This window comes from Flectobacillus major DSM 103, from assembly GCF_000427405.1.
In the GTDB taxonomy this organism is placed as follows: Bacteria; Bacteroidota; Bacteroidia; order Cytophagales; family Spirosomataceae; genus Flectobacillus; species Flectobacillus major.
In genome coordinates, this window is the sequence record NZ_KE386491.1 from 4,421,871 (window position 1) to 4,537,213 (window position 115,343).

At 38.2% G+C, this 115,343-nt stretch carries 96 protein-coding genes and 1 riboswitch (1 of these 97 only partly in view); of the genes, 59 read left to right on the forward strand and 37 right to left on the reverse strand.

The genetic code is table 11. The features are described 5' to 3' along the window. The 13 genes from FLEMA_RS73265 to FLEMA_RS73325 form a co-directional block, all read left to right on the forward strand. Positions 1-60, forward strand: the 3' portion of a protein-coding gene (locus FLEMA_RS73265) for a Bax inhibitor-1/YccA family protein (RefSeq protein WP_044173260.1). It extends 651 nt beyond the left edge of the window; the window shows 60 of its 711 coding nt (coding positions 652-711); its start codon lies off the left edge, out of view; its stop codon occupies positions 58-60. Positions 61-130: 70 nt separating this feature from the next. Beyond that, positions 131-1,489: a neutral/alkaline non-lysosomal ceramidase N-terminal domain-containing protein gene (locus FLEMA_RS73270; RefSeq protein WP_044173262.1), complete on the forward strand. Its 1,359-nt coding sequence runs from the start codon at positions 131-133 to the stop codon at positions 1,487-1,489. Between the two features lie 294 nt (positions 1,490-1,783). Continuing rightward, positions 1,784-2,152 (forward strand): NADH-quinone oxidoreductase subunit A, encoded by a 369-nt coding sequence (locus tag FLEMA_RS73275; protein WP_044173264.1) that lies wholly within the window; start codon positions 1,784-1,786, stop codon positions 2,150-2,152. Positions 2,153-2,262: 110 nt separating this feature from the next. Continuing rightward, complete coding sequence (locus tag FLEMA_RS73280) at positions 2,263-2,811, forward strand: NADH-quinone oxidoreductase subunit B (protein ID WP_044173265.1); 549 nt, start codon at positions 2,263-2,265, stop codon at positions 2,809-2,811. Between the two features lie 54 nt (positions 2,812-2,865). Continuing rightward, positions 2,866-3,366: an NADH-quinone oxidoreductase subunit C gene (locus FLEMA_RS73285; RefSeq protein WP_044173267.1), complete on the forward strand. Its 501-nt coding sequence runs from the start codon at positions 2,866-2,868 to the stop codon at positions 3,364-3,366. 72 nt (positions 3,367-3,438) lie between these two features. Beyond that, a complete protein-coding gene (locus FLEMA_RS73290) occupies positions 3,439-4,674 on the forward strand; it encodes an NADH-quinone oxidoreductase subunit D (protein ID WP_044173269.1) in 1,236 nt (411 codons plus the stop codon). Between the two features lie 149 nt (positions 4,675-4,823). Beyond that, positions 4,824-5,318, forward strand: a complete 495-nt coding sequence (locus FLEMA_RS73295; protein WP_044173271.1) for an NADH-quinone oxidoreductase subunit NuoE family protein — start codon at positions 4,824-4,826, stop codon at positions 5,316-5,318. A gap of 44 nt (positions 5,319-5,362) precedes the next feature. Then, on the forward strand, positions 5,363-6,400 hold the full coding sequence (locus tag FLEMA_RS73300; protein ID WP_052354228.1) for a phytanoyl-CoA dioxygenase family protein: 1,038 nt from the start codon (positions 5,363-5,365) through the stop codon (positions 6,398-6,400). A gap of 49 nt (positions 6,401-6,449) precedes the next feature. Beyond that, entirely contained in the window at positions 6,450-7,790 is a 1,341-nt protein-coding gene (gene nuoF, locus FLEMA_RS73305) for an NADH-quinone oxidoreductase subunit NuoF (protein ID WP_044173273.1), read from the forward strand. A 216-nt stretch (positions 7,791-8,006) separates the two neighbouring features. Then, entirely contained in the window at positions 8,007-9,023 is a 1,017-nt protein-coding gene (locus FLEMA_RS73310) for an NADH-quinone oxidoreductase subunit G (RefSeq protein ID WP_044173274.1), read from the forward strand. Positions 9,024-9,124: 101 nt separating this feature from the next. Then, on the forward strand, positions 9,125-10,288 hold the full coding sequence (gene nuoH / locus FLEMA_RS73315) for an NADH-quinone oxidoreductase subunit NuoH (protein WP_044173276.1): 1,164 nt from the start codon (positions 9,125-9,127) through the stop codon (positions 10,286-10,288). A gap of 55 nt (positions 10,289-10,343) precedes the next feature. Further along, complete coding sequence (locus FLEMA_RS73320; RefSeq protein WP_044173278.1) at positions 10,344-10,862, forward strand: NuoI/complex I 23 kDa subunit family protein; 519 nt, start codon at positions 10,344-10,346, stop codon at positions 10,860-10,862. Between the two features lie 98 nt (positions 10,863-10,960). Then, positions 10,961-11,470, forward strand: coding sequence for an NADH-quinone oxidoreductase subunit J family protein (locus FLEMA_RS73325; protein ID WP_044173280.1), 510 nt, complete (start codon positions 10,961-10,963; stop codon positions 11,468-11,470). Positions 11,471-11,599: 129 nt separating this feature from the next. Here FLEMA_RS73325 and FLEMA_RS0149205 read toward each other — a convergent pair whose 3' ends face one another. The 6 genes from FLEMA_RS0149205 to FLEMA_RS0149250 all read right to left on the reverse strand — a co-directional run bounded on the left by FLEMA_RS0149205 (position 11,600) and on the right by FLEMA_RS0149250 (position 19,064). Then, a complete protein-coding gene (locus tag FLEMA_RS0149205) occupies positions 11,600-12,619 on the reverse strand; it encodes a helix-turn-helix domain-containing protein (RefSeq protein ID WP_026997064.1) in 1,020 nt (339 codons plus the stop codon). Positions 12,620-12,778: 159 nt separating this feature from the next. Further along, on the reverse strand, positions 12,779-13,864 hold the full coding sequence (locus tag FLEMA_RS0149215) for an ATP-binding response regulator (protein WP_044173282.1): 1,086 nt from the start codon (positions 13,862-13,864) through the stop codon (positions 12,779-12,781). Beyond that, the gene (locus tag FLEMA_RS0149220; protein ID WP_026997066.1) at positions 13,836-15,755 is read right to left on the reverse strand and encodes a sensor histidine kinase; all 1,920 of its coding nucleotides are present in this window, start codon (positions 15,753-15,755) and stop codon (positions 13,836-13,838) included. The genes FLEMA_RS0149215 and FLEMA_RS0149220 overlap by 29 nt, the downstream gene beginning before the upstream one ends. Continuing rightward, on the reverse strand, positions 15,752-16,153 hold the full coding sequence (locus tag FLEMA_RS0149225; protein WP_026997067.1) for a response regulator: 402 nt from the start codon (positions 16,151-16,153) through the stop codon (positions 15,752-15,754). Before FLEMA_RS0149225 ends, FLEMA_RS0149220 begins: the two co-directional genes overlap by 4 nt. Positions 16,154-16,167: 14 nt before the next feature. Next, complete coding sequence (locus FLEMA_RS0149230; RefSeq protein ID WP_044173284.1) at positions 16,168-16,791, reverse strand: response regulator; 624 nt, start codon at positions 16,789-16,791, stop codon at positions 16,168-16,170. A 506-nt stretch (positions 16,792-17,297) separates the two neighbouring features. Further along, positions 17,298-19,064: a sensor histidine kinase gene (locus FLEMA_RS0149250; protein ID WP_026997069.1), complete on the reverse strand. Its 1,767-nt coding sequence runs from the start codon at positions 19,062-19,064 to the stop codon at positions 17,298-17,300. A 384-nt stretch (positions 19,065-19,448) separates the two neighbouring features. Here FLEMA_RS0149250 and FLEMA_RS76985 point away from each other — a divergent pair, with 384 nt between their 5' ends. Further along, complete coding sequence (locus tag FLEMA_RS76985) at positions 19,449-19,625, forward strand: hypothetical protein (protein ID WP_159102722.1); 177 nt, start codon at positions 19,449-19,451, stop codon at positions 19,623-19,625. 233 nt (positions 19,626-19,858) lie between these two features. Here FLEMA_RS76985 and FLEMA_RS0149265 read toward each other — a convergent pair whose 3' ends face one another. Together FLEMA_RS0149265 and FLEMA_RS73330 are read right to left on the reverse strand one after the other, a co-directional pair. Beyond that, positions 19,859-20,380, reverse strand: a complete 522-nt coding sequence (locus FLEMA_RS0149265; RefSeq protein ID WP_044173290.1) for a hypothetical protein — start codon at positions 20,378-20,380, stop codon at positions 19,859-19,861. 451 nt (positions 20,381-20,831) lie between these two features. After that, a complete protein-coding gene (locus tag FLEMA_RS73330; RefSeq protein ID WP_044173292.1) occupies positions 20,832-21,656 on the reverse strand; it encodes a hypothetical protein in 825 nt (274 codons plus the stop codon). 393 nt (positions 21,657-22,049) lie between these two features. On the opposite strand from FLEMA_RS73330, the gene FLEMA_RS73335 reads away from it, so the two are divergent. Both FLEMA_RS73335 and FLEMA_RS73340 read left to right on the forward strand, forming a co-directional pair. Further along, positions 22,050-22,496, forward strand: coding sequence for a hypothetical protein (locus FLEMA_RS73335; RefSeq protein ID WP_044173294.1), 447 nt, complete (start codon positions 22,050-22,052; stop codon positions 22,494-22,496). A gap of 12 nt (positions 22,497-22,508) precedes the next feature. Further along, positions 22,509-22,991, forward strand: a complete 483-nt coding sequence (locus tag FLEMA_RS73340) for a hypothetical protein (RefSeq protein WP_044173296.1) — start codon at positions 22,509-22,511, stop codon at positions 22,989-22,991. A 109-nt stretch (positions 22,992-23,100) separates the two neighbouring features. Here the strand turns inward: FLEMA_RS73340 and FLEMA_RS0149340 are convergent, their stop codons facing one another. The 5 genes from FLEMA_RS0149340 to FLEMA_RS0149380 form a co-directional block, all read right to left on the reverse strand. After that, a complete protein-coding gene (locus FLEMA_RS0149340; protein ID WP_026997073.1) occupies positions 23,101-24,675 on the reverse strand; it encodes a vanadium-dependent haloperoxidase in 1,575 nt (524 codons plus the stop codon). A 47-nt stretch (positions 24,676-24,722) separates the two neighbouring features. Then, complete coding sequence (locus tag FLEMA_RS73345; RefSeq protein ID WP_052354229.1) at positions 24,723-25,664, reverse strand: transporter; 942 nt, start codon at positions 25,662-25,664, stop codon at positions 24,723-24,725. A gap of 135 nt (positions 25,665-25,799) precedes the next feature. Next, the gene (locus tag FLEMA_RS0149360) at positions 25,800-26,807 is read right to left on the reverse strand and encodes a hypothetical protein (protein WP_169719930.1); all 1,008 of its coding nucleotides are present in this window, start codon (positions 26,805-26,807) and stop codon (positions 25,800-25,802) included. A 202-nt stretch (positions 26,808-27,009) separates the two neighbouring features. Beyond that, the gene (locus FLEMA_RS73350) at positions 27,010-27,510 is read right to left on the reverse strand and encodes a hypothetical protein (protein WP_052354231.1); all 501 of its coding nucleotides are present in this window, start codon (positions 27,508-27,510) and stop codon (positions 27,010-27,012) included. 188 nt (positions 27,511-27,698) lie between these two features. Beyond that, positions 27,699-29,111, reverse strand: a complete 1,413-nt coding sequence (locus FLEMA_RS0149380) for a vanadium-dependent haloperoxidase (protein WP_144080146.1) — start codon at positions 29,109-29,111, stop codon at positions 27,699-27,701. Between the two features lie 451 nt (positions 29,112-29,562). Here FLEMA_RS0149380 and dnaG point away from each other — a divergent pair, with 451 nt between their 5' ends. Beyond that, a complete protein-coding gene (gene dnaG, locus FLEMA_RS73355) occupies positions 29,563-31,620 on the forward strand; it encodes a DNA primase (protein WP_044173298.1) in 2,058 nt (685 codons plus the stop codon). Between the two features lie 29 nt (positions 31,621-31,649). Beyond that, complete coding sequence (locus FLEMA_RS73360) at positions 31,650-32,156, forward strand: SixA phosphatase family protein (RefSeq protein WP_044173300.1); 507 nt, start codon at positions 31,650-31,652, stop codon at positions 32,154-32,156. 91 nt (positions 32,157-32,247) lie between these two features. Here the strand turns inward: FLEMA_RS73360 and FLEMA_RS0149455 are convergent, their stop codons facing one another. After that, positions 32,248-34,272 (reverse strand): T9SS type A sorting domain-containing protein, encoded by a 2,025-nt coding sequence (locus tag FLEMA_RS0149455; protein WP_144080147.1) that lies wholly within the window; start codon positions 34,270-34,272, stop codon positions 32,248-32,250. Positions 34,273-34,517: 245 nt separating this feature from the next. Between FLEMA_RS0149455 and FLEMA_RS73365 the strand changes: the two genes are divergently transcribed. Then, complete coding sequence (locus FLEMA_RS73365) at positions 34,518-34,697, forward strand: hypothetical protein (RefSeq protein ID WP_044173304.1); 180 nt, start codon at positions 34,518-34,520, stop codon at positions 34,695-34,697. Positions 34,698-34,783: 86 nt separating this feature from the next. Here the strand turns inward: FLEMA_RS73365 and FLEMA_RS0149475 are convergent, their stop codons facing one another. Continuing rightward, entirely contained in the window at positions 34,784-35,950 is a 1,167-nt protein-coding gene (locus FLEMA_RS0149475) for an aminotransferase class V-fold PLP-dependent enzyme (RefSeq protein WP_044173306.1), read from the reverse strand. A 188-nt stretch (positions 35,951-36,138) separates the two neighbouring features. Between FLEMA_RS0149475 and FLEMA_RS73370 the strand changes: the two genes are divergently transcribed. Continuing rightward, positions 36,139-36,435, forward strand: a complete 297-nt coding sequence (locus FLEMA_RS73370) for a hypothetical protein (protein ID WP_044173308.1) — start codon at positions 36,139-36,141, stop codon at positions 36,433-36,435. Positions 36,436-36,490: 55 nt separating this feature from the next. Here the strand turns inward: FLEMA_RS73370 and FLEMA_RS0149495 are convergent, their stop codons facing one another. After that, a complete protein-coding gene (locus FLEMA_RS0149495) occupies positions 36,491-37,438 on the reverse strand; it encodes an ATP-grasp domain-containing protein (RefSeq protein ID WP_026997080.1) in 948 nt (315 codons plus the stop codon). A 215-nt stretch (positions 37,439-37,653) separates the two neighbouring features. Here FLEMA_RS0149495 and FLEMA_RS73375 point away from each other — a divergent pair, with 215 nt between their 5' ends. The 11 genes from FLEMA_RS73375 (at position 37,654) to FLEMA_RS73425 (ending at position 49,693) form a co-directional block, all read left to right on the forward strand. Continuing rightward, entirely contained in the window at positions 37,654-40,203 is a 2,550-nt protein-coding gene (locus FLEMA_RS73375; protein WP_052354232.1) for a DUF5686 and carboxypeptidase-like regulatory domain-containing protein, read from the forward strand. Positions 40,204-40,330: 127 nt separating this feature from the next. Beyond that, complete coding sequence (locus FLEMA_RS73380; protein ID WP_044173310.1) at positions 40,331-41,371, forward strand: UDP-N-acetyl glucosamine 2-epimerase; 1,041 nt, start codon at positions 40,331-40,333, stop codon at positions 41,369-41,371. 6 nt (positions 41,372-41,377) lie between these two features. After that, positions 41,378-42,193, forward strand: a complete 816-nt coding sequence (locus FLEMA_RS73385) for a cytidylyltransferase domain-containing protein (protein WP_044173312.1) — start codon at positions 41,378-41,380, stop codon at positions 42,191-42,193. Between the two features lie 40 nt (positions 42,194-42,233). Further along, positions 42,234-43,091, forward strand: a complete 858-nt coding sequence (locus tag FLEMA_RS73390) for a transketolase (protein WP_044173315.1) — start codon at positions 42,234-42,236, stop codon at positions 43,089-43,091. Between the two features lie 221 nt (positions 43,092-43,312). Beyond that, positions 43,313-44,251 carry a transketolase family protein gene (locus tag FLEMA_RS73395; RefSeq protein ID WP_044173317.1) on the forward strand — a complete coding sequence of 313 codons (939 nt, stop codon included), beginning with the start codon at positions 43,313-43,315 and terminating at the stop codon, positions 44,249-44,251. A 43-nt stretch (positions 44,252-44,294) separates the two neighbouring features. Then, positions 44,295-45,638 (forward strand): aminotransferase class III-fold pyridoxal phosphate-dependent enzyme, encoded by a 1,344-nt coding sequence (locus FLEMA_RS73400; RefSeq protein ID WP_044173319.1) that lies wholly within the window; start codon positions 44,295-44,297, stop codon positions 45,636-45,638. Positions 45,639-45,642: 4 nt separating this feature from the next. Continuing rightward, on the forward strand, positions 45,643-46,482 hold the full coding sequence (locus FLEMA_RS73405; RefSeq protein WP_044173321.1) for an SDR family oxidoreductase: 840 nt from the start codon (positions 45,643-45,645) through the stop codon (positions 46,480-46,482). 193 nt (positions 46,483-46,675) lie between these two features. After that, entirely contained in the window at positions 46,676-47,173 is a 498-nt protein-coding gene (locus FLEMA_RS73410; RefSeq protein ID WP_044173323.1) for a KdsC family phosphatase, read from the forward strand. A gap of 81 nt (positions 47,174-47,254) precedes the next feature. Next, a complete protein-coding gene (locus FLEMA_RS73415; RefSeq protein ID WP_044173325.1) occupies positions 47,255-48,160 on the forward strand; it encodes an N-acetylneuraminate synthase family protein in 906 nt (301 codons plus the stop codon). 93 nt (positions 48,161-48,253) lie between these two features. Beyond that, positions 48,254-49,123, forward strand: a complete 870-nt coding sequence (locus tag FLEMA_RS73420) for a sterol desaturase family protein (protein ID WP_044173327.1) — start codon at positions 48,254-48,256, stop codon at positions 49,121-49,123. A 201-nt stretch (positions 49,124-49,324) separates the two neighbouring features. Continuing rightward, the gene (locus FLEMA_RS73425) at positions 49,325-49,693 is read left to right on the forward strand and encodes a DMT family transporter (protein ID WP_044173329.1); all 369 of its coding nucleotides are present in this window, start codon (positions 49,325-49,327) and stop codon (positions 49,691-49,693) included. 199 nt (positions 49,694-49,892) lie between these two features. Here the strand turns inward: FLEMA_RS73425 and FLEMA_RS0149810 are convergent, their stop codons facing one another. Next, positions 49,893-50,819 carry a metallophosphoesterase family protein gene (locus FLEMA_RS0149810; protein ID WP_026997962.1) on the reverse strand — a complete coding sequence of 309 codons (927 nt, stop codon included), beginning with the start codon at positions 50,817-50,819 and terminating at the stop codon, positions 49,893-49,895. A 278-nt stretch (positions 50,820-51,097) separates the two neighbouring features. Here FLEMA_RS0149810 and FLEMA_RS73430 point away from each other — a divergent pair, with 278 nt between their 5' ends. Beyond that, positions 51,098-52,489 (forward strand): GH1 family beta-glucosidase, encoded by a 1,392-nt coding sequence (locus FLEMA_RS73430; protein ID WP_229359510.1) that lies wholly within the window; start codon positions 51,098-51,100, stop codon positions 52,487-52,489. 39 nt (positions 52,490-52,528) lie between these two features. Here FLEMA_RS73430 and ppk1 read toward each other — a convergent pair whose 3' ends face one another. The 6 genes from ppk1 to purH all read right to left on the reverse strand — a co-directional run bounded on the left by ppk1 (position 52,529) and on the right by purH (position 61,397). After that, on the reverse strand, positions 52,529-54,754 hold the full coding sequence (gene ppk1, locus FLEMA_RS73435; protein ID WP_052354233.1) for a polyphosphate kinase 1: 2,226 nt from the start codon (positions 54,752-54,754) through the stop codon (positions 52,529-52,531). Positions 54,755-54,887: 133 nt separating this feature from the next. After that, positions 54,888-55,106 carry a hypothetical protein gene (locus tag FLEMA_RS0149870; protein WP_026997963.1) on the reverse strand — a complete coding sequence of 73 codons (219 nt, stop codon included), beginning with the start codon at positions 55,104-55,106 and terminating at the stop codon, positions 54,888-54,890. A gap of 432 nt (positions 55,107-55,538) precedes the next feature. Then, positions 55,539-56,087 carry a YbhB/YbcL family Raf kinase inhibitor-like protein gene (locus FLEMA_RS73440; RefSeq protein WP_044173332.1) on the reverse strand — a complete coding sequence of 183 codons (549 nt, stop codon included), beginning with the start codon at positions 56,085-56,087 and terminating at the stop codon, positions 55,539-55,541. Between the two features lie 105 nt (positions 56,088-56,192). Then, positions 56,193-57,035 (reverse strand): helix-turn-helix domain-containing protein, encoded by an 843-nt coding sequence (locus FLEMA_RS0149910; RefSeq protein ID WP_026997095.1) that lies wholly within the window; start codon positions 57,033-57,035, stop codon positions 56,193-56,195. Positions 57,036-57,441: 406 nt separating this feature from the next. Then, positions 57,442-59,406, reverse strand: a complete 1,965-nt coding sequence (gene gyrB, locus FLEMA_RS0149920) for a DNA topoisomerase (ATP-hydrolyzing) subunit B (protein ID WP_044173334.1) — start codon at positions 59,404-59,406, stop codon at positions 57,442-57,444. 470 nt (positions 59,407-59,876) lie between these two features. Then, positions 59,877-61,397 carry a bifunctional phosphoribosylaminoimidazolecarboxamide formyltransferase/IMP cyclohydrolase gene (purH, locus tag FLEMA_RS0149940; RefSeq protein WP_026997964.1) on the reverse strand — a complete coding sequence of 507 codons (1,521 nt, stop codon included), beginning with the start codon at positions 61,395-61,397 and terminating at the stop codon, positions 59,877-59,879. A gap of 485 nt (positions 61,398-61,882) precedes the next feature. On the opposite strand from purH, the gene FLEMA_RS73445 reads away from it, so the two are divergent. The 4 genes from FLEMA_RS73445 to FLEMA_RS73460 all read left to right on the forward strand — a co-directional run bounded on the left by FLEMA_RS73445 (position 61,883) and on the right by FLEMA_RS73460 (position 66,260). Further along, on the forward strand, positions 61,883-62,512 hold the full coding sequence (locus tag FLEMA_RS73445) for a GDSL-type esterase/lipase family protein (RefSeq protein WP_044173336.1): 630 nt from the start codon (positions 61,883-61,885) through the stop codon (positions 62,510-62,512). A gap of 26 nt (positions 62,513-62,538) precedes the next feature. After that, complete coding sequence (locus tag FLEMA_RS73450) at positions 62,539-63,267, forward strand: esterase family protein (protein ID WP_044173338.1); 729 nt, start codon at positions 62,539-62,541, stop codon at positions 63,265-63,267. 286 nt (positions 63,268-63,553) lie between these two features. Continuing rightward, positions 63,554-64,927 (forward strand): cytochrome P450, encoded by a 1,374-nt coding sequence (locus FLEMA_RS73455; protein WP_044173339.1) that lies wholly within the window; start codon positions 63,554-63,556, stop codon positions 64,925-64,927. A 358-nt stretch (positions 64,928-65,285) separates the two neighbouring features. After that, positions 65,286-66,260 carry a DUF8428 domain-containing protein gene (locus tag FLEMA_RS73460; protein WP_052354234.1) on the forward strand — a complete coding sequence of 325 codons (975 nt, stop codon included), beginning with the start codon at positions 65,286-65,288 and terminating at the stop codon, positions 66,258-66,260. 63 nt (positions 66,261-66,323) lie between these two features. On the opposite strand, the gene FLEMA_RS73465 is transcribed toward FLEMA_RS73460, so the two are convergent. The 4 genes from FLEMA_RS73465 to FLEMA_RS0150075 form a co-directional block, all read right to left on the reverse strand. Beyond that, positions 66,324-68,120: a D-alanine--D-alanine ligase family protein gene (locus tag FLEMA_RS73465; RefSeq protein WP_081681379.1), complete on the reverse strand. Its 1,797-nt coding sequence runs from the start codon at positions 68,118-68,120 to the stop codon at positions 66,324-66,326. 241 nt (positions 68,121-68,361) lie between these two features. Next, positions 68,362-69,396 carry a thioredoxin family protein gene (locus tag FLEMA_RS73470; protein WP_052354235.1) on the reverse strand — a complete coding sequence of 345 codons (1,035 nt, stop codon included), beginning with the start codon at positions 69,394-69,396 and terminating at the stop codon, positions 68,362-68,364. A gap of 192 nt (positions 69,397-69,588) precedes the next feature. Then, a complete protein-coding gene (locus FLEMA_RS0150070; protein WP_026997102.1) occupies positions 69,589-69,840 on the reverse strand; it encodes a NifU family protein in 252 nt (83 codons plus the stop codon). A 113-nt stretch (positions 69,841-69,953) separates the two neighbouring features. Next, positions 69,954-71,060 (reverse strand): Mrp/NBP35 family ATP-binding protein, encoded by a 1,107-nt coding sequence (locus FLEMA_RS0150075; protein ID WP_026997103.1) that lies wholly within the window; start codon positions 71,058-71,060, stop codon positions 69,954-69,956. Positions 71,061-71,527: 467 nt separating this feature from the next. Here FLEMA_RS0150075 and FLEMA_RS76290 point away from each other — a divergent pair, with 467 nt between their 5' ends. From FLEMA_RS76290 to FLEMA_RS73485, 3 genes are all read left to right on the forward strand, one after another. After that, positions 71,528-72,565, forward strand: a complete 1,038-nt coding sequence (locus tag FLEMA_RS76290; RefSeq protein ID WP_159102723.1) for a sensor histidine kinase — start codon at positions 71,528-71,530, stop codon at positions 72,563-72,565. A gap of 15 nt (positions 72,566-72,580) precedes the next feature. Continuing rightward, positions 72,581-73,300, forward strand: coding sequence for a LytR/AlgR family response regulator transcription factor (locus tag FLEMA_RS73480; protein ID WP_044173341.1), 720 nt, complete (start codon positions 72,581-72,583; stop codon positions 73,298-73,300). A gap of 143 nt (positions 73,301-73,443) precedes the next feature. Then, on the forward strand, positions 73,444-74,076 hold the full coding sequence (locus FLEMA_RS73485) for a uridine kinase family protein (protein ID WP_044173343.1): 633 nt from the start codon (positions 73,444-73,446) through the stop codon (positions 74,074-74,076). 56 nt (positions 74,077-74,132) lie between these two features. Here the strand turns inward: FLEMA_RS73485 and FLEMA_RS0150150 are convergent, their stop codons facing one another. After that, positions 74,133-76,370, reverse strand: a complete 2,238-nt coding sequence (locus tag FLEMA_RS0150150; RefSeq protein WP_026997107.1) for a TonB-dependent receptor — start codon at positions 76,368-76,370, stop codon at positions 74,133-74,135. Between the two features lie 460 nt (positions 76,371-76,830). Between FLEMA_RS0150150 and FLEMA_RS73490 the strand changes: the two genes are divergently transcribed. Then, on the forward strand, positions 76,831-77,112 hold the full coding sequence (locus FLEMA_RS73490; protein ID WP_044173346.1) for an SCP2 sterol-binding domain-containing protein: 282 nt from the start codon (positions 76,831-76,833) through the stop codon (positions 77,110-77,112). A gap of 146 nt (positions 77,113-77,258) precedes the next feature. Here FLEMA_RS73490 and nadB read toward each other — a convergent pair whose 3' ends face one another. Further along, entirely contained in the window at positions 77,259-78,842 is a 1,584-nt protein-coding gene (gene nadB / locus FLEMA_RS0150180) for an L-aspartate oxidase (protein WP_026997108.1), read from the reverse strand. A 488-nt stretch (positions 78,843-79,330) separates the two neighbouring features. Here nadB and FLEMA_RS73495 point away from each other — a divergent pair, with 488 nt between their 5' ends. Together FLEMA_RS73495 and FLEMA_RS73500 are read left to right on the forward strand one after the other, a co-directional pair. Then, positions 79,331-80,284, forward strand: coding sequence for a DUF8428 domain-containing protein (locus tag FLEMA_RS73495; protein WP_044173348.1), 954 nt, complete (start codon positions 79,331-79,333; stop codon positions 80,282-80,284). A 279-nt stretch (positions 80,285-80,563) separates the two neighbouring features. Continuing rightward, positions 80,564-81,115 (forward strand): methyltransferase domain-containing protein, encoded by a 552-nt coding sequence (locus FLEMA_RS73500; protein ID WP_044173349.1) that lies wholly within the window; start codon positions 80,564-80,566, stop codon positions 81,113-81,115. A gap of 72 nt (positions 81,116-81,187) precedes the next feature. On the opposite strand, the gene FLEMA_RS0150225 is transcribed toward FLEMA_RS73500, so the two are convergent. The 3 genes from FLEMA_RS0150225 to FLEMA_RS0150255 form a co-directional block, all read right to left on the reverse strand. Next, the gene (locus FLEMA_RS0150225) at positions 81,188-81,565 is read right to left on the reverse strand and encodes a rhodanese-like domain-containing protein (protein WP_026997110.1); all 378 of its coding nucleotides are present in this window, start codon (positions 81,563-81,565) and stop codon (positions 81,188-81,190) included. A gap of 568 nt (positions 81,566-82,133) precedes the next feature. Beyond that, positions 82,134-84,134, reverse strand: a complete 2,001-nt coding sequence (locus FLEMA_RS73505) for a DUF7133 domain-containing protein (protein WP_144080148.1) — start codon at positions 84,132-84,134, stop codon at positions 82,134-82,136. Positions 84,135-84,297: 163 nt separating this feature from the next. Then, positions 84,298-86,088 (reverse strand): 3-keto-alpha-glucoside-1,2-lyase-like domain-containing protein, encoded by a 1,791-nt coding sequence (locus FLEMA_RS0150255; RefSeq protein ID WP_026997965.1) that lies wholly within the window; start codon positions 86,086-86,088, stop codon positions 84,298-84,300. A gap of 155 nt (positions 86,089-86,243) precedes the next feature. Here FLEMA_RS0150255 and FLEMA_RS73510 point away from each other — a divergent pair, with 155 nt between their 5' ends. Next, positions 86,244-86,732 (forward strand): gamma carbonic anhydrase family protein, encoded by a 489-nt coding sequence (locus FLEMA_RS73510; protein ID WP_044173351.1) that lies wholly within the window; start codon positions 86,244-86,246, stop codon positions 86,730-86,732. 354 nt (positions 86,733-87,086) lie between these two features. Here FLEMA_RS73510 and FLEMA_RS0150290 read toward each other — a convergent pair whose 3' ends face one another. After that, positions 87,087-88,325, reverse strand: coding sequence for a NupC/NupG family nucleoside CNT transporter (locus tag FLEMA_RS0150290; protein ID WP_026997111.1), 1,239 nt, complete (start codon positions 88,323-88,325; stop codon positions 87,087-87,089). A 229-nt stretch (positions 88,326-88,554) separates the two neighbouring features. After that, positions 88,555-89,100, reverse strand: coding sequence for a YfiT family bacillithiol transferase (locus FLEMA_RS0150305; RefSeq protein ID WP_310587236.1), 546 nt, complete (start codon positions 89,098-89,100; stop codon positions 88,555-88,557). Positions 89,101-89,928: 828 nt separating this feature from the next. On the opposite strand from FLEMA_RS0150305, the gene FLEMA_RS73515 reads away from it, so the two are divergent. The 7 genes from FLEMA_RS73515 (at position 89,929) to FLEMA_RS73545 (ending at position 100,744) form a co-directional block, all read left to right on the forward strand. Beyond that, positions 89,929-93,108 carry a SusC/RagA family TonB-linked outer membrane protein gene (locus FLEMA_RS73515; RefSeq protein WP_044175169.1) on the forward strand — a complete coding sequence of 1,060 codons (3,180 nt, stop codon included), beginning with the start codon at positions 89,929-89,931 and terminating at the stop codon, positions 93,106-93,108. A gap of 93 nt (positions 93,109-93,201) precedes the next feature. Further along, positions 93,202-94,671 carry a SusD/RagB family nutrient-binding outer membrane lipoprotein gene (locus FLEMA_RS73520; RefSeq protein ID WP_044175171.1) on the forward strand — a complete coding sequence of 490 codons (1,470 nt, stop codon included), beginning with the start codon at positions 93,202-93,204 and terminating at the stop codon, positions 94,669-94,671. 73 nt (positions 94,672-94,744) lie between these two features. Continuing rightward, positions 94,745-95,227, forward strand: a complete 483-nt coding sequence (locus FLEMA_RS73525; RefSeq protein ID WP_044173353.1) for a hypothetical protein — start codon at positions 94,745-94,747, stop codon at positions 95,225-95,227. Positions 95,228-95,986: 759 nt separating this feature from the next. Further along, positions 95,987-97,159, forward strand: a complete 1,173-nt coding sequence (locus tag FLEMA_RS73530) for a pyridoxal phosphate-dependent aminotransferase (RefSeq protein WP_044173355.1) — start codon at positions 95,987-95,989, stop codon at positions 97,157-97,159. Positions 97,160-97,303: 144 nt separating this feature from the next. After that, the gene (locus FLEMA_RS73535; protein ID WP_044173356.1) at positions 97,304-98,851 is read left to right on the forward strand and encodes a flavin monoamine oxidase family protein; all 1,548 of its coding nucleotides are present in this window, start codon (positions 97,304-97,306) and stop codon (positions 98,849-98,851) included. Between the two features lie 97 nt (positions 98,852-98,948). Next, entirely contained in the window at positions 98,949-99,905 is a 957-nt protein-coding gene (locus FLEMA_RS73540) for a Hint domain-containing protein (protein ID WP_052354238.1), read from the forward strand. 302 nt (positions 99,906-100,207) lie between these two features. Then, positions 100,208-100,744, forward strand: a complete 537-nt coding sequence (locus tag FLEMA_RS73545; protein ID WP_044173358.1) for a DUF4136 domain-containing protein — start codon at positions 100,208-100,210, stop codon at positions 100,742-100,744. 89 nt (positions 100,745-100,833) lie between these two features. Here FLEMA_RS73545 and FLEMA_RS0150605 read toward each other — a convergent pair whose 3' ends face one another. Further along, positions 100,834-101,796, reverse strand: a complete 963-nt coding sequence (locus tag FLEMA_RS0150605) for a GSCFA domain-containing protein (protein WP_026997967.1) — start codon at positions 101,794-101,796, stop codon at positions 100,834-100,836. Between the two features lie 86 nt (positions 101,797-101,882). Then, positions 101,883-102,094, forward strand: a riboswitch (cobalamin riboswitch). Positions 102,095-102,224: 130 nt separating this feature from the next. Between FLEMA_RS0150605 and FLEMA_RS73550 the strand changes: the two genes are divergently transcribed. From FLEMA_RS73550 to FLEMA_RS73590, 9 genes are all read left to right on the forward strand, one after another. Further along, positions 102,225-104,198 (forward strand): TonB-dependent receptor plug domain-containing protein, encoded by a 1,974-nt coding sequence (locus FLEMA_RS73550; RefSeq protein ID WP_159102724.1) that lies wholly within the window; start codon positions 102,225-102,227, stop codon positions 104,196-104,198. A gap of 168 nt (positions 104,199-104,366) precedes the next feature. Then, positions 104,367-105,020 (forward strand): Dph6-related ATP pyrophosphatase, encoded by a 654-nt coding sequence (locus tag FLEMA_RS73555; RefSeq protein ID WP_218918544.1) that lies wholly within the window; start codon positions 104,367-104,369, stop codon positions 105,018-105,020. Then, the gene (locus FLEMA_RS77375) at positions 105,007-105,216 is read left to right on the forward strand and encodes a cysteine-rich CWC family protein (RefSeq protein ID WP_044173364.1); all 210 of its coding nucleotides are present in this window, start codon (positions 105,007-105,009) and stop codon (positions 105,214-105,216) included. The genes FLEMA_RS73555 and FLEMA_RS77375 overlap by 14 nt, the downstream gene beginning before the upstream one ends. Before the next feature lie 13 nt (positions 105,217-105,229). After that, positions 105,230-105,748 (forward strand): PAS domain-containing protein, encoded by a 519-nt coding sequence (locus FLEMA_RS73565; RefSeq protein WP_081681380.1) that lies wholly within the window; start codon positions 105,230-105,232, stop codon positions 105,746-105,748. A gap of 235 nt (positions 105,749-105,983) precedes the next feature. After that, complete coding sequence (locus FLEMA_RS73570) at positions 105,984-106,352, forward strand: hypothetical protein (protein ID WP_044173366.1); 369 nt, start codon at positions 105,984-105,986, stop codon at positions 106,350-106,352. 221 nt (positions 106,353-106,573) lie between these two features. Beyond that, entirely contained in the window at positions 106,574-109,246 is a 2,673-nt protein-coding gene (locus FLEMA_RS73575; RefSeq protein ID WP_044173368.1) for an MGH1-like glycoside hydrolase domain-containing protein, read from the forward strand. A 134-nt stretch (positions 109,247-109,380) separates the two neighbouring features. Beyond that, positions 109,381-110,592: an AAA family ATPase gene (locus tag FLEMA_RS76295; protein ID WP_052354240.1), complete on the forward strand. Its 1,212-nt coding sequence runs from the start codon at positions 109,381-109,383 to the stop codon at positions 110,590-110,592. Positions 110,593-110,734: 142 nt separating this feature from the next. Beyond that, a complete protein-coding gene (locus FLEMA_RS73585; protein ID WP_144080149.1) occupies positions 110,735-111,619 on the forward strand; it encodes a hypothetical protein in 885 nt (294 codons plus the stop codon). Continuing rightward, positions 111,616-113,286 (forward strand): DUF262 domain-containing protein, encoded by a 1,671-nt coding sequence (locus tag FLEMA_RS73590; protein ID WP_044173372.1) that lies wholly within the window; start codon positions 111,616-111,618, stop codon positions 113,284-113,286. The genes FLEMA_RS73585 and FLEMA_RS73590 overlap by 4 nt, the downstream gene beginning before the upstream one ends. A gap of 99 nt (positions 113,287-113,385) precedes the next feature. On the opposite strand, the gene FLEMA_RS76300 is transcribed toward FLEMA_RS73590, so the two are convergent. Together FLEMA_RS76300 and nadA are read right to left on the reverse strand one after the other, a co-directional pair. Beyond that, on the reverse strand, positions 113,386-114,075 hold the full coding sequence (locus FLEMA_RS76300) for an alpha/beta family hydrolase (RefSeq protein WP_052354241.1): 690 nt from the start codon (positions 114,073-114,075) through the stop codon (positions 113,386-113,388). A gap of 168 nt (positions 114,076-114,243) precedes the next feature. After that, positions 114,244-115,233, reverse strand: coding sequence for a quinolinate synthase NadA (gene nadA, locus FLEMA_RS0150925; protein WP_026997968.1), 990 nt, complete (start codon positions 115,231-115,233; stop codon positions 114,244-114,246). Positions 115,234-115,343 lie beyond the last annotated feature (110 nt).

Here is a 115,343-nt window from a genome sequence, read left to right on the forward strand (position 1 = left end):
CTAGATTTTATTAACTTATTTCTTTATTTGCTTCGTTTGTTGGGAAACAGAAGAAACTAATTGAAATAGGGCTTTCTCAAAACTCCTCATCCTTCAGGACTGAGGAGTTTTTATTTTTACTCTCCTCGCTATGAAAATCATAAAAAAAATCGCTTTAGGTTTATCAGTATTCCTTGTCTTGGTTTTGTGCCTAACTTTTACATGGGTTGATAGAACCGATTATCGAACAACAAGTTATTACCAAAAAATGACCGAATGGTTACTCAAAAACCGATCGGTATTTCAGCCCCAAATTGATACTACCAACTTAAAAGTAGGTTGGGCAAAAGTAAACCTCACACCCGATAGCCCTTTGGCAACGGCAGGGTATGGCAATAGAAAAGGAATGCCCTACAAAAGTATTCATGATTCTATATACGTACGAGCTTTGATTTTTGAGAAAGGAGCAAAGTATGCTGTCTTGTCGTGCGATATGCTGATTATTCCGCCCGAAGTAACGTTGGCCTTAAAAGCCAAACTTAGCCAAATAGGGTATAGCTGGAATACTGTATTTGTGGGGGCTACCCATACCCATAATAGTATTGGAGGTTGGGGTAAAAATGCCATTGGAGAACTATTTGCAGGCAAATATCACCCCGATGTAGTAGAGCAAATAGCCAGCAAAATGATAAAAGCCATACAACTGGCCGAACAAAATACAGAATCAGCCGAAGTAGGTTTTGGTATCACCGATGCAAAAGCCTTTATATTTAATCGTTTGGTACATGGAAAAGGTACAGTCGACCCCAACATAAGAATACTCAAAATACGCAAACAGTCGGGGAAAACAGCCTTGTTATGTACTTATTCGGCACATGCTACTACACTAAATGCTGATAAACTTATATTGTCGCGAGACTACCCCGGTGTATTGGTAGACAAGCTAGAGCAAAATCAGGCCGACTTTGCGGTATTTATGGCTGGCTCGGTAGGAAGTACAGGGCCAATTGGCGAAGAAATGCCAGATGATTTTAAACAATTGAATACCGTAGCGGAGGGTGTTTATCAAAAAATAGCGAGTATTCAGAAGAACATTTTTATAACGAAAATCGATAAAATCAATGGAATTACTTTGCCTCTGTATTTGCGAGAACCACAGGTTCGAGTTTCACAGAATTGGCGTTTTCGGCCTTGGGTTTTCCAAACCTTCTTTGGTGATTATCCAGCCGAAATAAAAGTTTTTCAGATAGGAAACACCGTTTTGTTAGGAACACCCTGTGATTATTCAGGCGAATTGATGCCCGAAGTTTTGGCAGAAGCCCGACATCATCAATTGAATTTGATAGTAACGAGTTTTAATGGGAGTTATGTTGGGTATATCACCCACGACAGGCATTACGACCTAAATAGCTATGAAACCCGAGTCATGAATTGGTATGGCCCACAGAATGGTGTTTACTTTCAAGAAATAATCAAACAAACATTGAAACGCCCAGAGGTAAAACAATAAAGTTTAATAGGTTTTTCAAGTAAAAAAATCACTTCATGTAAATTTTATGAGTAAATTGCGTCTTGATTTCTGAAATAGCTTACAATAGCCCAGCGAATGCTCTGATTATGTTGACATTTGCGGGCAGTCATCTATTGGCTATCAATTATGATTCACTGCTAAGAATGTGGTAAAGGTTGAATTTTTGAGATAAATTGGTATATTTATTCAATAGTTCAGTACTATAGCCCCAGCTTAGGTTTATCAGCTGTTGAAGCCTTGGTGAGCATAAGTCTAAAACTCAAAACAAACGAAATGAACTATCAACCTTCCGACTACCTTCCAATTATTGTCCAATTAGGGGCAGCTATTGCATTTATAGTATTAACGATGGTCGCAACACACTGGTTAGGGCCAAAAAGACACAGTAAAGCCAAAGATGATGTATTTGAGTGTGGTATCGAATCTGTAGGTGATGCGCGTACTCCTATTTCGGTAAAGTATTTCCTTGTTGCGATTTTATTTGTGCTTTTCGACGTAGAAATTATCTTTATGTATCCTTGGGCTGTAAATTTCAAAAACTTAGGCTGGGATGGTTTCGTAGAAATGATTGTATTTATGGGGCTGTTATTGACAGGCTTTATTTACGTATTGAAAAAAGGTATATTGAAGTGGGAGAAATAGTTAGCATAAAGCTCCAAAACCTTTGTGCTTAACAGCAAGTTATTGACAAACAAGGCTATTAGCTGAACGCTCCAAGCCAACAGCAACTTAATTCATAAAGGAATAATACAATGAGTGATAGAACAGTAAAAATGGTAGATGCCCCAGAGGGACTAGAAGGACAAGGATTCTTCGCTGCCAAATTAGATGACTTAGTAGGTTTAGCTCGTGCCAATTCGCTTTGGCCTTTGCCATTTGCTACGTCGTGTTGTGGTATCGAGTTTATGGCTACCATGGCATCGCATTATGATATTTCACGTTTTGGTTCAGAGCGTATGTCATTTTCGGCTCGTCAGGCAGATATTTTAATGGTAATGGGTACTATTTCTAAAAAAATGGGGCCTGTTCTCAAGCAAGTATATCTTCAAATGGCAGAGCCAAGATGGGTACTTTCAGTAGGGGCTTGTGCTTCGTCGGGAGGTATTTTTGATACTTATTCTGTCCTTCAAGGTATCGATCGCATTATTCCAGTAGATGTGTACGTGCCAGGATGCCCCCCTCGTCCAGAACAAATTTTGGACGGTTTTATGCAAATTCAGGAATTGGCTAAATCTGAGCAAAGAAGAAGAAGGGAGTCGCCTGAATATAAAGCTTTATTAGCATCATACGGAATCGAATAATTTGGAGTGTTTAAGAGCTTTTCTTTTAATCATTCTATCATTCAGCATTGAAAAATGACAAACGAACAAATCGCACAAGACTTAGTTGCTAAATTTGGAGAAGATAATATCTACGGTATTGTTGAAAATTACGGTTTATTAAACGTAACTACTTCTGTAGATACGATTGTACCGCTTCTTCATTATTTGTATCAACACCCAACATTCAAGTTTCAATTTCTGACCGACTTGGCAGGAATTCACTTCCCTGATGCAGTAGGCCAAGAATTAGGCGTTATTTATCACTTGCATAGTCTTGAAAATAATGTACGTCTTATCATTAAGTTGTATGTGCCTATCCAGTCTCCAGTTGTTCCAACTATTACAGGGCTGTATGCTTCGGCCAATTGGATGGAACGTGAAGCCTTTGATTTTTACGGTATTATCTTTGGAGGTCATCCTAATCTGATTCGTGTATTGAATGCAGAAGATATGGACTATCACCCATTGAGAAAAGAATTTCCTTTGGAAGATGCTACTCGTCAAGATAAAATTGATGCCCTTTTTGGAAGATAAATCAATGACAGTATTCTTTTGTTAAGAACCTTTCGGTATTTTTATAAGAATGCTCATTCACTCAATTGAAATATGTCAGATGTTGCTTTAGTGTCGAATCCTAATGTGGGGATCGCCAAATCAGAAGAAAGTAAAAAATATGTCAATGAGTTGACAACCCTCAACCTTGGGCCAACTCACCCTGCAACGCACGGTATTTTCCAGAATATCCTAACTATGGATGGGGAAACAATTATTGACTCCGAGCAAACGGTAGGTTATATCCACCGTGCTTTCGAGAAAATAGCCGAACGTCGCCCTTTATACCAAATCACAACGCTTACCGACCGCATGAACTACTGCTCGGCTCCTATCAATAATATGGGATGGCACATGACAGTAGAGAAGCTTTTAGGTATCGATGTACCCAAAAGAGCTCAGTATATTCGTGTAATTATGATGGAGCTGGCTCGTATTGCCGACCATATTATTTGTAACTCAATTCTTGCTGTAGATACTGGTGCTTTGACAGGCTTCTTGTATGTGATGCAATGGCGTGAGCATATCTACGAGATTTACGAAGAAATGTCTGGCGCTCGCCTTACTACCAATATGGGTCGTTTTGGCGGTATGGAACGTGATTTGTCTGCTGAAGCTATTCGCAAAATCAAAATATTATTGGCTGAATTTCCGAAGGCTCTTTTAGAGTTTGAAGGATTGGTAAAACGTAACAGAATCTTTATGGACAGAACTACCAATGTAGGTGGTATTTCGGCCGAAAGAGCTCTCAATTACGGATTTACAGGCCCTAATTTACGTGCCGCTGGGATTGACTACGATGTTCGTGCATTGAACCCTTACTCTTCTTACGAAGATTTTGAATTTGAAATTCCTGTTGGTACAAAAGGTGATACCTACGACCGCTTCTTGGTTCGTGAGGAAGAAATGTGGCAAAGTTTAAGAATTATCCAACAGGCTTTGGATAACCTACCCCAAGGGCCGTATCATGCCGATGCCCCACACTATTATTTACCTGCTAAGCAAGATGTTTACCATAATATGGAAGCATTAATTTACCATTTCAAAATTGTGATGGGTGAAATTGATGCACCAGTTGGTGAGGTATACCATTCGGTAGAAGGTGGCAATGGTGAATTGGGCTTTTATTTGGTTTCAGACGGGGGGCGTGCACCATATCGTTTAAAAATGCGTCGTCCATGCTTTATCTATTACCAAGCATTTCCCGAAATGATTAAGGGAACTACTTTGTCGGATGCTATCGTAACGATGTCGTCGATGAACGTAATTGCTGGGGAGTTAGATGCCTAGGCAATGATTAGGGTGGTGTATTTCTTTATTCCTGAATATCAATACACTAAGCTAATGCTAAAACAAGATATTTTGAAAATAGTTTAGAGAAGAGAGCAACGAAAAAATGGGACAGCCCTTATCGTAACTCCGAAATGCTAAATCAAAAAATGACGAATACACAAACTATTCAGTTTCCAGCCGATACATTAGAGTTGGTACATAAAATTATCAAACGTTATCCTGAAGGAAAACAAAAATCGGCTCTTTTGCCTATTTTGCACTTGGCCCAAGCCGAATGGCGTTGGTTGAGCTCGGAGGTAATGGATTATGTAGCGGGTTTATTGAGCATCAAACCTATCGAGGTTTATGAAGTAGCTACTTTCTATACGATGTTCCATTTAGAGCCTGTGGGCGAGCATGTAATTGAATACTGTCGCACGGGGCCATGTTGTTTGATGGGAGGCGTAGAAGTGTACGACCACCTCAAGAAAAAACTAGGTATTGAAACAGGCGAAACTACACCCGATGGTAAGTTTACTATTAAGGAGGTAGAGTGCTTGGCCGCTTGCGGATGGGGGCCTGTTTTCCAAATTCGTGAAAAATATTATATGAATTTGACCAAAGAAAAGGTAGACGAAATTATTGACGACCTTTCAAAATAAGTCTTGCTAAGAAATTCTCTAAAACCATTTAATAATAACCTTTTATGATAGCTTTTTTAAAGAATACATTCAGACGACCCTATTTTTTAGCCAAACACTATTTGTCTGGAACGAAGGAGTTAGATTTTGATTATGATACCTTACCATTGGTAGACCAAAATATACCCTTGGAAGAAGTTTTAAAAAGCATTCAAGTAGATGAAAATTTACCTTTTGATTTAAAGGAGAAATTGGCATTTTGGAGGGAAAATGGCTATGTGGTTTTAGAAAATGTATTGCCTAAGCATTGGCTTGATAATTTGTGGGAAGAGGTAGAAGAAACTATCGAAAACCACGAAAAGTACAACATGACAGCCTTGGTGTATCAGTTCAACAATACGAAAGATGCCCCATTAAAGAGTATTCCAAAAGAAAAATTACAAGGAATTGGTGCAAGAATCAACGACTACCATAATGCCTCTGTAGGAGCTAAAAAAGTGATGAGTCACCCCAATGTGGTTGCATTTTTAAAAGCCGCACTTGCTCCTGAAATTACGGCTTTCCAAAGCCTAATATTCAAATACAGTAGTCAACAAGGCACACACCAAGATTACCCTTGGGTAACTTCGGGTATTCCGAGCCATTTGGCAGCAGCGTGGATTCCTCTCGAAGACGTTCATCCTGATTCGGGGCCATTGTTTTATTATCCGGGGTCGCACAAATTACCTAAGTTTAATTTTGGACGTACTGGAATTCTTTACAAACACGGTATGTCATTGTTTAGTCCCGACCAATTTGGGGTATATTTAGATAAGATTTGTGCTAAATTTGGTATCCAAAAGAAAGTATTGTTGATTAAAAAAGGTGATGTATTGATTTGGCATGGAGGCTTAGCACATGGAGGTAGCAGAATCAATAATCCATTGTTAACCCGAAAATCTTTTGTTTGTCATTATTCAACCGTTGAGGCTCAGCCCAAACACAGATGGGAGCCCAACGCAAAGTCTCAAACAAGTTATTATAATGGAGTAGCCATTTATGCCAATCCTTCCAACCTAGAGCAAGAAGATATTATTGCTAAAGGAAAAGATTGGACCGAATAATCTCCCAGCAGAAAACAACATTTCATGATTTAATGAATTTCGTAATAACATGAAAATATTAACACAGTATATTGATGTACCGGGTATTGAAACCATCGATGTTTTTCGCAAACATGGTGGGTATTCGGCCGTAGAAAAGGCATTGAAAACAATGGCTCCTGACGAAGTAACCGAAGAGGTGAAAAAGTCTGGGCTTCGTGGCCGTGGTGGTGCAGGTTTCCCTGTAGGGATGAAATGGTCGTTTTTGGCCAAACCCGAAGGTGTGCCTCGCTATTTGGTATGTAATGCCGACGAATCAGAACCGGGTACATTCAAAGACCACTATTTAATGATGAAATCGCCTCATACACTTATCGAGGGTATGATTGTTTCGTCGTATGCTTTAGGTGCTAATTCTTCTTATATTTATGTACGAGGAGAATTGATGTACGTAATTCACATTCTTGAAAAAGCTATCCAAGAGGCTTATGATAAAGGGCTATTGGGTAAAAATATCTTGGGAAGCGGGTACGACCTCGACTTATATGTTCAGCCTGGCGGTGGAGCTTATATTTGTGGCGAAGAAACGGCCTTGCTCGAATCGTTGGAAGGTAAAAGAGGTAATCCTCGTAACAAACCGCCATTCCCTGCTGTAAAAGGTTTATATCAGTGCCCAACTGTAGTTAACAACGTGGAGTCGATTGCTGCTACTTCTTGGATTGTCAACAATGGTGGTGATGAATATGCCAAAATTGGTGTGGGAAGAAGTGCTGGTACAAAATTGATTTCAGTATCGGGACATGTGCGTAAGCCCGGAGTTTATGAAATCCCTTTAGGTATTACTGTCGAAGATTTTATCTATGCCGATGAATGGTGTGGAGGTATCAGAGATGGCCACAAGCTCAAAGCTGTTGTAGCAGGTGGGTCGTCTGTACCTATTTTGCCAGCAGAGTTGATTTTGAGAACTACTAATGGCGAAAATCGCTTGATGACTTACGAATCTCTTGCCGATGGGGGTTTTGCTACAGGTACAATGCTAGGTTCGGGTGGATTTGTGGTGATGGACGAAACTACTTGTATTGTTCACAATACCTTAACATTTGGCCGTTTTTATCACCATGAATCATGCGGGCAATGTTCGCCATGCCGTGAAGGAACAGGCTGGATGGATAAAATTCTTTACCGTATAGAACACGGCCAAGGGCGCATGGAAGATATTGATTTGCTAGTAGATGTAGCTAAGAAAATCGAAGGAAATACCATTTGTCCATTGGGCGATGCTGCTGCGTGGCCAGTAGCTGCTGCCATTCGTCACTTCCGCGACGAGTTTGAGTGGCATGTGAAAAACCCAGAAAAAGCAACACAACCAGGTGCTGTATTTATGCGTGAAGGAGCAAGCTGGACGTTGTAATTGATTTGAAAATTTGAAAGTATGCTAATTTGAAAATGCAAATGAAGAAATAGCAGCCTTAAACAAGTTTATTCTATTTCATTGATGCGTTGGAAAACGCATAATTATCGAATATCAAATTTTGCAAAAATATTTAATCTATAAAATTTGATAATTTTAAGGTTTAAAAAATACTTTTTAACTTTTGAAATTATCAAATTCTCAAATTAGAGAAAGATGAAAGTAACTATTGATAACATCACAATTGACGTAGAACCAGGTACAACCATTATGCAGGCTGCTCGTAAGATTGGCCCACATATTGCACCTCCTGCGATGTGTTATTATGAACCACTCAAAGGCTCTGGCGGTAAATGCCGTGCTTGTTTGGTAAAAGTAACTGCAGGTTCTGAGAAAGACCCTCGTCCAATGCCCAAACTCGTTCCTTCTTGTATTACTCAGGTACAAGATGGTATGATTGTAGAAAATACTGTCAACGAGCAAGTGTTAGAAGCACGCAAAGGTATTGTTGAGTTTTTGTTGCTCAATCACCCGCTCGACTGCCCTGTGTGCGACCAGGCTGGCGAATGTCATCTACAAGATTTTGCTTTTGAGCATGGTGTGTCAAAAACACGTACCGTCGAAGAGCGTAATACATTTGAACAACACGATTTGGGGCCGTATATCCAGCTACACATGAATCGTTGTGTGCTTTGTTACCGTTGTGTGTACACTGCCGACCAAATCACAGAAGGCCGTGTGCATGGGGTAATGCACCGTGGCGACCATGCCGAAATCAGTACTTATATCGAGAAAGCCATTGATAACGATTTCTCTGGAAACGTAATCGATGTGTGTCCTGTAGGTGCATTGACCGACAAAACTTATCGTTTCAAAAATCGTGTTTGGTTTACAAAACCTGTAGAGGCACACTGCGATTGTGAAAAGTGCTCGGGTAATGTAACTTTGTGGTATCGTGGCGATGAAGTTATCAGAGTCACAGCTCGTAAAAACGAATGGGGCGAGGTAAAAGAATTTATCTGTAATACTTGTCGTTTCGAGCGTAAGAAAACTTCTGATTGGATAATCGAAGGGCCAACAAAGGTAGCTCGTCATTCGGTTATTTCGGCTAACAAATATGGTAGTAATCTAATAAAGCCAGCTTTCCCACTAAAACAAGCGGCAGAGCAATATAAGAAAATCGACGATACTCGTGACCGTTCGTTCTTAGAACCACAAAAACAATTGAAATAGTTATTTAGAAAGCACAAAGCTTTAGGCAAGGTAGCTCAGAATACCCTTTCTTAACTAATAGCCCAAAGCCGACAGCAATTAGCTTTAATAATATAATATTCATGGAAATTACGTCAACATTATTTACCGCAAAAGCCATTTATATCGGAGTTATCTTCGCCATAACGCTCGGGGTTGCGGCTTATTCGACTTATTTTGAGCGTAAAATTGCAGCTTTTATGCAAGACCGTATCGGGCCAGACCGTGCGGGGCCTTTTGGTATTTTACAGCCATTGGCAGATGCTGTAAAAATGTTCATGAAAGAGGATTTTATCCCTGCTAACTCAAACAAATGGCTCTTTATTGCAGGCCCTTGCTTGTCGATGCTTACTGCGTTGATGACTTCGGCAGTAGTGCCATTTGGCGATAAATTAGATTTGGGGGGCGGTGTTATCCTTAATTTACAAGGTATCGATGTAAACGTAGGTATTTTGTGGGTATTTGGTATCGTATCGTTGGGTGTTTATGGCATTTTGGTAGGAGGTTGGGCTTCTAACAACAAATACTCGTTGTTGGGTGCTATTCGTGCGGCTTCGCAAAATATCTCTTACGAATTGGCTATGGGTTTGTCTATCATCGCTATTTTGATGCTTACTGGCTCGTTGTCAACAAAGGCTATTGTTGAAGAACAACAAAATGGACACTGGAATATCCTTTATCAACCACTCGGATTTATCATATTTATTGTGTGTGCTTTTGCCGAATGTAACCGTACACCATTTGATTTACCAGAGTGCGAAACCGAGCTGATAGGTGGTTATCATACCGAATATTCTTCTATGAAATTGGGCTTCTATTTGTTTGCTGAATATATCAATATGTTTATTTCAGGAGCAGTAATGGCAACACTTTATTTTGGAGGGTACGATTATTTAGGATTCGATTGGGTGGCTGCTCAGTTTGGCGAAAATGTAGCAAACTTACTAGGGGTTGGAGCATTGATTTTGAAATCTTTTGCTTTTATCTTCATCTTTATGTGGGTTCGTTGGACACTCCCTCGCTTCCGTTATGACCAATTGATGCACTTGGGTTGGACTATCCTGATTCCATTGGCAATGTTCAATGTGGTATTAACAGGCTTGACCATCTTATTGCCACAAGAGCTTGGTGTTTCACCAATGTTTACCATGATTGCTTCTTGGGCTGGTGTAGTGTTGTTGGTGGTTGCATTGTTTGTTTATGACTCAATGACTCATAAAAAGAAAAAATTGGCTGTTACACGATAGGATATTTGTTGTATCTTACATTAACATTTCCTGAATTCAAAGAGGGCAAATCAAGATGAAATTATCAAATAAAACCAAAGTTTTAGAACAAGAAGAAATGACGCTTACCGAGCGTATGTACCTACCTGCTATTGTTGGGGGTATGGCTACTACGTTGAAGCACTTCTTTGGCAAAAAAGCAACGATTAAATATCCCGAAGAAAAACGCTATTTGGGGCCAGTATTTCGTGGGCATCATATTTTGAAACGTGACGAAAACGGTGCCGAACGCTGTACTGCTTGTGGGCTTTGTGCTGTAGCCTGCCCTGCCGAAGCTATTTCGATGGTAGCCGACGAACGCAAAAAAGGCGAAGAGGGATTGTATCGTGAAGAAAAATATGCACGTGTATATGAAATCAATATGCTTCGTTGTATTTTCTGTGGTCTTTGTGAAGAGGCTTGTCCAAAACAAGCTATCTATCTGCGTCACGACAAAATGGTTCAGGTATTCCATGACCGTGATGAGGTGATTTTTGGCAAAGACAAACTTGTAGAAAAAATGGACGACCGTTACTTGCGTGATGGCTGGAAATAATAGAACGGCATAGGCAAATATGCCTATATATACGTTTACTATCATATACTCGTAATAGTAGAAAGTATTTAATAATACTGGACTAAACTTGAAAAAAAATGCAATTCTGGTACTTTTTAACTGCCCTTACGCTAATTAGTGCGTTGATGGTTGTGCTTTCAAAGAACCCAATCCACAGTGTATTGTACTTGGTGTTCACTTTCTTTTGTATTTCGGGGCATTATGTATTGCTCAATGCTCAGTTTTTGATGGCTGTAAACATTATCGTGTATGCTGGGGCAATTATGGTATTGTTCTTGTTTGTGATTATGATGCTAGACTTGCGACGTAACTCGCCAGATTCTAAGTCAAATCTGACAAAATTGGCTGGGGCTATCTTGGGGGGTACTTTAATGGTTATCCTTATTGCTGCAAGCCGCAAAATGAATTTAGGAACAGGTGCCGACAACCCTGCTTACAGCTCTCAAACGGGTATGGTTGAAAACCTTGGGCAAATCCTTTATCGCAACTATTTGTTGCCTTTTGAATTAGTATCTATTTTGTTCTTTGTAGCAATGGTAGGGGCGGTAATGTTGGGCAAAAGAGAAGCAGGAGAACGTAATTTCTAATAAAAAGCAGCATATTATGGCTGTTTAGAACAAAAATTAAATAGAATCCACTCAAAATATGAGTGGATTTTTGTTTTTAGGCAAATCCGTACTGTTTAATAGGTTGGGATTTGCTGGATGGCAATATTTTTATGGTAGTTTAGGCTTGCCGCTAGTTTTGATAAACTGATGCGGTGATTGGCCATATTTCTTTTTGAATATCCTTGAAAAACTTGAAGGATAATGAAAGCCCACCATATAAGCTACTTCGTTGATAGTATATACACCAGCTTGTAAATATCTACAAGCCTGTTCAAGCCGTTCGTTGAGATGATAAGTATACACACTTGTATTAAATACGGTTTTGTAGAGAGCCTTAAATTTGGCTGAACTCATACCGATAGATTTGGACAACTCTTCGATAGTAGGACAAGGCTTGCTCAAATCTTCGAGAATAGATTCATTGAGCTTATAAATTTGTTGAATATCGTGCCTTTTAAATTGCTGTACAGGAATAAAAATACTTTTGTTGACTAATTTCTCGAAGAAGAGCAATGTCAGGTCTAATGCCGTTCGATAAAACAACAGCTTTGTATTATTTTGATACAAATCTTTATTCAGAAGTGAGCTAATAATACGATGGAGGTCTATATCTATGTTATCAATTTGCCATACGGGCCTATCCTCGGCTAGTATTCCTTTTAATAACTTGGCAGCTTCAGGCTTTACGTAGGCAATAATATTCTGGGCAATCCATTCTTTTGAGAAGGTGATGGAAAACGATAAGTTTTTTTTTTTTGCTGGAATAATAATTTCTTGCTGAGCCATCGACGAGCTCATGATAACACAGTAAGGGTAATGACTTTGGGTATAGTCAAGTTTGTCGGTATGAACGGTATGATTACTACAAATGGTGATACTCCATTTTCCATTGTTATTGGCAGGGATAGGCCTGATATGCAAGTCGTTGTACAACTGTACTTGCAATAATTCAATTTCAAATCCAGGTTCAATTTCAATAGAAAAAAATTTGCCTTTTCCGTTGCTATTGTCAATAGTATAAGTATTTTTCTCAGTTAAAATGGTATTTAGTTCATTAGTAAGTTGAGTAAGAAAAGCGTTCCTATTGAGATACTCGTAAGTAATAGAATGAATATATTTTGATTTCATCGGCTTAATTATAGGAAATAATAGATTACTGTATTATGTCCCTTTTAGGGAGGAAAATAAGATTTGTATTATGTTTAGATTACTACTAAGGTTTTTCAAAATAAGTTTCATACGAGTAAGGAAAATGGTAATAATATTAAGTAGCAAGAAAAATTGTGTTTACATATAGTTGATTGGGATTTTAATTAAAACTTCAAACAAATGGTTTTCACCTTTTACTTCAATATATCCATCAACCGACTTTACCCATTCTTTTACGATATATAAGCCCAAGCCTGTTCCATTCATATCTTTGGGGTTATGAGCTTGGAAAAAGGGGGTAATATCGTAAGTTGAAAAGGTGTAATCGGCTTTGTATTGATTTCTGACAATCAGTACAAACATATTATTTTCTAATCGGGCATCCGAATAAATTGTGTACAGCGGGTCGGCATATTGAAAAATGTTTTGGTATATTTCTGTAAATATTTGTTCTATATGCGTTTCGTCATAGCCCGATAGGCTTGAAATACTGGACTTGAGTATAATATCTATATTTTTGGTAGAACTCCTTTTTAGGTTATTAATAATTTTTTGTTGTAAATCAATAACGAATATAGTATGGCTGTTTGTATTTTGCCAAGGATTTAGGTAATTTGAGAGCTGATTGTACCATAATAATTTACGAGTAATACGGAGCATCCTTTGCCCCGACACATTAATTCCTTCAACTAGCGTGATAGCATCGTGAATTTGGTGATTTTGTAGCTGTTTTACTACGATTTCGCTCAAATTTACAATTCCATTCAAAGGTGTGAGGTATTCATGATTAGATACCTTGTAAAAGACATCTACGGCACTTTTGCGTATTTCTACTCCAGTCGAAGCATTTTTTTGAGCACTTATTGTTAGGCGTGCCTTGATAGCTTCGATGAGGTCTCTGGACATAAAAGGCTTGGTCAGAAAATCGTCGGCTCCCAGATTCATTCCTTTTCTTTTATCTCCAAAATCGGCACGAGCCGTTAAAAATATAAAAGGCAGGTTTAGGAAATTATGAGTAGCTCTAACCTCCCTTAGAATCTCAAATCCATCTATTTCATCGAGCATAATGTCACAAACAACCAAATCGGGGCAGGTAGTTTTAATCAGCTGAATCCCTTTTTGACCTTCATGTTCCATAAAACATTCAAAACCATTTAGCTCTAAAATTGTTTTTGTGTTTTCGGCTAGGAGTCGGTCATCTTCTATCAATACTATTTTTGGCATGAGTAAAATGTTTATCCTTTATTTCTAGAAGCATACAAGTACCTTTGTTTACCTTGCTTTTGAAATTGATTTCAGCTTTATGAAAATCTATAAAATATTTTACGATCAACAACCCAAGCCCAGTACCTTTGATTCCATTGGTATTAGATGCTCTGGCAAAGGCTTTAAAGAGCTTTTGGGTATCTTTGGCTGGAATACCGATTCCATAGTCAGCAATAATAATGAGTACTGCTCCATTGGTGTATCTGATACGAATCCGTGGTATTTTTTTACCCACCGAATATTTGATTGCATTGCCCAGTAAGTTTTTAAGGATATGGTACATCATCATTCGGTCAAATGTGGTTTCCCTGATATGGCCTTTTACTTCTAATGCTATGGCTAGTTCGTTATTGGGGGCGTATAAATCATCAATGAGAACCTTTACAAAACTTGCTAAATTTTGGGGGTAAGGCTTAAACTCTACCTTGCCACTTTCTATTTTACTTACTAGCAAAAGCTCTTCCATCAAACTGTGCATGCCATCTATTTCGTTAATGATTCGATTAACGTGGAGGGCTATATCCTCTTTGGTTATTTTGTCGTTGCTATTGAGGATTTCCATGATTTCGGCACTCGACTGAATTACCGATAGGGGAGTACGAAGCTCATGTGAAACCACATTTACAAAGCCAGATTTTAGTTCATTTAATCTCCTTTCTTTATCTACAATTTTTTGAAGTTCGGATACGGCAAAGTACTGGTCAGAGACATCGTTGATAAAAACAGCAAAGTTTAATTCATTGACATCTGTTCTAACGTATGGGGTAAATGAATAGGTGATATGTTTGGTGAAGCCATATTTATCAACAAACTGATGTTTTTTCTGAGAACTATCTATCTGTTGTGACGAACGATACAGGTCAAAATCTTTGATAATAAAATCAAGTTCGTGGTTGTTGATACTATTAAGGTTTTTACCTATTATGTCGTGTGCAGGGTAGCCAAATAACGATTCATAAGCGGCATTGGTAAAGATGATATTGTGGTCTTGATCAATAACAATCATTACCATACTCAACAGATTGGCAACCTGTTCGATATTTTTTTCTTTTTGCAGAATAACCTTTTCAGCATTTCTAATCGACGATACATCTATGCCATAGCCAATCACAATGTCAATTTTATTGTTGTGGTCAACAATGGGGTGCATTTTGCGTAACAGGTATCGTACATTTTGCTGTTTATCTTCTAGTTTTTCAATGAACTCTTTTGGTTTTCTTTCAGCAATAGCATTATTAAATACCGCTCTTCTTTTTTCGGCAATAGTAATATCTTTATTTCTGATTTTGACATAATCAAAATCATCTTTTCCTAAGAGCCATTCTCTAACGATAGGGTCGGATACGCTGTTTTGATTAATAAAAATATACTTATGATTTTTATCAAAAGCTACAATATCTGCTGGAATATTATGGAGTATTTTTTCATAAAACTGCTTGGTTTTGAGTAGTTCAAGCTCCATTTTATGAGCATCAGTATAGTCGTAATAAAGCCATAAATGCCCTTCAAGCTGACCATCCTGAAAAATGGGGAGGTAATCTCTTAGGTATAATTGGCCATTGGCCAATGGGACTAACTCTTTGGATACAGGGCTGTGGTTAATAACGGTTTGATGTACTGTTTCGACAAATCCTGAAGGATTTTCAAATAACCTTGAAATCATCTGAACAGCCACAATACAATTGGTGCCTACCATTTGTTCGGGTGTTAAGGGAAATCCAAACAAATGACAAAAGTTTTGGTTGACAAACTCTAAGATTCGGTGTTTGTTCTCCAATAATATGGCAAATGGAATATTATTTAATACAAAATGAAATGGATTTACCAATTTACTATTACCTGAAGTCATTTTACCTGAAAATTAGCATAAGCTTGTTTAAGTGCTTGTTGGAGTATATCGCGGCTAACAGGCTTTTGTATATATGTTACAATATCAGCATCAGGGCATCTTTGCTGAAACGAGAAATAATCAGATGCAGATATTACGATAATGCTAATTTGAGTATGATGAAAAAACGAAGGATGAGCTTGTATATAACTTATTACTTCGTACCCGTCCATAATAGGCATGTGAAGGTCGAGCAAAATTACGATATGTTTCTCCTGTGTATCTTTCAAATATCGAATGGCCTCTTCTCCATTTTCACACTGCTCAAAACGCACATCTAGTGTTTTTAGTAGGCTTCTTAGTAGCAACCTGTTAACATAGTCATCATCTACTACAAGTGCAATAGTTTTTTCTCTCATAGCTTCTTAATATTTCAGTAGTTGATAAATAGTGCTAGTAGTTCACCTTTAGAGTTGATATTTAATTTTGTGTAAATTTTTTTTACGTGATCATTCACGGTGGTATAACTAATACTCAAGATACTGGCAATTTCTTTGTACGATAGCCCCTTGAGTAAGTAGTTCATCACATCGTGTTCTCGCTTGGTAAGTAAGGTCTCGGTTTGGTTTTTAATATTTGATATTCTAGAAAACAACATAGATGCCACCTCTGGCGATATAAGAGCACCGTTGTTTTTGATTATATCAATTTTTTTTACCAACTCTTTTAATGACAATGGCTTTAATAAGTAGCCATTGGCTCCAGCTTTGATGGCTTGCCAAATAAGCTCCTCACTACAAGCTCCACTTATCATAACTAAATGGGTATTGGGAAATCGTTTACGGATAATACTGATACCCTCTATGCCCGAAATACCTGGAAGGCCGATATCGATAAATATAATATATGGCTCGCTTATGACTTTGTCGCCCAACAAGTCTTCAACACTACTTACCGAAAACACCAACCTTATGTCTGTTGACATAGCAAAATAAGTCTCTATATTTTCTCTTAATAGCGAGTCATCTTCTATAAGGCCAATTAATGTTTCCTTCATATTGAGTTTTAGGCTTGACGTAGGGAATAGTTTATCGTACAACTAGGTATCTAGTTACGATAGAAAAACGCATTACAGATTAGACTTAGGCAGTTTGGTACTCTGTGAAATAGCTAAATATATATAGCTTTTTCACAAAGTTATACAATGTATCAGCAAGGAACAATCCCTATTTTTAGGGATTGCATATTTTTTTGCTAACTTCTTATATCAGCCGTGATATGTAGGGTAAAGATACTTTCTTTGTAAGAGAAATTTGAGTTATGGGGATTGTATTTTATCAGGAAAAAGATATACCAATATTCCAATAGATAGGATTATTACTTTTTATGTTAATATCGAAATTTTTGAGTAACTACGTGTTCGTATACTTTATACACTATGGTATTATTTGGCTGTACTTTTTATTAATATTTGAAAAAGACGGTGGACAACCAACTGCTAATCATACGCTTCAGAGTATATGACATAAAAAACTAGTTATGATGTTTCTATTTTAGTGGTATTCAAGTGCTTCCTAATTTGTTAAGAAAGGTAATATAAAAGGTTGTGCCTAATTTCTCGGTACTTTTAAAGGCAATTTCTCCACCATTCAGGTAAATAAAGTTTTTTACAATGGTAAGTCCCAAGCCCGAGCCTTTGATATTGCCAACATTTTTGGCTCTAAAAAAAGGGGTAAAAATTTTATGTTGTTCAGCCTCCGATATGCCTATCCCAAAATCTTGTACACTAATTTTTACCATATCAGGAGTAAAATGTACATGAATGATGGGGGCTTTTTGCCCAACAGAGTATTTAAAAGAGTTGGCTATGAGGTTGTCGATGGCCAGTTCTATTTGGTCGGGGTCAAGTACGATTGGATAGGGCCTTCCTTCCACAATCAGTTCTGCTCGGCGATTGTCTTTCTGTAACAGGTTTTGTCGTTCGGTTATGTGTTGAATAATTACAAGAAGGTCGGTTTTTTCTTTTTGAGCTACCGACTTTTCTGAATCAATTTTGCCTATCAATAAAATCTCATCAATTAGGCGGGTCATTCTTGATATTTCGGAATGTATTAGCTGTGTATGGTTATAAATTTTGGCATTTTCAGGTACTTTTTGGGTATAAGCCTCGATAATTTCGGTACTAGTACGAATCGTAGCAAGGGGTGTTCTAAACTCATGTGAAGTAAAGTTAACAAATTTTGCCATAAGCTCGTTGAGTTCTTTTTCTTGCTTTAGAGCTTTCATGATACTTTCTTCCGACTTTTTGCGGGCCTCAATCTCACGCGAGGAGGTAATAACCCTATAAGCAATACTATATTCATCAAAAAAAACCTTGAAACTTACCTCTAACCATACATAACTACCATCTTTTTTTCGGAAACGATATTCTATATAATCGCTGCTACCTATGGTATTTTTCAGTTCTTGGTTTTTCCTAGCAACGTGTTCTATATCTTCTGGGTGAATAAATGAATAAGCCGATTGATTGATCAGCTCATGAGTGTCGTAGCCAGCCAAAGCTTTGATATATGGCGATACATAAAGAAATGTACCGTCGAGGTCATGAATACATACCAAATCTCGTACATTGTTCGATAGTAGTTCATAGAGATGAACATTGGCTATATCATTGGTCGTGTCTTTGAGTGTACCTGAAATACCAATAATTTGGTTATGCTCATCAAACAATAGCGTAGCAAAAACCTCCAACCATTTTACCTGCTTTTCTTTGGTAAGGTAGCGAATGGCATGTTTGTATTCATTTTTTTGATGACTAATAAACGACTGAAATAACGCCCTCGCTTTTTCTAGGTCGTCAGGATGTAAAAAGTTGAAAAAAGACTGCCCTAGAGACTCTTCTACCGAAAAGTGCATAATACTGTTCCAAGTTTTATTCAAGAAAACCCAATTTCCTTGAATATCTGTCTGAAAAACAATATCATGTATGCTATCCATAATGTATTGATATTGTTGCTGTTGGATGGCAATTTTTTCGGAAAAGTATGTAGTTGCTACTCTAGGTTTTATATGTACCACAAGGGCCTCTACCTCTTGATTGTTGTCGGTAAAGATAGGGGTAATATATACTTCGCTAGGTTTATCATCATAAATGATCGTTTCTATCAATTTCTCTCCACTAAATCCTTTAAGGTACGATTGCTGTAGTATTTGTTCTACACTAGGAAAGGCTAAGTAAATAGGACGATACACTTCGTATAATGGAGGCGGGATTCCATATTGAGCTTGATAAATATCGGCAAACAACTTATTAAACATTAATAATTGCATTTGTGGATTAATAACAAAAATGCAGCCTTCTAAAGTATCAAAGAGCTGGAGGTATATTTTCTTCGATATAGGAAGTTGTAAATATGACATTTATCTAATGATTAATTTTCAAAGCACAATATTGGGTTCTGATATAGTGTTTTGTTATAAGAACGATGTGCTCAAAAGAGCATAAAGTGAACTCGTATCAAAAAACACGCCTAAATAGTTATTATTAAAATGAACGTGCTAAAAAAGTAGAATATTAACCCCAAGATGTATTTTTGTATGTTCTAACAGGCTAACTTTGTATCATTGAAAATTATTCATTTCTAAATAATAGCTCCAAATTTTTAGGTCTATTTTCTATCCTTAAAATACTTTATATACTCACTTGCATAAGTTATGAATCTATTCACAAAGCAACAACTCTATCTGCTTAAACACGAGATTATATCCCAGATTAACCTTTCTATTACAGAAAAACCAACCTACAATAGTATCGTTGAGAATGAAAATACACCTGAAGCATTTGATGTGTTAGAGCAGGATAGCACCTTGGCACATCAAGATTTTTATTAGCTAAGTAGGTTAAATTTTGAAAAAGCCTAGAAACAGAATTTCTAAGCTTTTTATCCTTACTTGCTATCCTTAGCCTATTATAGTTTTTGTTATTGAACTCATGGGTAATTTGAGCGATAGCGTTCAGCTAATAGCGTAATGCTTACTTAAATAAGTATGCTAAATAATTGGTGGTTTAGTAATTGATAGTACGTTGTTTAGTTTCAGAATCCTGTACTTCCAATTTCTCAATCTTACTTAAGATTCTCATTGTTTACTTTAGATGTATTTTTCAATGAGTTGAGCTTAGCTTCATAAATATGAATGAGGTTGTTGACAGTTTCAATTCTTAATCTGCGCTCAAAACGCACTTTTCTGCCCAATGTTTTTATGGTATTTTCACTAAGTTTTAGTTTTCCTTCATAGTGATTGGTAATATCTACAGAACCTTTTCTACAAGCTGCCAGCTCTTTTTCTTTTTCAAGAACATCGTTCTTATAAGCTGCCACTTTGAGAGAATCTTGAGCAAATGATTTCTTTAATTGATTGATTTGCTGATTTACTTTTACAAAATTTTGTGATTGGATGTCTAGCTTATCCGACAACAATATAGACCTTTCTCGTAGGGTATGAATTTCATCCTGAGCTTGTTCAAAACGAGATGATAGGCGATTCTTGCTACTAACCAAACTATCATATTTTTTAGTACTTATACATGAATACAATAGATTGCCAGCAAGGAGGGGAAGTATCCAATATTGTATTTTCTTATACATTTTGCAGAGGATTAAAAGACTTAATACTTTATTTTTTTACAAAGCAAGAGCTTTTGTTATAATAAAAAAATAACAATTTGGATAATAGATAGTCGTATCGGCTGTTTTTTTTACGATAATGTTTTATATAAATAACTCTTCTCAACTTGTAGAATTACTGGCTCAATACTCCACGGTAACTCATAAGTGTATGAACGTTGAGGTAGTAGATTGAGGTGTAATAGACATGATTTTATGCTTTCAGGCAAGGCTAATGAATTATTCTACTATCCGAATTTTAAACGTTTATAATGCTTGTGGCCGAATGTCTCGATAGTCAATAGCGGTATTGAAAAATCAATACCAATTGGCTTGATATTGCTACCAATTTGCCAAAAATAAACGAGAAGAATCATGGGGAGGTTTTCAGAACTTTCTTCATTGTGTTATGATTATGAAGAAAGTCCTGGTTTTAAAAGTCGTATCCAATCGAAATACCTGTAATATTGGCTTTGGTCGAAGGCTGAGATATACCTCTTAGCGAGTCGGCAGACCCAATATTGAGGCGTTCGTACCGAATTTTGATAGTCATTTTTTTGATTTTGGCACCTGCCTCAATCGAAGGCGAAAGATGTTTGCTCAGGTTCAGCTCGGTATTGGGAGCTGAGAGGTTTTTTTCGTCAGTTTTTAGCTTAGAAATAGCTGGGTAGCTAACTCCAACACGAAGTGTTAATTTGATTTTCGACTTGGTGTTATAGTTTAACTTTGCCCCCAAAGCAGGCGACAAAAATTTGTATTTTTCGTCGAACGTAGTGCTGCTCCCTTCTTGGCCAAATACCAACGAGCGATTCCACATTTTCCCTTCCAAGCCAATAAAAGGCTCGACCGACACATCGGTGCTATCGCTCAATTTGAACGGAATCCCTACATCGAGGTTTACAAAACCACCTTGTAAAATAGCTTTTGGGCGGCTATCGTTTGGGTTGACACTAGAGGTATAAGGAGGGGTTGTTTTAAAATCACTAAAATTAACACTAAAAGAAGCTCCATTTTCTTGAGCCCCATAGGTACTACCAAGGCTTTTGTAAGCTCCTAAATCTAAATTAATATTGAGTTTGGCCGAGGGTTTTAGTTCAAAGTTAACTCCAGCCTTTCCAACAGTACTTTTTTCAATCCAATTAAAATTCTCAACTGAAATGTGTGGTGTTATTGTCAAGGGCTTATCATTCCCAGTTTGGGCGTGGATAACAGGCAAGCTGCCACCAATAAGAATACTAATGAGTAAAGCCTTTTTCATATTGTAATGCTATTTTGTATAATCTAATGCTTGTCTGGATATTTTGAAGGTTATATCAACCTCAAAATCATAATATAACCTAACAATGACCCTAATATTTAACACAAAGTTGGAAAAAATATTTTATATATTTTGTTAAAAATTATTAACTCTTTTTTGAAAATTATGAAGGTAAAGCTTAGCTATAAAATTGCGTGGTAATTCTTCCAGAAATCAAAAAAATGGACTTGTTGCTTTGTGGAAAAGTCAGGTATTAATTTGGATTCCCAGTTCATATTAATTAGTTTTACTATACTTTAAACGCACTAATCTTATTATTTATAATAGCTTTTTTTGCTAAAAGCTACATAAGTTTTGTATCTAAGCCAGTGTATGGTAAAATAAATAAACCAAATGAGTATATTGGAGCCGTCAGAAAACAAACTATCCAACAATAAGCCTATTTTATATTCTGACCAACTGTCGTTGTACGATGAATATGGTGCATTGGCTTATGGGATTATCTTGCAGATAATTCCGCAGGAACAACTTGCTCAGGAAGTACTTGTTGATTTATTTAGTTCATCTTCGTTACAGCAGTGCAACGAAAATGTGGTTAGTAAAACAATTTGTATTATTAGAAATGCAAGAGCAAAAGCAATAGCATGGAAATCAAAATTAGCTGCTGTATCGGCTGCTAATGACTATACCACTTCAGGTAAAACTTTGCCTGAAATAGTATTTGATTTGTCATTCAAGCAGGGTATTTCTACAGAGGTAATTGCCGAAAAACTCAATGTTTCAAAAGAACGAGTACTGAAAGCAATTAATGAATATTTTAAAATATATCGCCAATCTTAACTTTGTATCAAGTTGAATACTCAAGAATATATAGAAAGTGGTATTTTGGAAGCCTATCTTTTGGGTTTGGTATCTGATGCTGAACAAAAAGAGGTGGATAAAAACCTTCGTGATTTTCCAGAGATTTATGTTGCTGTAAAGGAATTGGAAAATACAATTAATGATCACTTCTCCACTCATGCTGTACCTCCACCTCCAGCGGTTCGCTCGCGGGTTCAATTTAAAGAAGAGAAGCAAGAAGTGAAAAAATGGCATTTTACCGATCAAGGTGAAACGACCCAAAAACCTAAAGAAGAGCAGAGCTATCTTGAAATAGAAGTAAACAATACACATATTAATGTGCATAAGTACTGGCGACCTGCATTTATCGCTGTATTTATATTATCGAAAATATTTTTGATACTAGCAGTGTATTTTTACTTCAAAGCCGACACACTAGATAAAGAAAATGCACGCTTGACTAAAGAAATTGAAGCGAAATACAAAAATAAGTGATAAAAAAAACTTCTGCCGATAAGCTATTGGCAGAAGTTGGTATCACTAACCATTTTAATTTAGAGGCTAAACCACTCATAGCGATTATGAGTGGTTTAGTTTTTATGAGTTATTTTACGCCATCAGCTTTACCTCGCAATACAGCTCTTTCGCCCACCAATTGACCGTATTTTAGGCCATATTCACAGTCCATACGGTAGTGAATACCACCCATGAGCCTCGACATAGAGGCTTCTTTGGCCATGGCATCAAACTTTGAAGCATCTGATGGAAACAAGTAACTTAGTACTGTAGATGCTGCTGCCGAAAACGTTGAGTGCCCCGACGAATACGCAGGAAAATTAGGTACGCCCGTCAAGGTCTTGATACTTGGATCGGCCTGACTAGGTCTAGGAAAATAGTAATACGACTTGGTGTACCAGCAACTTATGGCTGCATCCATCATAGCAGAATTTAGTAAAGCAAAGCTTCGGGCAGCCCTAAACTCCGATTGTTTTTCCTGAGCCACATAGTTGGCTGCAATGGCATTCCAGTGGCCTGGAGGAGTGTATGTACCTGCACCATCAGCCCAAAAATGCACAATAGCAATATTTTCTCTAGTAGCTTTGGTAGTTACATATTCTTTTACTTCAGCTACCTGTTTTTTAAACTCTTCCGATTTGTAGGCCAAAGGAGGGTATTTGGTACTAATATCTTTTAAAGTAGCAAAATCCATATTCCATGTTTTTACATTACCAAAGAATGGTAACATAGGAGGGCGAGGAGCATTCTCTAATGAAACCCAAGCTACTTCACCTTTTTCCTCTACTCTTTTGGCCAAGCTATCCCATTGAGCTTTTACCCCAATGGCATTTCTCATACCATCGCTAGTAAAGCGAGCCAATACTTTTGTAGCAATAGCTTTGCCCAATTTTTCTCCAGCTTCAATATCTGATTTTGTCGAAGCTCCAGCCCACAATTTATACCATTTTTGTTCTTCTTTTTTCTTGTACAAAAACAAAGTGTCTTCTGTAGCAGGGAATAACCTTTTCATCATTTCATACGTTACAGCTGCCATTACTGCATCTTCAGAAGGGAAAGAAGGCAATGTTGATTTTGTAACAATAACAGGGGCAATAGTAGCATCTACCTGATATGGAGCTTTACGCTTGTACAATTGTTTGTAGGCCATTGCCGCTACCAAAGCATCATATTGTGCTACCGACACATAAGCATACGAGCGTGATGCGTAAGGCGGGTTGGCAAAAGGAAACATTGGGTCAGCATTGGGATTGGCTGCATTTGGAATGGGGTATTCTCCGCTGTTGTTTTCGGCAGGAGGGAGGTTGCGTTTGGCTACCAAACTACGCATAATCTGATTCCAACGAAGAATACCTCCGCCAGCCCAATAGCGGATAGCTACACGCTGGTCGTCGGTAATATTAGCTACAGCTGTTTTTACAGCTGCCAATTCGCTTTGATAACTGCTAGAAGTTACGGCCTCTGGGGCTGTCAAGGGAACTTCTGTAGCAGACTGAAGAATAAATGGCTTCCATGTGCCAGCATCATCGTCAACTTTGGCAGGAACAAGCGGGTCTAGTTCTGTACCGTCACGGTCTAAGCTTTTTTCACAAGCCCACAAGATAGTGATAACAGCCGCAACAGAAAAAATAGTCTTTATATTAAAATGTAATAATTTTTTCATTTTGTTAGTTAATTTTTTAATAGATTAATACTATTAGGAAATCTATTTTAATTATGTTTTTCTTCGCTTGTAGCACCAACGTGGTTGGCATCGCCAGGGCGACAGATTGGACCTGAAGGAATACCTGAAACTTTGTTTTTGCGGAGGTCGATATATTGTAAAATGCCAATTGAGAAGGTTGTTGATTTTCCAACATTGCGTCCTGCTACGATATGGCCAACAGTTGCCTGAATTTGTAGGTCTTTCAATTGCGGAATACGGTAAGCCGCTACTACGCCAACACGAGTAAAGTCCATTTTAGCACAAAGGCCTGGCATATCGTTGCGTCTGATGTCTATGTCGCCCTGAACGATATTCTGTTCGTAAGTAGCCTCCAATTGCCAACGATAAGAGTAATGACCAAATTTAGCTCCAAAGTTTACTACATCTGGCATCATCATTTCGTTAGTAAAATATGCTTGGTCAGAAAAATACATTTCTCTATCCACCTTTACGTTGGTACGGTGTGTATATGACCCCTGTGCCGTAATAGCAAGCTCATGAGGTAGTGTATAGTAAAGAATCCCTCTTGAGAAAAATGTTTTGCTTTGCATACCTATCGCCAAAGGCAAGAAGTCGGCAACATAATTATTGGTAGGAATAGACCCACCAACCGAACCAATGATAGATAAATTTTTGATTTGGGCAATACGGTACTTCAGTGCCAAACTTAAATCCTGAAAACCATTCATCCCTTTCAATGTGCCTTTCGATGCCTCTGTTTTAACGTATGGCAACATAAATAGCACATTGAATCGGTCTGAAATACCATAATTACCTACAGCCGCAATCGACTGTGTAGTTACAGTACCAAGGTTTTTATTTTCACGGAAAAGTGTACCTTCCCAGTATTTGTTCCAAGAATCGTGTGTATAGGTAATACCTCCACAAAAATTATTTTTGGCCATAAAAATCCCATCCGTCATATTTTGGGCAGATAGTATTGGCATTGACAAAATCAGCAATAAGCCTGATATGAAAAGGTTTCTAAATTTAAACATCTCGTCTTTAATAAGGGGCTAAATGAATTGGAGAATAAATCTATATAGCTAGCCGAAAGTAAATACAATTCGGCTGTGCTGATATTAAAATCTATGAGAAAGCGTTGCCGAGATAAAGTAGTCAGCAAATGCTGCATCGCCATGTTTGCCATATTTCAAATCAGCAACACTTTTGATACGGTTACGAGTAGTGGCTACAGGTACTGTTACAGCAATAGAGCTTTTGCCTTTCGAGTACGAAAGTCCTGGTTCTACCGAAATAATATAGCCTGGTCGTCTGAAGCCTTCACTCTTGCCAAAAACATCATGAGCAGGTACACCTTCTATTCTACCGCCAAAACTTACAGCTAGTCCAGCTTTAGCAAGAAGAGCATACGAAGCCCCGATACGTCCAGCAAATTGGTCTGCTACAGAATGATACACAACGATTTCATTAGCTGCTGCTTCTTTTGTTACTGAATTGAGGGTGTTATTAGTGTTTCGAGGATTAAACAGATAAAAGCCATTAAAATATAATACAGTTTTATTAAATAGTTTTTGGAAACCCTGAATCTCAAGGTTTGCACCCCAGCCACCATCGCCTAATTGAATCGATTGGTCAACTGATTTGGTCAAGAGGTACTCTTTACCTTCTTTGTCTAGTTTATGAAATTGTCCTTGAACATTTGAATTACCTGTTGGGGCTTTTACTCCAACTCCCAAGGCAATATTACCATTCATATTTTTGATAGGGTCAAGTAACCAATAGGTAGCAGACAAACGAATATCGCCTAAGCCCGACGACTTTGTGTCGAAATATTGAGCATTGGCAGCAGTGTTGCCATAGTGTTCGTATTTTGAAGCACGAACATTGATAGCGATAGGAATATTCAATGCCACGCTAAGGCGGTCAGTTAAGCTATAAGCAATACCCAAGTCAAAACCTTGTGAGTCGTTGATTACCTCAGTGTTGTTGGCCGCACGTTGTTTTTGTTCTTCTGTGCCTACAAAATGGCGGTGTGAATGAAGGCTACGAAAGCCTAATGTAGCTTGCCATTGTCCAGGATGTAGCATCGATGTAGCGTTTGTGCCTGTACCTGTGGCACAGCTCATGTGACGAACCGCTACACACCCTTGAGATAAAATTTTAAAATTTATTGAAAAAATACAAAAAAAGGTAATCGCAAATTTGGAGAAATTTTTCATAGATAGCTGAAATTTAATGACTTGTATGTATACAGAGATTCTGTTGGATAAAATTTATCCAAAGTGATCTAGCACAATCGAATAGGTTGTGTTAAGAAGTCAATAAAAATTAGCTATGCCGGGGTGGTGGCGAGTGGGTATCTAACGAGCGGCTCCAGGTCGTAAATACATGGATAGTTTTTGGGCGAGGATACACCCAGTCCAATACAAAGAATATATGTCTCTTCTCTGAAGACATGTATTCTTTCACAAAGTTTTTGAGTAATTGCGAAGATGACTTTTTCGACAAGTCATTGTCATGATCACTTACATGTTCGTTGATATGCGAAGCAAGGTTGAAAAAGCGGTCACGGGCTGTTTGGTCTATTTTACAAACGGTATAGAGCGTATCATTGACCAATTTTTGCGAAATCATCTGGTAATGTTTATCGCCCTGACGCAAAGTTCCTTTTACTTGTGTTGGGGTACTCCAGTCAGTTTGATAAGGCAATGAAAGGGGCATTTTGATCAATACATAATCTTGCTTTCCTTCTATTGGCTCGGCAATTTGTGTAAAATCATTTTTCGCTAAATTATCTTCTATCCAGTATACAACCGAGAACCCCATCATGTTGTACAACAGGAGTCCGAAGAATAATATGGAAAGAATTCGTTTCAAGGGATAATAATTTTACTTTTTCTCTAAACAAATTTACACAATAAATTATAAAACTTTTAGCCTCAAAAGTACATTCTTGATAATGTACAAGTTTCATGAGAACAAACAGAGAGGTTATGAGGCATTAACCTCTCGATATTCTATAGCGAAAAGATAAGATTATTGACATTTCGCCCTATTTTTTTACCTTCTCGCAGACCAACTTCATTGTCTTGTCGTGTATGAATACCACCCAAAAAGCGAGACATTGCCGATTCATCAGCAAACTCATAGAAGTTATTAAAAGAGCGTTGTTTGAAGGGGGTATTCGTAGCGGGGTCGTTGGCTCGGCCATTATGCGAGTTGTCGATAAACTTAAAGTTATTGCCATACACAAATGTAAGAACTTCGGCAGCCGCTCCAGATTGTGTAGCATGACCCGACGAATACCCTGGAAATGGAGGTGCTGGCCAAAATGGTTTCCAATCGGGGTCTATTGAACGCCTCACCATGGTATAAGGGCGTTCGTTCATGTAGGTAAACTTCCCTTTCCAGCAACCAATAAAGGCATCGGCTACAGCAATGCCTGTTCGGGCAAAACCCTCTACAGCTTTACCAAGGGTAGTTTTGCTTGATTTGGCAGCAATGTTAGCAATATTGTACGAATGCCCAGGAGGTGTAAACGTTTCGGAAGGATTGTCGGCCCACCATACTGCTATTTCTTTTTCTTCTGTACTAAGGGTTTTGTTTTTGGTGTATACTTCTAAATACTGGGCGAAGTATTGCGAAGTAATACTACTCGAAAACGGGATAGGTGCTGGCATTGCCAACGTGGTATTGGAGGGTACAAAGGTACGGTTATTTCCCCAAGTAGGTTGCATCGGAATCTTCTGGCCATTTTCGGTAGCCTGCCATGCACCAGGAAATACGGGTGTTTTATACGTTACGGGAAAGTTGCGTTTATAACCCTCATGACCACCATCGGTTTTTGACCATTCAAAAATGGCATTAGCAATAGCCTTGCCCAATTGAATAGACCTTGTTTGGGTATCGGTATTTGTTTGTTTGCTAAATGTTTCTAGCAAGGCTGTTTCTAAGGAATCTATTACTTTTAGATTGTTGGTAGCTTGTGGCAGTGATGCCTCGGCATATAAAGCTCTGAGGATAGTGGCCTGGCCAGCATTCAGGCTAATTGCCCAATGATATGCTTTGCCTGCTTCGGGCTGAGGTAATTTGCTGAGACCACTGAGCTGCCCTGCCAAACTTTGGTGGTCGAGCATACCATGTACAATCGACTCGTACATAGTAAGCCCCCCCAAACCGTATGCCCTAGAGGCTACAGGGGGTGTATATCCTGAGGTTTTTTGGGTTAAAATAAGCTGTAAGTCTGCCCATTTAGAAGCAATTTCATAACTAAATTCATCTGCGGGATTGGGCGTACTGTTTGGTGCTGGCTCGTTATTCGATTTACAAGATGCTAATAACAATATGCCCAGAACAAAATATACAAAATGGACGGACAATACCTTGAATGGCAAAGTAGACCTACTTTGCGAGGTGCCTGATGACTTCATTGTAAGATATGTTTAAGTTCAAAATTGGGAAGCGTGGAGGGGGCGAACCTCGTCCCAATTCCTTGACGGACGTTGATTTACAGCAAAAATTATGCCGTATAGCCTTCTTACAACAATGATTGGCAGCAAAAAAACGCCCTTTCGGTTAGGAAAGAGCGTTGGAAAACTTATAAAGTAATGATGTAATTAGCAAAGAAAAATCGTTATAGGGTTAGATGAACAATATTAAGACCCCTAGCATAAGGATAAGTCACATTCTACATGAAAAATAATTGAAATACACCGATTTATCTATCAAATAAACAAGTAAAAAGGCTTATTAACAAGGATTAATTTTTTGAAATAGAATATTATAAAATACATTCCTACTAATTTAGAGGTGATTTTGAAAGGCTCAAGGCCAATTAGTAAAAAAAATACGTCTGATTGGCAGGGTATTTTGTGAAAAAATATGAGAATAGACCAAGAAACAATAGAGCGAATAAAGCAGACAGCCCAAGTGGCAGACGTAATCGGAGATTATGTATCCTTGAAAAAGAAGGGAGCTAATTTGTGGGCTTGTTGTCCTTTTCATGGTGAAAAATCGCCCTCCTTTTCTGTTTCGCCTGCCAAGGGTATTTATAAATGCTTTGGCTGTGGCAAAGCTGGCGATGCCGTAAGGTTTATTATGGATATAGAGGGGCTTGGTTATGGTGAAGCATTGAGGCATTTGGCCAAAAAATACAGCATCGAGATTCAGGAAGCACCAATGACCGACGAACAGCAGTTGGCTCAAAACGAACGCGAAAGCTTGTATATTGCCCTGAATTATGCCAAAAACTATTTTCAAAACAACCTTTTTACTCATGAAGAAGGGCAATCAATAGGCTATCCTTATTTTAAAGAAAGGGGTTTTTCTGATAAAACTATCAAGGCTTTTGATTTGGGATATAGCCTTGAATCGTGGGATGCTTTTACCAAAGAGGCTATCAAGCAAGGCTACAATATTGATATTCTGGAAAAAGCTGGGCTAACTATTAGAAAACCCGAAGAAAATAAACAGTTTGACCGTTTTAGGAATAGGGTTATTTTTCCGATTCATAATGTATCGGGCAAAACAATTGCCTTTGGAGCAAGAATTTTAAAAACAGATAAAAATCAACCAAAATACCTGAATTCGCCCGAAACAGAGGTGTATCATAAATCTCATATCTTGTATGGGATTTACCAAGCCAAAAATGCTATTCGAGCCAAAGATGTATGTTATTTGGTGGAGGGTTATACCGATGTGATTTCTCTTTATCAGGCTGGAATCGAAAATGTAGTGGCCTCGTCGGGTACATCTTTAACCCTTGAACAGATTCGTTTGATTGCACGATTTACCCAAAATATTACGGTACTTTACGATGGCGACCCTGCTGGTATCAAGGCTTCGTTGAGGGGAATGGACATGATTTTGGAGGAAGGGCTCAATGTGAAATTGGTTGTTTTTCCTGAAGGCGAAGACCCCGACAGCTACGTACGAAATATTGGGTCGGAGGCTTTTATGCAATATATTGCTGAACATTCATCAGATTTTATTACTTTCAAAGCCGAATTATTTTTGAAAGAAGCTGGTAACGACCCCTTCAAGCGTGCCGAACTTATCAAGGATATGGTGGGTAGTATTGCCAAAATCCCTGATTCTATTAAGCGTTCTGTATTTTTTCAGAAAACAGCTAGCTTGATGCAAATAGATGAAGGTATTTTGATTTCGGAAAGCAATAAAATTACCTTAGAAAGAACCAAGCAAAAAGAAAAAGATTCACAACGTGATGCCAATAGGCAACGTCTACAACAGGATTTGCCTTCGGGGGTTTCTTTAAATAGTAATCCTTCTTTACCTCCAGATGATGTGGGCGGAGGAATGATGAGCTTTTCGGAAGAAGATGAGTATGTAGGTGATTATCCTGTTAGCAACGAGCCACAACCCGAGCCTCAGAAGGTTGCTCCTGTGTACACGGCTACTACATTACACGAACTAGAATGTATTAGGCTATTGGTAAACCACGGTACTAAAGAGGTAGACCCAGGTGTGGCACCAGGTGTAACATTGATGCAATATGTGCTGGGCGAAATAGATGGGATTAATTTTTCGACGCCTATTTATCAGGAAATATTAACGATTTGCCGAGAGAAGTTTTTACAAGGGGTAGTGCTAGACACGGCTTATTTTATTAGCCATCATATTGCCGAAATTCAGAATGAAGCCATTAATTTGGCCTCCGAAAAACACGTTATTTCGGAAGAATGGATGAGCCGCCACGAAATTTTTGTGCCAACCGAAGAAGATAAATTGGCAGATATGGCTTATACCAATATTTTGAGATTGAAAAAATCGTTTAATGATGAATACATCAAAACTTTGATGAAGCAACTTACTCAAGCCAAAGATCCACAAGAGCAAAACCGCTTGCTGAGCTTGTTTATGGAAGCCAAAGAAGTAGAGAAGCAAATTGCAAAAGAATTAGGAACAGTTGTGGTTAGATAAACAGCAACTATCAAAAAGTACCGCTTTATATGAAAAAAACATTATTTCTCGTCCGTCATGCTAAAGCCTCCGAAGCTGTTAGTCCCGATATTGTTCGACCACTTACTTCGAGTGGTATGATAGACTCCGCTCGTATGGGTAAGCACCTATCGGCCAAGTTGCAGGGTATCGACCTCATTATTACTTCCAATGCCGAACGTACCCAAATGACTACACGTGTTTTTTGTGAGCAATTAGGGCTTCCAGAAAGTATTGTCAAAGTAGAAGCATCGCTTTATGAAAGTTCGCCAAAATATTATTTAGATGCCGTGAATACATTGCCCGAAACAGTTAGTACTGTCATGTTGGTTGGGCATAATCCCAGTATTAGTTATTTTGCCGAATACCTAACCCACGAAGATATTGGTACTATGCCTACTTGTGGGGTTGTCGGAATGACGTTTGAAAATCTTACTTGGGCAGAGGTTTCAAAACGAACTGCTACTATGACTTTTTATGATTCGCCAGACTCTATTTTGGGCATAAAATTCGATTAATTTCGATAAGCGTTTTAATAAAAGGAGCTATTTTCTTAAAGAAAAATAGCTCCTTTTATTAAAACTGATTATTGGTAAAGTCTCCGATTGCTTAACGGCCTATTACCGATAATTTTTGGGTATAACTCTCGTTTTCGTTATTGATAACTACCAAATAAGTGCCCGTAGGTAAGGCCGAAATATCAAGCCTAATAAGACTTTCTTTGTTGATTTTTCTGGCAAAACAACTCAAGCCTGTAATATCAGTAATAGATAAGTTACCTGTAAAGACTTTAGGTAATTCAATATTTACTTCATTTTGGGCAGGATTTGGATAGATATTCACCGCAACCCGTAATTCTTCTTCTGTTGCTAATACTGCTTGAGTTTTAGCTTCTATTTGTGCCGACGACTCGCTAGTACTACTAAAAGCTTTTAGGCGATATACATAAGCCTGATTGCTTAACAATCTGGTATCTGTATAAGTTATATTACTTGTTTCTGCCACTTTTACAAAGCTGTTTTCACCCTGTTTTTTTCTTTCGATAAGGTATTTGTTAGCTTGTGGTACAGTTTGCCAATTGATTTGAATTTGTTCGTAGGTAATATTATTAACACTTATCACAGGCATTTGAAGTGCCTGAGCTAATTTGACATTATGAAATGCCATTGCCCTAAAGCCATCGGTATTTTTTAAAAATGGCCCCAAATATACCCACGGAAGGTCGTCGAGGTGGTCGTAGCCCCCCGAATACGGAAATACAGAAGGGAGGTATTTTACCAAAGTATCTTGTAGCGAAGCAGGTTGTTTTAGTTTCAAGACAATTTTATTTTCTTCTGCTCGTCCTTCTGCTACTCTTTGCCAGCGGCCGTTGAGGTAGAAAAAGTCTTTTACACTCAAAGTACCTTTTCCTCCAACAATAAAGTTGTAAATAGTAGTATCTTTGGGGTATACCATTTGTTGCCCTTCTTCAAAAGAAAGAACAATCTCATCTCTGGCTGGAGTAGAAAAATAGGCTTTTTGAATATTGGGAGAAAGATATTTTTTCGTTTCTCCATAAAAATCATGCGATACAATTTTGGCCAGCTCAGTACCGAGTTGTCTATAACCTGTTGTTTTATAGTGAAAACCGTCCCAACCCGAAGCTCCAAGTGCTCCAAAGCTTGTTATTTTAGGGTAAATAGAGCTAAGTCGACGTTGGTAGTCACGCATTACGCCTACTTCTTCATTATAGAAATTACCCCCAAAAAGAGGTAGCTGAAACACATAATAACGCTGAATCGACGGATAGTCTTCTTCCAGTTCACGATATAGTACATCAAAAGTGGGTTTCCATTCGCTAGGAATATGAGCTGCTTCGGTTTCGCCTTGCCAGTAAAAAAGGGCTTTTATAGCTTTTGAAAGCTTGGCTTGTGTCACATAGGTTAGCAAACGTCCGTATTGTGTTTCGGGGTCGGCATGATTATTGGGATTGCGGGCTGCCAAAGCACTAATAGGCTGTCCAGGTGTAGCCTGACTAATAATACAGGTTGGAATACCGTAGGTTTCCATGATATATTTTTGAAAGCCTATTCCCCATGCTCCCACAATTTGGCGGTCGTAATAATAACCTGTATGGTCTGAGTTGGACAAACCCCAAGTAAAGTCATTGCCCAAATACCCAAAGCCAAATGTTCGGCAATATTCGTTTTGGTAAGGGTCTATTTCTTCCCAACCTCGGGCATTGGACTGGCCAAAAATAATGTAGGCATCGCCAGCCACAATATTTTCTCGATTTACAATCAAAACCGAGTCTTTTCCTGCTTGGCTAGCATATACTTGTATGTCGTATTCGGCCAATTCGGCTTTGATGACAGGGTTGAGTGCAAACGTACCTGTATCGCCTTTGGCATTATAACTAATAGAGGCACGCTGATAAGCATAAGGCTGTTTATTTCGTAAAACAACTACCGAAAGGTAAAGCCAATTGGCTACCTCTATACGCCCATTGATAGGAATAATAGCTTGATTTTGAGCGTTTCTAGGGTACAGCTGCATATCGGCAGGAAGTTCTTTGAATACAACAGAATAAAAGCGCTGGCAAAAAGAGGAGGAAATCGTAAAAAATAGTAGGGTAGTAAGTAAGAGTTTTTGCATAGATTTTTTTGTTGCAAAATTAGCTAAAATACTAAACAAAACGATATTCAATTGAGCTTATATACAAGAAATATTGGATGGCTCTATAAATTTGAGAGTTGCTGATTGAGTGAAGGTATCATAAGGCGAGAACCTAGCTTCAAATTTGGGAATATCTATAATACGGGTGTATTTTTACCCAAGATTTCAGAGGGTATCATATAGAAAATAGACTTATAATGGATTTTTAATAACAAAAGAGCTTTATGAATAAGAACCAGAGAATATTGCGTTGGGTATTTGTGATTTTTACAACCATTGTCGTGATTTTAGCGATTGATATGGCTCGCAATACCACTGCTCCATGGAACAAAAAGAAACAGATGGTAAGAGCATGGGGCGGCGATTCTGCTCAAGTAGCTCCTGCCGACACAGCCCAACACTAAGGTTTCTGCTTAGCAAGTGAATTTATTGGCTTGCTAAGCAGAAAAATGATTTCAAAAACTTGTTCAGACAAGCCCAATTAAAACGGCTAAAAAGCCAGAAGTCCTTCTAATAGCATATCTATATCGTTTTGGTCGTTGTAAACATGTGGAGCAAGACGGATTGCTTCACCTCTAAACGATACTAGTACATTTCGTTCTTTTAATGCCTGTTGAATTTTGACAGGGTCGGTGTGTTTGGGAAAACGTAAACCCACCAAATGTTTGCTACGATGAGGTAAGTCGTCTACCCAATAACCATTTTCTTGTAAAATTTGCAACGGTTTTTCCAATAATTGATGGCAATAGGCCTCTATATTAGCTACTCCCCATGCTGTAATCTGCCCCAATGCTGTGGTTAGCATAGGATTCAAGATAAAATTGCTTCTTTCTCCTATATTAAAGCGGTCGGCTTTAGGGCGATAGGCTGTTTGATAATTAATCAAATTCTTAAAATCTTCAGAACCCACTCGGTTAATCCAGTTGCGTTCTATAGGTGTTCCTTCATCGAAAAATGGCCCAAAATACGCTACTCCTGCCGAATAAGGCCCCAAAAGCCATTTGTAGCCTACATTGATAATAGCGTCGGGCTGTATTTGCTGGACATCGAAAGGCATTGCCCCAATCGACTGTGTGCCATCCAAAACCAATAATGCTCCAACCGAGCGGCAGGCTTCTCCGATTGCCTTAATATCAAATCGTGTGCCGTCGGCCCAGTGCGTTGGCGAAATAACAACCATGCAGGTATTGGCAGAAATCGCATTGAGAAACGACTCGTTCCAAATTTTGCCTCGATGCTGAAGGGTGTTGGGTGCTGCTACTGTTTTAATAATCAATCCTTTTTCCTGACATATTTCTTCCCATGCGTATACATCCGACGGAAATTCTTCTTGTACCATCAAAATTTCTTGACCTGCTTGCAAATGAGGCTTTTTAGCTAAATTTTTAGCCACAATAGCCATTCCATAAGACGTAGAAGGAATCAAGGCAATACGCTCGGGGTCGGGGCAGTTGATAATCTTGGCATAAGCTTCTTTAACTGGCTGGGTAGTATCAAAGAAAGTCTCTTGGGTAATTAAATGGGGTTGTGATTTTTGTGAAATCCCCTTAAAACCAGCTTCTTCTACAGCCTTCAAATTGGGCGACATGGTAGCACAGTTGATATAATGTATGCCAGATTCAAGGCTAAAAAGATGTTTTTGACACGAAATAGACATTTAGTTTGATTTTAGAAGTAAATACTATTTCAAAGATAAGCATAATTATATAGGTGAGAAATACCACCAAAGGCTTAATACGAGTAGTTTTTTCAAAAAAAAAGATACACATATCATAATTATATCGTTTTTCCGTTATATTTGAAAAGTTAAATTATTTCTTGAATAGTTAAAATATTTTAAAAAGTATGGAACTACCATTTTTTAATTACAACTATTTACAAGAGTTGAAGGGGGAAAATAAAGACCTAGAAATTATTCAAGATGAAAGATGGTTGGGCAATTCGGTGGTAGGTTACCTTGTCGAGCCAATAAGGGAGGAGTGGGCTATTTCGTTGGTATTTGTTTCGGCAGAAACACCCTTAAAATTTGTTATTAGGAAACTAGAGAAACATACATCGGCAGAGAAAGCGTATCATTATGGCGTGCTTGCCCAAAAAACAGCTAAAATGTTGCATACTTGCTATAATCAATGGATAAACTAACCTGTTGAAGATAGGTCGAAGCCCTCGAAAATACACCTTTCGAGGGCTTTTCCTTTTAAGAGTTTACCAGTTGATTATCAAGTACAGTAGCATTATGATACACTTTTTCAAAACGCAATAATATCCTTCTAAAAATCTCCTTTAATCCAATTCCTTCGCTATTGGCAATAAATGGTAAGAAGCTATTGGTATCTAAATTAGGCATGGTGTTGATGTCGAGAACATAAATTTTGCCATGACTAATACGAATATCGGTGCGCGACATCCCTTTCAGCCCCAATGCTCGGTGAACTTTGAGTACCATTTCTTGCATTTGGAAACAAGTAGTTTCGTCCAAATCGTGGTGTATTACTTTTTCGGTTTTGCCATAATTTTGTCCAGCAATATACACTTCTCTGGCATCGTCGGGGCGAATTTCGAGTGGATTTAAACAAATATAATCGCTCGCATCGGCATTAGGAATAACCCCAACCGTAAACTCACGACCCGCCAAATAAGGCTGAATAATCATTTCATCTTTTTCTAGAAGGTCTTGGTAGGGAATCTGGTCTTTTTCAAAAACCAACATATTTTGGTGCAAACTGCCATAACGAGGTTTGGCAATAAAGCGATGACTCGGATAGTCGTTCAATTGGCTCAAAGGAACAATATCGGGGGTGTTGACCCCTACCATCTGACAAAAATGAGGTAGTTGCACTTTGTCTTTGGCTACAATCTGCGAAGTAAAATTACTGGCAGTGTGCCTAATGCCATTGTTGTCGAGCCAGCGTACAACATCGTGTTGCCCTTCGTCGCCAAAGCCATAACAAACATTAAAAACAATGTCGAATTGGCGAAGAAACTGTGCAAATTCAGGCGTAAAGCCCACAAAATGCGTAATATAAGGATAATACCCTTCGGGCGTGGATTGCAGAAATTGTACTACCGTACGAGCAAATATATTTTCCTTCCACGGGGTGAATGTTGAGTCTGAATACAAATAAATAAGCCGCTTGGGTGTCATGTTTTTTGGGTTAAATTTCTGCCAAAATACGGAAGAAATCGGAAGGGTAAATTATCTCAATATTACGATTTTGTTATAGTTTATTATTTTTATAGTATTGATATATAGGTGTTTATGTAATATTTGTTTAATGCTAATTTAATGTTGGTATAACCCACAGATGATAAATAAATGCACATCTTTGCAAATTCAAAATGGCATAACAACATAGTAACTTGAAGCAGCTAAAAAGCCTGATATTGGGGCTAATCTTTTTGTTGATTTATTCTGAAAATTTGTGTGGACAGGCTTTCACCAAAGTAAAAGGAAAGGTAGTAGATGCCAAAACAAACGAAACTATTCCTTTTGCTAATATTGTTGTTCAAGGCACCAATAAGGGTACACAAACAGATATGAATGGCAATTTTTATCTGGAAATTCAGGCAAACCAGATTACCTTAAACGTGTCGATGGTAGGTTATCAGTCTGTTGTACGTAGTATCGAACAGGCAAAGGATATTGTGGTGGTCAATGTTAAATTACAAACCCTAGTAACTGGCCTTCAGGAAGTAACCGTAAAAGGTCGGCGTGAACGCTACCGCAACAAAGATAACCCAGCAGTAGCCCTTATCAAAAAGGTGATCGAGCATAAAAGCATGAATCGACCAGAGTTTTTGGATTTTTATCAGTTTAATCGTTATGAGAAACTAGAATTTGATTTAAGTAATATTTCCGAAAAATTTAGAAATAAGCGTTCGCTTCGCAAATTTGATTTTGTTTTTAACCACCTCGACACCTCCAAAGTTACAGGAAAGGTTAATTTGCCGTTGTATCTAAAAGAAACCATTTCTGATATTGTGTATCGCAAAACGCCTGAGGCTAAAAAAGAAATAATCCTTGCTGAAAAGATGACGGGGTTGGGGGGATATGTCGATAACAACGGGATAAAAATGTATTTAGAGGCTCTTTATCAGGATGTTAATTTTTATGACAATAATATCTTGTTGCTTGCCAATCAGTTTTTGGGGCCAACATCGCCTGTTGCCCCACAGTTTTATCGCTATGTGGTTGTTGATACCACCCAGCTAAAGGGTACAAAATGTATAACGCTGGGTTTTGCTCCTCGCAATAACAACGACCAGCTATTTCAAGGAGTGATGCTAGTGGCTATGGATTCTAGCTATGCTGTTCGGAAAGTAGAAATGGGCTTTTCAAAAGATATTAACGTCAATTTTGTAACAGACCTCAAGGTTGTTCAAGAATTTGATTTTGTACAAAACCAAGGCTTGATGCTGTCTAAAGATGAACTTTCGATAGAGTTTAATCCATTGAAAAAAGAAAATGGTATGGGGCTTTTTGGACAAAGAAGCGTTTCGTACCAAGACTATCAGCTCAATCAGCCAATTGCTGCCCAAAGATTTGAGGGTTTGCGAACCGAAACACTAAAAGAAGCCATCAATAGAGACGAAGAATTTTGGACAAAAAATCGTCATCAACCTTTATCCCTCAAAGAGGAAGGGATTTACTCAATGGTCGATAGTGTTAGAAAAGTGCCTGTTTTTCAGAAATTTATGAATACGGCCACTTTTCTTTTGGAAGGATATAAGCCTCTTGGAGGATTTGAAATAGGGCCAGTCAATACATTTTATAGCTTTAACCCTATAGAGGGGCTTCGCTTACGATTGGGCGGTAGAACAACCCCCATATTTAGCGAAAAACTGGCTTTTGAAGTATATTCGGCCTATGGCATGCGCGACCAGCGTTGGAAATACTTTGGCTCAGCTACTTTGTCTCTAACCGACCACAATGTATATACCTATCCGATTCGGCATTTGAGGGTTTCTTACCAAAACGATATTAAGATACCCGGTCAAGAATTACAATTTGTTCAAGAAGATAACTTTTTGTTGTCGTTCAAGCGAGGAAGTAACGATAAAATGACTTACAACAAAGTCTTTAATATCGATTTTTTGCGTGAATCTCGTACGGGATTGGCATGGAATCTTAATTTTAAACATATTCAACAAGTACCAACGGGGTCGTTACAGTTTCAGACGGTAAGTTCGGTACAAATGCCCAATATTACCTCTGCCGAATGGACGCTTGGTTTGCGTTATGCCCCCCACGAACAATTTTATCAAGGCAAAACCTACCGTATCCCTATTGTGAATCAATATCCTATTTTTCAGTTAAGGTATACTTTAGCACGAAAAGGAATTTTTGGTAGCGATTATAATTATAGTCGTTGGATAGGCATGGTTTACAAAAGGGTATATATGCCTCCACTAGGTTATTCAGATATTACCCTAGAGGCCGCCAAAATGCTAGGGAAAATACCTTTTCCACTTATGATGATTCATAGAGCCAACCAGACTTATGCCTATCAGCCCGAAGCCTACAACCTCATGAACTTTTTAGAATTTGTGAGCGACCAATACGGAGCTGTTTTTGTCGACCATCATTTTAATGGTTTTTTCTTCAATAAGATTCCGTTATTGAACAAACTCAAGGTACGAGAAGTACTAACTTTCAAAGGACTTTGGGGCAGGGTATCGCAAGCCAATATACCAAACAAAGAAAATAACTTATTGGTATTTCCCCAAAATACCCAAGGCGAAACCACTACCTTTTCGCTCGACAACCGACCTTATGTCGAAATGAGCGTAGGCGTTGAAAATATCTTTAAAGTATTACGAATAGATATGTTGCAGCGACTTAGCTATCGAAACAACCCTAATATTGCTCATCAAGTAGCTTTTAGATTTAGAATGAAATTTGATTTTTAAGGATAAAGCCCTATGTAGTACAATGTATTTATTATCAAATTGTTAAGTCTAAAATTCGTAACCTCCTCATAATATTTAGATAATACTAAATACCTACTTTTACGAAACAAATTAGTCAAATACTTGTATGCGAAAAAAACTATTGTTCATTACAGGGTCAATCAACCAGACATCGCAGATGCACCAAATAGCTCAGTATTTGCCCGAATACGAGTGTTGGTTTAGTCAGATATTTGCTGATTCGCCATTTATTAATTGGGTAATAGAAAATACCACTTGGGCAGACAGAACAGTACTGGCTGGGCAGTTCAGGAAAAACTCTGAGGCTTATTGTAAAGAACACGGTTTGTTGATGGATTATAAGGCTCAAAAAAACCACTATGATTTGGTAGTGTATTGTTCTGACCTCATTATTCCTGATAGAATGCTACAAACCAAAACGCTTTGGGTACAAGAAGGGATGATAGACGAATGTACCTTGGCGAGCAAAATAGTTAAAAAGTTGCATTTGCCACCTTATTTGGCTATTGGTACGTCGCTCAATGGCTCGTCCAATATTTGCGATATATATTGTGCCGCTTCTGAAGGTTATAAAAACTATTTTGCCAAAATGGGTACAGATACGCAACGTATTTTGCCAACAGGGATTCCTAATTTTGATAACTGCCAGCAGTTTTTACAAAACGATTTAGCTCTTCGCAACTACGTTTTAGTAACAACCTCCGATATTCGAGAGTGCTTTCGTCCCGACGACAGAGTGGCCTTTATTAAAAAGTGTGTCAATATTGCCAATGGTCGCCCTTTGATATTCAAATTACACCCCAACGAAGTATTTGAAAGAGCTATCGCCGAAATCAAAGAAAACACACCAGAAGGCACACAGATATTGACCAATGGCAATGCCAACCACCTAGTAGCCAACTGCGACGAACTAATTACGCAGTATTCTACGCTAGTGTATGTGGGTATTGCCCTTGGTAAAAAAGTACATTCCTATTTTGAGGTAGATGAGCTCCAAAAACTTGCTCCAATTCAGAACGAAGGTACTTCTGCACAAAATATTGCTCAAGTTTGTCGTGATTTTGTGGAGTTCAGTGGAAAGAAAGAACAGTTTGTACAGCAGTATCAGTACAGAGCTGTCGACCCAAAGGTTTTAAGTTTTGCCTAAAAAAATATGCGTAAAACCAACGATTTAGCTATCACATTGGTAGTACAAGCTCGGATGAGTTCGAGCCGTTTGCCCGGCAAAGTGATGCTCCCGATTTTGGGCGAACCTTTGCTTTTGAGAATGATTGAGCGACTAAAGCAAGTAAAGCGTATAGTGAATATAGTTATAGCTACTTCCGATACGAGCGATGATGATTTGATAGAAAGTTTTTGTAAAAAATATCAAATAGACTGTTATAGAGGAAGCCTAAACGACCTTTTGGATAGGCACTGGAATGTAGGGCATTTGACCAATGCCGATGCTGTAGTAAAAATCCCGTCGGACTGTCCACTAATAGACCCTCGGATTGTAGATAAGGTGTTGGATTACTATGTAGAAAACGCCAACCAATATGACTTTGTTAGCAACCTTCATCCAGCCACATATCCCGACGGAAACGATGTAGAAGTAATGGCATTTGAGGCACTTACCCAAGCGTGGGAAGAAGCCTCAAAACCCTTAGAGCTAGAACATACAACACCCTACTTTTGGGAAAACCCCGATAAATTTAAAATAGGGAATGTAGTATGGGAAACAGGTTTAGATTATTCGATGTCACACAGATTTACCATAGACTACCATGAAGACTACCAATTTATTAAGCGGGTTTTTGAGGAGCTTTATCCTGTCAAGCCTAACTTCTCTTTGGAAGATATTTTAACATTGCTGACCAATAAGCCCGATATTATGGCTATTAATGCCCAGTGGGCAGGTGTAAATTGGTACCGAAATCACTTAGCAGAACTCAAAACAATTGAGCCGTTTATGACCAAGGTAATTTAACTGCTTTGGTATGCTAAAATAGTCGCTTAATATACAACTCATGAACGAATTAAAATTACAAAAGTTAGAGCAAACAGCCCTCCGTGTAAGAGAACACGTAATTAAACTGGCCACCGATGGAGGGTGTTTTGTAGGAGCATCGTTGTCTGCCACCGACTTGATTGTTTACTTATATTCCGAATTTCTGAACCTTAATAGTACTAATTTAACAGACCCCGAGCGGGACTATTTATTTCTGTCAAAAGGGCACGATGTGCCTGCTTTGTATGGTACGTTGGTCGAAATGGGTGTTTTAGAAGCAGAGAGACTGCAAAATCATCTATCTACCAACGACCATATTTATTGGCATCCCAATACCAATATTCCGGGTATCGAATTTCATTCGGGTTCGTTGGGGCATCTTCCTGCTGTAGCGGTAGGCGTAGCTATGGATTGTAAAATAGCAGGTACAAACAATCGTATTGTGTGTATCTTGGGCGATGGCGAACTCAACGAAGGGTCGGTTTGGGAAGCAGTAATGGTAGCTCATGCTCATCAGCTCGACAACCTCGTTTTTGTGGTTGACCGCAACCAATTTCAGGCTAATATGGCTACCGAAGATTTGATACCATTAGAACCTCTCACCGATAAATTTGAAGCTTTTGGCTGGGAAGTTTGCCGTATCGATGGGCATCATTTTTTAGATTTGGAAGAAGCTTTTTCTGAATTGCCTTATAAAAAAAATAAACCAAGCGTAGTAATTGCCGATACCGTTCGAGGCAAAGGTTTACCGAGTATCGAAGCTCGTTCTGACCGTTGGTTTTGTAATTTCTCAACCTCTGAAATTGAGCAATTGCTTCAAGAACTTCATGGAGTATCTCAGGCCAATATTGCATCCGAATCGTTGGTTGTTAGGTAGTATATTGTAAGTGGTTGTTTTTCAGTGTTATAGATAATCTGATGAAGGGTCGGATACCTGAGCCTATTGGCAGAGGAAGCCTTTCCCTAAATCAATAATATCCTCTTCCTATTAGTTAACTTATCGACAAGTAGTAAAGAGTAATGAATATCATGGCTCAGTAATCAGAGCCTTGGGCATATTTGCCCAGTCAATAAAACGTTATAAACAGAGGTGTACCCATGTACGAAGAACTGCTAAAAGAAATGGCTTTGGACAACGAGCGTTTCGTTGTTATGACGGCCGAAAATAGAGCTTTAATACGAAATTTGCCTTGGGTTTTGGGTAAAAGATTTATAGATACAGGTATTACCGAACAATGTATGATAGGAGCGGCGGCAGGCTTGGCTTTGCGTGGTCGTATTCCTGTAGTACATGCTTTGGCGGCGTTTTTATCGATGCGTGCTTTTGAGTTTGTTCGTACCGATGTTGGTATTGCTAATTTGCCCGTCAAACTAAGTGCTTTTATCCCAGGCTTTTTGTCGGATGGTAATGGGCCTACCCACCAAGCCATCGAAGATATTGCCCTGATGCGTGGTATTCCTAATATGCAAGTATTTGCTCCTGCCGACGAACAAGAGTTGGCTATAATGTTACCTCAAATGTTGCTTTCTACGCAACCCGCCTATATCCGTATTTGTAATCGTCCTACTATTTTTCAGCACCAAACAAACTTTACTATTGGCCAAGCCGAGGTAATAGCCGAAGGAAACGACGTAACGATTTTAGTATATGGCTTTATGTTGGAACAAGCCCTTATTACAGCCCAAATTTTACGAGAAGAAGGCAAATCTGTAGGTTTAGTCAATATGAGGTCATTGAAACCTATTGATGAAAATATCATTTTGCAAGTAGCTCAATCGTCGAGTTTAGTAGTTACTATCGAAGACCATTTTGTTACAGGGGGCTTGTATTCTATTGTGGCCGAAACGTTGCTAAAACACCAAAAAACAGCCAATGTATTGCCTATTGCCCTGTTTGAAAAATGGTTTAAACCAGCCCGCCTTCAGGCATTACTTGAATATGAGGGCTTTACGGGGAAGCTCATGGCCGAAAAAATATTGGGCTATACCACCAAGGCTACCCAACCCCAAATAGCAGTCTCAGCTTTTGCTGAATAAAACAACATTTATTACGCTGAAATCACCAATCCGAATATAGAATATGCCCAACGGAATTGAATTGAACCAACATTTTCCAGATATTACCATATCCAATCAGTGGTTTGAACGTGCAAAAGCCATTCAAAAACCAGTCACCCAAACCCTTGCCAAAGGGCCAGGGCAGTTTACCAAAGGAGTTGCTCCCAAATACCTACAAAAAGGACGAGGCTCGCACGTGTGGGATGCCGATGGCAACGAGTATATCGACTACAATGCGGCCATTGGGCCTGTATCGTTAGGGTATTGCTACCCTGTGGTCGACGAGGCCATCAAGGCTCAGCTCGAAAATGGCATTTCTTTTTCGCTCATGCACCCCTTAGAAGTAGAGCTCTCTGAGCTTATTCAAGAGGTAATCCCCAATGCCGAGGCTGTAAAAATCGCTAAAACGGGTGCTGATGTCTGTTCGGCGGCTGTGCGTGTAGCTCGGGCATTTACGGGGCGTGAAAAGATTTTTTGTTGTGGGTATCATGGCTGGCACGACTGGTACATAGGCATTACAAGCCGTAATGCGGGTATTCCTGAAAGTACTCAACACATGACCTACACTTTTGAATACAACGATATTGAAAGTATCAAGGCTGCCCTCGACGAAGACGTTGCAGCGATTATTTTAGAACCTTTTATTTTTGAAGCACCACATCCTACTTTTTTGCAAGAACTCGCAGAGGTATGTCGTGAAAATGGTACATTGCTAATTTTTGATGAAATGTGGACAGGTTTTAGGATTGCCTTAGGCGGTGCTCAGGCCTATTTCGATGTAAAGCCCGATTTGGCTGTATATTCAAAAGCCTGTGCCAATGGTATGCCTATTGCCTTACTGACAGGCCGTGCCGATGTAATGGAACTATTTAATAAAGAGGTGTTTAGTTATACTACCTTTGGTGGCGAAACCCTTTCGCTGGCGGCGTGTATAGCCACTATCAAAGAACTTCGAGATAAAAATGTACCTGCTTATTTGGCCGAAAAAGGACAAATCTTACAAGATGGATATAACCAAATAGCCCGTGAGTTTGGCCTAGATATGTTTACAAAATGTATAGGGTATCCTTGCCGTTCTATGGTTACATTTTTGCCAGATGCAGGCAATAGCCTCGAACTAAAAACACTGATGCAACAAGAAATGATTAAGCGTGGGGTTTTGTGGGCGGGCTTTCATAATATGTGTTTTAGCCATACCGACGACGATATTCAATACACATTACAAGCTTACCACGACGTAATGCCTTTGATAAAAGAGGCTATTTTGTCGAAAAATGTACAAGCATTATTGAAAGGGGAAGTATTGGAAGCTGTATTCAGAAAAACCAGTAATTACAATATTAAACCAGCCTTACAAAAAGCCTAAAACCATGGAAAATACCAAGCCAAATGCAGCCATTGCGATTCCTCAAATGTTTTCGTTGGTAGGCAAAACGGCCATCGTTACAGGTGCAACGGGTCTGATTGGGCAAAAACACTGCGAAGCTTTGGCACTGGCAGGAGCTAATGTTGTCGTGGCTGATTTACTAGAAATACAAGCAAAAAGCTTGGCAAAAACATTAGGCAATAGCCATTTAGGAATAAAACTAGATGTTACCAGCGCCAATTCTCTTGAAAAAGCCAAGGCGATGATTTTGGCCGAATATGGCACGATTGATATTCTGGTTAATAATGCCGCCATCAACGATATGTTTGAAAATCCATTGATGGCTAAAGAGTTGTCGGCTTTTGAATATTACCCGATAGAATCTTTCCGAAAGTCATTGGAAGTAAACGTATTAGGTGTGTTTTTGTGTTCGCAAGTATTTGGTACAGTTATGGCCGAAAATGATGGAGGTAGCATAATTAATATAGCTTCTACCTATGGTATGGTAGGCCCCGACCAAAGTATTTACCGTGACGAAAATGGTGAGCAGAGTTTTTATAAATCTCCCTCATATCCTACTACCAAAGGGGCTATACTCAATTTTACTCGTTTTTTGGCTTCCTATTGGGGGCATAAAGGTGTGAGAGTAAACACCCTTTCGCCTGGAGGAGTTGCTAATGGACAAAGCGATTTTTTTATCCAAAACTATACCGCCAAAACACCTCTAGGGCGTATGGCTCAGCCTACAGATTATCAGGGAGCACTGTTGTATTTGGCCTCTGAGGCTTCAGCTTATATGACTGGTGCCAACTTGGTTGTAGATGGCGGTTGGACAGCAATTTAATCAAAACGGGTTATTGAACTATTATTTAAAAACCACTGAGCCATAGCCTAAGGCCAATCAAGCATTGTGGGGATTTAGTGCAGTACAAATTTTCAATAAGCTACAAAATATGATTTTTGAGAATTAGGAAATAGCTATCGGTATGTAATATACAGATTGGTTAAATAGCTAATTCATTCAATTATGTGTCAGAATGATAGAGAAAATTAAGAAAATCAAACTACTTATAACCGATTGCGACGGTGTACTTACCGATGCAGGCGTGTATTATGGCGAGCAGGGCGAAGTATTGAAAAAATTCAATATTCGTGATGGAATGGGGGTAGAACGCCTCCGAAAAAACAATATCGCAACGGGTATTATTACAGGAGAGCTATCGCCTTCTGTCAAAAAAAGAGCTGAAAAATTACAGATTACCGAACTGCATTTGGGTATAAAAGACAAACTCCAAGTGTTGAATCAAATCTTGGTTAATAAAAACCTTTTGCCCGAAAATATTGCCTATATCGGCGACGACATAAACGACCTCGAAATCATGCAACATGTTGGACTAAAGGCTTGTCCAGCCGATGCAATGCCTGCCGTCAAGGCGGTAGTCGATTACCAATGTCAGCTAAAAGGTGGCGAGGGTTGCTTTCGTGAGTTTGCCGAATTGATTCTGGACAGACAAGCCGACAAGTGTATCAACTAAATAACTACTTAACAACGCTTATACAAACGCTTACTGCCTTTTGCTTGCAAGCATTTGGCTCGCAGCTTATTCTTAAACAAAATGAAAGCAATTCATCTCAACACAGGAAGAGTAATAGGCGAAGGAAAGCCTTGTTACATCATTGCCGAGATTGGTATCAACCACAATGGCTCGATTGAAACCGCCAAAAAGCTAATTGACGAAGCCGTAAATGCCAAGGTAGATGCCGTGAAGTTCCAGAAAAGAACTCCTGAAGTATGTGTGCCTCGCGACCAATGGGAAATCATGCGTGATACTCCTTGGGGGCGTATGTCGTATATCGACTACAAACGCAAAACGGAGTTTGGAGCGGTGGAGTTTTCGATAATTGACCAATATTGTAAAGAAAGAGGTATCGACTGGTTTGCATCGGCTTGGGATGTAGCATCGGTAGATTTTATGGAGCAGTTTGACACATCGTTGTACAAACTAGCTTCTGCATCATTGACAGACTTTGAGCTTATTGAAAGAATATTACATACAGGTCGCCCTTTAATGATTTCTACAGGAATGTCGACTCAGCACGAAATTGTAGCAACTGTACGTTTTATCCTAGATTTCAACCCTGAATATCCTTTAATGATAGCACACGCTACATCGGCGTATCCGTGCAAGCCCGAGGAACTGAACCTCAATATGATTCATACCCTCAAAAATATGTTTCCTAATCACCCTATTGGCTATTCTGGCCATGAAACAGGCTTGGCTACTACTGTGGCTGCTGTGGCTATGGGAGCTACTTTTGTTGAGCGTCATTTTACCCTCGACCGTGCTATGTGGGGTTCTGACCACGCTGCCTCTGTCGAGCCACAAGGCTTAGCTCGTTTGGTAAAAGATATTCGTGATGTAGAAATTGCCAGTGGCGATGGTATCAAGAAAGTCTACGAGTCGGAAGTAGGCCAAATGAAGAAGTTGAGGAAACATATTTCTGCTGAGTATAACCAATAAAACGATTGCTTAAAACCAAATTCTCTTGCAAAACCTATAAGGGGATATCCTTATAGGTTTATGTTGCTTAGGGGGTCAATACCAAAAAACAGCATGACTACCGTTCAAATCACAACCTTCATTTTGGTGGCTTGGATAGGGCTAATTATTTTGTTAGAACGCCTGTATCCTTATAGAAAAGGGCTTCCCTTTTTTCGAGAAGGCTTTTGGATAGATTTGGTATGGTATACCCTTATTCAAAGCTATTTCCTGAAAATCCTGATTTTCGATTATATTATTACGCCTATTAATGGATATTTTGACTGGTCTCGGTGGCAATTGGTGGGCAAGTGGCCTATTGGCTTTCAGGTATTGTTTTTCTTGATTACACATGATTTTTATATCTACTGGTTTCACCGATTTCAGCATGCCAATCCATTTTTCTGGCGTACCCACGAGGCTCATCATTCGGGCAAAAATATAGATTTCCTGAGTGGGTCTCGTTCGCATGCTGTCGAAATATTAATTAACCAAACTATCGAATTTTTGCCTATTGTTGTACTGGGGGCATCGCCCGAAGTAATGCCTATCAAAGCTCTTCTGGATGCCATGTTTGGAACATTTATTCATAGTAATATCAATATAAAAATGGGTAAATGGAAATACATTTTCAATTCGCCCGAACTGCATTTGTGGCACCATGCCAACTATAAGGAGGTTTTTCATGCCAATTTTGCTACTAAATTTTCGGTTTGGGATTACCTTTTTGGTACGGTTTACGACCCTACTTTCAAGCCTGGTAATAAGCCCGAAAATTGGGGTTTATATTATGACTATCCACACGATTATTTTTTGCAGCATTTCTTTTCTATCAAGCGTTTCGACGAAAAAAAACTGCTTAAATTTCATTGGTTTAGGTACTACTATTACCTCCGACCTAATTTGTGGAAGTGGCTAAAAAAACATTTAAAATATCGACTATGAGCATAAATTTTAGCTAGTCCTTGCCCCCGATTGCAAATAATTCTGTTTTGATACTATTCATGAATAGGGTACAGTATCAGATAGGTGGTTTGGCTTATTTTACTTTTATCAATGAAGCCGCATACCTTGTTTCTCAGCCCCCAATATTGTATAAAATCTTAACTTTTGTATACTTTCCACCATTTATTCAAAAACATATCGGTGCACTGGTTATATCTTTCTATTGCCGCCCTTTTTGAGGCTGCTTGGACATATTCACTCAAATACCTTGATTTCAAGCATATCAAAAACTTGGCTTGGACATCGCTTTTTTCTGCTGAAAGTTGGTCGGTTATATCGCCACTATTGGGCTATATTGTTTTTGGAATAGGCAATATTTATTTCTTTTCCTTATCGCTCAAATTTGTTTCTACAGCTGTGGCTATGGCAGTTTGGACAGCCCTAACACTATTGTTTATTAAGCTAGCCGACGTTTATATTATGGGCGAAAAACTGATTTGGCAGGAGGTATTCTTTATGTTATTAATTACTATCGGTATTATTGGGTTGAAGGTTTATAGTAAATCATAATGAGCCATATTTTGTAGGGAAAACAGCCGATTTTCTGAGGTTTCTCAAAACAAAAAGCGGTAAGATAAAATCCTACCGCTTTGAAAAGAGAACCACTTATTTCATAACTAGCTACCAAAATTTTTAGTATTGATTGTGTAAAACTAAGGAATAGATAGGCGTTGAATCTTTTGTTACAGACCTTAATAAGTACAGTATCCTATTTATAACTCACATAATTATTGCTAAACGAACCATCTTCGTACAAGTCGATTACGGCATAACCTGCTTCTGTATGTTGGTATTTACCAAACCACCATTTTCCCGAAACGGCCCCATTACAGCAGTACGAAACCCCATTGTAATCAACCCTGTCGGTAAGGTGAATATGTCCCGAAACGGCCAATTTTACATTTTTATGTTGATGAAAAAGTTCAGAAAGGCGTTTAGAGTCGGTGTGCATCCAACTGCCAGGTACTTCCCATTTTTCGTCCTTGATATTGTTGCCATCAAAAAATACACAAGCTGCCAAAATCGGAATATGCGATATAATCATAGTAGGCTTATAGCTTGGGGTATTATTGAGCTGGTCTTTGAGCCAGTCAAATTGTTCTTCATCCAAATGAGCGGTATACCACGAGCCATCTTTTTTGCGCTGTACACTATCGAGCATGATAAAATTCCAATCGGGTGTATCGTGGCTATAATAGCGTTGACCAATCGACATTTCGTCCATAGCCCATTTTTTACCATCTTCAAAGGTTTTGGAGCTATCGCCTTCACAACAAATGTCATGGTTACCAACACAACTAATAATAGGCAAACTGTTTTCGCTTTTGAGTACGTCGTTAAATAACTTCCACTGCTTATCGGCATTATGCGGTTTACGCTTGTGGGCATCCATTACGCAGTCGCCCGAATTAATGATAAGGTCTGGTTTTACCTCTAGCGACTGAATATGGTGTAAGCAGTTTTCAAATCCTTTAGCCGCACCAATTAGTGGCTGCACATGCACATCGGTAATATGAGCCACCCTCAAAACCCTTTTGGGCGGTGTAGCCGTTAGGGTGTGTCCTTGTGCCATTTGCGAAAGTGATAAGCCTCCAGCAGAAAGGGCTAATTGGCGAAGTAAATCTCTTCTTTGCATTTTAGTTAAGTATCAGATTTGCGGATATTTACCGTGCTTATTTTGTTATGCAAAATTGGTTTTTTACTATAATTTGATGATTGATAGATGATTAAGTATTTGTAAAAAGTTTTTTCTTTTTAATAATCAATATAAACTTGCTGTCAAATAATAGTCATTGAATGGTTAAATCTCTTCGCTCCCAAAATTTAACATTACTATTTCATAAAGATTTTTTACTTTTGTCGCCCCTTAGTCGAGGGGCGAAATATTTCAAAGCATTTATTTAGTTGGGTATTGTGGAAAAGTTTAGTAATCAAGCATTTGAGCATCATAAGCCTATAGAGGTATTAGAAAAAAAAGCCTTTGGCGAAAACTTTGTTTGGGGAGTAGCCATGTCGGCTTTTCAAAATGAAGGTGCTTGGGACAAAGACGGCAAAGGAGAGTCGATTTGGGATAGATTTAATCATCGAAAAAACAAGATTCTCGACAAAACTAATGCCGACATTACAGCCGATTTTTATCATCGATTTGAAGAAGATATTGCCTTAACAAAGTCGTTGGGTTTCAAAGCTTTTCGTTTTTCTTTTTCGTGGGCTCGTATTTTGCCGTATGGTATCGGCAAAATCAACCGTGCAGGCATAGATTTTTATCATAAACTTATTGACACCTGCTTGGCTTACAACCTTGAGCCTTGGCCAACTATATATCACTGGGACTTGCCCCAAGCCTTGGAAGATATGGGGGGCTGGACCAATCGTGATATAATAGACTGGTTTGCTGAATATTGTGAAATTTTGACGGAAGAATATGGCCTAAAAGTAAAAAACTGGATGGTACTCAACGAACCTGCAGGGTTTACAGGCTTGGGGTATATGACAGGCTATCATGCTCCTGGCCGATTGGGCATGAGTAATTTTTTGCCAGCAGTACACCATGCCGCCATGTGTCAGGCTGAAGGGGGGCGTATTATTCGCAAAAATGTTCCTGACGCTGTGATTGGTACTACATTTTCATGCTCATTTATCGAGCCTCATACGCACCGATTTGCCGATATAAAAGCCGCCAAAAGGGTTGATGCCTTGCTTAATAGGCTATTTATTGAACCTGCTTTGGGCTTGGGATACCCTACAGCCCAACTACCGTTTTTAAATAAAATGGTAGACAAATATGTTATGGAAGGCGATATGGAAAAGCTCCAATTCGACTTTGATTTTATAGGTATTCAAAACTATTTCAAGCTGGTGATGAAGGGTGTTTGGTGGATGCCCTATTTGAAAGCGATGGAGGTAAAACCTCACAAAAGAGGCATTCAAGACACTACCGATTTGGGTTGGGAGGTATCGCCAGAAGGTATGTATCAGATTATTCGACAGTTTGCGGGGTATCCACAAATCAAGAAAATTATGATCACCGAAAATGGAGCAGCTTTTAAAGATACTTTACGTCATGGCGAAATTCATGATACTCAGCGAGTGGCATTTTATGAATCGTATTTACAAAGTATTCTAAAAGCAAAAAAAGAAGGTATCAATATTGGAGGTTATATGGCATGGACGCTTACCGATAATTTTGAATGGCGCGAAGGCTATATTCCTAAATTTGGCTTGGTATATGTAGATTTCAAAACCCAAGAACGTATTGTTAAAAGCTCAGGAAAATGGTTTCAGCAATTGTTAGGGGGTAAATAAAAACATAGCTTCAGCCTAGTTGTGCTGAAGCTATGTTTACTAAGACATACTTTCGTATTCTACAGGGGCAGGAGCAGTGGCCTTATCAAAAATTTTGGCCGTCATTACATCCTCTATTGTTACGTGAAAGAACTCTTTATGAATATCAAATGGTACAACATCAAAGTCTTCAGGATTGACACAACGACGGTATGAGCCATCTTCTTGCATTTCGTAGGTATTGACATTGTCCATCAAGTTCCATTTCAAAAGATGAATAGCTTGTTGCTTGACATGCTTGCTCACAATTTCAAAAAGAGATTCTATTCTTCTGTCAAAACTTCGTACCATAACATCGGCCGAGCCACCATAAATTTTGGGGTCGCCATTGTTATGGAAATAATAAATACGAGTATGCTCCAAAAACTCACCCACAATCGACCGCACCGTAATGTTGTCAGATAAGCCTTTTCTTTGTGGACGAATACAGCAAATACCACGAACAATCAATTGAATAGGTACACCCGCCTGCGAAGCTTTGTATAATTCGTCGATGGTGATTTTGTCTTGTAATGAGTTGATTTTGATACAAATACCACTTGCCAATCCTGCTTTTGCATTTTTGGCTTCTTGACGAATCATATCTACCAATTTATTACGCATTTCTCGTGGAGCTGTAATCAAATGTTTGTAGCTATGTGGCTGAGAATGCCCCGTAATAACATTGAAAAACTCTGAAATATCACGTGTTATTACATCGTCGGTAGTCAACAAGCCAATATCTGTATATAATTTGGCTGTATCTTCATTATAGTTGCCCGACGATAAGTGTGCATAACTTACCACTTTGTTGCCTTCATTGCGGATTACCTGCAATAGTTTGGTATGGGTTTTTAGCCCTGGAATACCATAAATTACAAAACAGCCAGCATTTTGGAGGCGAAGAGCTTCTCGGATATTATTTTCTTCGTCAAAACGAGCCTTCACTTCAAACAATACCGAAACGTGCTTGCCATTTTCGGCAGCGTGCAAAAGGGCATCGGCAATTCTCGAATTTTTGGAAATACGATACAACGTAATTTTGATTGCCAATACATGTGGGTCTTCGGCAGCTTGTTCTAAAAGCTGTAAAACAGGCTCAAAATTATTGTAAGGATGATGCAACAAAATATCACCTTGCTTCATGGTCTCAAAAATATCGTCTTGCTTCATCGACGTAAGACCAAGCGGAGGTACAGGAGCGTGTTGTACCTGTAATTTTGACTTAAACTCAGGATGTTTAATAATTTGCCAGAAAGCCGTAAAGTCAATCAGGTTATTAGAAAAGAAAATACCATCTTTTTCTAGTTTCCATCGCTTCATCATCATTTCGAGCATCCATTCCGAGCAGTCGCATTCTATTTCTACACGTGTTACACGTCCAAGTCGACGGTCTTTGATTTTCTTCTTGATTTCGTCGATAAAATCTGTTTCCGAATCTTCGTGTTCAACTACATCAAAATCTCCATTGCGGGTAATTCTAAAAAGAGCAATAGAATCAATCTCAACGTTTTTGTATAATTTCCAGATTTCATGACGGATAATTTCCTCAATCGGGAAAAACACTACTTCCTCGTCACGTTCAAAAACAAAAAAGCGTTTTAGGTTTTGAGGGATTTGTACAAAACTGATTTTTCGGCTATCGCCTTTTCCATCAGTTTTCACAAAATCTACCTCATTGTTGGGAATACGTGTTACCACCCCAAAAATCAGGGTTTTAGCCAATAAACTCGGAAAAGTGTGGGTTTGATCAAATACCATTGGCGTAAGCATTGGGTAAATAGTACGACTAAAATAGTCGGTGACCTTCTCCAATTCTTCGTTATATAAATCGCCAATTTTAATGATACGAAAGCCATTTTCGGTACAAAGAGGAACAATGTCTTCGCTATATAACCTTTGTTTTTCCTGAACAAAAGCCTGTGCAGCCGCCATAAGGGTTTTTTTGAAAGGAATTTCTCTTAAACCCGAATAGTCGCTTCGCTCTTTGCCATAGTCGATATAATTGTAAAGCGAACCCACACGAATCGAGAAAAACTCGTCAAGATTAGAGGCTGTTATTGCTAAAAACTTTAATCTATCAAAAATATTTCTGCGAGGGTCGCGTGCTTGGTCTAATACCCTTTCATCGAATTTTAGCCAGCTCAAATCTCTACTAATATAGTCTGACTTTTCTATTACGTCATAAGAACGATTTATGACTTTTTCAAGACGACGTTTTTCTTCTGGTGTTTGTTTCGAATTCATAAAATTACCCAAAAATGAAAAAAGATTCTCAACCAGAGAACCCATTTCACTGCGTTTACGATATTTTCTTCTTAGTCGTTGCATAAATTTTCAGAGGTTATACTTCAAAACCTTAACGAAAACCTTGCTATTATTATTCTTTGATTCCACCTTTAATAGCTTCGTAATCTGAGCGTAAACGCCCCATTTCTTTCACCAAAAATGTTTGAAGTTGTTCATTAAAACTTTTTTGGTCTTCTTCTGAAAGAGAGGCATAAAAATCTTTTAATTCTTGATTGATTGCCGCTCGTTCTTCTGCAGAACCAGCATTCATTGAACGAATGTGATATTGTTTGAAATTAAATTCTGGCATTGTAAATGTGGAAAAGACAAATTTAAGGTTTCTGTACCGATACTCATGTTATCAAAATGTTAAATTAATGAAAGAGAAGGCTTTTAAAAAATTTATGGAGGGAAATGTTTTATCAATTGCAGAAAAAATATCACTTTGTCCGAGTTTTTGCCATAACCTGTTGTATCGTACTTTTGCTTTTTATAAAAAATGGAGTATTCCTTGTGTTAAATAATGTCGTATTCTTATCTTATATAATAGCACTAATTTAGCGTTGGGTTTTGTTTGATTAATTATTTTTAAGTCATGTTTTTATGACTTAAAAATAATGATTGGTTCAACAAAAATACCCCTATATAGCCGAGGCCATAATAGGGGTACAAAAACACTAATAGAGTTATATGTAAAAATCAAATAGTTGCCAATTTTTTGAATATACAACCTTCTTGTTTTCTAGCGGCTGTAGTACGATACAATTGAAGCTTTTGCCAATGTATTTTGCCACAGGTAATAACCCACAATAGAAGGGTTGGTGTTTTCATCTAAGCCTAATTTATCGGTTTTGAGAGCATGTACTGTAAATATGTATTGGTGAATACCATGACCCACAGGAGGACAAGCTCCGCCAAATCCTTTTGCTCCGTAGCTAGTAACACTTTGAATTGCACCTTTAGGGCTTAATCCTTTGCTAAGGTCGCCAGCACCCGCTTTTAATTCTTTGATGTTAGCAGGAATATCAAATACTACCCAATGCCAAAAACCACTACCCGTTGGAGCATCGGGGTCATAAACCGTAATAGCAAAGCTTTTTGTACCTTCTGGAGCATTTTCCCAAAGTAACTGCGGTGAAATATTTTCACCACTACAGCCAAAGCCATTAAATTCTTGTTTTTTGGTGAATTGTCCTCCAATATCATTACTTTTTAAAGTGAATGTTTGGGCATTTACTCCTGCAAAAGCACATAATAGGAGTAATAAAAGCAGTAATTTTGAGCGTAACATAAATGTTATAGGGTTTTGATTGATAATTTTTTATGATACAAAATTATATTTTTTACCACTTATTTTACTATTGGTTTTGGGTTAATAACTTATGAAAAAAGCTCATTATACTTGTCTTGGGCTTATGCCAAATTGGTGCTTGAAGGCTGCACTAAAATTGGATAGATTTTCGTAGCCAAAATCAAAGAAAATCTCTGATGCTGTAGCTTCGCCTTTGGTCAGTATTTCTTTGGCCTTGGCAAGGCGTTTGCTTTGAAGCCACTTGCCTGGACTTTCATGATAGATTTGTTGAAAATGCCGCTTGAAAGTAGAAAGGCTCATGTTGCAGAGAAAAGCCATTTCGTCGAGGCTTAGGTTGGCATAAAGATTGTTTTCAACGACCGTTCTAAAGGATATTTCTTGGTTATTTACAGGTAGTTCTACAAGAAACTGGACAAACGACTGTCCGTATTTTTCTTGTAAATACAATAATATTTCTTCGAGCTTGATATGCAACATACGCTCGGAAACAGTAGTATTGCTATTGAGGAAATACTTGAGTGATTCAATAAAATGCAGTATGAAATCATCTTTTTCGATGATAAAAAAGGGCTTGATGTATTTTTTGGGCTTGGTATAAGTACTCGGTAATGGGTATTTCAACAAAAAATCAGCTACGTTTTTTTGCGAGAAAAAAAGTAAGATACTTTGATAAAAACGAGACTCACCCAAGCATTCCGACATCAGACAATTGCCCGAAGCCATTAGTAGGGCTTGGCTTGGGTTGATAGTTACTGTATTTTCAGAAAAATGCACCTTTTTTTCGCCCTGAACCAAGAAACTAAATACATTTTGTTGCAGGCTCACTTTGTTGTTGATATTATGCTCATTTACATGATAATCGAATATGTTTATATCATGAGGTGGATTTTGGGGAAATAGCTGATTAGGAATAATATGTAGTTCCATAGTCTTGTTATATTGAAGCAGTTTTAACGGCAATTTGGTTACAATATATAAGTTAGTAACGGCAAGGCAATGGCGATTGTTCGGAATATCTTGACCAACAAAAAAACATGAGTTTTTAAGTAATATTAAAAGAGGCCTCCTATTGGTGTTTGTTGGGATTCATAAGGTAGGCCGTCAAGTGAATTTTGATGAGGCTTATCAATTGCTCAAATGAGAGAAATTTAGGAGGTATTCATACAAAAGGCGGTCGAAAAACAATTTTCGACCGCCTTTTGTATGTTAAATGTCAGCATGACACATCTTTAGTTGCAAAGCATTGCGTCACTACTGGTAAAAAGCATCTTCAAAAATAATCACTCATACCTAAATTTAGGATGACTCATACTAGAATACTTTAGCAAAAATACTAAACGTCTACTTTTGCATATTTGGCATTTTTCTCAATAAAATCACGACGAGGAGCAACTTCATCGCCCATCAACATCGAGAACAAGTGGTCAGCCTCGGCAGCCGATTCAATATTTACTTGTTTTAGAGTACGTGTTTCAGGGTTCATGGTAGTTTCCCAGAGTTGTTCGGCATTCATTTCACCAAGACCCTTATAACGTTGTACACCAACAGCACTTTCTTTGTCGCCACCCAATTCCCGAACGGCCACATCACGTTGTTGTTCTGTCCAGCAATAGCGAGACTGCTGACCTCTTTTTACTAAGTATAAAGGAGGCTGAGCGATATAGATATAACCATTATCGACCAAATCTTTCATATATCGGAAGAAGAATGTCAAAATCAAGGTTCTGATGTGAGAACCATCGACATCGGCATCGGTCATGATGATGATTTTGTGGTAGCGAAGTTTTTCGATATTCAAGGCTCTTTCATCGCCATCTTTACCGAAGCTTACCCCAAGAGCCGTAATCATGTTCTTGATTTCTTCGTTTTCGTAGATTTTGTATTCTTGAGCTTTCTCAACATTCAAGATTTTACCACGCAAGGGCAAAATAGCTTGGTAAGCACGGTTACGGCCTTGTTTGGCTGTACCACCAGCCGAGTCCCCTTCTACGAGGTATAATTCGCATCCAACGGGGTCGCTGTCTGAGCAGTCGGCCAATTTTCCAGGGAGAGAATTACCGCCCAAAACTGTTTTACGCTGTACCATTTCACGGGCTTTACGAGCCGCATGGCGAGCTTGTGCTGCCAAAATAACCTTAGCAACAATCTGGCGAGCTTCTTTAGGGTGTTCTTCTAGCCATGTTTCGAGCATATCCGACATAGCTGCCGATACAGCACCTGAAACCTCGCCATTACCTAATTTGGTTTTGGTTTGGCCTTCAAACTGCGGCTCGGCTACTTTAACCGAAATTACGGCAGTAAGTCCTTCACGGAAGTCATCACCAGCAATATCAATTTTGAGTTTGTCCAAAGCCCCCGACTTATCGGCGTAGTTTTTCAATGTACGAGTCAATGCCCCACGAAAACCAGCCACGTGTGTACCGCCTTCTATGGTATTGATATTGTTTACATAAGAAACTACATTTTCAGAATAAGAAGTATTGTACATCATGGCTACTTGTACAGGTACGCCATTTTTGTCGCCTTCCATATAAATAGGCTCAGGGATCAGCTTTTCACGCGTTGAATCCAAGTAGGTTACAAACTCACGCAAGCCACCTTCCGAGAAGAAATCATCGCTTTTAGGAGCACCATTTTCGTCTAAATCACGAAGGTCTTTCAAGAATATTTTGATACCTGCATTCAAAAACGAAAGCTCACGCAAACGGCCAGCCACTGTTTCGTATTTGTATTCAGTTACTGAGAAAATCGTATCGTCTGGCTTGAAGTGAACGGTTGTTCCTGTACGGTCTGTTACGCCTATTTCTTTGACAGGATACTGCGGAACGCCGATTTTGTACTCTTGTTGGAAGATTTTTCCTTCACGATGAACCGTTACTTTGAGGTCGGTAGACAAGGCATTTACACACGAAACCCCTACACCGTGCAAACCACCCGAAACCTTGTAGGTATCTTTATCAAACTTACCACCTGCGTGAAGTACCGTCATTACGACTTCAAGAGCAGATTTCTTTTCTTTTGTGTGCATTCCCGTAGGAATACCACGACCGTTATCGGCTACTGTAATAGAATTATCTTCGTTGATGGTTACATCAATGGTGTCGCAATGGCCAGCCAAGGCTTCATCAATGGAGTTGTCGACAACCTCCCAAATAAGGTGGTGAAGACCTTTCACACCTGTGTCGCCGATATACATCGAAGGACGTTTTCTTACTGCCTCCAAGCCTTCCAATACTTGGATGTTATCGGCACCATAATTTGCTCTACTATTGTCTAATGGTTCTTGAATTTCTGACATATCTTCTTTGAAGTTGTTACTTTATTACGGAGTAATCGAAATGATTGAATTGCCTGTTAATGATATATATAGAAAGGGGGTTTTTACCGCCAAAAGGGGGGGCTTGGGCAGATATTGCTTTCTTCATGCGTTAGTTGCAATAATACAAGATATTTTTGGGCGTAAGGATTATGAGCCACTTTCTTTTTAATTTGCTTTAAAATGTAAAAATACGAAAAATCTATTGATTAGCCTAACGATTGTGGATTTTTCGGGGTATTTTGGGCGGAAATTTAAGGAATTTTAGCGGTCTTGACTTTGTTAAAATTACCGAAAGAATCAAACACAGAAATACAGGTTGTTTTGCCTGATAAAGTACCCTTCTTTACAACGTAAATAAGGGCAAAAAAGTATGTTTCATTAAAGCGAAAAACACCCAAAGACTTCGGGTGTTTTTCGCTTGATATAACATGTTATTACGAGGGCAATGGCTAGTGTTTGAAGTGACGAACGCCTGTCATTACCATAGCCAATCCGTTGGCATCGCAATAAGCAATAGAATCTTTGTCTTTGATAGAACCGCCTGGCTGAACCACTGCCGAAATACCTGCTTTGTGAGCAATTTCTACACAGTCGGGGAAAGGGAAGAAAGCATCAGATGCCATTACAGAGCCATTTAAGTCAAAGCCAAACTCGGCAGCTTTTTCGATAGCTTGTTTTAAAGCATCCACACGAGAAGTTTGTCCTACACCACTAGCCAATAACTGACCTTCTTTTGCCAGAATAATGGTATTTGATTTAGTATGTTTACAAACCTTCAAGGCAAATTCCAAAGCTTTCAATTCTGATTCAGTTGGAGCTTTTTCGGTCACTGTACGCATTTGAGCGGCTGTTTCAGTCGACAAATCTTTGTCTTGTTCCAGTACGCCATTCAATAATGTTTTGAACATTTTCTTACCAAAAGCTACTTCATTGCGTTTCAATAAGATTCTGTTTTTCTTGGTTTTCAAAATTGTCAAAGCCTCTTCTGTGAAAGACGGAGCAATCAAGATTTCGAAGAATAACGAGTTCATAGCTTCAGCAGCAGCAGCATCAACTTCGCCGTTGGTTGCCAATACACCACCAAATGCAGAAATAGTATCGCAAGCAAAAGCATTCAAATATGCCTGCTGAACCGTTGCCGCACTGGCTACACCACAGGCATTGGTGTGTTTGATGATTACAAACGACGTTTCTGTAAACTCATCTAATAAAGTAATACAAGCATCTACGTCAACCAAATTGTTGTACGAAAGCTCTTTGCCGTTCAATTTCTCAAACAAAGCATTCAAATCGCCATAAAAAGTAGCCGATTGGTGAGGGTTTTCGCCATAACGCAATGACTGATTTGGTAACGATTTGAAATCGTAGATATCGGTAGTATTGCCAGAAAAATACGCATGAATAGCCGTATCGTAGTGCGACGAAACACCAAATGCCAACATAGCAAAACGCTTGCGGTCGGCAAGGTCGGTAGCACCATCCTTGGCTTGCAGCAAGCCCAATACTTCGGCATATTGAGTACGTGACGAAACAATCAATACATCATTGAAGTTTTTGGCAGCACCACGAATCAAAGAAATACCTCCGATGTCGATTTTTTCGATAATATCGTCTTCTGAAGCACCGCTAGCTACAGTTTCTTCAAATGGATAAAGGTCAACAATTACCAAGTCAATAGAAGGAATTTCGAATTGAGCGGCTGTTTGCACATCACCTTCATTGTCACGACGGTATAAAATTCCACCAAATACTTTTGGGTGCAAGGTTTTTACACGACCGCCAAAGATAGAAGGGTAACTCGTAAGGTCTTCTACGGCAGTTACAGGAATACCCATTTCTTCGATGAAAGTTTGAGTACCACCCGTCGAGTAAAGTTTTACACCGTTGTTGTGGAGGAGTTCAACAATTGGAGCGAGTCCGTCTTTGTAATAAACCGAAATGAGAGCTGATTGGATTTTTTTGGATGACATTTTCTTTTGTACATTATCAGTTTATCTGCCTGTTTATGCTCGTTGTTATGGTATTTTGAGTCAAACAGATAACCTCGTCAGAATGAAAGCACAAAAATAATCAATTTTGTATTTTTCATAGTGTTTTGTATTAAATTTATGTCAAATGAATAACTATTTGTAGTTATTGCTTTTGCTTCAAAAGCAATAAGGCATATAATCTTAGAAACCCGAAAAGGTACTTTTATCCTTGGCAAAAAACAGCAAATGGAATAATTCTTGACGAGGATACTGTAGAAGCAATAGAGCATATCGCCAAATAAAGAAGATTTAATAAAGATTAGTCATTATCACGAATTATATTTGATAGAACATTTAACGCAATCGGATAGCCTCAGAATACAAGGCTATTGAGCAATATCAAGAGGTTTGGCCATACAAATCATAGCCCGATACTGCATAACAATGTTTAATTTGTTTTGTATTTAAACCACAATTCTAAAGCAATGTTTTGGTACGAAGAAGAAGTTAAAAGATTAGAAAAACAACAAACCCCACTAGTATATCAACCCAAAACAGCTTTTTATGGAAGCTCTACTTTTACGCTCTGGAGTAGCCTGTACGAAGATTTTGAGGATTTTAAGCCCGTTAATTTAGGTTTTGGTGGTTCTACATTGGCTGCATGTGCATGGTATTTCGACAGGGTTTTTACTTTGTATCCCAACATCAATTCAGTGGTAATATATGCAGGTGATAACGATTTGAGCAATAACCGCCACCCCGAAGAAATATATTTGTTTTTGTTTCAATTATTTGAAAAAATCCAAGAGCGTTATGGAGCTATCGACTGTACGTATGTGTCCATTAAGCCAAGTCCAGTGAGGTGGTATTTGAACGACCAAGTTAAATACACCAATATGATTATCAAAAATGAAATAGATGCCCGCCAAAATCCATGCTGGCATTATATAAATATCTACGATAGTTTTTTGGATTATGATAACAAACCCAATCCCAAATACTATGAAGCCGATGGATTGCATTTTAACAAATCAGGGCATAATATCCTCAAAGCGCTTTTGCTCAGGCACTTGACTTCTCGGGTGTCTTCAGATTCATCGACAACCAATACATAACTCTAAGTCGCCAACCTCAGTAACTCATGAAGAGAGCGTATTATAAGTGGTATAGTAATCATCTACAAAAAGATATGGAGCTACTGGTTTTTGGCCATGCTGGTACTCGTGTTTTGTTTTTTCCTACTCGTGGTGCAAGATTTTATGATTATGAGAACTGGCGAGTAATAGATGCCATAAAAGATAAAATTGAAGCAGGCTATATGCAGATTTTTTGCGTAGATAGTGTAGATGCCGAAAGCCTCTACAATGCCGAAAGCCCTCCCAAACAACGTATCCAGAGGCACCTTCAGTACGAACAATATATTATTAACGAAGTGCTACCTTTTACCCGTGACATCAATCCCGAAATTAGTATGATTTCGGCGGGTTGTAGCCTTGGAGCTTACCATGCTATTAATGTAGCTACCAAATACCCGCAGTTTTTTAGTAAAGTTGTAGGCATGAGTGGACGATACGATCTTACTTGGGAAGTGGGTTATTTCAGGGATTTGTTTGGGGGGTATCACGACGACGATATTTATTTCAATACTCCCTTACAGTTTATTCCCAATCTGAACGATGAAGCTATTTTGCACGAATTAAGGCGACTCGACTTTATTCTGGCTATTGGTAGGGAAGATGCTTTTCTGGAAAATAATAAGCGTTTTAGCGAAATATTGTGGCAAAAAGGTATCGAAAATAAACTTTATATCTGGGACGAAGAAGCCCACAAAGCTCGCTACTGGCGAAAAATGGTCCAGCTATATTTGTAATTTTGATGAAGAGTATGCTGTATTTGATACTGCTACAGAATAAACTTGATTGAAGTATACAATTTATAAGAATTCAGATATTTTGAACCAAGGCCTTTAAGATACCCAAGTTACGTAGTATCTTAAAGGCTTTTTAGATGGAAGCTGTCTGAGTTTTTGTAAAAAAAGTTGGCGTATGTTCAAAAACAAAAAATCCTGATTCAAAGCAGTGTTTCGAGGTATTTTATGAATCTTACCCAAAATAAGTAGTCTGATTATTAGCAATTATATACTCATAAATGCAACTATGCTTCCCAAAAAAGTACCTTCAGTTAAGGGCGTTTTTTTCTTTGGACACGCCCTGGAGTTTGGTCGTGACCCGCTCACTTTTATGCTGAATATTCAAAAGAACTATAAACGTTTTGCTCAGTTAAGGATTGTCCATCTCAAAATTAATCTGATTCTTACGGCCGAAGATGCCAAATATGTACTTCAAGAGAATAACAAAAGCTTCATCAAAGGGCGTGCTTATCGGGTGCTTAGTATGGTGCTGGGCAATGGAATGCTTACCAGTAATGGCGATTTTTGGCATCGCCAAAGAAAACTGGCTCAACCAGCTTTTTATAAACAACGCCTAGCTTTGTTGGTCGATACAATTAGTGATGAAACTAATTTGCTTATCAAAAATTGGCAAGGACAACTGGCCGAAAGCAATGGCAAAAAAACAGTACAGATTCCTAAAGAAATGATGGCCACAACCCTAAAAATTGTGACAAAAGCATTATTTGGTACTGATATTGACCCCGAAAAAATCGAACAAATTTCTTTCGATATCGACGAACTCAATGAGCTGGCTAGCATACAAATGCGAACTCCCATAAGATTACCACTATGGATTCCGTCTCGATTCAATCAACGATTCAAGACTTCTTCGAGTAGGGTGCATGCTGTTATTCAGGAAATTATATCGACACGGAGAAATATTTTGGAAAATAATCCCAATGCTGAATTTGATGACCTGATGCAGATGCTTATTACGGCCAAAGACGAAGAAACAGGCGAGCAAATGAGTGACCAACAACTCAAAGACGAAATTATAACCTTGTTTTTGGCAGGCCACGAAACCACCGCTATGGCTATGTCATGGGCATTGTATTTGTTGGCTCAGCACCCTGCTGTTGTCCAAAAAATGCGGAATGAAATTAAAGAGGTACTAGGCGACAGTACAACACCTCATTACGATAGTATGCGAACATTGCCCTATTCGATGCAGGTAATACAAGAAGTGCTACGGCTGTATCCACCCGCATGGGCATTTAGTCGGCAGGTACTCAATGACGAAGTTGTGGGCGGTTATCTGATTCCTAAAAATCAACAAGTACTGATTAATACATATATACTGCATCGCAATACAGCCTATTGGGATAATCCAGAGGTATTTAATCCCGATAATTTTTTGCCAGAAAAAATCAAAGAACGTCCAACGTATGCCTATTTACCTTTTGGTGGCGGGCCTCGTTTGTGTATTGGCAACAACTTTGCTTTGATGGAAATGCAAATAATGCTTGTAGCCCTTGTTCGTCATTTTGATTTTGACCCAATCGAAACGGTTATTCCCGAACCGCAAATAACACTTAAACCCAAAGGCGGGATGAAACTGAGGGTGTCGCAACGTTGTTAATTGTACCTGACTTTATCACACAATGATGTGATTACTTATTGGTAGTGTTTTGATTATTAGTGAGTTATGTATTTGTTGACCTTCCGTTTACTCAATTAAAAAATTTTGGAAGCATAAAATTTGTAATTTTCTGTCCAAATCCTTTCAATTCTATCCTTACTCGCTATTTGATATGAAGTTTACTTTTTAGGGCATTGTACTAATGCCCTAAAAAGCCTTCTATTCAAAAGACATCTTGATTCTTCTGCATTCTTACATTATATTGATAGATTATCACTAATTTTCACTTGAAAAGAAAAGATTCTCTATTTTGCAGATAAAATACAATCCGCAATAATTATTTAACCCTTATTAATTTATGAACAATTTTGAAGCAAAACGCCCCGAACCACAAGACCGTAATTCGTTGTATAAAATAGGGTTACTAATTGCTACGTGCATTATTATTATTTTGGCCTATATGCTTTACACCGCCACCCAAAAAACTAACAATCAAGATGTTATCATTAATCAAAAGATAGAGGAATTGACATGGGTAAGAACCCGACTTGATTCTATTTCGACCCAACTGGATGCCAAAATATCAGAGATCAAAGATTTGGGAGGTAAAGTGGAGGAGCTAGAAAGACTTAAAGCCAAATTGGCAAAAGATCAACTAGCTTTGCGAAATACAAGTGAGTTTGATAAAACTCAATACGAAGATAAAATCAACGAATATATAGCTTTATTGGCCGAAAAAGACCAACTTATTGCCCAGTTGCGTAGCGAAAATGAGTCATTGGTAAAGGAAAAAGGTATATTGGCTCAGGAAAAAGAGGGTGTTATTCGTGAAAATACAGGCTTGAAAGTCGAGAAGGAAGAGTTGTCGAAGTCGATAGAAGAGGTTTCGAGTAAAAACGAGGAGCTGAAAAAGAAAATAAGGGTAGGAGCTCAGCTAAAAGCTCAGAATATCCAAGTACTAGCCGTAAACTCGCGTGGCAAAGTCCAAGATGGTGGTAAGTACAAATCCAAAAAAGTAAGCCAATTGCTGGTTGTATTTAATTTGCCCTCTAACCCCATTGCCGACCAAAACGACAAGGAAATAATTATGAGGCTAATCGACCCCGATGGTGCTGTTATTTCTGACAGTGCTTTGGGTTCTGGTATTTTTAATTTTGAAGGAAAAGAACTGGCTTATACTTCAAAAAAAGTAATAGATTATACCAGCAATGACCAGAAAGTAGAGATGATTTTTACCAGAGGCGAGGCTGTGCCGTACCGTTCGGGCAATTATATAATTGAACTATATGCCGAAGGCTTTAAAATTGGTCAAGGAAATTTTATAGTCAAATAAATAAGAATGCCGAGCTTTGAAGTTATTTAATCTCAAAGCTCGGCACTCGTTTTTAGTAACTTATCAAGAAAACGCTGGTAAATCAAGCGTTAAATCCGCAACAAAATTGATTTGTTGCTGACAAAGAGTTGATAGCGACGAGGCTTCGATACTGCTAACTTCGCCCACCAATTGCCCAGTAAAGTGTAATGTAATAGCCTCTGCATTTTTTCTGGTTTGTACAATCAAAGGATGTACCGAACCATCAAGAGCCTTCACTATATCTTCGGCAAACTCCTTAAACATCAAATTAGTCGGTAATACATACAAGCTAGCTGTGGCGGCACTTTGGCCCGTTACAAAAATAGGAATAGGAGTATTTTCGCTAGTGGCTGCAATTTTACCATATACCTTTCTCGCTTCGGCATACGAGGCTTCTTGTGCTTCGGGGCTAAAGCCTCCAAAAACAAACGCTACCTTATTTCTGTTTTTCAAGCCTTCAATACGTTGAGCAATAGCCTTGTCGAGGGTATCGAGCAATAACTGAAACTTGATGATATTTTTGCCAGTACGGATACGTTCTCTGATCGACTGACGAATAAAATACGTAATGGCATCGGTTACATTCAAGCCAATTTCGGCCATTTGCTTGAAAATAAGCGATGTTGGTGACATACCTGGAATCGTATTGGGGTCGTGCAAAAGTACGTTGCCTTCGGGTGTTAGAAAACCGTCGATACGAGTACAAACGCCAAACTTCAGTGAGTCAAAAGCTTTTTTGACATCGGCCTGAACCTTATGAAGATTATCCAAAGAGGTTTCGATAGGAATACGCTTGCGAGTAGCCGATGACTGATATTTTGCTTTAAAATCAAATACCTCTACCGCAGCGATAATCTCGGTAGGAGGCAATGCTACCGATACGCAATCGGGCGTTTGGATTACCCCACAGCTAAATTCTTGTCCTTTTACAAAGCTCTCAAACAAGATAGCATCTTCGGCATTGCTCGAAACCAATACAGCCGTAGGTAGGTTTTCTGCAAAATGTTGATCTAATTTTTCAAGCAAAACCGCTGGATGATATATCAGTTCGTTGTTGAGGGCTACAGGCAAGCCAATACCTTCGTCGAGGTTGGCCATACGTTGTACAAACTCTTTTTTATTGGTACTTTGCCATTCGTCGAGGCTTACTTCACGAATAAAGAAACACTGTTTGATAGCCTTTTCAAAATCATTTACATCATCTTTTTTTACAAAAGCTACGCCAATCGACGAGCCTTGATGAGGAGCTTTTACTACAAACGGCAATCCAACTTGCGATTTGATAGATTCAAATAATACCGCTATATCTTCTGTATTGAATTGTTGACGGGTAAGCGTAGCTGTTTTTTTATCGAGGCCAACCGCTAGTTTTATCAAATCATTTTGAGCGATTTTATCAATCCCAATCGACGAACCCATAACACTTGGCCCAGAATAAGGAATTCCATACCATTCAAATAAACCCTGAATACTGCCATCTTCGCAGGCAGGGCCGTGCATAGCAATAAAAGCAAAGTCGAAGTAAGCCTTAAACTTATCGGGGGTAATACGAGTACCAATAGTGGCTATCATTGCTTCTAATGCCTCGTCGGAAAGTTGGCCTAACGATTCTGAATAGATTTGATAGTCGCCCTGATAAGATTGAGGCGGATAAAAATCTCTGATTGAGCTTGAATAAACCAACGCCTCGTTCAGGATAATAAAATTGCCATTACCATCAACAAAGACAGGAATAGGGGTAAAAAGTGATTTGTCAATGTTTTCCATTGCAGTTTTACCACCTGCAAAACTGATTTCACGTTCACGAGCAGGCCCGCCAAAGAAGATACCTATTTTCATTACAAAAGCCCGATTTGGTTTATCGGGAAAAACGTTGAAGATTGATATATTTGATTTGCAAGATAAGAAAATTCCCTCAGAGTGCTGGTGAACACTTTGAGGGAATATACGCTATTGCCTAAAATTATTGGCATTGCTAGGATTTGGTTCAGGGTAATTGGCAGCTAATACTTTGATGCTGGTTTTGACAACTATTCTGTAAAATCTACCTGGGATTATCATAAGCCCAAGTGTATCAATACTAAAGTTTCTTTTTAAAAATCCAGTCGAGTTCTTGGAGTACTTCAGGATTACTGGTTTTGGTTTTAACGAAAGTTTCTATATAGGCTGCATCCTTTTTATCAATATTTTTGATACCCTTACAAAATGTGTTAATCATATTAGAAGCCTGTTTGTCTTGTCCATTTTTGAACAAAACAGCCGATTCAATCCATACAAAACGGCCTAAAATAGATTGTTCGTCAATACCAATTTTTTGGAGATTGGCTCGCATCTCGGCATATTTTTCAAGAGGAAACTTTTGGCCACGACTACTATAAAGGCTATACATAATAATATTTTCGGCTACAGTTTTTACATTGGCCTTGCCGTATTTGGCATTGTATTCGTCCAGATGATTGATCATGTATTTGAAAAGTGGGTTTTCATCGTCCATAACAACTTTTTGGAGTACTACAAAATTGGTTACACTGCCTAGTTGGTCTGCCTGTTGTTTTTGAGCATATATATTCATGGCAGCAATGTTGTCGGTAGTGTCGCACAATAAGCGACAATTGTAGGCATATTCAATCAAGAAATTGTCGTCGTTCATGCCTTGCTTAAAATAGTTTTTCCACGAAGCCGATTGCATTTGAGGGTTCAAGGCTCTTTCGGCCATGTTGTTGATATAGGCCTCATTATTTTGTTCATCGCCAGCCGATTGGATATGCAAAAGGTTTTCGTCTTTGTCCCAAAAAGTCATTAATGGAGTCGATAACACATAGATATTGTGTTTTTGGCGAAAAGCACGAGCCTCGGGCGAGTTCACTTCTAGCTGATACGAAATAAAGCGTTGGTTATAGAACGCCCCCACTTTGGTATTGCTATCGAATGTTTTTTTGAAGTTTTCGCAATGAGGACACCCAATGGCATAGATTTCGACAAACAAGGGTTTGTTTTGAGTTTTGGCCAATGCAAAGGCCGATTTGAGCGTTCCTTTAAAAAAAAGGATACCTTTTTGTGAAAAACCTTGGGTACTCAAAAGTATTAAAAGAGAAACAAAGGCGATTTTTTTCATTGCTGAAAGTTATATTAATGGTGAACTGTATGTAATATATATGCAAGATAAAACTTCGTTGCTTGAATGACAAGGGTATAGGGTATTGGCCCACAATAGTGTTATTTAATTGAATATCTGTAGCATTGTGCCTTACAAAACGAACAGCCCCTGCAAAGTAGTTTGCAAGGGCTGTAGCAATGGTATTTGTGATTATAGACTAATAGCTTCAACTTTGACAATCTCAGGAACTTCTCGACGGATAGTATCTTCGATACCAGCTTTAAAAGTCATAGCAGACATAGAGCAAGAGCTACAAGCTCCTACAAATTGTAAGCGAAGAGTGAGGTCGGGTGTAACTTCGATAACCTCGACATTGCCTCCGTCTGCTACCAAATAAGGACGAATTTTATTGAGTGCAAGTTCTATTTTGTCCGATAATGAATGTTCAAGCGTTGTTTCCATGATATATTGTTGTACTACAAGGGTTTGGCTATTGGCCAAAACACTCTTGTTGTTTGAGTTGCTATAGTAAAGTAAATACAAATATCGACATATTTTTTACTCTAGTAGCAAATTTATACTTTTAATTGTACAGGAGTAGTTTTTTCTTGATTAGCATTTCTGATGGCTACTTGCTGAGCTAAGTTTTCGGCAACATCTCTGAAAGCTTGTGCTGTAATGGTGTTGTTCATGACAGCAGGTTTTCCTTCGTCGCCAGCTTCACGGATACCCTGTACAATCGGAATACTCCCTAGCAATAGGGTATCGTATTTGGTAGCTAGGTTTTTGCCGCCATCCTGGCCAAAGATATAATATTTGTTTTCAGGAAGTTCTTCAGGCGTAAAGTATGCCATGTTTTCTACAATTCCCAAAACAGGCACATTAATCTGAGCTTGTCTAAAGAACATCAAACCTTTGGTAGCATCGGCCAGAGCAACTTTTTGAGGGGTTGTTACAATAACAGCACCCGTTACAGGTACAAGCTGTACCAGCGACAAGTGAATATCGGAAGTACCAGGAGGGAGGTCGATAAGCAAATAATCTAATTCGCCCCAGTGGGTATCGCCAAAAAATTGGCGAAGAGCCTGCGTAGCCATTGGCCCACGCCAAGGTACAGGGTTATCTTGTGGAGCTAAGAAGCCCATCGAAATCATTTTGATACCATACTGCATGATTGGCTGAATCATGTTTTTGCCATCGATTTGCTGAACCATCGGTTGCATATCTTCAGCACCAAACATTACAGGAATAGAAGGCCCTGAAATATCAGCATCGATAATCCCCACTTTAGCTCCCGATTGTTTAAGAGCAACCGCCAAATTGGCCGTTACAGTCGATTTACCAACGCCACCCTTGCCCGAAGCAATAGCAATAATGTTTTTTACCTGAGGGAGTAAGGTAGAATTGCCAAAACGAGTTGTGGTAACATCGGCAGTCATGTTAATCACTACACGGAGGTCGGCATCTACATACTGATGAATAGCATTTTCACAGTCTTTTCTGATTTTTTCTTTTAAAGGACACGCAGGCGTAGTAAGCACAACCGTAAAACGTACCTCGCCAACACCTAGCTCGATGTCTTTAATCATATTCAGGGTAACAAGGTCTTGCTTGAGGTCTGGTTCTTGTACCTGAGACAAAGCCTGAATAATGTCTTCTTTTTTAATTCTTAAATCGCCCATTTTGTATAGTAATAAAAGACAGAGTATTCTGTCAAGAAAAATCGCTACGGAGGAAATCTCCACAAGATGTATCAACATCTCATAAAATAACCACAAAGATAGGTTGTAAGTTTCTTTAAGCCTTGTGAAGTACCGAGGAATTTGAGAAATGAAAATGGCTTAAATCACAAAGGACTCAACAAGTGAGTCCTTTGAAGGGAAAATAGGAGTAGAGACTATTAACTTTAAATGCTTTTGAGGTGTACTCATACCAAATATTATTTGGAAATCAAATTTCAATATTAATAAACAATTCTAAAAATTATTTACGTGGACAGGTTTATAAATAGGGTCAACAAGTCACTTTTCTGTATGAACTATTTTTCTGAAAATACGCCAAAAAAACAGAGTAATTAACTTAGGTTATGAAATTGAGAAAATGATTGTTTTTTTGATGGATTGGTCTTTCCTTAATGGTAAATTTGGGAATGAATAATAAATCAAGGTCCTTTTGGATTTATATTTTAGTTTGGTTGCTCTATGTAGTTTGTGAAGCGGGGGTATATTATGGCCTCAATGAAGTACCATTTAACCTCAACTCCAATGCACAGATTATTTTGCATTGTTTGTTTAAGCTTTTGGTATTTTTCTTGATGGTAAAATATGTATTATCCGATACGCTTTTACAAAACTCTATATTTAAGCTTGGGCGTCGTTTAGGCATTGTGATTGTATTGATTGTATTATGGTCGTTTATGGTTCATTGGGCTATTTTACCCAATTTTTTTCAGCAATATTACAATTCAAACTGGCGGAAAGACTTGTGGTTTCATGCCAGTACTTATACTGTTATTATATCGTGGGCTTTGGCTTTTTGGTATGCACGGGGCTTTTTTGAGCAAGAACGAAAGCAACGTGAAGAAACATTACAAAAAGAGATTTTGGAGAAAACCATGCGTCAAGCCGAGTTGCTGAGTTTGAAGCAGCAGATTAGCCCTCATTTTTTTTATAATACGCTTAATTTCTTTTATGCTCAATCGGTACAATATTCCGAAAACCTTTCGAGGGGTATTATGTTGCTTTCCGAAATTATGCGATACGCCATCAAAGACGACGATGAGGAGGGTAAAGTACATTTGAGTAAAGAAGTAGGGCAAATCAAAAATTATGTAGAGCTTAATCAATTACGATTTGACAACCGCCTGTATGTTCAGCTAGAAATAAAGGGAAATTTGGAATACCGCCGAATCATGCCCCTAATCTTGCTTACGTTTGTAGAAAACGCCTTTAAATTTGGCGATTTGAGTAAGCCAGAGACTCCGCTTCTCATCGAAATTTCGGTACGAGAAAACCATTTGACATTTAAGACTTATAACAAAAAATGTTCTGATGCTAAAAAACAATCTGGAGGAATTGGCCTTACCAATACCCGAAGGAGGCTCCTACTTGCTTACCCCAATAGACATACTTTAACAACAGAGGATGAAGGGGAGTTTTTTAGTGTAGAGCTGCACTTAGTACTTTAAAAATACCTAACTAGAATGTTAAACTGTATAATCATAGATGATGAACAAGCTGCCGTTGATGTATTGACAAACTATGTCAATAGATTACCTCAATTAAACCTAGTGGCCTCTTTTACAAGTCCTGTAGAAGCCCTAGATGTAATTAGAAATCAAGTGATTGATGTGGCCTTTGTAGATATAAGAATGCCTGAGCTGTCGGGCATAGAGTTGATGAAGTTGGCAGGTAGTCAGTGTAAATTTATTATTGCCTCGGCTTATGAAGAATATGCTTTGGAGGGCTACCAATACAACAATATTGATTATCTTGTCAAACCTGTACCTTTCGAGCGTTTTGTACAAGCTATACACAAACTCCAGTCGATTTTGAACCCCAATAGCGAGGCAGAGCGTAGTGGCAATGCCGATGATTATGTTTTTATAAAAACTGAAAGCCGTATTCAGAAAATAGCCTTGGGCGATATATTATTTGTAGAAGGATTGGGCAATTATGTAACAGTGCATACTACCAAAGGCAAATTTGTAGCCTTACTCAATGTCAAGGATTTAGAGGAGGCTTTATCGCCCGACCTTTTTTTGAGGGTACATCGCTCTTATATTATCTCGTTGGGCAAAATAGATTTTGTAGAAGGTAATCAGATTTTTTTGGATAATGACACCTCAATTCCGCTTGGCGATACCTATCGGAATCAACTTTGGACAGCCTTGGATAAGAAAATTATTACAGGAAGAAAATAAAATCGGTATTCTTTCCGAACTTTGTAGAGTAAATAACTCCCAAAGAAGGAACTATCCTCCGATTTTTGAGAGTTTACTCTCTTAGGTTGGCTTTTGGCCAGCCGTGGGCATTCTAAAATTTTTGTATAACCATTCTCCAATCAATGACTATTCCCCAACGACCGTATCTCGTAGGTATTACTGGTGGCAGTGCTTCGGGCAAAACCTTGTTCCTGAAGCGATTGCTTGAAGCTTTTCCAGAAAACGAAATTTGTTTGATTTCTCAAGACAATTATTATCGCCCACGCAATCTTCAATTGAAAGATGAAAATGGTGTTGAAAATTTTGACCTTCCCGAATCAATAGATGGAGAGGCTTTTGCCCACGATGTTGAGTTGTTAAAAAAGGGTCAGGTAGTGTATAAAGAAGAATATACATTCAATAACAAGGCCGTACAACCCCAAATGTTGTGTTTTAAACCCGCTCCTATTGTAGTAGTAGAAGGTATTTTTGTGTTTCATTACCCACAGGTATCTAACCAGCTCGACCTCAAGGTGTTTATTGATGCCAAAAACAAAATCAAACTCAAAAGACGTATCAAACGTGATGCCGAAGAGCGTGGCTACGATTTAATGGATGTGATGTATCGCTGGAAAAACCACGTTTCACCAACTTACAAAAAGTTTATTAAGCCGTACAAAAAAGTAGCCGACATTGTTATTCCCAACAACCAAAGCTTCGAAAATGGTCTTGATGTATTGATTGGATATTTGAAAGCCAAAATTCATCATCGGTAAACTTTAACAACATTAAAAAGCCCACCAATCACAGCGATTGTGTGGGCTTTTGTTTGCTAAAACATATATGTTAAAGCAAGCTTACCAAAGAAGGGTGTGCCAGCTGTAAAATGTATCTCATTTACTGGACTTGCTTCATTTTTTAGCTGACTCTCAGTTGCAAATTGGGTTTCTTTCCATTTGGTATTTGCTAAGTTCTGAATAGATAAGCCTATGTTATATTTTGTTTTGGTATAATTGAGCTGTAGGTCGGTAACAAAATACCCTTTAGCCACAATAGAATTATCTTCATTGGCAGGGCGGTCGGCCATATATCGGTAGCGTAGCGAACCATTCCAGCCTTTTGATGTCTGAAAGCTCAAGCCTCCTGTAGTGGTAGTGGTAGGTGCCAAGGGCAAAAAAGCCTGTAGTTGGTCGACATCAATGGCTCTGGGTTTGGTCAAATTTAGGTCGGCGTCTGCATAAAGCCATTGATTGATTTGATAACGCAAAGATACATCGATACCCATTCTTCGGGTTTTGCCACTGGGTTCTACTACGGCTTCGTCGCCAACATATACAAACTCTTGATTGAGCCACAAATACCACGCCGCAACATTTACGAATAGTTTGGGCAATGGCTTGAAAATAACACCTAGGTCAGAGCCATAGGCCGCAGGTAAAATTTCTTTGCCTTGTGTAGCTACAACAACACGGGTATCGTTTGAGTGAAAGCCTTTTCCTGTATTTAAGTATACTTGCCACGAGCTATTGGGGGTATAATACAAATTCAACTTTGGGCTCAATATACTGGCATTGGCTTTGAGAGTATATTGGCTGGAGTCTTGCAAGGAGTTGTTGTAAGTATTATTGAAAATATCGTACCTAAGGCCAATATTCATGCTGAAATAAGAAGAAAACTGGAAGTTATGGTCAAGGTAAAAGCCAATATTTTGTTCATTGACTTTCCCCAATTTGAGTGAATCTGTGATTTCTGTACGGTTTTTGGTACGTGACAGCTCTAGGTTATTGATAAAGTCTTGGCGGTAATTAATACCCACAGTAGTGTGTCCAAAATCTGTTTGACCAAACGAATAACTACCATTATAACCCATCAAATTACGATTTTCATGTTGTTTGATTTGGTCGCCATTAATAGGGTCTTCTTTGAAAAATGTAAAGTTGGAAAATAACGTAAAGTTGTAGTTTGAATAAAACACTTGATTTTTGAGCATATTTCCATTTGGTGTTTTGCTTACCAATTCGGCATTGAAGTTGGTACGGCTGGTTTCGCCCCCTTCGGTATCGTCGATTGCCCCATAAAAAGAAATAAGCCCCGAATCTACAGCTCTATCTGGAATTTGGCCAGAGTGATTCCACTTACTCCAGAATGTAGATGCCGTTAAAGTAAGGCGATTGTTGGTATTGAGCTGGCTGTTGTATTTGCTTACTACATTGAGTCTTTTAAAATGCTGTGGCGAATCAAAATAGCTATCAGAATAGTTATACTCAGAGGCAATATAGGCCGATTCTTTTCCTTTATTGGCTTGGGTATTAATCAAATTAAATGCTCCTAGTGTACGGTAAGTATTAAATTGTCCTGCTTCTATTTTGATGATATTTTTGTCTAAAACATCCTTGGTTTTAAAATCTACCCAGCCTGCTGTGGTAAAGTTACCTTTGTCGGCATAATATGGCCCTTTTTTGAAATTTACTTTTTCTACCAATTCAGGAATCACAAAATGTAAGTCGGCATAACCTTGCCCGTGGGCGTGCGACACCATGTTGACAGGCATACCGTCTACACTTAAACGAATGTCTGTTCCGTGGTCGAGGTCAAAACCTCGCAGAAATATTTGTTCGGCTTTTCCGCCACCTGCATGTTGTCCGATAAATAACCCAGGAACCATTCTTAAAATTTCCTGAGAGTTATTGATAGGCCGAAGCTTGATGTCGATGTTGTTAATAATTTGTTGATAATGTGCCGATTGCGGCTGTATGGTTACTTCGTCGAGCTGTACTGGAGCCGATTCCAGTAAAATACTAAGGCTTTGGGTTGTAATATTTTTTTGCGTAATAGTCTTAAAACCAACGTGTGATACCTTTACTTCAATATTTTTTTCGGGAAGGTTCTTCAACTTAAACTCGCCCAAAGCATTAGTAATGGTATGAAATTGTTCATTGACAGACACTATTGCACCCTCAAGAGGTTGTTGTGTGGCTTGGTCAATAACTTTTCCTTTGAGGCTTCGGTTTTGACTTATGACGAAACTACTAAGAAGTAAAAAATAAGATAGAATAAATAATTTTTTCATAGGTTTTCTCCTGTATGCTACAAAAGCATATAGGGTTTTAGTTGTTTGAATGTGATGGAATTTGTATCGGTAAAGATACCATTTTATAAGAATATATGTAGTTGCTTGCTATCCTGTATAACTACCTTTTTTGCTTTCTTGCTTAGACGCTATTGGGTAAATAGTGATTTGAGGAAAAGGTAAATATTGGATCAGATAATAGATTTGTAATAGCGATTTTTGACAATTAATTAGTATTAGTCTTTTTATACAATATCCCTCCTGAAGGATATTGTATTGATTATAAGTTTGTTATGGATATTTTCAAAACAGGTGTTGGTTTCTTCAATCGAGGAGTATTGTTAGATAGAAGCCTTGTATTATTAAGTTTTGCGAAAAAATATAAAATAGCGAAATTTCGCTTGTTTTTTATTTTAGAATTTTATAGATTTGATTACTTATAACAAAACAACATCAAATCATGGAAAACTTAATCAATAAAATTGCTTTACATCGTGAAAAGCTAACCACATTAGGTGGTTCTGTTCGTTTTGATTTACCCGAAGGGAGTATTCATATTTGCCCGAAAGGGCATGTCAAAGACGATTACCAAACAGCAGACTGCTCTTTCAGAACCACATCTACGGTTTTGCAATGCTTGATTGATGGGCATATCGACCCTATGAGTGCGGTAATTACAGGCAAACTCAAATTTGCAGGCAATGTGATGGTAGCCCTAAAACTTAAAGAATTGTTTAGCTAATGAGAGCGGTAAAAAGAACCATAAAATGAGCAGAAAACACAATTGTTGTGTAATAGGGCGAATGTTATAACAACAATTGTAGGAACGAATCTTCTGCTCATTTTAGGCCATTATACTTGAGTTTTTAAGGCCTGAATGGTAATTAATTACTTAATATTATCAAGGTTATAGTGCAAGCCACGATTTTCTTTGCGAGCTATCGCATTTTTAATAACCAAATAAGCTGCATTAATCATATTACGAAGTTGGCAAATTGGCACAGATAATTTTGACTCTCGATAGAGTTCCTCATGTTCGAGGTAAATAAGTTCTAGGCGGTCATAAGCCCTTTTCAGGCGGCGGTCGGTACGAACAATTCCTACATAATTACTCATAATCGATTCCAATTCACGAGCCATTTCGGTTACCAATACCAATTCTTCAGGATGTGTTGTACCTTCGTCATTCCAGTTAGGAATATTGTCGGGAATGGTATTTTCTTCATAAATCTCGATTGTCTTCAAAAATGCTCGATGAGCATATACGATAGCCTCTAACAATGAGTTAGAAGCCAGTCTGTTAGCTCCATGCAATCCCGTACACGAGCATTCGCCAGCGGCAAACAAATAATGAATATTAGTTTGTGAATATTCATTTACTTTGATACCCCCGCACAAATAATGCTGTGCAGGCACCACAGGAATCATATCGTTGCCAGTGATGTCTATGCCAAGGTTATCTTTACAATACTGATAAATCATCGGGAAATGGTGTTTGAAATCATCGGCATCTAAATGTCGAGTATCAAGGTACACATGTTCAACCCCATTTTTTTTCATCTCCGAATCGATAGCCCTAGCCACAATATCGCGAGGAGCTAAAGAAAGTCGAGGGTCATAATTTTCCATGAAGGTTTTTCCATCCTGATTTTTCAAGATACCGCCATGCCCCCGTACCGCTTCTGAGATCAAGAAAGACGGTTTTTTGCCAGGCTGGTACAAAGCTGTAGGGTGAAACTGAATAAACTCCATGTGTTGCACCAAAGCTTTGGCACGGTATGCCATCGAAATACCATCGCCTGTAGCAATTGTAGGGTTGGTTGTACTTTGGTAAATCTGCCCGATACCCCCAGTAGCCAACAATGTTGTTTTTGCCAGAAACGTTTCAGGTTTTCCGGTAAGGGTATTGAATACATAAGCTCCAAAACACTTTTTATGGGGCGTATCTTTAGTGATTTTTTCGCCAAGATGGTGTTGGGTAATAAGGTCAATAGCAAAATAATGCGTAAAGAAATCTACACTTTTGAACGACTTTACTTTAGCCAACAATGCCCTTTCAATTTCATTGCCAGTAGAATCTTTATGGTGCAAAATTCGGTGGTCAGAATGGCCGCCTTCTTTGACTAGGTCATAATTGCCATCTGCTTTTTTATCAAACTGCGTACCGTATTCAATAAGTTCTTGGAGACGTTGAGGAGCTTCACTAACCACAATTTCAACCACCTTGGGGTCCGACAGGTAGTCGCCCGCAATCATAGTATCTTGAATATGCTTTTCAAAAGAATCGTTGCTGTCCCAAACTGCTGCAATACCTCCTTGGGCATATTTAGTATTGGTTTCTTCGGCTATGGTTTTTGTAATAATAGCTATTCTTACTTCTTGATTTTGCTCTTCAAAGTGCGATGCTAATTTGGCTGTGTAAGATAGCCCTGCAATGCCAGAGCCAATGACTAAAAAATCGTATTTTGGCATTATGTGTATGGATGATTTAGCGTATTTCAATTAGCTTCGTTGAATCAATATCAAAACCTAACTTCATCTTATTGGGTGAATACTTATCAAAAATCTACAAGGATACAACTTGGAGTGTACGTGGGCTTTTGCGTTTAATATACCGAAATAAGTTATTGATGAATCATGATTTTTTCAAAAACGCTCTAAAATTAGTGATAAAACTTTGCCAACAATAGATATGTTTTAAAAAACATAAAGAAGCAGGATAAAATCTTTTGAGCGAAAGCCTAAATTTGTTTAGGCAAAAGTCATTTCTGTATACAGAAACAGTAGGTGTATTGGGCTAATAATCAGGGGTAGAAGGGGGGATTTATCACAAACCTTTTCTGCTCAAGATTTCCCAAATACGGCTAAAATTGTTAATTTCGGGACTTTGAAGCGTGTTTGTCTATTACGCTTGCTCTAATACTTGACTAATACAATATACCAAACTAATTAATACCTATATGGAAGGAACTCAACAAAATAGTGGCCTTTGGAAGGCTGGGACGGCTTTTTTTGCCATCTTGGCTGGTTTTTTGGGCTATTTACTATTTGAAGCCAAGGGTGTCAAGCAACAACAAGACGATATTATTCATAAAAGAGTTGCAGAACTATCTTCGGCAAGAATTAGTTTGGATTCTATTGGTTCTCAATTGGATGCTAAAATTGCAGAAATTAAGTCGTTGGGGGGTAGAGTAGAAGAGCTAGAGGCTGCCAAAAAGCAGTTGGAAGCCGATGTGGAAGAGTTGGTAAGTACAAGTGCTTTGAGTAAGCAACAGTACGATAGCAAAATCGCAGATTATGTAAGTTTGTTGAATACAAAAGATGCCGAACTAAACCGACTCAAGAAAGAGAATGGAGTATTAGTTGAAAAAAATAAAACATTGGTTTCTCAAAATACCAATTTGTCTTCTGAGAATATTGATTTAAAGACTCAAAAACAAAACCTCAGCGATTCGGTCGATAATGTTTCGCGTCGCAATCGTGAACTAACAGCCAAAGTAACTCGTGCATCGGCTTTACAAGCTCAGTTTGTACAAGCTTTGGCAATTTCTGACCGAGGAAAAGAACGTGATGGGGGTGTTTATAGAGCATCGAAAGTCGATAAAATTAAGGTGATTTTTTCATTGTTACCTAATGCTATTGCCAAACAGGACAACAAGACGATTTACTTGCGAGTATTAGACCCCGACGGAGCCGTTTTGTACGATACTGGCGTTGGTTCGGGTACTTTCGATCTCTTTGGTAAAGAGGCTAATTATACTGCTAAAAAAGAAATTTTCTTCCAAAATAACGGCCAGGGTGTAGAAATAATCTATAATCGTGGCAATGCCATTCAGTATCGTTCGGGGCATTACAAAATAGAGCTATTTGCAGAGGGGTTTGCTATTGGAAACGGTAGTTTTGATATAAAATAATGAGCAATTTATGGATTTTGGAGGCGTAATTTGGCAAGTATGCGGAAGATAATGTCTTGTAACTGGTGAATTTATTGGCTAGCTCATAGAAAAAACCTCTAAGCTAGTTGTTGTATAATCCAAAACACGCCTAAAAAAGTTTTTATCCTAAAAGCCCTGATTCTGAGCAGTATTTTGGGGAATATAACCTTATTTGGCTATAGTATGGTGTAGGTTTAAGGTATTCACAGGTAATATTTTGCCAGTTTGCAAAAAATATATTGAGGCTTCGTTCTTTTTATGCAAAAATCATTTGAAACATACCAATTTCAAGCGGGTGAAGTGATTGCTTCAATTGGTGCGGCCTCTGGTGTTTGGGAGGTAGGTTTTGCGAGCTGGCAAGATGGTTTAACCTTTTATTTGCAAGATATAGACCCACATAGTTGTAATCAAGAAGAAGTAGATTATACCGTAAAATACTGGGAAAAGCAGCAAAATAAAACGATTCAGGGTATTTTTTATGCCGTATTAGGCACGCCACAAGCTACTAATTTGCCAAAAAACTTTTTCGATAAAGTTTTGGTAATCAACAGTCTGCATGAAATCCTTTTTTTGGACGAAATATTGGATGATATTAACCAAATCCTCCGACCCAATGGACTATTATTTATAGAAGAAACTATCGCTCAGACAAACGGAGTACTACATGAAGGCTGTGGTTTACCACTATTTACCGAGGAAATATTACTAAGAAAAGTGGAACAAAAAGGCTTTGAGGTAAAACAAAAAGTAGATAAGGGTAATGCCGTTTGGATTTATGTATTGAAGAAATCAACAGACTCGTCAACGTAAAAATATGTAGTTGTTGTGAAGCATACAAATTGTCAGTAATGTATATCTGCCACAAAACTCACTCACGTAGTGTCATTTTATCCCTTCTTTCAACAAGTCTTTATAGCCGCCTTTAAGATTATAGATTTTTTTGAAGCCATATTCACGCAACATATCGGCTACTTCGGCACTTCTTCCGCCCGATGCACAATATAACAATATTGGTTTATCCTTATTGAGCGATTCGATTTTTTGTAGGAGTGTTGGATCAAAATAATCAATACACTGAGCCGATTGAACTTTGCCAGTTTGCCATTCTTTGGGTGTTCTTACATCTACAATCTGAATATCAGGATTGTTTTTCACTAGTTCTGCAAATTCGTGAGGGCTAACATTAAGATTCTCCTCTACTACACAATTGTGTAGCAACAAAGATGTACTGAGGACAAAAGATATAGCAATCGTTTTCATGGTTCTTAGCAGCTGGTATAATATGCAAGTTAAATCATATCGGTATGTATTGTCAATAAGAATTTTTATTCTTCTTTAATAAACTTTTAAACGGTTAAGCACAACGCTTTAATATGATTGGTCTATGAATATGTTTTTTTTATCGGCACAAAACAACCCAAACGTGTACAAAATAAAAATACATTAAAAAGTTGGTTAGTTCGTAAACACCAGATTTTAGTTACTCTTTTGCTAACTCTTTAATTTGTTGGAAATTAACCTTTAGTAAGTACAAAAAGTAAGGTTGAGAAAAGTTTAACCTACTAATTAGGGTGAAAACATGAGTTATCCCGAATTTTTTAATCAAACAAGGCGGTCGAAAAACTAATTTCGACCGCCTTGTTTGATTAATAGTCAATAAATACCTAACATGTGTGTACTTTTTTTCTAATAGAGTACAACTTTAGTCACACCCTATTGGAAAAAAAGTACAATGGTCTACCTCGTGAACCCCAATAAACACAAACAAGAGGTCTCTATTTTAAATTATCTCAAAATTCGGGATGACTCATGTAATAAATAGCTTAGCTTATTTTTTTAAGTTATTAATCCAAGCAGCAATTTTTTGAATATCCTTTTTAGGAACATGACCCATTGGAGCCATTGGAGTAGCAAAATCTGGCCAGTTTTCAGGCTTTGGCTCAGCAATTAATGCTTCTAATTGAGTATTTGTATATTTACGTTTTGCTACTTCTGTATAAGCAGGGCCAATAGCACGCTCATTTACTTTATGGCAAGCCAAACAAGTATGCTTGGTTAACAAGGCCATTGCCTCTTTGTCAGAAATGATAGCGTCTTTTACGGCTGTTTTTGGAGCAACCTTAGGTTTGTTTGAGCCCTTCATTCCTTCAGTGCTTGGAGCTGCCTCTTTCATCTGATTGTCAGGTGTGTTTACCAAAGCCCCCGCATCAACTCTTTCACGTTGTGCACGGGTTTTTGGTGTTACCAACGTAATATTGGCTTTAGGGCCAGCAGGAATATTGTTGAGGGTATAATAAGCAGAGCCATGTAATACCGAAAGCCCATCGTTAGCAGATTTTACACCCTCTGGCTTAATATCGTGGATATAACCTTCACGTAGGCCATCTACTACAATACGTACTTTTAGGCCGTCATCCGATACTTTTGCTCCACGTACAGCATTATCTTTGCGGTCAACAATTGGGCTACCATACACAGGGTGGTATTTGTAAATATAGCTTGATACATCGTAGTTGTTAACATCTTCGGCTGTTTTCTTGTTGACAGGCAAAGTAAATTCAATTTCAAAGCCATCAGGCATTGCTCTTACTGCCTTCATTTCAAAAGGTGTTTTTCCTGAGAATACCAATTTTTCTAAGCCATAAGCCTCAGTTCCTACCGAACCCCACCCACGGTTTGTACCACCAACATACATACTGTTGTCTGTACCCCATGACATACGCAAAACACCCGAACGGAAGCCCGAGCGGAAATCGAACGATGCACCTTGGTATTGACCGTTTACTTTTTCTAAGAAAACACGAGCAATTTTAGACATACCTTCGTCACCCACAAACAATTGGCCAGCAAATGGTCCAAATTCTCCATTGGTTTCGTCTGCAATGATTTCAGAAGTAGATACACCCAATACCCCATGCGGTAACCAAACGGCTGGCGATTTTACACCCATATTAGGGAAGCTTTTTTTACCAAATTCATAAATAGTAGTCATTGGTAAACGCTCTTTTTCTACATATTCAGGTTTTACTTTTGGGTCATCACGAGGGTCAACTTTCGAGAAAACCATTTCTTGACGCATTTTTACAGGCGATTCAGGACGGTCGGCCCAGCGTAAAGAAGCAGGATGGCCTAGAAAATCTCCTTTTTCAACATGAGTAATAAAGCCCGAACCCATCCAGTCACCTTGGTTGTCGCCATAGAAAAACTCGCCATTTAACATACCAATACCACATGGAGAACGCATACCTGCTGCAAAAGGCTCCATTTTACCATCTTCAGTAATTTTCATTGTCCAGCCTCTCCAAGGTACAAGCGACTTACCTGCCCACCAGTCAGAGTTACCAAAGCCAACGTTGGCTGTTACATAAAAAGAGCCATCAGGGCCAACTTTAGGGCCAAAAGAATATTCGTGGTAGTGACCCGAAATAGGCCAAGCATATACCGTTTCATAACGGTCGGCTTTGCCGTCTCCATTTTTGTCAACTAATCTTGTAAGTTCACCACGTTGTGCACAATACAGGTTGTTGTCTTTGAAAGCCAAGCCCAAAATTTCGTGCAGGCCACTCGCAAATTTGCGAAAGTTGGGTTTGCTAGAAGTTGGGTTTTCGATAATATAGACATCGCCACGACGTGTAGAAGCAGCCAAGTCGCCATTGGGAAGAGTAATTAAACCACCAACTTCAAGCACAATCCCTTCTGGAATAGGTATTTTAACGATTTTGTAATAATCGTTTTCTGTAGGGGTATTTTGTGCTAAAGCCCCTGAGCCAATACACCCTGCAAGGAGGAGTGATTTGCTAAATGTGTTAAAAAATGATTTTATATTCATTGCGTTAAAAATCTAAATAAATGGTGAAATAGCATACCGCTCGATATAAGTAAGTGAGATGTTGAATTTGATTGAAGATTTTTAATGATTCAATCATTCGCTCTATTACTTAATTAGCTCAGAAATATACAATAATCTTTTTCTCCGAGCCTCTAGCCATACATTACCACATAATTGAATATTGAACTTTTTCAGCAACTGGCACTGTCAAAATAGTTTTATCGCCAGCTTTTTCAATACTTGCTCCTGTAGCTTTGATATAGTAGCTTTTGCCATCAACAAGATAAGTATCGTCAGATAACTTGCTGATGTCCTTGCCAACAGCCAATCGAACCGACTGGTTAGCAGCAGGCGTTTTGAAGGTCAATGTACGAAGCAAATATTTGTCGTCGGTTACACGGATTTGGTCTTCAATCTCGCTATTAGCTATTTGATAACGGAAAGTTGGTAAGTCGTTGGCATCTAGCACATACCCTAAAGGGCGGTAATTGGCTGGTACGTCCAACAACGTTGCTTTGTCGGCATTGGCCACTACTACAGGGCTATCGGTAAGGGTAAGCAATGCACCACGGGCACGTGATGAACCATCGCCACGATCGTCCCACATAGGTGATGTATCCAAGAAGTCGCCTTTCCAGATTTGAACAATAGCACCATTGTCTAAATCATAAGTATAGTGTAAGTTGCTTGGGTTACCTACGTTTACAGCATGAACAACACGTTTGATTTTTTTACCATTATCATATAAGTCTGTGAATGAACGGAATACAAGAGGTTCTTTGGCATCTAGCAAAATAGGGTCGGCAGGAGGGCCAGACAATGTTGAAGCCAAAGTATGATAAGCTGTTGAACGGAAACTTGGTCCTTTTACCCACATTCCCAAAATAGGAGGCATCCAACCGTCGGTTTTATAAACAGTAATTTCAACAGGTACTTTCCCAGCAGGCAGTTCGATTTCGGCCGAACGCTTGTCTCTCGACTGTGTCCAAGCATCTGGTAAAAGCTCTTTGCCATTTACATTTACATAATATTTTCCAGCCAATTGAAACTCAAAAGTGTGGTTTCCAGCCTTAGGAATATCTAAAGTAGTAGTAAAAATTTGGGCAAAATCATTAGTTTGTTTACTTACATCCCAAGAAAGCTTGTCGATAGAGCCAGTAGCATCTGGTTTTTTGCTCAAGAAATCTTTAGGTTCTTTGAATTTACCATAAAACACCTTGTAGCTAACAGGACTCATTGTAGCAGGTTTACCACTAAAATTAGCCACTTTAATATTTCTGAAAGCCACAGCACCGTGGTCGCCTTGAATCATGAAAGGGCCTAAGGCTGCTTCAGTTTCAGAGATAGGGCCGCCTGTTGGGCCTGTTAGTTCAACGTTTTCGTGCAAGACAGCTCCGTTTAATTTAATCAATAATACCTTTGCATTGGCAATTTTTTTACCTGCTGCATCAAAACGAGGAGCTTGGAAAGATATTTGCATGTGCTGCCATAGCCCTGGTGCCAAACACGCATTGACACGAGGGGCATGCCCTTCGTACAAATACTCTTGAGGAATAAATTTACGACGTTTGTAAATACCTCCACAGTCGCCATAGGCAGGTTTTTTTACGCCCCAGCTATCCAATAATTGGATTTCATAACGACCTTGAAGATAAAACCCCGAATTGGAATGGGTAGCCATCATAAAGTCAAACTCTACATCGACATCGCCATATTCGGCAGCAGAAATAAGATTTGCACGGTTGTTGGCATCGGGAAGGTTGACCAAAACGCCTTTGCCAGCGGTTATGGTCATGGCTTCAGACTTAGAAAGGTCGGCATTTACTTCACCAGCAATTTGCCAGTTGGTTTTACCTGTTGGCTTCCAGAATGACATATCATTCAGTGAAACAGTCTCTTGTGCTGATACAAAAAGGGGAAGGCACAAGGACGCTACCAAAAGTAATTTTCTCATAGAAAGATTTTTTAATATGAATAAAAGAATGAAAATTGGGAATCAGCCCCTAAATTTAACACTATAGATGAAAATTGCTATCCTGAAAGTAGGGAAAGTTATTTTTGAGTGGAGGGTTATGAAAATAAGATTATCCAATAAACATCAATAACAATATGGAAAAAGTATTTATTGCTCCTAATGCCTCTGTGATGGGCAATGTCGTTTTTGGGAAAGGGGTATCGGTTTGGTATGGGGCGGTTATTAGGGCTGATGTCGAGCAGATTATCATTGGCGATTATTCCAATATTCAAGACACAGCCGTATTACATGCCGACCCCGGCGACCCCACTATTATTGGTGAGTCGGTAACGATAGGTCATGGGGCTATTGTACATGGTGCTGTTGTGGGCGATGGCTCGCTAATAGGTATGCGTGCAACTGTACTAAACAAAGCCAAAATTGGCAAAGGGTGTATTATTGGAGCTCATGCACTAGTAACTGAAAAAATGGAAATACCCGACTATTCGCTGGCTGTAGGAGCACCCGCCAAAGTAATAAGACAAATGACTCCTGAACAAGCCGAAAAAATCAAGCTTGGGGCAGAACATTATGTAGCAATGGCCGAAAAACACGCCAACGGCGATTATCCTTTGTTGACATAAAGCAGAGGTTGCTATTGCCATAGTTTATCATGATGCAATATGAGTCATCCTGAATTTTAGGTAATATTAAAACAGACTTCTATTTGTGTTTGTTGGGATTCATCAGGTCGTCATGAGTGAACTTTGAAGAGGCTTGTCAATTGCTCAAATGATAGGAATTGAGGACTATGCAAAAGGCGTTCGAAATTAGTTTTTCGAACGCCTTTTGCATATTAAATATCAGAATGACTATTCTTTAGCCGCAAAGCATTGTGTCTCTACTGGTGAAAAGCATATTCAAAAATAATCACTGATTCTCTCAATCAGCATTCACTAAATCTGGGATGAATTTTTTTATACGCCCCAAAAACTTTTCTATAACAGTAAACCTGCTAAAGTTGCCGACAAATAACTGGCTAATGTACCACAAATCAAGGCCTTGAAACCTAATTTGGCCAAGTCAGAACGACGGCTTGGGGCTAATTCGCCAATACCACCAATCTGAATAGCTACCGAACTAAAATTGGCAAAACCACAGAGTGCAAAGCTAGTAATAGCAATAGTTTTGGGGTTGAGGGTATGTTGCATTTTCATCAAATCCAAATAGGCTACAAACTCGTTTACAACCATTTTGGTACCCATCAATGCCCCAGCAGCCTCGATGTCTTTGGTAGGTACGCCCATTGCCCAAGCAAAAACAGCAAATAGTTTTCCTAAAATAAAATTGAAGCTCAATTCTGGAAGGCCTACTACCAAACCTACTTTTCCTAAAATCAAATCCAACAAGGCAATTAATGCAATAAAACCAATTAACATAGCCACAACGTTCATACCGACTTTGAGGCCGTCGCTTGCACCGCCAGCAATAGCATCTACAAGATTTACGTGAGCTTTTTCAACTTTTAGTTTTACAACACCTTGTGTTTCAGATTCTTCTGTTTCGGGCATTACAATTTTTGAAATAACCAAAGCCCCCGGAGCCGCCATAATACTGGCCGCCAACAAATACTGAGCTGGTACACCCAAGGCAATATAAGTAGCCATTACGCCACCTGCAATACAGGCAAAGCTACCAGTCATAGAAGCCAACAATTCGGAGTTAGTCATTCCTTTCAGATAAGGCTTGATCATGATTTGAGCCTCTACCTGACCTACAAAAGTACTTGCCACGTTTGAAACCGCCTCGGCACCACTTACGCCCATAAGCCATTTCATACCTTTGGCCATTACCGCAACAATACGCTGCATAAGGCCAATATGATACAAGATATTGACAAGCACCGCCACAAAAATAATGGTAGGAACAACTTTGAAAAAGAAGATAAAACCATTTTCGGGCCCAAAAACTTTACCTAATAATTCTTGTTTTACAAGTGGGCTAAATACAAATTCAGCACCTTTGTCGGCCATCTCAAGCAATCGCTTGATTTTCTCGCCTAGCCAAGTGAATATATGTTGTCCGAGTGTTGTTTTGAGAATAAATACAGCAAGCGAAGCCTGTAAGCCCAAGCCTACTCCAACTGTACGATAATTGATAGCTTTTCGGTTGTTTGACATCAAATAGGCAATGCCCAATATCAATACAATTCCGATAAGTCCTGTGAAGCGTTCCATATTTTACTTGTATTAGTGCGAAATTAGTGCTTAGTTTTTTTGTTGATGAATTTTGCAAAACGGGTAAAGATAGGAAAAAACTACTAAACCTCTATGAAGATATAATCGACTGCAACTAATTATAGGTTTTTTTTAAGAAAATAAGGGAAGAATTTACCACCTTTTGGCAAATTTCATCATTATCGATTCTTTTGACATATATCTTTTACAAAGCAAAATTCAAGTGTATTTACCAGTCCATTCTTTTTCTAAGGGTATTGATATGGGCTACATGATGCCTTCCATGCCACGAGTACATTCCTGTGATAATTTTCAAAGAATTTTCATGCCTTGTGGCTGGATGATAAAATTTTTTGGCATATTCTCTTTCCGATAAATTTTCTAATAGCATCCCCCAACGCTTGTGTAGCATTTCTAGTAGCTCTAACGACCACTCAATAGGAGCATTTTTGCCGTCGGGTAGCTCGGCCCACAAGCCTTCTTCATAAGGCTTGATAGTTGGAGTTGATTCGGTGAGAGCTAGCTTAAAACGAATATAGGCATTAATATGAGAATCTGCGACATGATGTACCGTTTGTCTGACTGTCCAGCCGTCGGGGCGGTAGGGTATTTCTAATTGTTCTTCGGTTAGGTTGGCAACAGCCTGTCTAAGTTGCTGAGGTAAATCAATAATATCTTTCACCCAAGTTGCTAGGATGGCTTCTGTGACTTCCTGTGGTTTTTCAAATACCCCAATAGGATATTTTAGGAGTTCAATATTGGATTCTTGCATCATGAAGTTTTGGAGATTAGTTTAGAAATAGAATCAAGTGTAAGATAATTGATAATCATTAAAATTTAATTATAAGTGCCAATTTCTCTGATAATTGCCTTTGATAAAAAATATTTTATATACGTTACACTACTTCTATAATTGTTTGTAAAACAATTGATTAAGTAATAATGCTTAGGATATAATTCTTCTAAAAATGCTATTTGAAAGATTTTGGGATATAGCACAAAAATATCCATTGTGGTAATTGTTAAATATTTTATAGTAATAATTATATGATTGTTTTTTGAATATATAACTATTTGAATAATAAATTGTAAAAGCAAAAATTATTGAAAATTTAATTTGGTTTTTTAGATTAATTGCGTAAACTCGAATATGTTTTTTTCTGAAAAACAGAATATAATATTGAAATAGATAAACCATTTAAAACAAACTAAAACGTCAATTGAGTATTATTTCTTAGCTAGCATAAACAATATTATCCAAAATTTCAAAAACAATCCAAAACAGCTTCATTTATCAATAAACTTTATAAGCTTGCTAAGAAATCAGTTAAGTACGCAAAATTTTTATGATAGTTGATTCATAACCAAAAAGTTATGGTTGTTATTCTTTTGCCTTATTCCAATGGTCTTAAAATCATTGGGCTTATAGAGTATTACCTTTTCGAGCAGAATTAACCTAAATCACATTCATAGTTAACCGTACAAACAAGGAGTTGTCGGAGGTATGTTTTTCATTGGAGAGTATTCAATGGCTTTGAAGCTGATATTGAAAAATACATACCAAACGGACTGCTTGGGAGTACATAAATCTAAAATTCATAATATGAGGAAATTTCTATTGTTTATCTTGGGGATAGCCCTATTTTCCTTTTCTACTTATGCCCAAAAGCAAGTAGTTACAGGTAAAGTGGTATCGGCAGAAGATAATGTACCTATGCCAGGTGTTACGGTCTTGGTAAAAGGTTCATCAACAGGTACAAACACCACTGCCGAAGGTATTTTCAAAATATCTTGTTTACCAACCGACGTACTGGTATTTACCTTTGTAGGTATGACTCCAATAGAAGAAGGAGTAGCTGGTCGTTCTGTTATAAACCTTAAAATGACCAACGATATTAAGGTATTGAATGAAGTAGTGGTAACAGCCTTTGGTATCGAGCGTGAAAAGAAAGCTTTGGGCTTTTCACAACAAGAACTAAAAGGAAGTGCTGTTGCTGAGGCTCGTTCGTCGAATGTTGCCAATGCTTTGTCGGGTAAAATTGCGGGTTTCAGAGTCAATACAAGTTCGGGGCCAGGTGCTGCCTCAACCATCCAAATTCGGGGTTCATCATCAGTTTCTGGCAATAACCAACCTTTGGTTGTAATTGATGGAGTACCTATTCAACAATCTTTTGACAAACAATACGGCTCAGGACTTTCTGAAGTGAGTCCTGATAATATCAAAGATATTTCGGTATTGAAAGGCCCCAATGCTGCGGCTCTTTATGGCTCACGTGCTGCCAATGGTGTAATTTTGATTACTACCAAAAACGGCTCAGGTACTAAAGGCATCGGTGTCGAAATCAACTCTAACTTTATTGCTGAGCGTCCGTTTATTTCACCCAATTTCCAAAATATTTATGGTGGTGGCAATGGTTATCGTACTTGGTACAACGACGGCTGGTCTGGCTCAATTTCCGACCCTCTCGAAATTGCCCAATACCGTGCTGCTTATGGCCCCAATGCCCCATTGAGTGGTACAGAAGGTACTGACGAAAGCTGGGGTGCTCCTATGGATGGCCGTTTGGTTCGCCAATGGTGGACAGGCAAAGAGGTAGCTCCATTGACACCTCAACCCAACAATTTTAATGAATTTTGGCAAACAGGTACTACTTTTACCAACAACGTAGCTGTTTCGGGTGGAAACGACAAAGGAAACTTCCGCTTGTCGGTTGGTCGTCTCGACCAAAAAGGAATCATGTTTTTTAATGATTTTTACAGAAACAACTTCAAATTCAACTCTGGCTACAACTTCACGCCAAAACTTAATGTGTCTGTTTCGGCCGAATATGTTAAGTCAGGTTCTGATAACCGTAGTTATACTGGTGGTCAGGAGTTTATATGGTCGCATCGCCATATTTCTTGGGCTCAGTTGCGTGACTGGCGTTCGTACACAGGCACACATATTCAGCGTGCTGTAGCAGGTAGATTGCCAGACAATGACCCACCAAACTGGCAACATACGTTTTTTACCAACCCTTATTATTTGCAAGAAATGTTGCCTGCTTCTAACGAGAAGGATCGTTTGGTTGGTAATGTTGCTTTGACTTATAAAATTCTACCTTCGTTGAGTGTTATGTTGCGAACAGGTACTGACCTTTGGACAGATACTCGCATTACAATTGTGAACTTCGAGCGTGTGCGAAATGGTAACCGTACCCCTGGGCGTTTCTCGGAAGATGTTCTGCGTCGTCAAGAAACAAACACCGATGTGATACTAACGTATAAAGGAAACGTTACAAAAGACCTTTCATTTAATGCACAAGCTGGAGCTATTAATAGAACCAACTATTATAAAAGAAATTACTTGTATGTGGGCGAGCTAGTAATTGATGGCTTGTACAATGCAGGAAACGCCGTACCAAGCCAAAATACTATTCAGTCGGCTATTCAGAAACAAGAAGTACAAAGTGCATTTGGAGCAGTAAATTTGGGTTACAAAAATGCAGTATTCTTAGACTTGACCGCTCGTAACGACTGGTCTTCTACATTGCCATCAACCAACCGCTCTTACTTTTATCCATCGGCATCATTGAGTACGGTGTTTACCGACCTGATTGATGGACTCAGAAGCGATATTTTATCTTTTGCCAAAGCCAGAGTAAGCTGGGCACAAGTTGGTAATGATGCCGACCCATACCAGTTAACCCAAACTTTCCGTGCTGGAACATCATGGAACGGCTCTATTCCTGAATTTTACGAAAATACCACCATTTCAAATGCTACCTTGAAGCCTGAAATTACAACAGGTATTGAAGCTGGTTTGGACTTGAGATTTTTGAAAGGCAAGTTGGGCTTGGATGTTACCTATTATGACCAAAGTACTAAAAATCAGATTTTAGGGGTAGAAATCTCAAAATCGACAGGTTATAATACACGTATTTTGAATGCTGGGCAAATCACCAATAAAGGTATTGAAATTACTTTATCGGGAACACCTTTGAAATTAGCCAATGGCTTTAGCTGGGACGTAAGCTTCAATTTTGCTCGTAACCGCAACAAAGTGGTTGAACTGGCCGAAGGACTTACCACTTATGTATTGAACGAACGCCGAGGCCTAACATCTGAAGCTCGTGTAGGGCAGCCTTATGGTACACTTTATGGTTATGGTTTTGAACGTACTGTCGATGGCCAATTGATTCTACAAAATGGTTTACCGGTGTTGTCAACTCAACAAAAAATCTTGGGTAATATCCAGCCAGATTGGACAGGAGGATTTTCTAATACCTTTAGCTATAAAGGCATATCATTATCTACTTTGATTGATGTACGCATGGGTGGCGATATTTATGACGAAGGTACAGCCAATGCTCGTTGGACAGGCCAATACGCCGAAACAGCTATAGGCCGTGAAGAAGGTGTAATTGGACAAGGCGTAAAATTAATAAGCACCAATGCCGACGGTACTCCAGTATATGCTCCAAACGACATCATTGTAAGTGCCAACCAATATTATGGCTACAACAACCCTCGTCGTTATCATGAAGCAGCCATTTTTGATGCTAGTTATGTAAAACTTCGTGAAGTTACCTTAGGTTATACATTGCCTAAAGCTTTGGTAAGTAAGTTTGGGTTTCAATATGCCAAAGTTTCGGCGGTAGGACGTAACGTTTTGATGTTATTCAAAAATCATCCTCATCAAGACCCAGAAATTGATGCTAATGGCGGTAACCGTCAAGGTTTTGGTTATGGCGAGCTTCCATCGACTCGTAGTATTGGTTTTAACTTATCGTTAGGTTTCTAAGACCAATCAACACACCAAATGCTTTTATAACCTGTCGAGTAAAAAAAAATTTATGCTAGCAGGTATATCTAATCATTTAAAATGAGCTTTAATATGAAAAAATATTCAAAAATATTTGTATTTCTTTCGGTATTTGCAACGGGTACGCTGTCGTGTACAAGCGAATTCGACAAGATGAACATCGACCCCAATAACCCTTCTACTATTACGCCACAGTTTCTTTTACCTTATGGTATCGAAACATCCGTAGACCGCTACTGGGGGCACCGTACTCGTTTTGAACGTATCAATTTGGATGGTGCATCTTTGTGGATACAACATTTAACCCGCAATATCTATTCCAACGAAGGCGACAACTACGGTATTTCACAGGCTTTGCCACTCAACAACTGGAAAGGGTTTTTCAACGATGCCCAATCCAATTTCAGCCGTATTATTGCATTGTCGGGCGAGGGGAGTGCCTCGCCAAATGCCAACTACGAAGGTGTTGCAATGGTTATGCGTGCTTGGAGTTATTCGTTATTGACCGATATGTGGGGGGCTATTCCTTATACCGAGGCCCTAAAAGGTACAGCCGAATCGCCTATTTATACCCCCAAGTACGATTCTATGGAAACTGTTTATGCGGGGCTATTGGCCGATTTGAAATTAGCTAACGAGAAATTGAGTGTTTCAGGGGCAAGAATTTCAGGTGATATTTTGTACAATGGCGATATTTTGAAATGGAAAAAATTTGCTAACTCTTTGCGTTTGCGTTTAGCCAACCGCCAAGCCGCCAAAAAGCCAGCCGAATCAAAAGCTATTATGGCCGAAATTCTGGGTGATGCTACCAAGTATCCTATTTTTACTAGCAACGACGACAACGCTTCGCTGAAATGTACAACCATTTTGCCAAGTAACAACGAATGGAATCAGGTGATTGTGCAAGATGGTCGTACCGACTGGAACTTGAGCAAAACATTGGTTGATAAACTGAACGGAGTAGAAGACGCTCGCGTGAAAGTGTATGGTAACCCTAACAAAGCTGGAAAATACGAAGGTCATGCCAACGGCTTGCCTGATGCCATTGCAACAACTTACCTAGAGTCGAGCTCAACCATTGGGAGTTATTTTACAGCTGCTGCTGCACCAGAAGTAATTATGACCTACGCCGAATTACAATTTATTTTGGCCGAGGCGGCTATTGATGGCGATATTGCAGGCGACCCCAAAGCTTATTTTGAAGCGGGTGTGAAGGCTTCTTATGCACAGTTTGGTATTACTGGAGCTGATGCCCTTGTTGCTAAATTAGGAGCAGTATCGCGTGAGAAAATTTTAGAACAAAAATGGGTTTCCTTGTTTGGACAAGGTATCGAAGCTTGGACAGAGTACCGCCGTACGGGGTATCCAGTGATGCCTGCTGCCGACCCTCGTGCTTTGTTTGAAAATGGTGGAATTATACCTACTCGCTTGCCTTATCCTGGGTCGGAGTATTCGTTGAATGCCGTAAATGTAGCCGCTGGCGAAAAACTCAATGGTGGCCCCAACGATATGAAAACTAAATTGTGGTGGGCTGAAAAATAGTTTTAGGTACATACTTTTTGTGGAGGAATAGCTACCTATTCCTCTTCTTATCCAAAATCAAACATAGAAAATTATGAAATACATAGACAAATTACCCCCTGTTGTATTATTAACCTTGTTTATCTTATTGGCTTTAGCTTCATGCAAAAAAGTAGACGACCCATTTGTACCAAGAGCTGTATCGAGTGTTTTGGTGGCTATTGATGGTGCACCAGTAGGCGACTTTTCGACAGAGCCTACCGTTTCTTATAGCAAAGCGGGAACTGTAACATTATCTGCTAGAATATTGGAGCTAGACAAAACCAATATCTTAGATTATACCAAAGGAATAGATTCAATTCCTGTGCCTAACGTAAAAATTTCTGTAACCCTAAGAAGTACCAACAAAGTGATTGCAGAATTAACTACAGATGCGGGCGGAAAAATAAGTGTAACCAAAACTTGGGCAGAGCTAGGTTTAGCTAGTCCTGCTACAGGCAATAATATTGCACTTAATTGGAGTGGAAACTACAAAAGTCAGGCATTTACCCGTCTTTCAAGAGTTTCGGTTAAGTAGTTTTCGTAGGCTTGATTACGCATTACATCAGCTTTTGCCGAGCTACATAGTGTATAGACCTGTGAGGTTAATATTTCACAGGTCTTTCAATATCCAACTTTATGATGAATGAGTTAGATAGCCCTATCAAAGCCCAAAAGCCGCTAAAATTATTATATTATACGTAATTGGGAGTGAGGTTAATATTAGATTTGTTCAAAAAATGGGGGTGTTTATGATTTGAAATTGAGTGTTTCTGCTTATTTTAAATAAAACCTATTTTTTGTATTTTTACATAAATATTTCAGGATATAACATTTTTGAAAACTATATTTTTGTTATTATTCATTTTTTGATTAAAAAATGACGAAAAAATAAACTTAAATATTGATTGTTTTTATTTTGATGAATTATTGAAAAAGTACTAAATTTGAACATATTTTCACCTTAACTTTTCAAATATCTTTATTACTCTGGAAGCTATCCCATTTAATATCATAATTTCACTAAACTTTACTGGGCGATGAAACATGTATTAAAACTCTATGATTATTTGAAGATGCTCTTGATTGCAGTAGGTGCGTATTTTGGTGCATGGATTATTGGTTAACTTTCAGAGCAATACTAGGCTGATTCATTGCTTAATTCCTTAACAAGTGTTAATTAAAGCCTAATAATAGGCTCGTTGTTTGTAAATATTGATTAAAACAGGGGGTATACCCTGCACAAATTAGATAATAGACTATCATTTTCGTATCACTTCAAAAACAAAGTCTTACCATGTCATTCAATATCAATCGCCGTGATTGGCTCAAAAAAAGTGTATTGGCTACAGCAGGTTTAAGTGCCGCAACAGCTTTCATTCAGCGTGCAGAGGCTAGCCCAGCAATAAGAAGAGAATTGCAGATGAGTCTATCACCTGATTTTCAACTCGAAAAAGCTTTTGTGGGTATCAATCCTCCTGCGGTAATGAAGGCTCGTTTAGGAGCTAACGAAAACCCTTGGGGGCCTTCTGAAAAAGTAAAACAGGCTTTGATCAGTGCCATTTCCGAGTCGAACCGTTATGGTCGTCAAGGTCGTGCCGACTTAATTAAATTAATTGCAGAAAAAGAGGGTGTTCCCGAAAACTATATTTTATTAGGTGCTGGTTCTTCTGAATTGCTTACGGCTTCGATGGTGGCGTATGGTATGAAAGGAAAAATCATTTGTGGCGACCCATGTTATATATCGGGCAACGAAGAAAAAATTCCTTTGGAAAAAGTGCCTTTAACCAAAGAATATCAATACGATTTGGATGCTATTGCTGGTCGTTTGAATGGCTCTCAGAGCTTGGTTTATATTACCAACCCCAACAACCCAACAGGAGCAATTTTACCAGCCGATACCCTAACGGCATTTATCAACAAAGTGTCTGACAAAGTCCCTGTTTTGGTGGATGAAGCGTATATCGATTATGCCAAAAACCCTAAAACAGACTGTATGGTAGCATCTATCAATGCAGGTAAAAATGTGTTGATTTTGCGTACAATGTCTAAACTATATGCTTTTGCAGGCTTGAGAGTAGGGTATGCTATTGCTAAACCCGAAATCCTAAAAGCTATTGCACCGTACTGCTCAGGTGGGTTTGATATTTCTGTGCCATCTTTTGCGGCTGCAATAGCGGCTATCAAAGATACCGACTTCCAAAAATTAACACTTGCCAATACGGCTGCTTCTAAGCAATATACGTACGACTTCCTTACCAAAGCAGGTTATCCTTATATTCCTTCATCGGCCAACTTCTTATTATTTCCTGTAAAAATGAAAGGCTCAGACCTTATGTCGAAGCTAATGGCCGAGGGCGTAATGGTAAGAAAATGGGAATTTGACCGCCAGCACTGGTGCCGTGTATCAATTGGTACAATGGACGAAATGAAAATATTTGCAGAAGCATTCTCTAAAATTGCATCTTAGATAATTGATAAAAGTCATCGCTTTTGATTGTTGTCTAACTATTTGATTTAGTTATACTTATAGTTTTTTTGTTTATAAAAAACCTTTGTAAATATCAACAAAGTTCAAAAGCTAAAAACATTCAGTTATCTAATTTGACACATTATGACGAGACGAGATTTTATAGAAAGAACTGGGTCTGCTAGTTATTTATCATTATTAGGCTTGGGTTTGATTCCCGAAGCAAAAGCCAAGCCATTTGATTTGCAAAGAAACAAAGCCGATAAGAAAATTATCATCCTAGGAGCAGGTTTGGCGGGTTTGTGTTCAGCTTACGAACTTACCAAATTGGGTTACGAGGTTACTGTATTAGAAGCTCGTAGCCGTCCTGGAGGTAGAGTCTGGACAGTCAGAGGAGGAACTACCGAAACCGAAATAGGTGGTGTTGCTCAAACGGCTCAGTTCGACAAAGGCTTGTATTATAATGGAGGTGCGGCACGTATTCCGCACAATCATGAATTATCCTTGCATTACTGTCGCGAGTTTAATATTCCTTTAGAAATATTCATGAATATGAACGAAGGGGCATTTTATTATAGCGACGGAGGTACAGGGCCATTGGCCAATAAAAGGGTGAAGATTCGTGAGGTTCATGCCGATGTGCGTGGATACACTGGTGAACTTCTTACCAAAGCAATTGACCAAAAAGCCCTAGACGAGGATTTGACCAAAGAAGACCTTGAAAAGTTAGCGGCATATTTGAAAGAGGAGTGTGATTTGGACATGACCAAAAAATACAAAGGCTCTGAGCGTCATGGATATGTAAGGCAAGGTGGCTATGGCGATAAAGCGCCACAATTATCTGCCCCACATGCTTTTCACGACATCATTGCAGCAGGGTTATTTCATCCAGCTTTTTCCAATGTGAGCGAATATACTTTCAACCAACAACCTGTAATGTTACAACCTGTCGGTGGTATGGATGCTATTCCTTATGCGTTTGCCAAACGGTTAGAAGGAAAAGTACAGTACGAGGCTGTGGTTCAAGAAATAAGAAAAACGCAACCAGGCGTAAAGATTGTTTATAAAGACAAAACTGGTACAGTAAGAGAAATCAAAGCAGATTATTGTATTTGTACGATTCCATTGCCAGTACTTAAAAACATTCCGTCTGACCTTTCTTCCGATATGCGTCGTGCAATAGACTTTACGACCTATATGAATACTGGTAAAATTGGTTTGCAGTTCAAACGCCGTTTCTGGGAGGAGGATGATAAAATATTTGGTGGAATTTCGCGTACCAACATGGATATTACCCAAATATTTTATCCTTCTTACAGCTTTATGGGCAAAAAAGGCGTGCTTAAAGGTTATTATAATTTTCATGACCGAGCCGTAAAAATGGGTAACTTATCGCTTGCCGAAAGAGAAAAAGCCGCATTAGAACAAGGAGGAAAAATTCATCCACAATACCCAACCGAATTTGAAACTTCTTTTTCATTGGCATGGCAAAAAATTCCTTTTTCGCAAGGGGGCTGGGCTGAATACTCTGATGTACAACGTAAAAAATACTATCCCGCATTGATCAAGCCAGATGAAGAAATCTATTTGGCTGGCGAGCATACCAGTTATTTAACAGCATGGATGGCAGGAGCTTTTGAGTCGGCACGAGCCGTCGTAGAGCAGCTTCATCTACGTGTGAATGGCTCTTAGTAGGATAGCTGATTGGGGCAAATTGATTCGCTCTTAATCATTTGTTATTATTTTAAAAAACGCCATAAAATATTATTATGGCTTAAAGATTTTTAGCATGAAGAAAATAGTACTAATTATAGGTTTGGTTTGTTCGACAATTTTTGCGAATGCACAGGAAGCTGAAAAAGTAGGTATCAAAAACACAGAATATGAAGTACTTAAAAAAGTATCAATTAAAAACCTTGACAAGGATACATATATTAAAGAGGGAGCTTTTGTATTGGATAATAGCAATCCTCCATACGTCTTCAAATTCTCAGATGGAAAAGAACGTCGTATATATTTGTACAAGGTCTTAGAAGCCGCAGGTATGAAGGAACTTGGCTCATTGATGGTTTTTACTACGCCCAAAGACGGTAAAAAAATCAATTTGATAGTACCAAACCCACTAGCTGAAAAAGAGGTATGGGGAAAATATATCGACGACCTCAAAGATGGTGAAAAAGCAATTATGGGTTTTTCTTCATGTGTAGCTTTCGTGTTGGCCAAAGAATTTACGGGTGGGGCTAGCGGAAGTGGACATGGCGATGAAGACAAATACGAATATTGTTTTCCTGCTTCGGCCAATGTGACCATGGCCGATGGCTCGGCAAAGGCTATCGACCAAGTACAAGTCGGCGACCAAGTAATGGCCTATAATGCCAAAACGAAGATGGCCGAAAAAACAATCGTCGATAAAGTACAAGTTCATGAAAACAAACAGTTTCCATTGGTAAAAGCTTTGTTGGTAAGTGCTACCGACGATGCTTACGCATCTACCAACAACGATTTCCAGTTGGTCGAATTAGAAGCTACTGCCAATCACCCTGTTATGACAACTGCCGGTACAACTAAAATGGGTAACCTAAAGGTTGGTGAGCAAGTATTGATGTACAACACTGATAATAAATCATTTACAAATTATAAGGTATTTGCAACAAAAGCAGATTTTCGCAAAGTAGAGAAGGTATATAACCTACTCACAACAAAAGATAATTACCTCATCAACTCGATTGTGGTATTAGAAAAATAAGTAAAATAGTTGAGCAGCTCAAGGCCACCAGAAGGTGAAAGCCGTTTGCTGAACTTACCGAAAGGGACTTAATTTTTTTGAGATTGTTTTTGGATAATTTTTAAATCCTTTCTCCTCTGGGGAAGGGATTTATTTTTTTATATAGCTGTATATCAGTTTTTTAAGTATTGTGGCTGTATTTTGTTGTAAAATATTCATTACAATAGTTAAAAAAAAAATTGTTAAAATTATATTTATTCTGAAAAAGCTATTACATTTGTAACAGCTAAGCAATTGGCTAACATCCAAAAACAATCTTAAAAATGAAGCGCATCATAGTTACGGCATTATTTGCTGGGCTTTTGAGCACATCGTGTACTCGGGAAATAGTTTCTGTTAAGGCGAATAAAGATTTTCTTGAAAAACATGAAGATTATCGAACATTTACAGTAGTTCAAAACACTTCTTCTGTGGCTACATTGCCCAATGCTTCAATGATTGAAGATGAAATAGAAAAGCAAATGAAGCTAAGAGGTTATATAGAATCTACCCAAAATGCAGATGTTTTGATAGCCTACTCAGTGTTCGATAAGAATATCAAACTACCAGAAGTTACAAAAGTGTACAATGGTTTGTTGCAATCAGCAGAAAGTTCAGAACTGCATCGTCGAAAGCTTAGAAATGGAATTATTATTATTAATTTAATTGACCAAAATACACAAAAAACCTTTTGGACAGGCTATGCCTCGGAGGTTTTTAAAGGCAGAAAATTAGAGGATAAAACCTTAAAAAATATTACCAGAGCAATTTTTAACAATTATACCGTAAGGGCTCATCAATATGTGGCTTTACGTAATTAGTACCAGTTTTTACTCAACTAAATCTCGCATAACTATTTAACTTTGAAGCTCTGATAACCCCAACCATCCGTTGGGGTTTTTTTTGGCATTTATAATAGCTGTTTTTCTACCATGTATTTCTCCAAAGAAATATCTACCAAATGACTTATCGAGTTAAGTTCATCAAGAAGATTTTTAAGAAATTTTTGATGAGCCTCAGACTGGCTATTGAAAGGCTTATGAGCTAAAGCTCGCTGAATTTGCTGCCATTTTGGTACAAATTTGTGAAGCTCTTCATTGAAATAAACCTTCGCAAACTGCTCAAAAATATACTGCTCAGCTACTTCATTAGGATGAATCATATCGGCTTTATAAAAACGATAATCACGCAAATCGTCCATCATTATTTCGTAAGAAGGGAAATATTCAACATTAGGGTAGTCGGTACTCAAGTAATGACAGGCTGTTCGGAGGATAGATTTTGATAGTTGATTTTCGGGAATACCGTCTTTGGTATGTCGAACAGGCGACACCGTAATGATAATCTTTAGATCAGGATTGATAGCCAATAACTGTTGGTTAAGCTCGGCAAAACCTTTACAGATACTCTTGACACTAAGGAGGTCTTTTTCAAATAATGAGGCTGGCATTTTGTGGCAGTTGGCCACATACGTCGGGTATGTCAACATTTTGTAAACAAACGATGTACCAAAAGTAATCAACAGGTAGTCGTACTGAGCTAAGGATTGATGGCTCAAAAAAGTATTTAGTTGGGTGCGTAGTTCTTCTTGTGTAGAACCAAAAAACTGCGAATGAAAGTCATAATGAAACCAAGTTTGCGAATGCTGGACAAATAACCGCTCGTCGGCCTGTGTGTATTGCTTATTGAGTAATTTGAAAATAGACATAGGATTGAACAAAGTACCAAAAGGATTGACCTGTGTCTGTATTTTGTAATGGCTCAATTGATTTCCAACGACTTCGGCAAAACACGAGCCGATTGTTAGCACACGCGACTGCAATGAAAGTTGATTGGCCGATTTCTTGAGCTTGATATTGGTTCTGAATTCCATGATTGTGTTTGATAATTGAGCTACAAATATAGATACTTAGCAAATAGACCTGCATGGATGTTAGTGTTTGCTTATTCAAATTAATTACCTTTGTATTAGATTAAGGTGCTTTATGCTTCATTGCTACGAAGTTTCAAAGCTTAATAGGGAATTAGGTGCAAAACCTGGACTGTCCCCGCAACTGTAAGTTTCATACAAAAGTCGAATTCATTCCTCATTGCCACTGCCAAATTTGTAGGCGGGAAGGCTGGAAATCGATGAAATAAGTCAGGAGACCTACCTTGGTCTATTCTTGGGATGATTTACGGTGGATGAATCCTGTCCGAGCGTTCGCTTTTCTTTTCATTTTTCACAAAATACTTTTGTTTCTGGAGTATACCTATGTATTAATTCCAACAAAAACATGTGAAAAGCAATATAATCATTCAATGTTTAAATTTTTAGGTGTTCTTTCTTGTATTTTTTGTTTTGTATCGGCAGCAATAGCCCAAGAACAAGCCAATCAAAACCTCGACGAAGTAATAGTTACAGCCAATAAGGTATCTCAAAAACAGATACAAACAGGGAAGGTATTGACAGTAATTAGTAAGGAGATATTGGAAAGAAATAGCGGTAAAACCCTCACCGAATTACTTAATCAGCAAGGGGGCTTGCAGGTGGTTGGCTCGCAGCAGAGCTTGGGTTCAAATCAAGAAATTAGCATACGAGGAATGAGTAATGGGTATGCTCTTGTTTTGATAGATGGCGTACCCCTCAACGACCCTTCGACTATTGGCAACTATTTTGATTTGAATTTGGTATCAATCGACCAAATAGAGCGAATCGAAATCCTAAAAGGAGGGCAGTCTACTTTGTATGGCTCGGATGCTGTGGCGGGGGTAGTCAATATTATTCGCAAAAAAAATACCGATAAAAGTTATGCCGTTGGGGCTAATCTGACAGCAGGGAGTTTTGGAACTTGGAAAGGGGCTTTGAGTATCGACGGTGCATTGTCAAAAAAACTAGATTATTCGGTCAACTATACCAAGTTATATTCAAAGGGATTTTCGCAAGCTTCTACCAAAACGGGCGAAAATACCAATGAAAAAGATAGCTTTAATCAGGATGCTTTTAGGGTACAGTCTAATCAAAAATGGACAGAACAATTTAGCTCAAAAATATATTATACCCATGAAACCTATCGTGCCGACATCGACAATGGGTCATTTAGCGACGACAAAGATTTTGTGGCCACCAGCAAAAGTGACCAGTTAGGAATTGGAGCTATTTATGCTTTAAAATCCCTAACATGGTATTTTAATACACATCTCAATACCATCAAAAGAAGCTATATCAACGACTCTAGCTTTGTAGCTCCCGATGCTTTTGACAAATATTCGAAAAGTATTTACCAAGCCAAAACCAATTTTTTTGAATTATATACCTCGTTGAACCTCACGAAAAAAGCCAATTTGTTGATTGGTACAGATTACCGCCGACAAAATATGAATGAAAGCTATTTTTCGGTAAGTGAATATGGGCCTTACCAGCAACCCGAACTATCTGATGATTTGGCTAAAATCAATATCTGGAGTGCCTATTCGTCGTTATCACTAACCCAATTAGGGATTTTTGGGGCCGAAATAGGAGGGCGTTATAACAAACATTCATTGTATGGTACTAATTTTACCTATACTATCAATCCATATATTCTACTAAATCAGCAAGTAAAAGTACTAACCAATATTTCGTCGAGCTTCAAAGCTCCAACGCTTTACCAACTGTATTCTCCTTATGGTAACTTGGATTTAAAACCCGAAAAGTCGACAACATTGGAAGCTGGTGTACAGCTATTTAGCAAAGACCAAAAAAGTTATATCAGAGCGGTTTATTTTAATACCAAAGTAAACGATGTGATTATTTTTCAATCTATCAATGTTGACCCTTATGGACAGTATATTAATTTTAATCAACAATCGAGCCGTGGCTTAGAATTAGATGCCAAGGCACAATGGCGAAAATGGAGCTTGTCGGCCAATTATACACATCAAATAGGCGAATTAACAACTCGATTGGCTTCGGGCAAAGATACAACATACCAAAACCTAATTCGTAGACCCAACAATGCAATGAATATTGTGTTGGGGCATCAGCTTTCTTCTAAGTTAGTTATCAACGCTACGGTTCGAATGATTGGCAAACGAAAAGATAACTATTATGACAACGATGTATTTAAGGTTGTGAGCCTAGATTTGAAAGCCTACCATCTACTCGACCTTTATGCCGAATATAAATTTGATAAAAATTGGAAAATCTTTGCCGATGTCAGAAATGTATTTGACACAAGCTTTGTAGAAGTTACAGGCTACCAATCCCGAAAATTCAATGCTACAGTAGGGCTGAGTATCAACCTGAGTAAATGAGTGGGTTGATTGAACGTCAAATCGATATGATACAGAAAAGAGTGTGTAGATTATGAATACTTGCCAATTCTTATTAAACTTGTTTTATAAATATTATAGATAGTGAGTCTTTAAAATCAAAAATATGCCTTGCTATCTACATACTTACTTGTTAATAAAAATATTAGTATGATGAATTTAATATGTTCTTGGTCGGGTGGAAAAGACTCGTGCTTTGCCCTAATGCAAATGCCCACCAAGCCAAAGGTATTGCTCAATACACTCAATGAACGAGGCGACAGGTCTAGATCGCATGGGTTATCTAAAGAAATACTAATGGCTCAGGCAAGAGCAATCGGATGTGATATAGCCTTTATCGAAACAACTTGGGACGAATACACAGCCAAGTATATCCATCAGTTACAGCAACTTACCAAACAATATAATTTGACCGATGCTGTTTTTGGCGATATTGACTTGGAGTCCCATAGAGCTTGGGAAGAAATGGTTTGTAATGAAGCCAATATTCAGGGCCACTTGCCACTATGGCAACAAGACCGTAAAGAATTGGTATTTAAAATGATAGATTCGGGGCTAAAAGCCATTATTGTTTCTTGTAATGCCCAATTGGGATCTTGCTTTTTGGGAAAAACTCTTAACGAACAAACCCTGCTCGAACTAGAAAGAAAAGGAGTAGATGTTTGTGGCGAAAATGGCGAGTTTCATACCCTTGTGTTAGACTGTCCATTATTTCAGCAAACCATAAACGTAGAGCCCGTAAAACTACTTAGTCATAACAATTATCACTTTTTAGAGTTACAACTGTTAGATGGATACAACTAAGCCCAACCAATGCCCACATTGTCAGCAAGGGCTTGAATGTAAAGTAGATGAAATAGCCTCTTGTGAATGTCAAAAAGTACATCTTAGCTACGAAGAAACCCAGATTATCCGAAAAATTACCTTAGAACGATACCAAGGGCAATGCTTGTGTAATAATTGTATAGAAAAATTAAAAAGAAATATTTTAACCCTTTGAATCCCCGAATACCATGTGTTTAAGTACAAAATCTTCGTGTGACACCTTTGTGGAGGTAAATCGTACTTTTCCATTAATGATTGGTCTTGAATTTATGCGTCGCCCTGCAAAGCTGAGAGAAGATATACTGCTTGAATACGATTGTATTGTGAAGAAATACAAAACATATCACTGGAATTTTGACCTATATTCATTCCGAGAATTTATCCAAAATCCTAGCCATGCTATTGTTATAACAGATATTCACCAAAAAATTCAGTGGGTCAACAACGGCTTTGTAAGTATGACAGGCTATCAGGCTATAGAAGCTTTAGATAAAACACCCAAATTTTTGCAAGGAAAAGAAACAAGGCAAGATGTTAGAAACCAAATAAGGCAGAGTATTGCAGCACAAAAAACCTTTTCTGGAGAAATTATCAACTATCGAAAAAATGGAGAAGCGTATTTGTGTTATGTAACCATCGAGCCGATTTTCAACAGAGATAACCAACTAGTAAATTTTATAGCATTTGAAGAAGCAATTGAGGTATAGATAGGTACAATAAGTATTAGTACTTATTTTGTTTTTAAGTAATTATAACTATTTTTGCAACAAGTTAATAATTCATCTCATGCTATCGAATTGTAAACTTTAACAGAGCAAAAGACCGAACGCCCCCTGATACGTTCGGTCTTTTTTTATATCTAATATATTCAGCAAGTGATAGAAAAAAAAGATTATTGTTGTAAATTGTAGATTAAATATAGTATCACTTAATTTAACTATAATGAAAAATATAATCTTAATGTTATTGCTCTTTTTAGGCGTTGGCAATATGTTAAAGGCCCAACAAGTATATGTTAATGGCAAGCCATTGGCTAGTTTACGAGGTATGAATTATATTGCCTTGAAGGCCGAGAAGGCATGGTTAGCTACACGCCTTTCGGTATTCTTGGATTATGGCCAAGGCGAATCGTCTAGGGAACAGGAAGTAACCGATGCCGACAGAAAGCCTCTGTTTTTTAAAAGTAAAGTAGAAATATTCAATTTGTTAGATAAAAATGGGTGGGATTTGGTAGATACTTACGAAGAAATTAAGGAAGGAAAAACCTTTATTTTGCATATTTTTCGTAGACGCACACCATCTACAAAGTAAGTAATTATGCTTAATTGCAAGGAAAAAGAGTAAAGAATTACGCTTTTCCTTCCTTCAATCTATCAAAGGTTGGGGCATTTTTTTTAACTTTGATCTTCAATGCAATGTTTTGCAAATAGGTTGTGCTGATACCGCAAATGTTTGAAGACTAATCAAATTATGCCATAAAACCACTAGCTTTTTCATAAAAGAGAGGAGCTGGTATTATCCCTTTTAAAATTATGAGTAAAACAGTAGTAAGTGCAGAAAAACTAAGATTAAAAACACGTTCCGACAACAAAGGATGGAAAAAATGGGGGCCATATTTGTCTGAACGCCAATGGGGTACAGTACGAGAGGACTATTCGCCAGGGCAAGATGCTTGGAACTGTGTCACACACGACATGGCTCGCTCAAAAGCATATCGTTGGGGCGAAGAAGGTATTGCGGGTATCTCAGACAACAAATCATATATCTGTTTTGCATTGTCATTTTGGAATCATAACGACCACATTCTAAAGGAACGTTTTTTTGGCCTAACAGGCAATGAATCCAATCATGGTGAAGATGTCAAGGAGTTGTATTATTACTTGGACTCAACGCCTACGCACTCATATATGAAGATGCTTTATAAGTATCCTCAAACGGCATTTCCTTATGCCAAACTTGTAGAGGAAAGTAGAAAACGTTCAAGGCTAGAACCCGAATACGAAATCCTAGATACGGGTGTATTTGACAAAGACGAGTATTTCGATATTTTTGTAGAATATGCCAAATCGGATGAACAAGATATACTCATAAAAGTAACCGCTCATAATAGAAGCGACAAGCCAGCTCCTATTACTTTGCTTCCAACTATCTGGTTTAGAAATACTTGGTGTTGGGGCTACGACAACTTTAAGTACAAGCCTATGCTTACGGGTGTGTCGAACAAAGTAATTGAAGTCAACAACAAAAGTGTTGGTCATTATAAATTGTACTGTGAAAAAGCCGATGAATTGCTTTTTTGCGAAAACGAAACCAACTTTCAACGCCTTCATGGTGTTGCCAACAACACGCCTTATCCCAAAGATGGCATCAACGATTATATCGTTAATAAAAACAAAGCTGCCATCAATCCCAACAATATTGGTACAAAAGCTGCTGCCCGATACACCAGAGTGGTAAAACCTGGCGAAAGTGTAACTGTGCGTTTGCGTTTATCAGACCATTCAAGCTCAGAACCATTTGGAGGTTTTGAAGATACCGTCGAGAAGAGAATCCGTGAAGCCAATCAGTTTTATGATGAACTACAAAAAGATGTAGATGACCCTGAATTGAAAATGATTCAGCGTCAGGCTTATGCTGGAATGCTCTGGACAAAACAGTGGTATTATTATAATGTAAACGAGTGGATTGCTGGCGACCCAGCCATGCCAAAGCCCTCAGAACACCGTAAGTTTGGTCGAAATTCGGGCTGGCGACACATGTACGCAGCCAACATTCTTTCTATGCCCGACAAGTGGGAATATCCATGGTTTGCTGCATGGGATTTGGCTTTTCACACAATTCCGTTGGCTCGTCTCGACCCCGATTTTGCCAAAAGACAATTAGCCGTTGTTTTGCGTGAATATTATATGCACCCCAATGGCCAAATTCCTGCTTATGAGTGGTCGTTTTCGGATGTAAACCCTCCTGTACACGCTTGGGCTACTTGGAAGGTATATGAAATCGATAAAGAAATGAATGGTAAAGGAGATGTAAATTTCCTTGAAAGAATTTTCCATAAATTATTACTCAACTTTACATGGTGGGTTAATCTCAAGGACGAAGGCGGAAATAATATCTTTGGTGGAGGTTTCCTTGGTATGGATAATATCGGGGTTTTTGACCGTTCGTCAACATTGCCAACAGGAGGGCGTTTGGAACAAGCCGACGGTACAGGCTGGATGGCTATGTATAGCCTCAACATGCTAAGAATTGCCTGCGAAATAGCAGTAGAGCGTCCTGTGTATCAGGATATGGCTTCTAAGTTTTTTGAACACTTCTTACATATTGCAGGAGCGATGCAGTCGATGGGTGGCTCAGATATTAGCCTTTGGGACGAAGAAGACCAGTTTTATTACGATATGCTTCACTTGCCTAACTCGCAAAGTATGTTGTTGAAAATCAGATCGATGGTAGGCTTGATTCCATTGTTTGCTGTTGAGGTTTTGACACCCGAAATGCTGGAGAAATTACCAGATTTCAAGCGTCGTGTCGACTGGGTATTAACTAACCGCCCCGATTTGGCAGGCTTAATTTCTCGTTGGTATGAGTCGGGTAAAGGCGAAAACCGTCTTTTGGCGATTCTTAGAGGTCACCGAATGAAGATGATTATGAAAAGGATGTTTGATGAAAATGAATTTTTATCAGAACATGGTGTTCGTTCTTTGTCGAAATTCCACTTAGATAATCCATACCAATTTAGGGTTCATAACGAAGTCCTTCGAGTAGACTATACCCCAGCCGAATCAACAGGAAGTATGTTTGGGGGTAACTCCAACTGGCGAGGGCCTATCTGGATGCCAATGAATTTCCTATTGATTGACTCCCTGTTGAAGTTTCAATCATACTATGGCAACGACTACGAGGTAGAGTATCCAACCAACTCGGGTAATATGGTGAGTATCAAACATGCCGCTTTGAGCTTGGCCGACAGACTCATCAGAATATTTAGAGAAGATGAAAACGGTCGTCGTCCGATGTACGAAAAATATGAAAAGATGCAAACCGACCCTCACTTCAAGGATTTACTATTATTTTATGAATACTTCCATGGCGACAACGGTAAAGGCTTAGGAGCAGCCCACCAAACAGGTTGGACAGGTCTAGTAGCTGAACTAATACTATCGGTAACAGTTGCTTCCAAATCGGAAATAAAAGAAGTGATATAATATAACTAACAAAAAACGTCGATGATAAATGTCATCGACGTTTTTTGTTAGTTATGAATTAGTAATGCTTTTGGGTAAGTAGACAAATGTTAAAAGAGTAGGTATATTTGTATTTAAAAATATAATATGAAACAATGGTTGCAAAAATAGCTTTTAAAAATTATAAAATCTTTAATAGCGTGCAAGTACTAGAGCTGGCTCCTATGACTATTTTAATAGGTAAAAATAGTTCTGGGAAAAGTGCTCTAGCAAAATTACCTACACTAATTTCTGGAAGTCTAAATGGTTTAGTTGAGGAACCATTCAGTTGGGAAAATGAAGGTGTGATATTAGGTAACGATTATTCTGATTTGAACTATGAAAAAGATACTACAGGAGAGTTTGAATTTAAGCTAGAACTCAAGGATAACGCTTTTTTACATATAGTGATATTATTTGGAGACTACAAATTAATTGTTCGTTCATGGAATTATAATGATGAGTTTAAAGTTCAATATCACATAAAAGAGAAGCTTTATTCCATCAATGACAGCACAAGGCTGTATGATTGTAGGTTTAAAGGTTTTTTACTGAAAAATATCATTGGTTTTGAAGGGGAAATTCCCAATGTAACTGATTTCAGTTTTGAATTTGATTATGTATGCTCATACAGGGTAGAACCGAAAGATATTAAAGAAGACCAACCGAAAGAAAAGAATATTAGAAAAGTTGGAATAGATGGCAAACACGCATACGAGATATTAATCAATGATGTTATTTATTCAGATGGCCAATTACTAAACAAAGTAAGCAATTGGTATAAAAAAGTATTCGAAAACTGGGAAGTGAATATAGACAGAGATACGTTGCGTAATAAATTTTACTTTGAACTAAAAAGGAATTCTCCAAGGTTTTTCAAGACCTCCTTAGTGAATGTAGGACAAGGTATGAGTCAAACTTTACCTTTAATCACAAAATCATTTATTGAAGAAGAAAAACCTTCTCTTACAATTATAGAAGAACCAGAATTACACTTACATCCTTCTGCTCATGGTGATTTAGCTGAACGATTTGTAGAATCTTTAATTGATACCAATAAAAGATATTTGATTGAAACACATTCTGAGAACTTTATTCTAAGATTAAGGCGTTTAATCGCTGAAAGTAAATATCCATACTTTACGGAAGAAAATCTTAAAATCTATTATGTTGATTATGACGAAGATTTGAATGAGAGTTCTTTGAGAGATATTAAAGTTGATTCCCTTGGTGAGGTATATGATTGGCCTGATGGTATTTTTAGTGATAGTTTTGATGAAGTTTTTGCAATAAGGAAAGCTCAAAAATTAAAGAAAGATGTTGGTTGAAATTCTACAAGATATTTTCAGAGACGAAGCTAATAATGAGCTATTAGACCAAATATATTTTCTGTTAGGAGAAAAACACAAACTATTGATAAGAGAAGACGACGATATTGAAGCCCTAATGGAGTCGAGCTGGTATAATAGTATGAAGCCATCATATCAGAAGACTATTGAAGAGTCTATTGTCTGGTCAATAAACAACTCTACAAAAACGCCTCAATGTATAATTTCTGGACAACCCAATGTAGCATATTTTGGCTTGGCAGAAGCAATAAAATATTTAGAGCAACCTTTTACCATCCTTATTGAAAATCGCTTGAATGATGCTCCATTTCTTGACTGTTTGATAAAGCATTTCCCAAAGGAAAGTAAAATGATAAAGTTATTTAAGGATGAGCGGTGGTTGAAATATGGAATGGGAGGAGGTAGCACTATTTTGCAAGAAATAGAAGCAGAATTAGAAACCTTTGAAAACCCTATTTTTATCAAAGCTAAACACAAATATTTGCGATATTTTGTACTTATTGATAGTGATAAGAAGTATCCTGAAATGAGTTTAAGTACTGAAAAATTAAAAAACAAAGCACTACTTGATAAATACGAAATTCCGTATCATATTTTAGAAAAACGGGAAATGGAAAACTATCTTCCCGATGAAGCTTTTGATGGTATAACAGATAATCAAGATTTCATTAAAGCATATCTTGCCTTAACCTCTATTCAGAAGGATTTTTTTGATTTAGAAAAAGGATTTGATGGTAAAAAGTTTGATAAACTTTTACCCGAAGAAAGGATATTTTACGAATCATTGAATGACTCTCAAAAAGATATATTTCGCAATAATAATCTCAAAAGAATAAATGGTTCGACTATTGAAAACTTCAAAACAAGCTTTCCAAAGCTGTTTTCTTCAGCTAAAGTAACCAAAATCAATTTGCTTAAAAGATGTGAACACCATTCTGAAATTGACTCCCCAAAAGACAAAAAAGAATTACAAAATTTATTAAGTAAAATCAATCAATTACTATGAGTTCATTAATCAGTTTAAAACCATCAAATAATAAGTTTGAAACTTATCTGAAGGGTATTAATTCGGGATTATTACAAATTCCAGAGTTTCAACGTGATTTTGTTTGGGAGCTTGACAATGTACTCAACTTGTTAAATAGTATTAAAAAAAATTACCCCATCGGTTCATTTTTATTTTGGACTCCAGAAACAGAATTTAGAATAGCAAAACAGGTAGGCCCTTATTTTATTAAAGAATCTATTTTTGAAGCTTTTGAAAAAAGACAACGAAAATATATTTTGGATGGCTATCAAAGAATGTCTGCGTTATTTGGTGTACTCTCTAATCCTGAAACGATTGTAAACTTCACATTGGACGAGAAGTTATTTAATTCCAAATTTAATATTTATTATAATCTTGATTCTGAACGGTTTGAGGTATTCGACCGTAATATTGAAATTTATTGTGTTCCCGCTTATATCTTATTGGATTTCGAATCTTTTCTAACTCACTCAGAAAAAATACAAAGAGAATATTCTCCTGAACTCTCAAAAAGTTACACAGGTAGGCTAAAAAAAATTGTCACCACTTTTAATAATTACGAAATGCCCGTAATTGAGATAGCTGGCGGAACATTGGATGAAGCGATAGATATATTTACATTACTCAATAAAGAAGGCAAGCCCATAACACCCGATTGGATATTGTCGGCTAAAACTTATACAGATAACTTTAGATTGGGCGATAAAATTGATGGTGTTCTCGACCAAATAGAGAAATATAATTTTATTGATAACAAACCAAGAGAAGTAGCGGTAAGAGATTTAGTTTTTAGAAGTATTCAAAGCTCATTTGGAGATTTATATTTAGACAATAAAAAAACAGATATTATTTCCCTTTCTAAAAAAGAAAACTTTCAAAGTCAAATAGAAATTACCGTAAAAAGTATAGAGCGTGTGGCTAAATTTTTATTTGAAGAACTCTTAATTGTTGACAATAAACTATTACCCGCTAATATCCAGTTTATCTTTTTGGTAGAGTTTTTTAACCACATTCCCGAACCTAATAGTCAGCAAATAGAAAAGCTAAAACAATGGTTTTGGGTTACAACATATTCCAATTATTTTACAGTTTTTAGTCCCAGCAAAAGAAAAACCGCCTTTCAGCATTTTCAAAAATTTATAAAAAATGTCGACCTAAACCCTGTCTATAGCGATAGACCTGAGCTACCATTTGTTGTGCCTGCGTTGTCTGATAAAGTAAACTTAGGTTCAGTGCGTTCAAAAGCTCATATTTTGTTTATGTTGAATTATTCAAATGGATTCAATTCTGTAGATACGGAGTTTGTGGAAGACTATAAAATTTTAAAGCTATTTTCTGAAACTAAAATTTCATCTGATTTAGGAGAAAGTGCAAATATGGTAGTATGTCTAAATAAAACTACTGATAATGTATTTATCCAGTCGGGGAAAAAAACCAACGACTTATCCTTCATGCTTGCTCAGGAAAATAAAGGAAGATATTCAGAGTATTTTATTACAGATGAAATGAGAGATGAATATTTAAAGGGTAATCTGGAAAAAGTATTTGAATTAAGAAAGACGTTGATTACTGAGAAGGAACGAGCTTTTGTAGAGAAATTAGGGGTAGATTATGATAGACGATTTCAACTATTTGAAACAATATAGCATGGTTTATTGAGAAAACGTTTTATCAGCGACTTAGTGAGCGCTTTATTGAAATATTTGTGAAATTATTTGTTGCTTAACCTCTTATCGAAGTAGTATTCACAGGATTACCTCATCGATTTTTTGATAGATTTTGTCCCATGTTTTGTTATCAATATTAAAACCATGATTGGTGTCTACAAAAAATAATTCTATGTTGGGACTAAACTTGTATTGATCCTTTATCTCTATACCGCCATATTCATCATGGATTCCCTGAATAATTAACATGGGTGTTTTGAGGTGTTCTAAATGAAGGTATCTTTCAGGCTCAACGCCATTATTGGGGTTTTGAAATGGATAACCCAAACAAATGATATGTTTAATATCTAAGTCATCGGCAATCAAAGATGCAACTCGTCCGCCCGACGACCTTGAGATAATGATTACTTCGTTTTTAGCACTTAGGTATTCAATTCTTTTCTTTAATTTTTTACAGCGAAGTTTTATATCATTTCCATTTCTTTCTAAAAATTGTTCATACAAATAGATAAAATAACTCCAATGCGTAATAGCGTAAAGTAATTGAACAAGTCTAAGATTGATTTTCTTGACAATATTGGGTAAAGTTTGAAAATGAAATTCAATCGAGCGAAGCCGATGGGTAAGGTTTCCTGCAGGGTCTTCCCAAACAATTGGCAGGTGTTTTCTTTTGGTATAGTTAACTAAAACGTGGTTTAGGTTAGTATCTTTTTGCCAATCGTCACGACCAGCAAATAAAAAAATCTTATTGACGGATTTTTTTGACATTGGTAGTATGGCGTGGAAAGTGGGGGGTATGTCTAGTATTAATGCCGAAAATCTTCCTCAAATATTTGATTTATTACTCAAAAATACAAATTTAAAGTACAGTAATTCATAAAATAGAGGCACAAACAGATGTGTTATTTGTGCCTCTGTAACAACCCTTGAGGTATTTTATTTACTAATTTCTAACATAGCTTTCAAAGCCTTTAAGGCTGGTACTCGGATATCTTCGGGTACTTGGATTTCGGGTAGTTCATAAAACATAGCATTGTAAAGCTTTTCCAAAGTATTCATTTTCATGTAAGGGCATTCTGAACAAGCACATGAGTTTTTCTCGTTGGCTGGGGCAGGAATCAATTTTTTATTAGGTACAGCTTCCTTCATTTTGTGCAAAATCCCAGCCTCGGTAGCTACAATAAACTCCTGACAGTCGGATGTTTGGACAAAATTGAGTAGGGCAGTAGTAGAGCCTACAAAATCGGCTTGAGAAAGGATAACTTCTTTACATTCTGGGTGAGCAATCAATAAAGCCGCTGGATTTTCCTCTTTGGCTTTTTTCAGTTTTTCTAATGAAATATCGATGTGTACAATACAAGCACCTTCCCAAAGAATCAAATCCCTTCCTGTTTTTTTGGCAACGTAACGCCCCAAATTGGCATCAGGAGCAAAGATAATTTGCTTATCGGCAGGAATAGATTCTACCACTTTTACGGCATTGGACGACGTACAAATAATATCTGTCATAGCCTTTACATCGGCTGTACAGTTGATATAACTTACCACAACAGCCTCAGGATATTGGGCTTTGAAAGCGGCAAATGCTTCTTTGGGTGCTGCATCGGCCAAAGAACAACCCGCATTGAAATCGGGCAGAACTACTTTTTTGTTGGGGTTCAAGATTTTGGCTGTTTCGCCCATAAAATGCACCCCACAAAATACAATCATGTCGGCATCTGTTTTTTCGGCAGCCTGAGCCAACCCAAGGCTATCGCCCAAATAATCGGCTAAATCCTGGATTTCGGCATCTACATAATAGTGTGCCAAAATAACAGCATTTTTCTCTTTCTTTAATTTAAGAATTTCTTCTTTCAAATCAGTCCCTTTAAATGGTACTGAACGGCTTACGTAGCCAACTTTATTTACTTCGTCTAGTAAGTTCATGGTTGAATATTGGGGAATTTCGATAACTTGAAAATAAAAACAACTAGAAATGAGTCTAAATAATCGTGTAAAAGGAGTTTTGTTGATAGCAGTTATCTGTTTTCAAAAAT

Coding starts and splice junctions, on each gene's coding strand:
- FLEMA_RS73590 (WP_044173372.1), top strand. CDS start 111,616: ATGAGTTCATTAATCAGTTTAAAACCATCAAATAATAAGTTTGAAACT.
- FLEMA_RS73300 (WP_052354228.1), top strand. CDS start 5,363: ATGATAGCTTTTTTAAAGAATACATTCAGACGACCCTATTTTTTAGCC.
- FLEMA_RS73395 (WP_044173317.1), top strand. CDS start 43,313: ATGTACGAAGAACTGCTAAAAGAAATGGCTTTGGACAACGAGCGTTTC.
- FLEMA_RS0150290 (WP_026997111.1), bottom strand. CDS start 88,325: ATGGAACGCTTCACAGGACTTATCGGAATTGTATTGATATTGGGCATT.
- FLEMA_RS73440 (WP_044173332.1), bottom strand. CDS start 56,087: ATGTTACGCTCAAAATTACTGCTTTTATTACTCCTATTATGTGCTTTT.
- FLEMA_RS73495 (WP_044173348.1), top strand. CDS start 79,331: ATGGAAGGAACTCAACAAAATAGTGGCCTTTGGAAGGCTGGGACGGCT.
- FLEMA_RS73325 (WP_044173280.1), top strand. CDS start 10,961: ATGCAATTCTGGTACTTTTTAACTGCCCTTACGCTAATTAGTGCGTTG.
- FLEMA_RS0149475 (WP_044173306.1), bottom strand. CDS start 35,950: ATGTCTATTTCGTGTCAAAAACATCTTTTTAGCCTTGAATCTGGCATA.
- FLEMA_RS73535 (WP_044173356.1), top strand. CDS start 97,304: ATGACGAGACGAGATTTTATAGAAAGAACTGGGTCTGCTAGTTATTTA.
- FLEMA_RS73400 (WP_044173319.1), top strand. CDS start 44,295: ATGCCCAACGGAATTGAATTGAACCAACATTTTCCAGATATTACCATA.
- FLEMA_RS73420 (WP_044173327.1), top strand. CDS start 48,254: ATGACTACCGTTCAAATCACAACCTTCATTTTGGTGGCTTGGATAGGG.
- FLEMA_RS0149810 (WP_026997962.1), bottom strand. CDS start 50,819: ATGCAAAGAAGAGATTTACTTCGCCAATTAGCCCTTTCTGCTGGAGGC.
- FLEMA_RS0149230 (WP_044173284.1), bottom strand. CDS start 16,791: ATGAAGGAAACATTAATTGGCCTTATAGAAGATGACTCGCTATTAAGA.
- FLEMA_RS0149225 (WP_026997067.1), bottom strand. CDS start 16,153: ATGAGAGAAAAAACTATTGCACTTGTAGTAGATGATGACTATGTTAAC.
- FLEMA_RS76985 (WP_159102722.1), top strand. CDS start 19,449: ATGAATCTATTCACAAAGCAACAACTCTATCTGCTTAAACACGAGATT.
- FLEMA_RS0149250 (WP_026997069.1), bottom strand. CDS start 19,064: ATGCAATTATTAATGTTTAATAAGTTGTTTGCCGATATTTATCAAGCT.
- FLEMA_RS73390 (WP_044173315.1), top strand. CDS start 42,234: ATGAACGAATTAAAATTACAAAAGTTAGAGCAAACAGCCCTCCGTGTA.
- FLEMA_RS0149340 (WP_026997073.1), bottom strand. CDS start 24,675: ATGAAAAAATTATTACATTTTAATATAAAGACTATTTTTTCTGTTGCG.
- FLEMA_RS73515 (WP_044175169.1), top strand. CDS start 89,929: ATGAGGAAATTTCTATTGTTTATCTTGGGGATAGCCCTATTTTCCTTT.
- FLEMA_RS73405 (WP_044173321.1), top strand. CDS start 45,643: ATGGAAAATACCAAGCCAAATGCAGCCATTGCGATTCCTCAAATGTTT.
- FLEMA_RS73550 (WP_159102724.1), top strand. CDS start 102,225: ATGTTTAAATTTTTAGGTGTTCTTTCTTGTATTTTTTGTTTTGTATCG.
- FLEMA_RS73530 (WP_044173355.1), top strand. CDS start 95,987: ATGTCATTCAATATCAATCGCCGTGATTGGCTCAAAAAAAGTGTATTG.
- FLEMA_RS73415 (WP_044173325.1), top strand. CDS start 47,255: ATGAAAGCAATTCATCTCAACACAGGAAGAGTAATAGGCGAAGGAAAG.
- FLEMA_RS73385 (WP_044173312.1), top strand. CDS start 41,378: ATGCGTAAAACCAACGATTTAGCTATCACATTGGTAGTACAAGCTCGG.
- FLEMA_RS0150255 (WP_026997965.1), bottom strand. CDS start 86,088: ATGAGAAAATTACTTTTGGTAGCGTCCTTGTGCCTTCCCCTTTTTGTA.
- FLEMA_RS73335 (WP_044173294.1), top strand. CDS start 22,050: ATGAGTATATTGGAGCCGTCAGAAAACAAACTATCCAACAATAAGCCT.
- FLEMA_RS0149360 (WP_169719930.1), bottom strand. CDS start 26,807: ATGAGCTGTGCCACAGGTACAGGCACAAACGCTACATCGATGCTACAT.
- FLEMA_RS0149870 (WP_026997963.1), bottom strand. CDS start 55,106: ATGCCAGAATTTAATTTCAAACAATATCACATTCGTTCAATGAATGCT.
- FLEMA_RS73470 (WP_052354235.1), bottom strand. CDS start 69,396: ATGAAAAAAATCGCCTTTGTTTCTCTTTTAATACTTTTGAGTACCCAA.
- FLEMA_RS73500 (WP_044173349.1), top strand. CDS start 80,564: ATGCAAAAATCATTTGAAACATACCAATTTCAAGCGGGTGAAGTGATT.
- FLEMA_RS73485 (WP_044173343.1), top strand. CDS start 73,444: ATGACTATTCCCCAACGACCGTATCTCGTAGGTATTACTGGTGGCAGT.
- FLEMA_RS0150225 (WP_026997110.1), bottom strand. CDS start 81,565: ATGAAAACGATTGCTATATCTTTTGTCCTCAGTACATCTTTGTTGCTA.
- FLEMA_RS77375 (WP_044173364.1), top strand. CDS start 105,007: ATGGATACAACTAAGCCCAACCAATGCCCACATTGTCAGCAAGGGCTT.
- FLEMA_RS73320 (WP_044173278.1), top strand. CDS start 10,344: ATGAAATTATCAAATAAAACCAAAGTTTTAGAACAAGAAGAAATGACG.
- FLEMA_RS0149910 (WP_026997095.1), bottom strand. CDS start 57,035: ATGGAACTACATATTATTCCTAATCAGCTATTTCCCCAAAATCCACCT.
- FLEMA_RS0149205 (WP_026997064.1), bottom strand. CDS start 12,619: ATGAAATCAAAATATATTCATTCTATTACTTACGAGTATCTCAATAGG.
- FLEMA_RS76295 (WP_052354240.1), top strand. CDS start 109,381: ATGGTTGCAAAAATAGCTTTTAAAAATTATAAAATCTTTAATAGCGTG.
- FLEMA_RS0149455 (WP_144080147.1), bottom strand. CDS start 34,272: ATGCAAAAACTCTTACTTACTACCCTACTATTTTTTACGATTTCCTCC.
- FLEMA_RS73285 (WP_044173267.1), top strand. CDS start 2,866: ATGACAAACGAACAAATCGCACAAGACTTAGTTGCTAAATTTGGAGAA.
- FLEMA_RS73350 (WP_052354231.1), bottom strand. CDS start 27,510: ATGATGGGGTTCTCGGTTGTATACTGGATAGAAGATAATTTAGCGAAA.
- FLEMA_RS73445 (WP_044173336.1), top strand. CDS start 61,883: ATGTTTTGGTACGAAGAAGAAGTTAAAAGATTAGAAAAACAACAAACC.
- FLEMA_RS73460 (WP_052354234.1), top strand. CDS start 65,286: ATGAACAATTTTGAAGCAAAACGCCCCGAACCACAAGACCGTAATTCG.
- FLEMA_RS73360 (WP_044173300.1), top strand. CDS start 31,650: ATGAAAAAAACATTATTTCTCGTCCGTCATGCTAAAGCCTCCGAAGCT.
- FLEMA_RS73575 (WP_044173368.1), top strand. CDS start 106,574: ATGAGTAAAACAGTAGTAAGTGCAGAAAAACTAAGATTAAAAACACGT.
- FLEMA_RS73555 (WP_218918544.1), top strand. CDS start 104,367: ATGATGAATTTAATATGTTCTTGGTCGGGTGGAAAAGACTCGTGCTTT.
- FLEMA_RS73365 (WP_044173304.1), top strand. CDS start 34,518: ATGAATAAGAACCAGAGAATATTGCGTTGGGTATTTGTGATTTTTACA.
- FLEMA_RS73370 (WP_044173308.1), top strand. CDS start 36,139: ATGGAACTACCATTTTTTAATTACAACTATTTACAAGAGTTGAAGGGG.
- FLEMA_RS0149495 (WP_026997080.1), bottom strand. CDS start 37,438: ATGACACCCAAGCGGCTTATTTATTTGTATTCAGACTCAACATTCACC.
- FLEMA_RS73450 (WP_044173338.1), top strand. CDS start 62,539: ATGAAGAGAGCGTATTATAAGTGGTATAGTAATCATCTACAAAAAGAT.
- FLEMA_RS73295 (WP_044173271.1), top strand. CDS start 4,824: ATGACGAATACACAAACTATTCAGTTTCCAGCCGATACATTAGAGTTG.
- FLEMA_RS0150305 (WP_310587236.1), bottom strand. CDS start 89,100: ATGATGCAAGAATCCAATATTGAACTCCTAAAATATCCTATTGGGGTA.
- FLEMA_RS73570 (WP_044173366.1), top strand. CDS start 105,984: ATGAAAAATATAATCTTAATGTTATTGCTCTTTTTAGGCGTTGGCAAT.
- FLEMA_RS73380 (WP_044173310.1), top strand. CDS start 40,331: ATGCGAAAAAAACTATTGTTCATTACAGGGTCAATCAACCAGACATCG.
- FLEMA_RS0150150 (WP_026997107.1), bottom strand. CDS start 76,370: ATGAAAAAATTATTTATTCTATCTTATTTTTTACTTCTTAGTAGTTTC.
- FLEMA_RS73345 (WP_052354229.1), bottom strand. CDS start 25,664: ATGCCAATACTATCTGCCCAAAATATGACGGATGGGATTTTTATGGCC.
- FLEMA_RS73490 (WP_044173346.1), top strand. CDS start 76,831: ATGGAAAACTTAATCAATAAAATTGCTTTACATCGTGAAAAGCTAACC.
- FLEMA_RS0150605 (WP_026997967.1), bottom strand. CDS start 101,796: ATGGAATTCAGAACCAATATCAAGCTCAAGAAATCGGCCAATCAACTT.
- FLEMA_RS73520 (WP_044175171.1), top strand. CDS start 93,202: ATGAAAAAATATTCAAAAATATTTGTATTTCTTTCGGTATTTGCAACG.
- FLEMA_RS73505 (WP_144080148.1), bottom strand. CDS start 84,134: ATGAATATAAAATCATTTTTTAACACATTTAGCAAATCACTCCTCCTT.
- nadB (WP_026997108.1), bottom strand. CDS start 78,842: ATGCCAAAATACGATTTTTTAGTCATTGGCTCTGGCATTGCAGGGCTA.
- FLEMA_RS0150075 (WP_026997103.1), bottom strand. CDS start 71,060: ATGGGCGATTTAAGAATTAAAAAAGAAGACATTATTCAGGCTTTGTCT.
- FLEMA_RS0149265 (WP_044173290.1), bottom strand. CDS start 20,380: ATGTATAAGAAAATACAATATTGGATACTTCCCCTCCTTGCTGGCAAT.
- FLEMA_RS73290 (WP_044173269.1), top strand. CDS start 3,439: ATGTCAGATGTTGCTTTAGTGTCGAATCCTAATGTGGGGATCGCCAAA.
- FLEMA_RS0150070 (WP_026997102.1), bottom strand. CDS start 69,840: ATGGAAACAACGCTTGAACATTCATTATCGGACAAAATAGAACTTGCA.
- FLEMA_RS76290 (WP_159102723.1), top strand. CDS start 71,528: ATGAATAATAAATCAAGGTCCTTTTGGATTTATATTTTAGTTTGGTTG.
- FLEMA_RS0149220 (WP_026997066.1), bottom strand. CDS start 15,755: ATGACTTCAGGTAATAGTAAATTGGTAAATCCATTTCATTTTGTATTA.
- ppk1 (WP_052354233.1), bottom strand. CDS start 54,754: ATGAATTCGAAACAAACACCAGAAGAAAAACGTCGTCTTGAAAAAGTC.
- FLEMA_RS73525 (WP_044173353.1), top strand. CDS start 94,745: ATGAAATACATAGACAAATTACCCCCTGTTGTATTATTAACCTTGTTT.
- FLEMA_RS73455 (WP_044173339.1), top strand. CDS start 63,554: ATGCTTCCCAAAAAAGTACCTTCAGTTAAGGGCGTTTTTTTCTTTGGA.
- FLEMA_RS0149380 (WP_144080146.1), bottom strand. CDS start 29,111: ATGAAGTCATCAGGCACCTCGCAAAGTAGGTCTACTTTGCCATTCAAG.
- dnaG (WP_044173298.1), top strand. CDS start 29,563: ATGAGAATAGACCAAGAAACAATAGAGCGAATAAAGCAGACAGCCCAA.
- FLEMA_RS73540 (WP_052354238.1), top strand. CDS start 98,949: ATGAAGAAAATAGTACTAATTATAGGTTTGGTTTGTTCGACAATTTTT.
- FLEMA_RS73275 (WP_044173264.1), top strand. CDS start 1,784: ATGAACTATCAACCTTCCGACTACCTTCCAATTATTGTCCAATTAGGG.
- FLEMA_RS73310 (WP_044173274.1), top strand. CDS start 8,007: ATGAAAGTAACTATTGATAACATCACAATTGACGTAGAACCAGGTACA.
- FLEMA_RS73565 (WP_081681380.1), top strand. CDS start 105,230: ATGTGTTTAAGTACAAAATCTTCGTGTGACACCTTTGTGGAGGTAAAT.
- FLEMA_RS73480 (WP_044173341.1), top strand. CDS start 72,581: ATGTTAAACTGTATAATCATAGATGATGAACAAGCTGCCGTTGATGTA.
- purH (WP_026997964.1), bottom strand. CDS start 61,397: ATGTCATCCAAAAAAATCCAATCAGCTCTCATTTCGGTTTATTACAAA.
- nuoF (WP_044173273.1), top strand. CDS start 6,450: ATGAAAATATTAACACAGTATATTGATGTACCGGGTATTGAAACCATC.
- nuoH (WP_044173276.1), top strand. CDS start 9,125: ATGGAAATTACGTCAACATTATTTACCGCAAAAGCCATTTATATCGGA.
- nadA (WP_026997968.1), bottom strand. CDS start 115,233: ATGAACTTACTAGACGAAGTAAATAAAGTTGGCTACGTAAGCCGTTCA.
- FLEMA_RS76300 (WP_052354241.1), bottom strand. CDS start 114,075: ATGTCAAAAAAATCCGTCAATAAGATTTTTTTATTTGCTGGTCGTGAC.
- FLEMA_RS73410 (WP_044173323.1), top strand. CDS start 46,676: ATGATAGAGAAAATTAAGAAAATCAAACTACTTATAACCGATTGCGAC.
- FLEMA_RS73330 (WP_044173292.1), bottom strand. CDS start 21,656: ATGAAAAAGGCTTTACTCATTAGTATTCTTATTGGTGGCAGCTTGCCT.
- gyrB (WP_044173334.1), bottom strand. CDS start 59,406: ATGTCAGAAATTCAAGAACCATTAGACAATAGTAGAGCAAATTATGGT.
- FLEMA_RS73270 (WP_044173262.1), top strand. CDS start 131: ATGAAAATCATAAAAAAAATCGCTTTAGGTTTATCAGTATTCCTTGTC.
- FLEMA_RS73280 (WP_044173265.1), top strand. CDS start 2,263: ATGAGTGATAGAACAGTAAAAATGGTAGATGCCCCAGAGGGACTAGAA.
- FLEMA_RS73545 (WP_044173358.1), top strand. CDS start 100,208: ATGAAGCGCATCATAGTTACGGCATTATTTGCTGGGCTTTTGAGCACA.
- FLEMA_RS73510 (WP_044173351.1), top strand. CDS start 86,244: ATGGAAAAAGTATTTATTGCTCCTAATGCCTCTGTGATGGGCAATGTC.
- FLEMA_RS73465 (WP_081681379.1), bottom strand. CDS start 68,120: ATGAAAATAGGTATCTTCTTTGGCGGGCCTGCTCGTGAACGTGAAATC.
- FLEMA_RS0149215 (WP_044173282.1), bottom strand. CDS start 13,864: ATGCCAAAAATAGTATTGATAGAAGATGACCGACTCCTAGCCGAAAAC.
- FLEMA_RS73585 (WP_144080149.1), top strand. CDS start 110,735: ATGAAGCCATCATATCAGAAGACTATTGAAGAGTCTATTGTCTGGTCA.